88 protein-coding genes and 1 tRNA gene (1 of these 89 running past the window's edge) are annotated in these 115,343 nt (G+C 39.8%); 29 read left to right on the top strand and 60 right to left on the bottom strand.

The features are described 5' to 3' along the window. Window positions 1-303: the 3' portion of a DsrE family protein gene (locus tag HMJ38_RS11835; RefSeq protein ID WP_194974613.1), read on the top strand. Its footprint begins 123 nt before the window's first position; the window shows 303 of its 426 coding nt (coding positions 124-426); its start codon lies beyond the left edge, outside the window; it ends in the stop codon at window positions 301-303. A gap of 165 nt (window positions 304-468) precedes the next feature. On the opposite strand, the gene HMJ38_RS11830 is transcribed toward HMJ38_RS11835, so the two are convergent. The 19 genes from HMJ38_RS11830 to HMJ38_RS11740 form a co-directional block, all read right to left on the bottom strand. Then, window positions 469-642 carry a hypothetical protein gene (locus HMJ38_RS11830; RefSeq protein ID WP_194974612.1) on the bottom strand — a complete coding sequence of 58 codons (174 nt, stop codon included), beginning with the start codon at window positions 640-642 and terminating at the stop codon, window positions 469-471. A 100-nt stretch (window positions 643-742) separates the two neighbouring features. Further along, complete coding sequence (locus HMJ38_RS11825) at window positions 743-2,023, bottom strand: GDSL-type esterase/lipase family protein (RefSeq protein WP_194974611.1); 1,281 nt, start codon at window positions 2,021-2,023, stop codon at window positions 743-745. Between the two features lie 478 nt (window positions 2,024-2,501). Continuing rightward, entirely contained in the window at window positions 2,502-3,575 is a 1,074-nt protein-coding gene (locus tag HMJ38_RS11820) for a glycosyltransferase family 4 protein (protein ID WP_194974610.1), read from the bottom strand. An 11-nt stretch (window positions 3,576-3,586) separates the two neighbouring features. Beyond that, complete coding sequence (locus tag HMJ38_RS11815; protein WP_228780020.1) at window positions 3,587-4,801, bottom strand: DUF1972 domain-containing protein; 1,215 nt, start codon at window positions 4,799-4,801, stop codon at window positions 3,587-3,589. Between the two features lie 197 nt (window positions 4,802-4,998). Then, window positions 4,999-5,586 carry a dTDP-4-dehydrorhamnose 3,5-epimerase gene (gene rfbC / locus HMJ38_RS11810; RefSeq protein WP_194974609.1) on the bottom strand — a complete coding sequence of 196 codons (588 nt, stop codon included), beginning with the start codon at window positions 5,584-5,586 and terminating at the stop codon, window positions 4,999-5,001. 37 nt (window positions 5,587-5,623) lie between these two features. Then, window positions 5,624-6,700 carry a glycosyltransferase family 4 protein gene (locus HMJ38_RS11805; protein WP_194974608.1) on the bottom strand — a complete coding sequence of 359 codons (1,077 nt, stop codon included), beginning with the start codon at window positions 6,698-6,700 and terminating at the stop codon, window positions 5,624-5,626. Beyond that, window positions 6,697-7,917, bottom strand: coding sequence for a glycosyltransferase family 4 protein (locus tag HMJ38_RS11800; RefSeq protein WP_194974607.1), 1,221 nt, complete (start codon window positions 7,915-7,917; stop codon window positions 6,697-6,699). The genes HMJ38_RS11805 and HMJ38_RS11800 overlap by 4 nt, the downstream gene beginning before the upstream one ends. Beyond that, the gene (locus HMJ38_RS11795; protein ID WP_194974606.1) at window positions 7,914-8,603 is read right to left on the bottom strand and encodes an acyltransferase; all 690 of its coding nucleotides are present in this window, start codon (window positions 8,601-8,603) and stop codon (window positions 7,914-7,916) included. The genes HMJ38_RS11800 and HMJ38_RS11795 overlap by 4 nt, the downstream gene beginning before the upstream one ends. Before the next feature lies 1 nt (window position 8,604). Continuing rightward, the gene (locus tag HMJ38_RS11790; protein WP_194974605.1) at window positions 8,605-10,935 is read right to left on the bottom strand and encodes a nucleoside/nucleotide kinase family protein; all 2,331 of its coding nucleotides are present in this window, start codon (window positions 10,933-10,935) and stop codon (window positions 8,605-8,607) included. A gap of 411 nt (window positions 10,936-11,346) precedes the next feature. Further along, on the bottom strand, window positions 11,347-12,642 hold the full coding sequence (locus HMJ38_RS11785) for an O-antigen ligase family protein (RefSeq protein WP_194974604.1): 1,296 nt from the start codon (window positions 12,640-12,642) through the stop codon (window positions 11,347-11,349). Beyond that, window positions 12,643-13,740, bottom strand: coding sequence for a glycosyltransferase family 4 protein (locus HMJ38_RS11780; protein ID WP_194974603.1), 1,098 nt, complete (start codon window positions 13,738-13,740; stop codon window positions 12,643-12,645). Next, window positions 13,716-14,942, bottom strand: a complete 1,227-nt coding sequence (locus HMJ38_RS11775) for an oligosaccharide flippase family protein (protein WP_194974602.1) — start codon at window positions 14,940-14,942, stop codon at window positions 13,716-13,718. Before HMJ38_RS11775 ends, HMJ38_RS11780 begins: the two co-directional genes overlap by 25 nt. Window positions 14,943-14,944: 2 nt before the next feature. Further along, window positions 14,945-17,134: a GumC family protein gene (locus HMJ38_RS11770; protein WP_194974601.1), complete on the bottom strand. Its 2,190-nt coding sequence runs from the start codon at window positions 17,132-17,134 to the stop codon at window positions 14,945-14,947. Between the two features lie 15 nt (window positions 17,135-17,149). After that, window positions 17,150-17,893 carry a polysaccharide biosynthesis/export family protein gene (locus tag HMJ38_RS11765; RefSeq protein WP_194974600.1) on the bottom strand — a complete coding sequence of 248 codons (744 nt, stop codon included), beginning with the start codon at window positions 17,891-17,893 and terminating at the stop codon, window positions 17,150-17,152. Window positions 17,894-17,895: 2 nt separating this feature from the next. Continuing rightward, entirely contained in the window at window positions 17,896-18,327 is a 432-nt protein-coding gene (locus HMJ38_RS11760) for a response regulator (RefSeq protein WP_194974599.1), read from the bottom strand. A gap of 178 nt (window positions 18,328-18,505) precedes the next feature. After that, complete coding sequence (locus HMJ38_RS11755; protein ID WP_194974598.1) at window positions 18,506-23,119, bottom strand: FG-GAP-like repeat-containing protein; 4,614 nt, start codon at window positions 23,117-23,119, stop codon at window positions 18,506-18,508. A 134-nt stretch (window positions 23,120-23,253) separates the two neighbouring features. Continuing rightward, a complete protein-coding gene (locus HMJ38_RS11750; protein ID WP_194974597.1) occupies window positions 23,254-26,604 on the bottom strand; it encodes an ATP-binding protein in 3,351 nt (1,116 codons plus the stop codon). Next, window positions 26,595-27,140 (bottom strand): heme NO-binding domain-containing protein, encoded by a 546-nt coding sequence (locus HMJ38_RS11745; protein WP_194974596.1) that lies wholly within the window; start codon window positions 27,138-27,140, stop codon window positions 26,595-26,597. The genes HMJ38_RS11750 and HMJ38_RS11745 overlap by 10 nt, the downstream gene beginning before the upstream one ends. Window positions 27,141-27,146: 6 nt before the next feature. After that, window positions 27,147-28,505, bottom strand: coding sequence for a sigma-54-dependent transcriptional regulator (locus HMJ38_RS11740; protein WP_194974595.1), 1,359 nt, complete (start codon window positions 28,503-28,505; stop codon window positions 27,147-27,149). Between the two features lie 296 nt (window positions 28,506-28,801). Here HMJ38_RS11740 and HMJ38_RS11735 point away from each other — a divergent pair, with 296 nt between their 5' ends. From HMJ38_RS11735 to HMJ38_RS11715, 5 genes are all read left to right on the top strand, one after another. Beyond that, complete coding sequence (locus tag HMJ38_RS11735) at window positions 28,802-29,032, top strand: hypothetical protein (protein ID WP_194974594.1); 231 nt, start codon at window positions 28,802-28,804, stop codon at window positions 29,030-29,032. Between the two features lie 174 nt (window positions 29,033-29,206). Continuing rightward, on the top strand, window positions 29,207-30,427 hold the full coding sequence (locus tag HMJ38_RS11730) for an ATP-grasp domain-containing protein (protein WP_194974593.1): 1,221 nt from the start codon (window positions 29,207-29,209) through the stop codon (window positions 30,425-30,427). A 111-nt stretch (window positions 30,428-30,538) separates the two neighbouring features. Beyond that, window positions 30,539-32,533, top strand: coding sequence for a hypothetical protein (locus HMJ38_RS11725; protein WP_194974592.1), 1,995 nt, complete (start codon window positions 30,539-30,541; stop codon window positions 32,531-32,533). Then, on the top strand, window positions 32,527-33,684 hold the full coding sequence (alr, locus tag HMJ38_RS11720) for an alanine racemase (protein WP_194974591.1): 1,158 nt from the start codon (window positions 32,527-32,529) through the stop codon (window positions 33,682-33,684). Before HMJ38_RS11725 ends, alr begins: the two co-directional genes overlap by 7 nt. Window positions 33,685-33,845: 161 nt before the next feature. Then, window positions 33,846-35,642 (top strand): SLC13 family permease, encoded by a 1,797-nt coding sequence (locus tag HMJ38_RS11715; RefSeq protein WP_194974590.1) that lies wholly within the window; start codon window positions 33,846-33,848, stop codon window positions 35,640-35,642. 450 nt (window positions 35,643-36,092) lie between these two features. On the opposite strand, the gene HMJ38_RS11710 is transcribed toward HMJ38_RS11715, so the two are convergent. Continuing rightward, on the bottom strand, window positions 36,093-36,695 hold the full coding sequence (locus tag HMJ38_RS11710; RefSeq protein WP_194974589.1) for a DUF4136 domain-containing protein: 603 nt from the start codon (window positions 36,693-36,695) through the stop codon (window positions 36,093-36,095). A gap of 456 nt (window positions 36,696-37,151) precedes the next feature. Between HMJ38_RS11710 and HMJ38_RS11705 the strand changes: the two genes are divergently transcribed. After that, the gene (locus HMJ38_RS11705; protein WP_194974588.1) at window positions 37,152-39,902 is read left to right on the top strand and encodes an outer membrane beta-barrel protein; all 2,751 of its coding nucleotides are present in this window, start codon (window positions 37,152-37,154) and stop codon (window positions 39,900-39,902) included. Here the strand turns inward: HMJ38_RS11705 and HMJ38_RS11700 are convergent. Then, window positions 39,899-40,807, bottom strand: a complete 909-nt coding sequence (locus tag HMJ38_RS11700) for a LysR family transcriptional regulator (RefSeq protein ID WP_194974587.1) — start codon at window positions 40,805-40,807, stop codon at window positions 39,899-39,901. The two genes, HMJ38_RS11705 and HMJ38_RS11700, sit on opposite strands and share 4 nt — an antisense overlap. A gap of 94 nt (window positions 40,808-40,901) precedes the next feature. On the opposite strand from HMJ38_RS11700, the gene HMJ38_RS11695 reads away from it, so the two are divergent. Then, window positions 40,902-41,231, top strand: coding sequence for a hypothetical protein (locus tag HMJ38_RS11695; RefSeq protein WP_194974586.1), 330 nt, complete (start codon window positions 40,902-40,904; stop codon window positions 41,229-41,231). Window positions 41,232-41,293: 62 nt separating this feature from the next. Then, window positions 41,294-42,256: a sodium-dependent bicarbonate transport family permease gene (locus HMJ38_RS11690; RefSeq protein ID WP_194974585.1), complete on the top strand. Its 963-nt coding sequence runs from the start codon at window positions 41,294-41,296 to the stop codon at window positions 42,254-42,256. A 167-nt stretch (window positions 42,257-42,423) separates the two neighbouring features. On the opposite strand, the gene HMJ38_RS11685 is transcribed toward HMJ38_RS11690, so the two are convergent. The 6 genes from HMJ38_RS11685 to HMJ38_RS11660 all read right to left on the bottom strand — a co-directional run bounded on the left by HMJ38_RS11685 (window position 42,424) and on the right by HMJ38_RS11660 (window position 51,308). Further along, window positions 42,424-43,227 carry an alpha/beta hydrolase gene (locus HMJ38_RS11685; RefSeq protein WP_228780019.1) on the bottom strand — a complete coding sequence of 268 codons (804 nt, stop codon included), beginning with the start codon at window positions 43,225-43,227 and terminating at the stop codon, window positions 42,424-42,426. 109 nt (window positions 43,228-43,336) lie between these two features. After that, a complete protein-coding gene (locus tag HMJ38_RS11680) occupies window positions 43,337-44,785 on the bottom strand; it encodes an amidase (protein ID WP_194974584.1) in 1,449 nt (482 codons plus the stop codon). A gap of 9 nt (window positions 44,786-44,794) precedes the next feature. Beyond that, window positions 44,795-45,691 carry a RhuM family protein gene (rhuM, locus tag HMJ38_RS11675; RefSeq protein ID WP_194974583.1) on the bottom strand — a complete coding sequence of 299 codons (897 nt, stop codon included), beginning with the start codon at window positions 45,689-45,691 and terminating at the stop codon, window positions 44,795-44,797. A gap of 369 nt (window positions 45,692-46,060) precedes the next feature. Then, window positions 46,061-47,443, bottom strand: a complete 1,383-nt coding sequence (locus HMJ38_RS11670) for an McrC family protein (protein ID WP_194974582.1) — start codon at window positions 47,441-47,443, stop codon at window positions 46,061-46,063. Next, complete coding sequence (locus HMJ38_RS11665; RefSeq protein ID WP_194974581.1) at window positions 47,436-50,180, bottom strand: McrB family protein; 2,745 nt, start codon at window positions 50,178-50,180, stop codon at window positions 47,436-47,438. Before HMJ38_RS11665 ends, HMJ38_RS11670 begins: the two co-directional genes overlap by 8 nt. 171 nt (window positions 50,181-50,351) lie before the next feature. After that, complete coding sequence (locus HMJ38_RS11660; RefSeq protein ID WP_194974580.1) at window positions 50,352-51,308, bottom strand: sugar phosphate isomerase/epimerase family protein; 957 nt, start codon at window positions 51,306-51,308, stop codon at window positions 50,352-50,354. A 394-nt stretch (window positions 51,309-51,702) separates the two neighbouring features. On the opposite strand from HMJ38_RS11660, the gene HMJ38_RS11655 reads away from it, so the two are divergent. Further along, window positions 51,703-52,572 (top strand): alpha/beta hydrolase, encoded by an 870-nt coding sequence (locus HMJ38_RS11655; protein WP_228780018.1) that lies wholly within the window; start codon window positions 51,703-51,705, stop codon window positions 52,570-52,572. Between the two features lie 380 nt (window positions 52,573-52,952). Here the strand turns inward: HMJ38_RS11655 and HMJ38_RS11650 are convergent, their stop codons facing one another. From HMJ38_RS11650 to HMJ38_RS11640, 3 genes are all read right to left on the bottom strand, one after another. Next, on the bottom strand, window positions 52,953-54,431 hold the full coding sequence (locus HMJ38_RS11650; protein WP_194974579.1) for a protein adenylyltransferase SelO: 1,479 nt from the start codon (window positions 54,429-54,431) through the stop codon (window positions 52,953-52,955). A gap of 471 nt (window positions 54,432-54,902) precedes the next feature. Then, complete coding sequence (locus HMJ38_RS11645) at window positions 54,903-55,409, bottom strand: CIA30 family protein (protein ID WP_228780017.1); 507 nt, start codon at window positions 55,407-55,409, stop codon at window positions 54,903-54,905. A gap of 99 nt (window positions 55,410-55,508) precedes the next feature. Beyond that, window positions 55,509-57,014 carry a sulfatase family protein gene (locus HMJ38_RS11640; RefSeq protein ID WP_194974577.1) on the bottom strand — a complete coding sequence of 502 codons (1,506 nt, stop codon included), beginning with the start codon at window positions 57,012-57,014 and terminating at the stop codon, window positions 55,509-55,511. Between the two features lie 284 nt (window positions 57,015-57,298). Here HMJ38_RS11640 and HMJ38_RS11635 point away from each other — a divergent pair, with 284 nt between their 5' ends. After that, window positions 57,299-57,961 carry an ROK family protein gene (locus tag HMJ38_RS11635; protein WP_194974576.1) on the top strand — a complete coding sequence of 221 codons (663 nt, stop codon included), beginning with the start codon at window positions 57,299-57,301 and terminating at the stop codon, window positions 57,959-57,961. A gap of 16 nt (window positions 57,962-57,977) precedes the next feature. Here HMJ38_RS11635 and HMJ38_RS11630 read toward each other — a convergent pair whose 3' ends face one another. From HMJ38_RS11630 to HMJ38_RS11570, 13 genes are all read right to left on the bottom strand, one after another. Continuing rightward, entirely contained in the window at window positions 57,978-59,594 is a 1,617-nt protein-coding gene (locus HMJ38_RS11630) for a hypothetical protein (RefSeq protein WP_194974575.1), read from the bottom strand. Beyond that, the gene (locus HMJ38_RS11625; protein ID WP_194974574.1) at window positions 59,591-61,855 is read right to left on the bottom strand and encodes a hypothetical protein; all 2,265 of its coding nucleotides are present in this window, start codon (window positions 61,853-61,855) and stop codon (window positions 59,591-59,593) included. Before HMJ38_RS11625 ends, HMJ38_RS11630 begins: the two co-directional genes overlap by 4 nt. Beyond that, complete coding sequence (locus tag HMJ38_RS11620) at window positions 61,852-63,018, bottom strand: BatA domain-containing protein (protein ID WP_194974573.1); 1,167 nt, start codon at window positions 63,016-63,018, stop codon at window positions 61,852-61,854. Before HMJ38_RS11620 ends, HMJ38_RS11625 begins: the two co-directional genes overlap by 4 nt. After that, a complete protein-coding gene (locus HMJ38_RS11615) occupies window positions 63,019-63,894 on the bottom strand; it encodes a DUF58 domain-containing protein (protein WP_194974572.1) in 876 nt (291 codons plus the stop codon). It abuts the gene before it with no gap. Beyond that, window positions 63,887-64,876, bottom strand: coding sequence for an AAA family ATPase (locus HMJ38_RS11610; protein ID WP_194974571.1), 990 nt, complete (start codon window positions 64,874-64,876; stop codon window positions 63,887-63,889). The genes HMJ38_RS11615 and HMJ38_RS11610 overlap by 8 nt, the downstream gene beginning before the upstream one ends. A 7-nt stretch (window positions 64,877-64,883) precedes the next feature. Next, complete coding sequence (locus HMJ38_RS11605; RefSeq protein WP_194974570.1) at window positions 64,884-65,498, bottom strand: DUF4159 domain-containing protein; 615 nt, start codon at window positions 65,496-65,498, stop codon at window positions 64,884-64,886. A 209-nt stretch (window positions 65,499-65,707) separates the two neighbouring features. Next, complete coding sequence (locus HMJ38_RS11600; RefSeq protein WP_194974569.1) at window positions 65,708-67,024, bottom strand: TldD/PmbA family protein; 1,317 nt, start codon at window positions 67,022-67,024, stop codon at window positions 65,708-65,710. 18 nt (window positions 67,025-67,042) lie between these two features. Beyond that, entirely contained in the window at window positions 67,043-68,686 is a 1,644-nt protein-coding gene (locus tag HMJ38_RS11595) for a TldD/PmbA family protein (protein ID WP_194974568.1), read from the bottom strand. 581 nt (window positions 68,687-69,267) lie between these two features. Continuing rightward, a complete protein-coding gene (locus HMJ38_RS11590) occupies window positions 69,268-70,269 on the bottom strand; it encodes an MlaD family protein (protein WP_194974567.1) in 1,002 nt (333 codons plus the stop codon). A gap of 2 nt (window positions 70,270-70,271) precedes the next feature. Next, entirely contained in the window at window positions 70,272-71,018 is a 747-nt protein-coding gene (locus HMJ38_RS11585) for an ABC transporter ATP-binding protein (RefSeq protein WP_194974566.1), read from the bottom strand. A 7-nt stretch (window positions 71,019-71,025) separates the two neighbouring features. Beyond that, window positions 71,026-71,799, bottom strand: coding sequence for an MlaE family ABC transporter permease (locus tag HMJ38_RS11580; protein WP_194974565.1), 774 nt, complete (start codon window positions 71,797-71,799; stop codon window positions 71,026-71,028). 176 nt (window positions 71,800-71,975) lie between these two features. Next, entirely contained in the window at window positions 71,976-72,995 is a 1,020-nt protein-coding gene (locus tag HMJ38_RS11575; protein WP_194974564.1) for a hypothetical protein, read from the bottom strand. Beyond that, window positions 72,982-73,536 (bottom strand): AAA family ATPase, encoded by a 555-nt coding sequence (locus tag HMJ38_RS11570; protein ID WP_194974563.1) that lies wholly within the window; start codon window positions 73,534-73,536, stop codon window positions 72,982-72,984. The genes HMJ38_RS11575 and HMJ38_RS11570 overlap by 14 nt, the downstream gene beginning before the upstream one ends. Window positions 73,537-73,701: 165 nt before the next feature. Between HMJ38_RS11570 and HMJ38_RS11565 the strand changes: the two genes are divergently transcribed. The 3 genes from HMJ38_RS11565 (at window position 73,702) to HMJ38_RS11555 (ending at window position 85,620) form a co-directional block, all read left to right on the top strand. Next, window positions 73,702-74,259 (top strand): hypothetical protein, encoded by a 558-nt coding sequence (locus HMJ38_RS11565; RefSeq protein WP_228780016.1) that lies wholly within the window; start codon window positions 73,702-73,704, stop codon window positions 74,257-74,259. A gap of 488 nt (window positions 74,260-74,747) precedes the next feature. Continuing rightward, on the top strand, window positions 74,748-84,464 hold the full coding sequence (locus tag HMJ38_RS11560; RefSeq protein ID WP_194974562.1) for a T9SS type B sorting domain-containing protein: 9,717 nt from the start codon (window positions 74,748-74,750) through the stop codon (window positions 84,462-84,464). A 130-nt stretch (window positions 84,465-84,594) separates the two neighbouring features. After that, window positions 84,595-85,620, top strand: a complete 1,026-nt coding sequence (locus HMJ38_RS11555) for a PorP/SprF family type IX secretion system membrane protein (protein WP_194974561.1) — start codon at window positions 84,595-84,597, stop codon at window positions 85,618-85,620. A 10-nt stretch (window positions 85,621-85,630) separates the two neighbouring features. On the opposite strand, the gene HMJ38_RS11550 is transcribed toward HMJ38_RS11555, so the two are convergent. Together HMJ38_RS11550 and pncA are read right to left on the bottom strand one after the other, a co-directional pair. Beyond that, window positions 85,631-86,401: a DUF2490 domain-containing protein gene (locus HMJ38_RS11550; RefSeq protein ID WP_194974560.1), complete on the bottom strand. Its 771-nt coding sequence runs from the start codon at window positions 86,399-86,401 to the stop codon at window positions 85,631-85,633. 70 nt (window positions 86,402-86,471) lie between these two features. Then, window positions 86,472-87,095, bottom strand: a complete 624-nt coding sequence (gene pncA, locus HMJ38_RS11545) for a bifunctional nicotinamidase/pyrazinamidase (protein ID WP_194974559.1) — start codon at window positions 87,093-87,095, stop codon at window positions 86,472-86,474. Between the two features lie 354 nt (window positions 87,096-87,449). Here pncA and HMJ38_RS11540 point away from each other — a divergent pair, with 354 nt between their 5' ends. Then, entirely contained in the window at window positions 87,450-87,656 is a 207-nt protein-coding gene (locus HMJ38_RS11540) for a hypothetical protein (RefSeq protein WP_194974558.1), read from the top strand. Between the two features lie 36 nt (window positions 87,657-87,692). Here HMJ38_RS11540 and prs read toward each other — a convergent pair whose 3' ends face one another. From prs to HMJ38_RS11525, 3 genes are all read right to left on the bottom strand, one after another. Beyond that, entirely contained in the window at window positions 87,693-88,604 is a 912-nt protein-coding gene (prs, locus tag HMJ38_RS11535; RefSeq protein ID WP_194974557.1) for a ribose-phosphate diphosphokinase, read from the bottom strand. Further along, complete coding sequence (locus HMJ38_RS11530) at window positions 88,579-90,072, bottom strand: nicotinate phosphoribosyltransferase (protein ID WP_194974556.1); 1,494 nt, start codon at window positions 90,070-90,072, stop codon at window positions 88,579-88,581. Before HMJ38_RS11530 ends, prs begins: the two co-directional genes overlap by 26 nt. Before the next feature lie 132 nt (window positions 90,073-90,204). Then, on the bottom strand, window positions 90,205-91,005 hold the full coding sequence (locus HMJ38_RS11525) for a DMT family transporter (protein ID WP_194974666.1): 801 nt from the start codon (window positions 91,003-91,005) through the stop codon (window positions 90,205-90,207). Window positions 91,006-91,237: 232 nt separating this feature from the next. Here HMJ38_RS11525 and HMJ38_RS11520 point away from each other — a divergent pair, with 232 nt between their 5' ends. Continuing rightward, window positions 91,238-91,714 (top strand): peroxiredoxin, encoded by a 477-nt coding sequence (locus HMJ38_RS11520; protein WP_194974555.1) that lies wholly within the window; start codon window positions 91,238-91,240, stop codon window positions 91,712-91,714. Here HMJ38_RS11520 and HMJ38_RS11515 read toward each other — a convergent pair. Beyond that, the gene (locus HMJ38_RS11515) at window positions 91,700-92,377 is read right to left on the bottom strand and encodes an ABC transporter ATP-binding protein (RefSeq protein ID WP_194974554.1); all 678 of its coding nucleotides are present in this window, start codon (window positions 92,375-92,377) and stop codon (window positions 91,700-91,702) included. The genes HMJ38_RS11520 and HMJ38_RS11515 overlap by 15 nt on opposite strands. Before the next feature lie 138 nt (window positions 92,378-92,515). On the opposite strand from HMJ38_RS11515, the gene sucC reads away from it, so the two are divergent. The 3 genes from sucC (at window position 92,516) to HMJ38_RS11500 (ending at window position 94,780) form a co-directional block, all read left to right on the top strand. Beyond that, the gene (gene sucC / locus HMJ38_RS11510; RefSeq protein ID WP_194974553.1) at window positions 92,516-93,730 is read left to right on the top strand and encodes an ADP-forming succinate--CoA ligase subunit beta; all 1,215 of its coding nucleotides are present in this window, start codon (window positions 92,516-92,518) and stop codon (window positions 93,728-93,730) included. 18 nt (window positions 93,731-93,748) lie between these two features. Further along, window positions 93,749-93,822 (top strand) — tRNA-Arg (locus tag HMJ38_RS11505). Between the two features lie 130 nt (window positions 93,823-93,952). Beyond that, the gene (locus HMJ38_RS11500) at window positions 93,953-94,780 is read left to right on the top strand and encodes a universal stress protein (protein WP_194974552.1); all 828 of its coding nucleotides are present in this window, start codon (window positions 93,953-93,955) and stop codon (window positions 94,778-94,780) included. Between the two features lie 203 nt (window positions 94,781-94,983). Here HMJ38_RS11500 and HMJ38_RS11495 read toward each other — a convergent pair whose 3' ends face one another. Further along, window positions 94,984-95,889 carry a DUF3078 domain-containing protein gene (locus HMJ38_RS11495; protein ID WP_194974551.1) on the bottom strand — a complete coding sequence of 302 codons (906 nt, stop codon included), beginning with the start codon at window positions 95,887-95,889 and terminating at the stop codon, window positions 94,984-94,986. Between the two features lie 397 nt (window positions 95,890-96,286). Between HMJ38_RS11495 and HMJ38_RS11490 the strand changes: the two genes are divergently transcribed. The 6 genes from HMJ38_RS11490 to HMJ38_RS11465 all read left to right on the top strand — a co-directional run bounded on the left by HMJ38_RS11490 (window position 96,287) and on the right by HMJ38_RS11465 (window position 98,736). Further along, a complete protein-coding gene (locus HMJ38_RS11490; protein WP_228780015.1) occupies window positions 96,287-96,844 on the top strand; it encodes a DUF4136 domain-containing protein in 558 nt (185 codons plus the stop codon). Between the two features lie 31 nt (window positions 96,845-96,875). Beyond that, window positions 96,876-97,202, top strand: coding sequence for a DUF962 domain-containing protein (locus tag HMJ38_RS11485; RefSeq protein ID WP_194974549.1), 327 nt, complete (start codon window positions 96,876-96,878; stop codon window positions 97,200-97,202). A gap of 94 nt (window positions 97,203-97,296) precedes the next feature. After that, window positions 97,297-97,653, top strand: coding sequence for a response regulator (locus HMJ38_RS11480; RefSeq protein ID WP_194974548.1), 357 nt, complete (start codon window positions 97,297-97,299; stop codon window positions 97,651-97,653). 77 nt (window positions 97,654-97,730) lie between these two features. Beyond that, entirely contained in the window at window positions 97,731-98,216 is a 486-nt protein-coding gene (locus HMJ38_RS11475; RefSeq protein WP_194974547.1) for a hypothetical protein, read from the top strand. Between the two features lie 73 nt (window positions 98,217-98,289). Next, complete coding sequence (locus tag HMJ38_RS11470; protein WP_194974546.1) at window positions 98,290-98,481, top strand: hypothetical protein; 192 nt, start codon at window positions 98,290-98,292, stop codon at window positions 98,479-98,481. A 117-nt stretch (window positions 98,482-98,598) separates the two neighbouring features. Further along, on the top strand, window positions 98,599-98,736 hold the full coding sequence (locus HMJ38_RS11465; protein WP_194974545.1) for a hypothetical protein: 138 nt from the start codon (window positions 98,599-98,601) through the stop codon (window positions 98,734-98,736). Window positions 98,737-98,778: 42 nt separating this feature from the next. Here HMJ38_RS11465 and HMJ38_RS11460 read toward each other — a convergent pair whose 3' ends face one another. Further along, window positions 98,779-100,326 carry a peptide MFS transporter gene (locus HMJ38_RS11460; protein ID WP_194974665.1) on the bottom strand — a complete coding sequence of 516 codons (1,548 nt, stop codon included), beginning with the start codon at window positions 100,324-100,326 and terminating at the stop codon, window positions 98,779-98,781. A 326-nt stretch (window positions 100,327-100,652) separates the two neighbouring features. Here HMJ38_RS11460 and pckA point away from each other — a divergent pair, with 326 nt between their 5' ends. After that, complete coding sequence (pckA, locus tag HMJ38_RS11455; RefSeq protein ID WP_194974544.1) at window positions 100,653-102,260, top strand: phosphoenolpyruvate carboxykinase (ATP); 1,608 nt, start codon at window positions 100,653-100,655, stop codon at window positions 102,258-102,260. 124 nt (window positions 102,261-102,384) lie between these two features. Then, window positions 102,385-102,834, top strand: coding sequence for a peptidylprolyl isomerase (locus HMJ38_RS11450; protein ID WP_194974543.1), 450 nt, complete (start codon window positions 102,385-102,387; stop codon window positions 102,832-102,834). Here the strand turns inward: HMJ38_RS11450 and HMJ38_RS11445 are convergent. From HMJ38_RS11445 to HMJ38_RS11430, 4 genes are all read right to left on the bottom strand, one after another. Continuing rightward, window positions 102,826-104,109, bottom strand: a complete 1,284-nt coding sequence (locus tag HMJ38_RS11445; RefSeq protein ID WP_194974542.1) for a NupC/NupG family nucleoside CNT transporter — start codon at window positions 104,107-104,109, stop codon at window positions 102,826-102,828. The genes HMJ38_RS11450 and HMJ38_RS11445 overlap by 9 nt on opposite strands. A gap of 266 nt (window positions 104,110-104,375) precedes the next feature. Further along, a complete protein-coding gene (locus HMJ38_RS11440; RefSeq protein ID WP_194974541.1) occupies window positions 104,376-104,978 on the bottom strand; it encodes a bifunctional nuclease domain-containing protein in 603 nt (200 codons plus the stop codon). Window positions 104,979-104,983: 5 nt separating this feature from the next. Continuing rightward, window positions 104,984-105,952: an electron transfer flavoprotein subunit alpha/FixB family protein gene (locus tag HMJ38_RS11435; protein WP_194974540.1), complete on the bottom strand. Its 969-nt coding sequence runs from the start codon at window positions 105,950-105,952 to the stop codon at window positions 104,984-104,986. Between the two features lie 35 nt (window positions 105,953-105,987). After that, the gene (locus tag HMJ38_RS11430; protein ID WP_194974539.1) at window positions 105,988-106,725 is read right to left on the bottom strand and encodes an electron transfer flavoprotein subunit beta/FixA family protein; all 738 of its coding nucleotides are present in this window, start codon (window positions 106,723-106,725) and stop codon (window positions 105,988-105,990) included. A gap of 73 nt (window positions 106,726-106,798) precedes the next feature. Between HMJ38_RS11430 and HMJ38_RS11425 the strand changes: the two genes are divergently transcribed. Next, window positions 106,799-107,131 (top strand): tetratricopeptide repeat protein, encoded by a 333-nt coding sequence (locus HMJ38_RS11425; RefSeq protein WP_194974538.1) that lies wholly within the window; start codon window positions 106,799-106,801, stop codon window positions 107,129-107,131. A 234-nt stretch (window positions 107,132-107,365) separates the two neighbouring features. On the opposite strand, the gene HMJ38_RS11420 is transcribed toward HMJ38_RS11425, so the two are convergent. The 4 genes from HMJ38_RS11420 to HMJ38_RS11405 form a co-directional block, all read right to left on the bottom strand. After that, a complete protein-coding gene (locus tag HMJ38_RS11420; RefSeq protein ID WP_194974537.1) occupies window positions 107,366-108,370 on the bottom strand; it encodes a quinone oxidoreductase family protein in 1,005 nt (334 codons plus the stop codon). 256 nt (window positions 108,371-108,626) lie between these two features. Continuing rightward, on the bottom strand, window positions 108,627-110,213 hold the full coding sequence (gene dnaB, locus HMJ38_RS11415) for a replicative DNA helicase (RefSeq protein ID WP_194974536.1): 1,587 nt from the start codon (window positions 110,211-110,213) through the stop codon (window positions 108,627-108,629). A gap of 252 nt (window positions 110,214-110,465) precedes the next feature. Beyond that, window positions 110,466-112,043 carry an NAD(P)/FAD-dependent oxidoreductase gene (locus HMJ38_RS11410; RefSeq protein ID WP_194974535.1) on the bottom strand — a complete coding sequence of 526 codons (1,578 nt, stop codon included), beginning with the start codon at window positions 112,041-112,043 and terminating at the stop codon, window positions 110,466-110,468. Between the two features lie 447 nt (window positions 112,044-112,490). Next, window positions 112,491-113,450 (bottom strand): tryptophan 2,3-dioxygenase family protein, encoded by a 960-nt coding sequence (locus HMJ38_RS11405; RefSeq protein WP_194974534.1) that lies wholly within the window; start codon window positions 113,448-113,450, stop codon window positions 112,491-112,493. Between the two features lie 117 nt (window positions 113,451-113,567). Between HMJ38_RS11405 and HMJ38_RS11400 the strand changes: the two genes are divergently transcribed. Continuing rightward, window positions 113,568-114,776, top strand: coding sequence for an acyl-CoA dehydrogenase family protein (locus HMJ38_RS11400; RefSeq protein ID WP_194974533.1), 1,209 nt, complete (start codon window positions 113,568-113,570; stop codon window positions 114,774-114,776). 283 nt (window positions 114,777-115,059) lie between these two features. On the opposite strand, the gene HMJ38_RS11395 is transcribed toward HMJ38_RS11400, so the two are convergent. Next, on the bottom strand, window positions 115,060-115,343 hold a 284-nt coding region (locus tag HMJ38_RS11395; RefSeq protein ID WP_194974532.1), incomplete at its 5' end, for a T9SS type A sorting domain-containing protein.

Genomic DNA, 115,343 nt, shown 5'->3' with positions numbered 1-115,343 from the left:
CCTCAATTGGCCCCTATCTTCTTAACTGCTGAATCTTTGGCAATAGAAGACGGTGATGATTTTGGAAAATTTGAAGTGATCATCTGTGGACAAACCGTGGAGGAACTTACAGATAAAAAAATGATGCAGGATTATATTGATAAGGCCAAAAATGCCAATGTGGAGTTGGTGATCTGCGGTTTTTCAATGAAAAAATTCGGAGTAAGCAGGGAAGATATTTCTAAGGAACTTCGCATTGTAGAAAACGGAATCCTTTACAACCTACAGTTACAAAAGAAGGGCTATACGAGTATTTCGATTTAAATTCTATAGGTTACGGATTTCAATTAGCTAAGCTTTTGAAGCTATGAATGAAAGCCCCTCAAAAACCATAATGGTTTTTGAGGGGCTTATGTTAACTAGTTCGACCCAAATGCTGAATAACAACGACAATCTAGCCAACTATATGAGCTCAAAATAGATAACAACTTACAGGGTTTTCTCCATGAGCCTGATTTTATCGCTCCACCCCAGCAACCTACTATGAAGCTGAAGTATGGCCGTCATCAATGAAAAAGTCAACAACATAGAAACAATGGCAGTAGTGAGACCAAAGAGGAAATAGGAAACAGTTCTGACTTTTGGAAAAAAAGTAAGAGCCATTAAAATGGTTTCTACCCAAATTGAATGCCTAGATCAGGCCAGTATTTTACAGATTTCGAATCCTGAAGGTGCACTTTAGAAGTCTTTTTATTTTAGGGAGTCAGATTGGTACCCAGTTGACAAAGAAATACCTTATTCGGCATGCATTTCCGCTACTTTGCGGGTTCTTTTCCCCTGCTATTCGTATCTGCAACACATGTTCACCCGCTGACAATCCTGCCGCCAATGTATAAAACCAGGGAAGGTGCAGGCCAGAGCTCCAAGGGGTGAAAAGGTCCTGCTTTTGCCAGTCATGGTTATCGATTTTGTATTCGATAATGCCTGCGTCAGGTCCGGCGGCGACAGCTATGCCAACCGCATTTCCTGTAAAGGTAAATTTCAGTAAGTCGCCCCTATCCTCGCCAACAAGCATGGGAACATGCACATAATTGGGACGCGTTCCCTTTCCATCTTCAGGTTTCCAGTTTTCAATCATCTGCCAGCCAGATAATACTCGGGCCTTTTTAGGTTCAATCAATACGCCATTATCATAATTCGCAGGATCAATTGGTTCGGGTAAAACGTATTGCTCAATTTTGTTATCTTCCGCTATTGTTATGGACCAGGCATTCTCGAGAAATGTTTTTATAGAGCGAAAATAAACCCCCTGCCCAAATGGTGAGGGATGGAGATCTTTAAAATCATCCTCCCAGAAAAATTCACCCGCATCGATACGTTCTGTTACTTCTTTCGCCAAATTTATGGTTGCTACACTGTAGTGTGCAGCTACTTTCTCATGATTTTGAATGACTTCCGGCACCTGTCCCAATCGGTAACTCTCCATTTTTTGAGGATCGACAAAATGCATGATGACGATATCTGTTGCAGGATTATTCCGGCGAACATGCCGAACAATTCCTTCCATTGCCCTGACCTGCTCCTGACTGCTTCTTCCGTTCGTTGCATCGTTTACTGCAGCTTCCTCAAACAGCAAATCTACAGGACCATCGGCGAGTACATCACGTTCAAGTCTAAAAGCAGCCGGAGTTGATCCCATGGAAGGAATGCCGGCCTCAAGAAATTCGAATTCAGTATCCGGAAATCGTTTTTGAAGGTAATTGGAAATACTGTCGCGCCAGCCACCATTATAGGTTATGGAACCTCCGAGGAAAGCAACCCGTCCATTTTTCTCCTGCTGAAACTTCAAAAAACTGTTTGGGATTCCATTACGCTGATGGTGATAGTTTTCAGAATGAAGAAGTGAATCAGAAGAAACATGGATTATGGATGCATAAGCCTCAAAAATACGCTTTCCATGCGCAACCTCTCCCATCCAGCCTTGAGCATTAGATTGTCCGGCCCAAATAAAAAGATCCAACTTTTGCTGGGAGCGTAAATCCACAAGTAAGAATAGAAGTAGAAAATTGCAGGTTAGAAGGGTGAAATGCTTCATAAAGATGACTTAATCTAGCTGGGCTTGAGTTGGAATCGGGATCCTTAACTCATTTTGAGATTTCGCATAACCCAGAATTCCAATTATTAGTAGAAAAGTAAGGTGTATGTTTTTACTCATTTTCTTTTTTATTGCTATGTCAAACCTAATTCATGGCATTGCGATTCTTAGTTTTTATTTCGAAATAAATCTAATCGTATCAGGTGACATTAACAATTGGGAATTGAACAGATCTGTGTTTTCTATGATTTGACCTAAATAATTTAATGATTTTCTACTTATCAATTTACTTTTTAAACCATGGGATATAATTCATATCGCCCTAAAAATATTGTCATAATAACTTTTGGCAGTCCGTAATTTAAGTTAAAAAAATTTAACTTTTATATTACTTCCTGCCCCTAAAGACTGTTTTGTTTCATACCTCTCAGCCTGTGCTTTCCATCCTTTTGATTTTGCTTTTCCATGACATCAACCTGTTGTGAAATTGTAATAGGGAGGTGACAAAGGAAAACATAAACAGCATGGATACAAAAGCAATCGTCAGTCCTGACAATTGGTAACTTATAAAACCAATCAGGATTATTCCGGACATCAGACCTACAATTCCCAAGCTGCTTGCTTTGTGCCTGAGACCGGTGGTCAGTACCAAATGGTGAAGATGGGTTTTATCTGGATTAAAAGGACTTTTGCCGGATTTTAATCTTTTTCGAAAGACCCTAAGGGCGTCAAAAACAGGAATAAGCATGACGGCTACCACGCCTAGGATTACCAAAGAGACGTTAGCTGTACTTTGTGCGGATTGGATCAGCCGGATTCCTGACACCACCAAAATAAAGCCCATCATCAATGACCCTGCGTCTCCCATAAATACTTTTTGGCTTTTACTTAGGTTGAACCTCAGGAAACCCATCAAGCCACCTATGTATGTCAAAAAAACCAAAGCAAGAAGGTATTGACTCGATAAAACAGCCAAAATGGTGAAAACCGCAAAGCCTGCAATCGCAAGTCCTGCCGCAAGTCCATCTATGCCATCCATCAGGTTGAAGGCATTTACAGCCCCAGCAATTACTACCAGGGTAAGACCATATTGCATCCAATCCGCCAATTCGTAAATACCAAAAATACCGTGTAAGGATTCGATTTTTATTCCTTGGGAAAAAATGAAATGCGCCAATACCAATTGTATGCCCAATTTCATGGTTGCTCTCAATTCATAAAAATCATCTATGACGCCCATCATCAATAAGATGCTCATGGCTAGGTAGATGTTTTTGAAACCCAAAATATCTAAATCAAAAGGCAAGGTCAAACCCAAGGCCAAAGTGGTTGCAATAAATATTCCGACACCACCTACCAAAGGAATGGGCAAAGTGTGCACTTTCCGGAAGTTGGGTTTGTCCACCATATTGATTCTGAAAGCAATTTTTCTCAAAACGGGAATCACCAAAAGTGTCATTAAAATGGCGGCCAAAGGGCCGATGATATGGATCGAATACATATAAAATGTGATTAGAAGTTATAATTAGTCTTGTTATGTGCTTGCCCTAATTCGAGTAATTGGCTGTATGGTATATTTTTGATTTCTGGAACCACTTCCATTTTGTCTTGGGCCAATAATGCCTCTTCAATTAAAAGATCATATTTGAATGCTATGTATGACCAAGTATATCTCCTTTTGGCAATTTTCCCCATTTCTTCACCGATTGATTTTAGCTTTGCGAGGTATATCTCATTGATCGCTTGAATTAGGTTGTCTAGTCCATCAAAATACAAGGCCCTGTTTTCAGTAGTAACCCGATTGTAAGAAACCCCAAAGGAAAGAATCGGCAATCCCAAATACATGGCTTCTACAAGGGAAGGATTGGTACCACCTGCTGAGTGTCCATGCACGTATAAGGAGGCATTGCCGCGTAAGACGTCCAATTGTTTCTGATTGTATATTGGGTCAAGAATTTGAATATTGGGATGATCGCTATATTGGACTTTCAGCGATTGGCCATATGCGCTCTTATCCCAATTACCTACTATCACCAAAGGCATTTTGTTGGTTTTGGTAAAAGCTTCCAAAATTACATGGACATTGTTTTCAGGCTCTATCCTGCAGACCTTAAAAGCATAGAGGCCTTTTAAAAATGGATATTGTTCCGTGGCTTCTGTTGTTATTGGTACCTTCATTGTATGGTCAGCTCCATACTCGATGATTCTGCTCAATGAACCGTATCTCGACGCAGTGTAATCCTGAATGGCCTCATTGTCTGAAATATCGATATGGGAATATTTTACAGCCAAGCCTTCTGCCCAGAACAAATACCATTTGGCAAATACATTCCATTTGTCTCTTTTCCACTCAATCCCGTCTATGGAGATGATGATTTTTTTATTGGTAAATATCCGGACAAATGGTAGAATCCAAGCACCGGCAACCCCAAGCACCAAAAGCACATCAGCAAAAAACAGGGAGTACAATATCGATAAAGTATCGTAGGGAATGCTTTGAATACCGTTGGCATCAAATGGCAGATACTTTAGTGTTGCGCCCTTGTAGCTTGATTTTCTTTCTGATTTGGCATACTTCTTTCCCGAACAAAATACTGTAATGTCATGCTTCTGTCCAAGGTCTTCGATAAGATGCTCTGCAAGGGTTTCGAATCCACCATAGTTGGCCGGCACACCAACTGTCCCTATGATGGCTATTTTCTTTTTTGATATCATATTTTTGTCCATGATTATTTCATTTAAACCTATAATGACCAAAGCAATGCCAAAAAGCCAAAACACTCTTATTCAATATATTATGGTAATTTAATAGTAATTTAATTTTCCATAAATTGGAATAAAGCTGCAATTTGGAATTTAGGCATTTGAAAAATCAGAAAGAATTTTTGCCTATTTTCTATTATTGCTTCATGATTGAAACTCATCTAAAATACCTGCACTGATTTGAGAGATCTTTTTTGCCCAAAACTTAAGATATACTCCAACCAAGACAATCCATTTTGATCTTTGGAGGAAATCTGAGCACTGACTGTATCAACTTTCCAATCAATAGAGAGGTAACCGTCAAGTGGATATATCCCTATTTCCTTCTCAGGATTGTAAAAAGCATCACACTTGTAAGAAAAGATGGTTTTATCTTCCAAAACCGAAAACCCATGAAGACAACCTTTAGGAATGAATAATTGGCTTTTATTATTGCTGTTGATTTCCACAGTAAAAATCTCTCCAAAAGTCGGTGAGTCAAATCGGGCATCAACTACCACATCCAAAACACTGCCCTGAACTACCCGGACAAGCTTCGCCTGGGCAGATTCTCCAAGCTGTGCGTGGAGTCCGCGGATTACGCCATAGTTTGACATCGATTCATTGTCCTGGACAAAGTCCGCTTCAATTCCTGTGAGCCGTTCGAATTTTTCGCTGTTAAAGCTTTCTAAGAAATAACCGCGTTCGTCTTCAAAAACTCTTGGTTGGATCAAAAAGCAGTCTTTGATATTGGTATTTTGTATTTCCATCACTTTATGGGTTTAGTTATTTTTATTTCATTTTTAATCAAACCAGGCTGTTGATTTGCTCCAGCATGGTTTTTTCTTTGAATATATTCAGTCTTTTTAAAGCTGCATTAGAGCAATTTTTGAAGTAAGCGGGCTTATCCATCAGTTCAGTCAGCTTCTCATTTAAAGCGTTCCTGTCTCTTGGGTCCACACTATACCCCGTCACTCCTTCTTCTATCACCTCCAAAATCCCTCCTATCGGCGGCACAATTGCAGGTAAACCGTATGCCATTCCTTCGATGATGGTCAGTCCAAATGTCTCTATCCACCCATCAGGTCGGGAAAGGTTTACAATCACATCTGCCCATTGGAAAAAGGGATGCAGGTTTTTTTGGGAAGGATATATTTCAAGATTTTGAGAAAAATGCTGTCCTGAGAAAAAGGAATCAATTTCTCCTTGACAGGCATTCAATACCATTCTGAAGGAATAATCCTTATGGTCTTGGGCAAGCTGTATAAATTCATAAAGTCCCTTGTAAGCTTTCAAGGAGCAAACCATCAATACATGCGAGGGCCTTTCATTTTTCTCCTTGTCCAAAACATTGGACAGAAAGTTTTCATCAATGGCATTGTAAACCAAATGGTTGGGAACCTTGGTGATGCCATGACTCTGCGCGACATATTGGGATACATTGATGATATCTGATGCCGTCCATGAGACCACTTTGAACAAAAACCGCTTTAAAACTGCTGGCGTTACCGTGCTTTCGTGAATGTGGTAAATCACCCGACATCCTTTTAATTTACCTAACAAAGCCGCTCCAAATGGCAAGACGGTGTTGATGTAAAGGGTATCTGTTTTCTTTACCTGACCCAGCATCTTGAAGAATAAGATGATCTGACTCAAGGAATAATAGATAAGTCTCAACCATGGATTGGCTTGGAATTTATACCATCCATGATGATAGTTTACTCCATCTAAATCAGACAGAAAGCCATCTTGGTGGACCATGGTATAAAGATGTACTTCCCTACCTTCTCGAATCCAGCCATTGATGATTTGACCAAGCACTTTGGGACTGCCGCTGCGGTCGTTCAGTAAATGAAAAGCGAATATTCTAGGTTGTGCTTTCATAAGTCGGCGTAGACTTTCTGAAGTAATTCCCCTCTCCTATCCCAATGGAAGAAATTTTCAAACTGCTTTCTTGCAGCAATTCCCATTTCTTTCCTTTTCTCGGAAGAATTATGTAACTCGCCGACAGCCACAGCCAGGCCTTTTACCGTTTGGCCATAGTCTCCCATCGGGATGGCAAATCCATTTTCCCGGTTAATAAATTGTCCCGGACCTTCATTGTCCAGACAGATGACCGGCAACCCAAACGACAAAGCCTCAGCAACTACCATCCCTGCACCTTCGTGGGAAGGAAACAGAAATGCAGAAGCTACTTTAAATTTCGCCATCAGTTCACCCCTTTCAATCCAGGAGATGAATTTTACCCGATCGGCCAATCTCAGATCATTAACCAATGATTTCAAAAACCCTTCCTCAGGTCCGCTTCCAATCAAAAGGAGTTCGCAGTTCTCTTTGTCTTTTGCATCCAAACCCTTCAAAAACTCAGAAAAGGCACGGATAGTCAAATCAAATCCCTTGAGTGGCACAAAGCGTCCCGCTGAAATGAGGGTAAATTTGTCCTTGGTCGTGTCGAATTCATTCCATCCAAAATCCTGTGTAGCTACAGAAGGTGCGATGGAATAATTGGACTGAATGCCCAGGGCTTCTGGTACACCATTGTTCATGCAGAGGATATGGTCCGCATTTTTGGTGGTCTTGCGTAAGGCGGGAGACATTTTCCAGAAAAATTGCTTGACTTTCCAAGTTAACCGATCATTAAGGTGGTACTTCCGTGAATAGGATTGGAGGTATTGGGATGGAATCAGAGGATGATGTCCCACAGGACCCCAAACAAAGGGCTTATCTAATTTCCAAAGAAACGAGGGAGTCCAATCGTTGTGAAAATTGAGGTTATGAACAATATCGAATTTGAGATTTTGCTTTTTGATGAAAGACATGATTCCCCGCTGCCACATCAGGTAGTACAGCATGGCGCCTCGCCCACCCTTCTTCCAAAACCGCATCCAATAAGGCAAATCGAAATAGAGGAATTGAATGTTGTCATAGAGACTGTCCGGATTTTCAGCAATGTATTTTTCTATATGGGGGCGGTTGTTTTCTCTTGTGATGGCGATTACTTTGTTAAAGCGCGCTATCTGTAATACAAAATTCCAACCCATTCCATCTTCAGAACCTTTAAATGGATTGATGGCATAAGCTGAGGCCAATATCGTTTTCATATTCTTGAATTTAAAAGTTTTGCGGGGACACCCCCTATGATAGAATTTTCAGGAAAGGATTTGTTTACTACCGCTCCGGCCGCGATGATGCATCCATTGCCAACTTCCACACCATCCAAGATGGTCACCTTACTGCCTATCCAACAGTTTTTACCGATTTTGATGCCTTTCCTTGATACCCCTTGGTGCCGAATGGCTGTATCCAAATCAGCTGCGATATGATTTTCAGGATGGCAGCTGAAGTACTGACCGATAATGCAATCATCTCCTATCTCCAATCCTCCTGCACCGCCCAAATAGGCGTATTCACCCATACCCACGTTATTTCCGATTTTGATGTATTCGCCCAAATGATTGAAAGAGGTGGAAACTACTACCCGACTAAAAGCGCCAATGCTGACGTTGTCCCCCATCGATACGCCTTGCTTTCCCAATGCACTGATATGGACATCATTGCCCAATTTCAGAAACCGTCCAAATATGATTTTGGGGGTGTTGAAAAAGCTGACCTGCTTTCCTAAGATTGCCATCTTGGGATTTTTGAAGAGAAACAGCAACTTCAAGCCTCTCAACAATCCCCAACATTGTGTCCAGATAAAGGAGCAAAGCGCGACATTACCCAATTCCGGGTCAAAGGAGAAACTTGGATTGCGCCTACGGATGGCTTTTTGTATCAGATTCTTCATATCAAACAAGTTGTGTTTGGGCTTTGGAGGTGATGAATGCCATGGTATCATGGAGTTGCAGGTTTTCAATGGGGAAGTATTTCCCTTCTGTCTTTTTGTCCAACTCAGTGAAAAGATTCAAATAGTCTTTGGTTAAAGTGGTAATCGCTTCCGCGTCCAATTCTTTTTTGCGGTTGAGGATGGTTTCCGCATCTGCATACAAAAAGAAGTTAAGGTTCGGTTGCAGCAAAAGTCTGTACCCTGCCTTTGTCAACCATTTGGGCAGCCGGATATTGCTGCGGAGGCTGTCGTTGATAAAATCGAAATAGTAGCGGTCATACAGCACCACTTCTCCACGCATCACATGCTTGACATAGATATAAAACTGCCCAAACAGGTAATCTGTATAGTAGTACCCAAAGCGCAGCAGTGAACTGATCCAATTGTTGTTTTGACCCTGACGGGGAAGTGTGTTGGCCGCTTTTTGTTCGGCTTTTTCTTTTCCTTGGGTAATGGCGCTTAGGATTGGCAATACCGAGGGACGATGTCTGATTACTACCACTTTTTTGCGCAGTTTTTTCTCCAGTTCTTTTTTGGTATGCTCGATGATCGTGGATTTTCCGGCCCCGTCTACCCCACTGAAAGTGATGATAATTCCTTTTTGGTGAAATGTATTCCTCAACACATCCAAGCCATAATTCACTTTGTTGATCAATCCCGACAAGCCGTTATTTTCAGGCATTGATGCTACTTGGGCACTTAGCAACGCATGATCAATACTTGCACTTTCTTCTTTTTCAAAAAATTGAAGGTATCGATCAGGTATGCTGCTGAAATTAAGGCCATAAAAGTATTTCAGGAAAGTTTGCGTATCGCTTAGGCTCAAAGTTTTGACCCCGAAGTCATTCCTTTCCGACCTGTTGATCACTTCAGAAACATTCATATAGGCAAATGATTTTCTTTTGAGTTGCCAGATAAGGTCCAAGGCAAGCAAGCTTCCATCCTGCAAAACAGCAACAATACTCAGCATGTGTGATTGCGGCTGAATGTTGACACGCTTTACCAAAATGTGCTGCCGGAGGTATTTGAGAAGGTTATTGGCAGTGGATTTTTCTGTCAGCAGGTCAATGTCTGCATATTCCGATAAATTTGCGGGGTGGATATTGGGGAATTTGATGGCTGCATATATTTGGTTTTGTACGAAGTCAAAAACATTCCCGATCAGCAGGGATCTGGCGCTTTCTGTGAAAGAAAGTACGTCGCTGATGGCTTCATTCCAGGTATTGAGCAACCAATTGACTTGGGTGTGCCATTTTTCCTGTTGGCTATATATGCACAAGTAATAAGAAGTATTGACTAACAAATAGGCCTTCAAGCAGGAATCAAAATCCAGATTGGACCTATTTGCCTCTTGGGATAGTACCTTAAATGCGGCATTCAATTTTGGCTTGATGGCTTTGTATGGAAGATGGTCCACCAAGATACCCTGCTGCATGACGAAGTGGAAGGCATCAAAACCAAATGACATATTTTCATGGGCCAATTCAAAATCATACAAGCGGATTTTTTCACCTTCAACAAAACAGTTCCAAGGTGTAAAATCACCATGGGCAAAATGAGTGGGGATAGCTTGCTTACTGAGGGAGTTGGCCAAAGTTGCCAGATTTTCCAATAATTGCTTAGGCACTTGGTCGAAGGAGATTTCTTTCTCTATTTCGAGATTTTGGAGACAATTTTGGTAGATCTCCGTCTTGCCAAAAAGGATATTTTCCCTGTGTTTGTTTTGTGTGAGCTCCTGAAGCGCCTTGGCATGAAGCGGGGTAAATGTATTGATCCGCTTGCCCCTGCTGCCCAAATCGGAAAGTGCGAGGATGCCATTTCCGATGTTTTTGGGCGAAGGGATTTCAAGATATTGCCCTCCTTTCACCTGATTAAGCATGGATTTTTCTTGTGCTATAAGACTGCTGGAATTTTCATTCAAGGCAATTTTGACAAACTGTTGATTGGAGAAAAGAACCAATTTTCGGTTTGGACCCGCGGTACCAGTAAATAATGCAAAATGGCTTTTTAAATAGGGAAATAGAATATGTGAATCATCCTCAAGCACCGAAAAGCTGTTCTTCTGAAAGAATAGATGCTGCATCTTCAACAAGAAGATGGCCTTGATCAGTAAACTGAATACATTTGACCTCAAGCTGGAAACTGCATAAAACCTCAAAAAATCAGGGTTTGGGTTTTCTGCATTCCACATCCATCTTGGAGTTCCATCCGGATTTTGCAATTGGTAGATTTTTCTGCCTTTTTCAGTTGCTGAAATTCTAGTGAAACCTAAAGCTTGTAAAAATTTGTCCATTTTCATTCTTGTTTCCTGACTTATGCCAAAAGCAATGCCTGAAACATAAATTGTTGAAAAACAAGTATATAAGGTATTTTATAGAAAACTTATTTTTCCATAATTTGGAAATTTATATTTTTTTGGAAACCATTCTTGAAAAAATTTATAGGCTGCCTAACTAGTGCGCGATTTTTAACAGAATGGTCTCGTCCAGATAATTGTCGGGATCGACCACCGATATCTATGGATGTTGGTTAATATAATTATAGGCTACTTTGCCATGAATAGATAGCATTTAAAAATCTTATACCCCTAAATATCCATTCATATCTTTTCCGCAGGGCGGATCTAATATCCATCTATAACTTGTCCGCCGTGGCGGATCCAATATCCATTAATATCCTCAATATCGAATTAAAATAAATTCATTTACTGCAAACTTATCCTCCCCCTTTTTACCAAATGCAGGCGCTGTCTGGGGGTGAGGATTGTTCCGGCTTGGAAGGAGATGTAGAGAATAAGCAATTGGTAAAATAGAATCCCATAATTGGATTCTCCAAAAACACCAAATTCTGTAAAGGAGTTGATAATAATGGGTATCAGGAGGCAAAAGAGCATCAGCTTTTTTTCTGCATCTTCCCGCAGGATGCCTCGAGTGGTGAAAATCATCTGGAAAATGACAACCGTAATCCCCACCAAACCTAGATTCATGACTACCTGCATAAAGGTATTGTGGGTCATTTTCCCAGGGTAAGTATGGGCACTTTGAAAATATTCCTTGTAGTCGATCCGCATAAATCCGAACCCAAGCAAAGGTTCTCTTGGCAGTCCTTCATTGATTAATGCCTGCCAGAAAGGAAGCCTCCCTGTCAAGGTGAGGACTTCCTCCATTCTTTCGGGATCTCCATCTTTGAGCACCACTTTATAGATGGCAATCGGTGCCACCATCATTAACACCACAATCGCGGCAATGGCGAACTTTTTCTGTTCGGATTGAAGCAGATGAAACCCAATGATCAACAATGCCCCAATCAAGGATGAACGTGAACCTGTCGCAAACAAGCCATAAAACAAAATTAGCAGCTTGACAATCGTCCACCATTTGTTGTGGTTTCTTCGGATGTCAAACATCAGTCCCGCGACCCCTACCCCTGCCAACATGCCCAATTCGTTGGGATTCATCAGGTATCCACCCAAGCGTGCTTCCTCTCCTCCATGGGTAAGACGGTAAAAAACATCCGGACTGACCCACATACCGATGACAAATACAAGGATGAGCAGAAAGGCACTGTTGCCCAGCAGATTATAAAGTCTGATGGGATGCTTGGGGAAAAATTGATCTAATAAGTAAAGGCTTTTGATAAAGAATAAACAGAAAACCAGCGTCTGAGAAGTCATAAACCACTGCAAAGCGCTGTAACCCACATTTGTACTCCATATAAATGAGGCAAAGCCCAAAAGAAGATAAAGTCCATAAAAACTAATGGACAGCACGTTATTGGTTTTTAAGTTGTCAGCTGCACCATACTGAATAATGCTGCGGTACACATGCCAAGATGCTGCCAGCATACCCATCCGCCCTATCACTTTGATGATACGCGTGATGACCACATTTTCACTCCAGGTAAAAAAACAGGCAACCATCAAGAGCAAAATCAGCAGCAATTGCCAATTGGTTTTCTTGAAAAAGGCACTATGGTCTTTATGTAAAAATTCCAGTTTCATCTATTGATATAATGCATCATATTTTTCTACCAATACAGGCCAAGCAAATACGGATTCAAGCATTTCTTTGGCTCCTTTGATATAAGATTCTGTTTCGTCCGATTGATAAGCGCTGTACAATTCCTCCATACTTTTTTCAAGCGCAATCATGTTTTCATTTTCAATGCCTATGCCAGCTTTAAAATCCGAGATATATTCAGCCACATTAGTAGCTTGGGTGACGATGGTAGGTGTGCCCAAAGCTGCCGCTTCCAAGACGGCTGTTGGCAGGCCCTCATTCCTCGATGGATGCGCAAAAATGTGCATTTTGCCAATAAGAGTATCCTTTTCAACTCCAAACTTTTTTCCCCAAAGTACTATATTATGGAGCTGATTTTCGGCTATGAAATTTCTCAGGTAAGCTTGCCCTTCACCTTCCCCAATAATCCATAATTTGGAATTGGGATGTTTTTTTTGGAAAAAGTAAAAGGCTTCAACTAGCAAATCCAATCCCTTGGTATGGGTGTCCAATCGTCCGACAAATCCTATGGTAAAGTCTTTATTTTTAATTGGTTTGACCACCTCATTGTTAAAATGAAATCCATAAGGCAATAAGAATGAATCGGCTTTTGGAAAAATCCTTGTAAGCCCATCTACCTCACTCTTGCCAATAGCATGCACTTTATGAACCCTGCGAAGCAATGATTTTTCGAACAAATGGAAGTAGATTTTCTTACGAAAAGAACTGCGCTCCATGGCAACTGCGTTGTAAGCACCATGTGGGGTGAGGACATATTTGATATGGTTCTTTGCAAACAACCTGGCCAAACTTCCAAAAACAGGCACCCAACCGCCATGCAGGTGATAAACAGCTGTTTTGTTGTTCAAAATCGCCTTTTTCAATTCTTGGTTGACAGCAAAAGGGAATTTTTCAGCCTGAAACAATATTGTTTGAAAATTTCGCTCGGGATAATCATGTACAGGGTTGGGAGTGATTCCCCATACCTGCACATTTTTTCCGGCTTTAGATTGCTCGGTGGCAAGATGAAATACCACTTTATTCACCCCATTTAGTCGGTCGGGATTGGCTTTGCCTAAAACGATATGAATGATTTCCATAATTGAATTTTCTTGATTTGTAAAATAAATGACCAGTAAATCATCAGCAGCAATTGGGAAGCTGCCAATCCCATCAAAGCTCCCATCAATCCATGGTTTGATAATAGATAGTGGGAAAAAGTCAGCGCGAAGGCCAAGCTGAGAAGATATCCATAAAAGAAATGCTGATTGAGCATCAGGGCCCTCACCAATAGGCGGATAGGTTGACTTATAAACACCAAAACATATAAAACTGCCATTCCCTGAAGAACGAAAGCATAGGCGTCATATCCTTTGCCACCTGCCAATACGAGTATTTCTTTGGAGAAAAAGATGATAAGTATCAGCACCGGCAAAAACAAAACCCCTGCTTTCCGGCTGATATTGGTCAGATAAGACAGACCTTCATTGAGGTCAATGTTTATTTTTGCAGCAGTTTGAGGAAGTATATAATTTTCAAAAGCTTGCAACAGCACATTTAGGACACCTACAAGGGACTGGGCAAGTCTCAAAGCTCCCAAGGCGGCAGCACCCAAATAAATCCCGGAAGCAACCACAAACAAATTACCGGACCACCATTGCGTGATGGCCGTAAGAAACAACCATTTGCCCTCTTTGAAATGCATTCCCAATGCGGAAAAGAATACCTCTTTTTCAAAGTAAATCGGTTTGATAAGCCAAAGAAGCAAAAGGGTTGATAAAAGATAGGCCGGAGTAAAATATGCAAACAGTATATTTAGGTCTTTTTGCCCGCTTAAAAAGAAAAAATAAAGCCCTCCCACCAGGCCCAAAGTGGAAACGACATCCAAGAGCAGTGTTGATTTTGGTTGGTTGACAGCCAAAAGGATCCTTCTGCCAAAATCATGTAAAAGAAAGCCTGCCGCAAATGGCAAAACTGTGATAGACAGATTTAGCTGCATGATGGAATTGGCCATAAAAACCACCATCATAACTACCAATATTCCAGCTAATTGAAACCAGAAAGCGAAGGTTGTGTACTGCTTTTGCTTTTTCATTTGACCGACCAACACCTGAAAAGGCTGGATCACGAATGCGCCTATTCCCATTATAGCCAGGTATATTCCCAATAAATAACCTGAGTATATGCCGAAAATTTCCATATCGAGCATTCTCGCGATTAATATTGTAATCAGGAAACTGGTACCACTGAAAAGTGCCTGATCCATTAATACAATGAATTTGGTATTGTTTAAATTTTTCATTTTTACCGTTTTCCTTTCAGGGTAATCATGCCCTTCTTGATGAATTGGATACTTTCCCTGATAAAGCTCGGGTTATACCCTACCCGATTGATGGCAAGAAATACTTGTGGTAGCTTATACTCTTCTTTGATCAAATCAACTTCGGTGATCAATTTGGCGGGTGTTAGTCGTGTATCTAAACACACGATATTCAAACCGGAAGCAGCCATGGTCGCCAATGTGTATGGTTGACCAAAGTCGGTGTTGATTATTATGGTTTGGTCATATTCCGTAGCCTTTTCCTGGAGGAATTCCTGCCAAACTTTTGTTGTTATTGTTTTTAATTGCGACGCAGATACGACTCCTTTAATGGTATTCTTATTGATGATTTTCTCTTGATAAAAATCACTTCCTGTTTCAATATCTTGGTTTAGGATTTCCAACAAGAGCACTTTTCTATTTTGCCTCCATGCTGCATTGGCCATTTCTTTAGCTAAAAAATCCACCCCTTGGCTGTGGTCAAAGCCTGTAAAACAGCTGATTTGATTATTTTTCAAAATCTCCTTCACTTCCCATTCGGCCAAAGTTTTAAGGAAAAATTGCTCTTTTTCATTGTCTGTTTTTAATTTAGGCACCATGGCTACAATCGGAATCATACTGTTGGATTCAACGGAAGCTTGGTCGTTGACCCTGCCTTTCAGTGTGTGCACCAAAAAGATCAGAATAATAGCACCCATCATTCCAAGGATAGCAGAGACGGCTTTGATGATGACGCGGTTGGGAGACACCGGCTCTTTGCTAACGGTGGCAGGCGTGATGATCCTGTGAAAGGCGATCTTGGCCGCTTTAGCGATTTCCGCTTCAATTTTCTTTTGGTTGAGAAAATTATATGATTGCTGAAAAATCTCAAACTCGCGGTTCAGGATAGTCATCATCCTTTCCTTTTCAGGAACATCTATAAAGACTTTCTCAGATTCTGAAATGTCAAAGCTTAATTTTTCATATTTCGTTTGGAGATTCTTGCGGGTATTGGTGATACTTTCGACCAGGTAAGAGGTCAGGTCCTTGATTTTGGCATCCACTACAATGACTTTTTCATCCTTTTCCGTGTATACCAACAGCAGGTCCTTTTTTTCTGCCTGAAGCTGCTTGATATTTTTGATGATTTCTGTGGAGAGTAGGTCCGTAAATGCTTCAAAATTTGGCGCCAGATCCAGAAAATTTTCTTTGCCTGACTGTATGTAGTTTTCCAAATCCCTAACTGCCTCTAGAGTCATTTTCAAATTTGTTTGTTGGATTTTGAGTTGGGAAATTTGGCGCATATCAGTTTCTGTTTCCTGCCGGATATTGGTGATGCTTTTGTTGTCACGGTAATTGAGGATCATTTGCTCAGACTCCACGAGTTTCCGGCTGATTTCCGAAATCCTATCGTTAAGAAATTCCACAGTCACGTTTGCTGCGCCATATTTGTTTTCGATATAATCTTCAATGTAAGCCTCTGCCAAGGCATTTGGAAACAATACTGCCTTGCCGGGATGGGAAGACTTGAAGCTGATCCGGATTACAGGTATATCCTTATCCACTGCCATAATATCAATACCGGAGTTAATAAGACTGATTTGCTTAGAGAGGCTGTTGACAGTGAATAAATAATCATCTTCGATCTTGAGGTATTTTTTTTCCTGTAACAATGCTTCATTCAGCTGGATAACGGCCAGTGAATTTTCTATCAAAACCGTGTCGCCCAAATAGCCCTGATACACATTATCCTTCTCATCTCTGATAGTCAGGTTCCGGTTTTCTCCGATGCTAAGGCGGAAGGTCACATCTTTCAGTTTTTCACTCCATTGCAATGGGGTAATGATGACCGGGCTGTCATGGAACAGTTCGGTCTTGCGGATGCTTCCTGACCTGAACACCTGTACTTCAAATGGAACCTTTTCCAAGGCTTTGGAAATAAGCGCAAAGGATTTGAGCAATTCTATTTCAGCATTTATTTTTTGAGAGGAGGCAAATACATCCAAGTCCTTGAAAAGGTTGCTGTTTGGCACCCCTTCAGTCAGATCCGCCAAACGGAGTTTTGCAGTGCTCTCGTACATGGGTGTCACGTATTGGAGATACCTGCTAGCTACCAAAAATGCCAACACCATAGCACCGATGATGATAGGCCAGCCGCGCAGGTAGGGTTTGACAAAATTCAAGGAATCTTTCATGGTTATACTTATTGATTAAAATGCATTGAAAAGGATAGCTGCTGCGGTGATTGCCGTGGCAAAAGGAATGATGATGGAAACTCTTCTATCGAATTCCTTATTTTTCTTGGATGGGATGACCACCACATCACCGGGATAGAGGTTGATGTTTTTCTTGAGATAGTCTCCATTTTCGGTCAGGTCGATATTGGCGACATGGACGTCCTCACCTACCTGCCGCATTACCTTGATGTTCTTGACATTAGCGTAAGTTTCAAAGCCCTTGCACCGGGATATCATTTCCATAAGGGTATTTTGCTCCTTGTCCACGGGGATTACCTGTGGGTCTCTGACTTCACCCAACACCGTGATTTCACGATTGAGGATTTTAATATCCACCACAGGATTTTTAATCCATTCAGCAAACCTCTCCTCAATAGTATCCTTGAGTTGAATGATGGTCATTTTCTCCACGTGAACAGTTCCGATTTTGGGGATTTCAATGTTGCCTTTGGCATCTACCATCAGCCATTTGCCATATACTTCATTAGAATTATATATTCCGAATGTGGAACCTACGCTCAGGTCGTCCTGTCCCCATATACTGATGGTGATTTTGTCGTCTTTCCTGATATGGTATTCGTAATTGCCCTCAGGCAAAAAAATGCTATCCAAATCCGCCACAGTATTGCCCGCATCTTTGTCCACAAAGAGGTTTGCAGTTTTGCAGGAGGTAAGCCCGAATAAAGCAATAAAAAGTAAGGAGAGGAATTTGTTCATGATTACAGAAAGCTTAAAAATGATTTCATAAAAGAAGGTTTTCGCGCTTTGAGCAATTCTTTTACCTCTTCGATTCTATGGAGAACAGATACTACGTTATCTGCTAGTTTCATATCCTTTTGCAGATAGTCAAAAGCACCGTGTTTCAAAGTGTTGACAGCAGTTTGGATTTCTTCCTGGGCTGATACCATCACCACAAAGATGTTGGGATTATGACGTTTGATTTTTCTGAGGGTCTCGTAGCCTGAATAAACATCCATCTGATGGTCCAGAAAAACAATGCCCGGTTCCTGATGAATCTCCGTCAGACAATCCATCCCGTTTTCAAAAAGCACTACATCCTGAATGCCCTGATTATTGAGTAGCTGTTCCATCAATTCCAAATGAAACCTATCATCGTCTACTACAAATACTTTTTTGTTAAGTGTTGCCATATTGTTATTTTTTTCAACATTATGCCAACCTTATTCCAAAAAATTAAAACATTGATATTCAGTATTTTATATAATCTAAATAGGTAAATTTTTTCCAAATAATAAATATTTTCCATTTTTTGGAAATAAAAATAGCCGCGCTATTGGCGGCTATTTTTGAAATTAAGGATGGGTTTTTCTATTGTTTAAGCAACTTTCCTGAATAGGTTTTACCAGATCTATTAGAGGCTCTAATGAAATAAATGCCTTTGGGTAGGTGGCCTACTTGAACCTGAAGGGATGGCACTTGATCTTCCCTCCCACTTAGAAAGATTTTCCCAGTGGCATCCAGTATGATCCAATAGGAAATCAGTTGAGGCTCGGTAAGCATGTTGTAATCTGCCTCAATACTGAATGTAATGATATCTGTTGCTGGATTTGGATATATTTTTATAGATTTTACGTCACTTTCTCCACTGAATTTAATGGTATTCAAAACTGTATTGGTCACAATCGGGTCTTCAAAATCAAAAAATATTTTGGCGTTGTTTTCAATTTGGAAACCTTCAGAGATGGTATTCTTTGGTTTGATTTTGTACTTAAAGTATCCATGTGCACCAATTGAATCCAACATAGCCGGTGGTAAATCAATGTATCTGTAAGCTACCCGAAGATGGCCATTTTCAGCAAGTGAATAGGTATATGGATGTCCTGAGGATATGATCTCGAAGGTATTTAAATCCAGTCCAGAAGGTATTTGATTCTCCAGAAAAACGTAAGTGGCTTTATAGGTACCCACATTTTCAAATCGAATAGTATAGGTTAAGAATTGGTTTTTATGAATATATCCCTCAGGACCGTCTCCTTTTGGACTCACTAGAATATCATTTGGGTCAATGGCTCCCACAATTTCCACCTCTTCAGAAACACTGTTATTTTCTTCATTCAGATCACTCCCGGATGCATAGGTATTTGCAAGAAGGATCAAAGACTGACCTGTAGTAGCTTCCAATCCTATGCTGTCTAACAGGTGGATTGTTTTCACACTTCCCGGTGCCAACTTGCCCAATTGCCAAACATATGTTTTTGCAGATGGGGAATTGAATTCAAGATCAGAACTCAAAAGGTAAGCCTCATCAGGCAATACAATTTGTGCATGTACATCCTCTGCATTTTCAGTTCCTAGATTACTAACCTGTATGATAGTTTCATTGGTGAAACCTCTTCTCCAAGCGGTAGTGGAGATGTCGATGGTCAGGTCATATCCCAATTGGACTGCATTTACAGGAATGATGATTTGCTTTGATTCCTCCCCTTCTGAAAATTGATGTTGGATGAAATCAGGATTGATTCTCCAGTGATTTTGATTAAGACCGATTTCCAAGCTTTTATCATTGGTGCGGAACTCAAAATCTCCATCTTCATTGGTAGTTGGATTGATTTTTCCCTGATTGATGTTGAGGCGTATATTGGAAATTAGGGGTTCACCATCATCAAGGATTCCATTATTATTTAGATCGTGGAAAACTTTCCCCGTCACTTTCACTCCGCCCTCTTCCAAAACCAAATTGTATTGTCCTGCATTGAAGTTGGTAATGATTTGTTTGGCGCCACTGGGCCACCATACCTGAACACTGTCCACCACAGCCGCATTTCCTAATCCAAAGTGTATATTTTGCATACTTTGACTTCCAAATCCACTGAAAGGAATATTTTGGCGATACTGCCATTGTCCATTTGACTTGATGGCAATCCTGGCACCCAAAGCTTGTTTGTTCGAATATTCGCCTTGCAATTGAAATCCAATCCATTGGTTTGGTGTCCCATTATGACAGAAAAACCTTGTCGTGCCATCAGTATGGGTGGATACTGCCAAATCAAGTTGTCCATCTTTATTGTAATCACCAAAGGCCACACCATAGGCATTACCTAACCTTCCTGAGATGACTTCCTCCAGCTTCCTGGTAAATCCACCGATGCCATCATTGATATACAAAAATGAAGGTCCTTTGTCATTGGTAATGTATAAATCAAGAAATCCATCATTGTTCAGGTCAAGCCAAGCTGCTCCATGGCTATCACCACCTTGCTGAGAGACAATACTGTTTCCCAGTTTTATAAATGTACCGTCACCATTGTTTTGGTATAGGTCATTGTTTTGACCTGAAGCATTGGAGACTAAGAGATCCAAAAAGCCATCATTGTTAAAATCTCCCCAAGCGGCACCTACACTGTTTTTTGCATCTGCCTCAATTGCTTTATCCTTTACCTTTTCAAACTGGAAATTACCTAGGTTTTTGAAAAGGGAGTTAGGTCTGTCATTGCCGTTGGGTATAAAAATATCTACCAAACCATCATTGTTGTAGTCTGCCAAAATAGGTGCCATGGCGCGTTCACTCTCTGTAGTAACAGGTGTATTGGTGACAGGTGAGAAGGTGTTGTTTCCATTATTCCGGTAAAGCTGATGAAAACGGGTCTGGAAAAAGTTGGTAATGATCAAATCCACAAATCCGTCATTGTCAAAATCAGCAAAGGATGCACCATGAAAATACTGAGGATGGGGATCTATCCCGGAGTTTTTTAATTCTGAGAAATTGCCATTTCCATTATTAAGGAATAGCTTACTCTTATGCTGGGTTGCATTGACAAGTAAAACGTCTTTTCTGCCATTGTTATTGATATCGGCCCAAACTGCTGCAACGGTATTGGCCTTCTCATTTACCAATGGATGGTTGGTGATTTTGGTGAAGGTACCGTTTCCGTTGTTTTTGTACAGTTCGTTATTGGCTGAAATATCTTTTGTTGCTACAAAAAGGTCTTCGTGACCATCATTGTTGTAATCTACCCATGATGGATTCCAACTATTGTTGGAACTTCCGGCTATGGTTGCAATCTGACACGCTGAATAGAATAGATTACTGGTATTTGAAGCATTGTTTTGAATTCCCTGCGTAAAATAGGACTGTTGGAATTCTCCTTCGACTGTTCCGGAAACTACTGTTTCAACGCTTAAGACAGTTTCATTGGTTATGGATGAACCATCATTGTATGTCGATGCCACCAAGAGTGTGGTTTCTATAGAGTAATTATCATTGTCTGAAATTGAAGTCAAAGGAGAAAATGTAATGGTACTTCCCTCCGAAGTTGATGAAATCACACCTTCTTCTACAATCTGATCATTTTTTTTCAGGCTACTTTCCAACGGAATCAACCCTGATGCAACCTTCACCTCAATTGTCGAATTTTCCACTACTTGATTACCACCAATTTCTATTGTCGAAATCATTGTTACCTCTTGTCCGGGATTGGCTTCAGTACCACTAAGGCTTCCCGATTGGGAGAAGCTTTGGGGAAGAGAAGAACCAAAATAATTCATCCAATTGTCATTGAAATTGGTAGAAAGTACAGCAATCCTTTCAGTGGATTCAATGATTACATAGGGTCTGTCCGGGCCTACGGGAGTTCCTGTTCCATTGTATATACTTTTCCATTCGTCCATGGTGAAAAAAGCATCCGCATACCTGCCGGCTTCTATCTGAAAAGTTTTGTTCAAAACCTGTCCATTGGTTTTGGAGTCCTTGAGGGTCACAGATGTATTTTTATTACCCGCAAAAAGATAAAAATGTGAAATACTTCCTTGGAAAAATTGCCCTGTAAAAGGATTGACCACATTGTTTTGTCTGCTTGGGGGAAGCATATATGCAAGAAATCTTTTTCCCGAGGAAGTACCAGCCTCGGAAGACAGCATGGTCGACATGTCCGATGTATTGGTAGAACCTGTTTCCATCCAATTGGCTTCCATGACGGAAACCCGCTTACCGGGTGAACAGGTCACCCTAAAAACTGTTGGAAAAGTAACATTTCCATTTTGCTTACCTACCCAATCTGCAGGTTGTAATTCATTGAGAGTCCAATTATTCATGGTAATCCAACTTCCGTTGTGATAGCGGCTGAGCTCCACTTCATTGGCGTTGTCCCAGGATGCAATTCTGATTTCTTGTTCACCACCGGACTGATAAGGAACTGCAAAGTAAAATAGATCTCCCGAACCACTGCCATTGGAAGACGGGACATAAGCACCGCCATCGCGGGCATTGCCCCATAAAGCCCCATATTGTACACTGACATCCTTATTGGATTCGATCAAATATGTTCCTCCGGATTGCATGATATCTCTACCGTCAGGGAAGTAATGAATGATGTCTTGGCCCGGGTTGATTGTTTTTTGTATCACCAGTTGCTTTTCAGCCAAATCAATATTCGTATATCCGGTTTGGGTAGTTGGGGTAGAGGAGATTTTGAATATAGATACTGTTGTATTTTCCTGATAAGCAAAGACATTTAAATCCCGAGGGGAACTGCTTACTTTGGGTGCATAAACAAAAAACTTTTGGCCTACAGTTTTTTTATTGACAGATGGTACAAAATCATGCTGCCAGTCACTGTCCGTAGACATAGAGGCATAAACTAATTTGTCAGAATTTATAATATAGTAATCACCATTACTTGCCAAAGTCCCTCCTGAAGCATAAAGCGCATCATCATTGACACCGTTGTCTTTGATGTACAATATGTAGGACTGACCTGACATCAATATTCCACTAACATTATCATCACTGTCGCCGTCCATATCATCGTCCAAAATGGAAAATGATGTGCTGTCACTTACTGCGGTGATGATGAGGGCCACGTTGCGCTGAACGGCCTCATTGTTTGGTGGTACATAGATATTGAAGTATGTGGATGGTTCACTTTGGGCCAGGGCACTCAAGCTTAATACTATAAAACAAAAGAACAGGTAAATATTTTTCATGATGGCTATTTTATAATCGCATCATGCCAACATATATGCCTAATTGTATTTAACCGGTTAAGTAATTATAAATCAGTTTATTACTTAAATTGAATTAAAACTGATTTTTCCATTTTATGGAAAAAAATTCATAATTAGGAAATTGACTCATTTTTTTCTAATAATTCTGCCACCTCAAGAAGTGTAGATGTCAATTGCTTTACCAGGTTTTGGAGTTCTTCTTCACTGCCATTTTCTATTTTATATTTTTCCAGTTTTCTGACTGTATCCTTTAGCGAAGAAATGCCCATTTGTTCTATACTGGGTTTGATTTTGTGCGCTGTTTTGTTCAGGATTTCTATATCTCCTTTCTCCAGTGCTTTTTGGAGTATTTCGCAGTTTTCTCTCGAAATCGAAATAAAGATATTTACCATTTTCTTTACGAATTCGTCATTGTCCCTGCTGATCAATTTAAGTTGATTTAGGTCATATAGTGGATCTTTTTTTTCAATTTCCGATTTTGGCAAATTCACTTCACCCTTACTTTCATCATTCAAAGATTGCTGCAAATAAAGGCTCAGCACGTTTTCTATTTTTCTGAAAAATTCTAATTCATCGTAAGGTTTGGTAACAAAATCATTCATTCCTTTGCTTAAATACAAGTCTATGTCCTGCTTAAAGGCGTTGGCCGTCAGTGCAATTATTGGTGTATTTATTTTGAGTTTTTCACGTATAAAAACAGTGGCCTCCACACCGTCCATTACCGGCATTTGGATATCCATCAGAATGAGATCAAAAGAATTGTTCCCAAGCATCTCTATGGCTTTCTGCCCATTTACAGCCTCGAAGGTTTCAAATCCCAAATAATCAAGGCTTTGTATGGCAATGAACCTGTTCATTTCATTGTCTTCCACCAGGAGGGCCTTAAGACCTTGGAACAAATTGGCCGATATTTGTTGGCTTTTGATGGTAAGATTTTCGGTCAGGTCAATAGGCATAGTTAGTGTAAAACTACAAGTTGTGCCTCTCTCTTTCTTGCTTTGCACCTCCATCTTTCCCCCCATCAAATGAATAAGATCTTTGGATATGGCCATTCCAAGTCCAGTACCTTCATATTTCCTATTTGAGGTGTTTTGTTCTTGGGAGAATTTGTCAAAAATCTTTGATGTAAAATCCTTAGACATACCAATACCTGTATCAGAAACTTTGAAGTCCAATATTTGTACCTCATCAGTTTCACTTACTAGGTCTACAGATAACGTAATTTGTCCTTTTTCTGTAAATTTTACTGAATTTCCAATCAGGTTGATCAGGACTTGTCTTAGCCGAGTTTCATCTCCCAAAAGGGATGATTTGACTTTAGGGCTTACATTTATTATAAATTCCAGATTTTTTTCTTTGGCCTGAGAAAACATCATGGAATGAACATTATAAGCAAGGACACTGGGACTGAATGGTTCCTCCATGATTTCCATGTCTCCTGATTCTATTTTTGCAATGTCAAGTACATTATTCAAAATCGTGAGAAGGTGTTTGGCCGAACTTTCTGATTGTTTCACATAAAAATGTTGGTCTGTGTTGAGGTTTCCCTTACTCAATTGACGGATCATACCAATGATAACATTCAAAGGAGTACGGATCTCATGGCTCATATTGGCCAGAAAAAGTTCCTTGGCTTTGGCAGCAGATTCTGCGAAGTTTTTGGCTTTGGCCAATTCCTGTTCGAGCCTCTTTTGGTCCGTAATGTCAAGGTGGATGCCCAAGCTTCCGATCATATTTCCCTTGTCGTTGTAGTTGGGTGCACCACTTACAAACCACCAATGGGGTTCTCCCCATTTGTCTAAAATAGCAATTTCGTAACTGTCAGATATAGAATTCTTGCGCTGATCGTTTTTGTCCTGAATTTTGTGCCTGTCTGCTTCATTTAAAAACAATTCGGCAGCCTTTTTACCCTTAAGCTCCTCAAGCTTGTATCCCGACATTTCACAAAAACTCTGATTGGCATATACGATCACATCCTTCAAGTCCACCTCCAATAAACCAAGGTTCATATTGGCTATGATGTTTCTGAATTTTTCTTCCTGCAGGAGAAGTTTTTTTTCCCACTTTTGGCGGTTTCGGATATTGATCAGCATTTGGCCGAATAAAAACAACAAACGCTTTTCTTTTTCGCTGTAGATGTGATATTCCTTGACCGAATCAAATCCTACAAATCCTACCAATTCATTCCCATCCAGCATGGGGATGGCAATCAGGCTTTTGATGCCCTGGGGCTCGAGTATAGATCTAAGACCGCCCTCCCCATCATCTTCTAATTCTTGGATATCAGGTATATAGAAAGCCTCGTTTTTTTGATGACAATTGACCCATTGTGGAATAAATTCTAAGGGAGTCTCCTTGAGATTCTCTATTTCAGGTTTAATTCCTGTATTGCACCACTCGTAGGTGTTGGTCGTAGTTTCATTTTCAAAATTATAATCAAAAATGTAGGCCCTATCAGCCGACACAAATAGGCCCATCTTCTCAAGTGAGCGGTTAATGGTATTTTCTACATCTTTTGTATCCAAATTAATATATGTAGAGGCAATGTCGATAAGGGTTTCCTGAAGTCTCAATTCCTGAGCTAGGGTTTCTTGGGCGATGTGTTCAGAAGTACGATCCATAATCACCCCGTCAATGCGGACAGCATGACTGTTTCCTTCATAAACTAACTTCCCTCTATTAAGAACCCACTTGACCTTACCAGAAGGAGTGAAAATTTTGTGTTCTACCTCGTAGAACCCATTTTTTTTCAATAAAGAAAAAACTTCATAAATAACTCCAATATCATCCGGGTGAACGACCTTCTTTAATAAACTAGAATCCGTCATCCACTGATCAATTGTCATTTCATACAATGATTCAACAGATGGTGTAACAAACAACATCTGAAGTTCAGGATAACTTGCCGAGTAGACTACATTAGACATTTCATTGAAAATGCTTTGCAGCCTGGATTTGGTTTCGGACAACTCTGTATTCGATCTTCTTAATTCGAGGGATTGCTTATTAAACCTTGTAATTAATTCTTTCAACTCACCTTCATTGATTTCGGATTGTTTGGCTTGATGCAAGAAGTCAAATGTAGGATCGTGTGCGGCAAAATCAGAATAGATGATCTTGAAAGGTTTCAGTACTTCTATATCCAACACCATCAAACTGATCAGGAATATTAAAGATATATCACCTTCATTCGACCTAATATTCCCCCTAAAGACCAGCCCGCTTCCAATGTGTTTTAAAAAAAGAATCTCATTATTGAGACTTTTAATTGCTTCAAAGTTTTTATCTTTAATATAAGGTCTTTGGATTTCAAAATGGGTAAAAACAGAAGTCAAATGGATATCCCCTGTAATTTTTATCAGACTTTCTCCTGAATTAATTACATTCAATGAATTATCCACCACCATCGCAAATGGGAAAATTTCCAATAAAAAATTTAGATCACTTGATCTATTTACTTCCATTCTACCTTAATTATTTCGTGCGTGTTTTCCCCTTGGACAGATGAAATATGTGTTGTAAATACCTCTGTAGCAAAAAATTTTCCCAAGCCTGACATCAGCCCATATACAAAGTCAGTCAAGCCTTTTCTTTTTGAAAGATAATGCAAATGAACTGAGTTTTCCTCGACATCTGACACTTGGAATTCCGGAGGAGTTAATTTGGGATACATCATCATCACCCGATTGTGAAAAGCAGGTAGGTTTAGGAGAAAGGACCTGAAATTCTCCCCTCCACTTTCCAATAGGTAGCCATAGTGATTTTTTCCCGTATGAAGTATCCACCATTCACCAAATGAATGCAATACTTCTGACAAGGGTATATTTAAATTCTCAGCAATAGTTTGTGCCAAAATAAAAGTAACACTATCATCATAACTCTCATTGCTGATAAAGTATTCAATATCAAGGTTGCTCTTTGTCTTAATTTCTTCCCATTTTTCTGCTCCATAGTGATGAACTACCAGCTCTTCGATGGATTTGTTTACGATTCCGTACATGAACGTTTAGTTAGATTTAATTTCTCCGTTTTTCAACATGTTGTAGATTTTTGATTTGCCAATATCCAATTTATCAGCCACTAGCACCACATTTTCATCATACTTTTTCAAGAAATGGGCAATGATTTCCCCTTCATATGCTTTCAGTGTTTTTTCTTCTGAGGAGTAGGCTTTGGTCCCGCCAATCTCATAAAAGGTCAAATCTTCTGCTTTAATTTCGTTGCCATCAGCCATTACGCAGGCCAGATCCAACACAGCCTTTAGCTCCCGGACATTTCCCGGCCATGCATACTTTTTTAGTTTGGTTTTGGCAGTTTCACTAAGATGCATGGCTTTTGTCTTATTGGTTTTGGCAAATTCCTCCATAAAATGTTTGGCAAGAATGATCACATCACTATCTCGATAACGGAGGGGAGGCAGCTCGATGGGAAGGCCCACAATCCTAAAGAACAAATCTTCCCGAAACCGACCCTGCTTCACCTCCTCAGTCAGGTTTTTATGGGTAGCTGTGATAAGTCGGAGGTCAATCTTTATGGGTTTACTTCCACCGACCCGCACTACTTCACGCTCTTGGATTACCCTTAAAAGTTTGCTTTGTAGCGATAGTTCCAACTCTCCGATTTCATCCAGGAAAAGGGTTCCTCCCTGTGCCTCTTCAAACTTCCCGATTTTGGTTCCAATTGCCCCGGTAAATGCTCCTTTTTCATGGCCAAAAAGTTCACTCTCCGCTAGTTCTTTTGGAATGCCCCCCATATTGACCGCAACAAATGGTTTCTTCTTCCTTTCACTGTTGAAATGAATCGCCTTGGCATAGACTTCTTTTCCGGTACCTGTTTCCCCGGTTAGAGAAATGTTGATATTGGTATTTACCGCTTTTTGGAGGAGGTTAAAAGTCTTCTTGATGGCCTCACTTTGTCCTATGATGGTGTTTTCGAAGCTGAACTTCTGCCCAAGTTGCTCTTTTAATTCCTCGACCTCCTGACGCAAATGAATATTTTCTCGAATATTGATAATCGCTTTCCAAAGCTGCTCTTTGGTATGATCGTCTTTGATAATATAATCCTTAGCTCCAGATTTTAAAAGCGCCACAGCAACACTGATTTCCTCCTGTGCACTGATGACGATCACGGGAATTTGTTTGTTGCGGGCATGAATTTCCTTGAGCAGCTTGTCACCGCCCATATCAGGCAAACCAAAATCCATACAGATCAAATCGGGCTTTTTGTATAGGTTGTTCAGCAAATCCTTCCCACTGGCAAAAAGTTCTAGATCATAGTCAGGATTCATGCTCAAGTGATGCTGTAAGATCTGTCCATACCAGGGGTCATCTTCAACAATAAATATTTTGAAATGGGTGTTAATCATTATAATTTTTTTATCACATCATTTACAAATATATAGATTTAATAATTTAACAAGTTGAATTTCATTTTTAAGATTCCTCCATTTCATGTTTGCTCATTTTCAATCAAAATCAACACTTCTGATTTTTTTTTAAAGTGAAAAGGGATGTATGGGTATTTAACAGGCTTGTAGTCGTTAGAATTTTAAATGCCACTATAATTGGTTATAACTCCTGACATTAAATTCCATTAAGGAACTCCTTCGATTATCTGGTTCAATTATTGTTTTTAATTAGCTATTACAACCTAACCAACTATATGATGATCCCGATAAACAACAAAACAACAACAATTTTTCCAATGATAGCTTTTGGGAAAAAGAAAGAGGATACCGTCGATAAAGGCACAAATAGAGACACTCCAGGGAATTCTGAGGGTGCCAGGCCTCCTAGAAAAGAGGAGTACAAAAACAGTGAGGGTAAAAAGAAAAAGAATTCTTCAGAGGATACAGAACCTTCAGAGAAAAATGATTCACCTGAATCAAGATAAAGCAGTTCCAACTTGCCTATTTCTCGTGACAGTGTAACGAGGATTGAATTATTGAATGATTTACTTTAAATATATGACTAATTTTGTAAATAATATGGCGAAAACTTGTTATTGGTCGCAGTTTTGATAGATTATTGAGAAGAAAATTTTTGATAACTAAATAAATATATAATTATGGCAAAATGTTTTGCATTGATGGGTTGGAGTTTACCTGTGATAGAAAGTATGCAAAAACTCAACAAACCTTATGTAGTCGTTTCCTTTCCCGATTTTGAGGGATATGCAAAGGAAAATAACATTCCCTTTGTAAGCTACCAATTTAATGAGTGGAGCGATACATCTAATTCCTTGGATTTGTTTGAAAAATTGAAAGCCTATGATGTAGATGTCGCAGTTCCGCTTTTTGAGGAAACTGTAGAATGGGCAGGTGCCCTGAACTCGATTTACAGAGGAGATCCCCGGGTATTAAATAGGGCGTTTTTGTTTCGTAATAAGGCGATGATGAAAAGAAAAGCTTTGATAGGAGGCCTAAGAGTGGGGTTATTTGAAGAGGTGTATAACAAGGAGGGTGTTAAGAATTTTATGAAAAGACTTAACCAAGCCAACCTTCAGATTGAAGGAGAACAAGACAGTTGGGTTCATATCAAACCCTTTGCTTCGGCAGGTACTGTTGGGCACCGTCTGCTTAAGTCCATACAGGATATAGAAGATAAATGTCAGGAAAGTGATTTCCCTTGTTTGGCAGAGAGTCATTTGCCTGGTACTGAGTTTTCGTGTGAGGCATTTATTCATGGTGGGAAAATCCGCTTCCTCAACATCACAGAATATGTGAAATTAGGTTATTCGAATTTTATTCCCGAGGGCCATCACTTGCATACCAAGCGTGATAAAATCATGAAGGAAATGCAAAAGTTGGTTGACTTATTCGGAATTGAATACGGGATGATTCACCCTGAGTGGTTCCTTACTGAAAACGACGAATTGAGTTTTGGAGAGGTAGCCTGCCGGATTCCCGGAGGTCATATCTTGGAATTGGCAGGAAAAGCTTATGACTTTGATGCATTGGGTGCCTTTGTACTTTGTCACGATCCAAACTTATCGGAAGAAGAGTTGAAAGAAATTTTACCTCCTTTAGATGCCCGACCCAAACAATTTTATGGCAATGTGATGATTTACCCGCACAAGGATGTGATCAATAAGCTTGAAATTCCTGATGAATTGAAAGAAGAATCATATTTTCTTGATCATAATTTGATTCCCCCATATACCAATCAAAAAATCAATAGCCGTGAAGGTTTTGGTAATCATTTTGGTACGGTCAATTTCAAAGGAGAAGATCCGGATAGAATGACGGAACTGCTCTTACATTACGAAAATGTAGATTTTTACCAATAATACGATAAAATTGAAATCCTAAAAATAAAACCTTTCAAGTTGGAAGGTTTTATTTTTACATTTTACGCGCATTCAGAAATCTACTCATTCATTCTAAAATTTTGCCTTTTTATGCATAATCAAGTGCTTACAGACAATACATATCAAAAATTCGAAGAACAATTCAAGGAGTTTAGTCAGGCGACGGCACTTACAAGGCCAGAAAAGGCCAGAAAAATGATGGGGCAAATTGACCTGCTCATAGACAGCACAGAAGGGCTTAAATTTATTTTCCAAAATATAACAGGCTTGTCAAAAGCGGGTATTTTTGAAGGTTCTCCTTGGGCGGACCCATCAAAGTTGGTAGCAAGTCTTGTCAATGGAACTCTCAAGAGCGGTCACCCAAATTCGACCATCGAAATATTGAGTGAGCTACGTCTCTTGGCGATTGCCAAGGGGAAGTTGGAATTTAAAGGTACTTCCCCTTTTGATGCGGAAAACTTTATTCAGGAAGTCATAGTGGCCAACTTGGAGTTTGTTTTCAATGAGCCATTAGAGGAAACCAGACTCGTCATGAGTGGTCATGAATTAAAGAAAGTTCATACCCTGTTCAAATTCATTGCTGAAAAAACTGAACTGGACAATGTCAAAGAAAAGCTGGTGGAAGAACTCACCTTGATTTGTGAGCAAAGGCCGGTAGTGACAGAAAAACAGCGAAAGATCATAGCACTTGTAAAAGAGAAAATAGAACTTGATCCTAAAAATGAATTGGATGCCCGGCTTTTGAGGTTTCAAAGATGCATTTACAGGCCAACCATCAATAGCGCAAATAAGGATTATCAGGAATATAAAAAGTTGTTGGAAGATTTGTCAAAAGACCAACTGCGGGAAGAATCTGCGGAAATGAGCCGGGCAATGTTGAGTTTTGGACTGGTGAGTCAATACCAATCCGTGTTGATTATTTTTCTGATCCAAAATGGTCACAAAGAACTGATTCCATTAGCCTTGGGATTGAGCGAAGCAGGCACCGCAAGATGGAACGAATTCAGGGAATTTATTTCCAATTTGATTCTCAAAACAATTCATCCATACAATGCCCAATGTATCTATGGACTTGCTAAAATGCTTGAATCAGGTATTTTTTCAAGAGAGGCTGTGCGCTCAGGCTTGGCCAATATGCTTACCATCAAAGTTCATCCTGATGTAGAAGCCCGCATATTGAAATCTACAAAGACACCACACGAAAAAATCAGTGCATTGCAATACTTGATGGGTGCTTTGTTCAGAGTATTGGGGCAGCCACTTGGTGTAGGCCAAGGCAATAATCCAACCTGCCAAAGTGCCCGGGGAATCAGTATGTGGAGTCAACACGCCCCCGCAAAACTCATCCATTTGGTGCAGACAGCAGCCACCTACAATGATCTTACTTTCCGATTTGAAGCCCAGGAAATAAAATCCTCCGAAGTAGGCTTGGGATTGGTTCAAAACCTTGATCATAATTTGGATGCAGTATCGGTGACTTTGGTGCCCATGCTGGATAAGGTCTACAATGAGATGATGCTGAGGGCTTCGGGCAGAGGAGAAGATCCTCACAAATGGGTAAACCCGGCGTTATACGGGCAATGGATTCAAATTGGTTTTGCCTCGGCCTATGATTATTTGTCCAATGCTATTGTAGATTTTGATGGCTTTATCAGTGTCTTCTATGCCATGTGCCATCCCGAATACAATGGGGGCTACAGGTTAATTTACCCAAATCCTGTGGGAATTTTTATTACAAGTGCAAAAGGAGATATGTTGGGTTTCCATGCAGTTTCATTGCTGCGGGTGGATATTGACCTGAAAGGAATCTACCGTGCATATTTTCTAAATCCCAATAATGAAGGGCGCCAAGATTGGGGCCAAGGTATCAAACCCTCCGTCTATGGCAATGGAGAATTATACGGTGAATCCTCCTTACCATTGCAGGAATTTGCTGCAAGGATCTATGCCTTTCACTACAATACCTTGGAAGCGGCAGATAAAATGAATAACGTTCCAGATGTAGAAATTCAAAAAATCAAAAAATTGGCCAAGGAAAGTTGGGGGCGTTCTTACACTTGGCTTGAAATTAAAAAATTATGGTAAAACACTCCTCTAGAATAGAATTAAAGCAATCCGCTTACAAGAATAATATAAACTTTATCAAAAAGAAGATCGGCGAGCACGCCATTGTCTCGTCCGTGGTAAAAGCCAATGCGTATGGCCATGGTATCAGATCTTTCGTACCCATGGCTGAAAAATGTGGGGTCAACCATTTTTCGGTGGCCTCTAGTTTTGAGGCTGAAGAAGTGCTGAGTGTTTGCTCACCAACAAGTCGTATCATGATCATGGGCATCATTTATGAAGAGGATATTCCTTGGGCGATCGAAAATGACATAGAGTTTTTTGTTTACAACTATGAACGATTGCCGAAAACACTCGCAGCGGCAAAAAAAATTGGAAAAGCAGCAAAAGTTCATATCGAAGTGGAAACGGGAGCAAATAGAACAGGGCTACCTCAAAGGGATTTTTTAAAAGTACTCAAATACCTAAAAAAGAATGAAGCGCATATAATTTTCGAGGGGCTATGTACACACTTTGGTGGTGCTGAATCAGTTTCAAATCAATTTAAAATAGACATGCAGCATAAGCGCTACAAAGCATTTCTAAAACAATGCAGAGAAAAAAAGGTGGTGCCAAACATCCGGCACATTGCCTGTTCCGCTGCTGCCTTGGCCATGCAGGACACGGTCTATGATATGGTGAGGATCGGAGTCGCTCAGTATGGCTTTTGGCCAAGTCCAGATATCTATTTTGCCCATTTACATGAAACCAACAAAAAGATGGATGCCTCCCTTAAGCGGATATTCACTTGGAAAACTGACATCATGGACATCCGTGATGTAGAAAAGGGAGAGTTCATTGGTTATGGCACTTCCTTTCAGGCCACACAAAAAATGACCATTGCTGTCATGCCTTTGGGCTATTCCAATGGCTATCCCCGGGCTTTGTCCAACAGAGGACATGTATTGATCCATGGCAAAAAAGCCCCGATCGTTGGCCTTATCAATATGAATTTATTTATGGTGGACATCAGTCATATCAAGGAAGCTCAACTTGGCGATGAAGTAGTACTGATTGGAAGACAGAATAACAGTGTGATCAATGTGTCGAGTTTTACCAATAGCACTCAACTCCTGAACAACGAAATGCTGAGCAGATTACCTGCTGCCATACCACGTACCGTCATCAGATAGGATCCCTCAAGATATTCATATATGTTTGAACAGAAATTTATAATTTGTTCATTGTGCGAGGTGAAGGGCTGAAGAATTTTATAAAAGGAAATGTGACAAAAAGCACCAATGCCAAAGCCTTTTCACTGCTATTTTAGCAGTAATTTTCTAATCTTTGTTGCATGGAAACAGATCCACAGATAATCATTGTTTTAGGTATTCTGACCGCAACTGTCATCATGATGGTTTTTGAGTTATTCAGGATAGATGTTGTCGCGATTATTTGTATGCTAGCCTTAGGTTGGTCCGGAGTTTTGACGACAGATGAAATGTTGGTGGGTTTTTCCAGTAATGCGGTAATCTCCATGATAGCTGTCATGATATTGGGATATGGCATTACCACAACAGGAGTGATGGAGAAATTTTCCGAAGCCATCTTATCTCAGGTCGGTAATAACAAAAACAAAATCATAGGTTTTCTTTCAATCTCGGTAGGAACTCTTTCTGCCTTTATGCAAAATATAGGTGCAGCCGCACTCTTCCTTCCGGGGACCTTGGATATTTCCAGAAAAACCAAAATCCCTGTTTCCCAATTGATCATGCCCATTGGTTTTGCCGCAATCTTGGGCGGCTCCCTGACCATGGTAGGTTCGGGGCACCTGATATTGATCAATGATTTGCTCAAAAATGCCGAACTCGAGCCTTATGGCCTGTTTGCAGTCACTCCCATCGGAGCAGTATTGCTGATTGCCGGAGTAGTTTATTTTTTCATTTTGGGCAATAAGGTTCTGCCAAAGGACAGAAGTTTGGAAACAAAAAAATCCGGACAGGAAAAATTGATGGATACACTCAGTCTTTCCAAAAAAATCTGGTATTTGTCCATCACACCCAATTGCCCCTTGATTGGACTTACGGCTGAGAGTTCCGGTATATGGAAAAAATTGCAATGTAATATCATTGCCTTATCCAATGGTGAGGATATTATTTATGCCCCGTGGAGAGAAATAGCTTTTCAGGAAGGGCAGATTTTGGCTATTCTTGGTAGAGAAGATGCTGTAAAGGCAATGGAAAAAGAATTTGGGCTTTCAGTAGTACCTGCGCCTTCTCTTTTCAATAGATTGGACAAACCCGAAGATTCAGGCTTTGCAGAGATTATTTTCCCTGCAAGTTCTGAAATGATTGGAAATTCAATGAGAGGCTATGGTTTTAGAAGGCGTTTTGGTTTAGAACCTTTGGTGCTTTTCAGCAAAGGAGAAGAGATTAAAGGCGACTTTTCTGACCATATTTTTGATTATGGAGATACCTTGATTGTCTATGGGCTATGGGACAACATCAGGACTTTGAAGGAAACTTCCGATCTGATTGTGGCAACACCCATCGAGTCGGATCCAAAAAACAAGAAAAAGACGATTCCTGCCGTGGCAAGTTTCGCCTTTGCGATCATGCTTACCTTCTTGGGTGTTCCTATTGCTTTGGCATTTATGACCGGTGCTTTGGCAATGATTCTATCAAGGGTTCTCAGTATCCAACAAGCCTATGTAGCCATAGATTGGAAGGTTGTTTTTCTTTTGGCAGGTTTGATTCCTTTGGGTGTAGCCATGCAGAAATCCGGAGCGGCTTTCTTTCTAGCGGAAAATATGATGCAATTGATCGAAGGTCGATCTGTATTGGTTCTGGTAACTGCCATTACTATATTGGCCACCATTTTTTCCTTATTCATGTCCAATATCGGTGCTGTAGTAGTCTTGGCACCTTTGGTCATCGGAATGGCCGAAATCGCAGGGTTGGATCCAAGGCCTTTGGTGCTGCTTGCTGCCATCAGTGTTTCCAACTCTTTTATTTTACCCACTCATCAGGTAAATGCATTGATGATGTCCTCCGGAGGTTATAAAAATCGTGATTATATCAAAGCAGGTAGCGGTATGACCATCCTATTTATAGTTTTGACAGTCGCCTTTTTTTACACCTTCTATTTATAAACCTAAGATCCAAACTCACCATCTAGAACCCTCCTACTCCCACAAATCCCATTTATAATCTCTCCCAATTTTTTTTATAAAAACAACAGTTCTTTGCGAAAATATACCGTTCTGCAAATATTGAATTTGAACTAATGGTTATGCGCTTCTTTGCCAGTAACCCAATCCTGTCAAAGACTAAAATAAATTGTATAAAAAATAATAACTGCAAAAATTGAATATTTCAGGTTTGTCAAGATTCTAAAAAATGTTACAATTTGGGGAAATTTTTGGCCAGATTTCGGTCCATACATTTGAGTTTATTAGTTTTATGAGGTTACTAAATATCCCAATCATCTTCTAAATAGCATTGATGATGCAAATTGGAAAAAACAAAAAGGCAGATACATCCAAATTATTTGGAGAAATCTGCCTTGAAAAATTTGATTGTTGTTTTTTGATTCAAGAATTCTATCTGGTGGCCTGTTGAGATTCTATGTTAAAGGCACTAAAATCAAATTGGTTAAATATGGCCTCTACTTTAGCTTGAAGCATTTGTTCACTTTTCAAATCGCTTTCCTCTAATGCGCCGGAAGCAAATCCCTGCCACACCTGTAAACCTGTTTCTGCATCTATAAAGTTTACAAGGACAGTTCCTGGTTCTACATCCACCATTTCAACATTTCGCTGAGCAGGTCCTTCCCATAAAAAAGAATACCCTTCCCTGATATAGGTCCTTAATTGGGCACCTTCCTCCAATACCGAATAATTGACCAGCATATCGGCATTGTTTCTATCTTTGGTAAAACCTTTGGCAGTAAGCTGTGTTTCAATGGCTTCTTTTAACATGCCTCTGGTTGATTTTTGATGGAAGATAATGGCACTTTGTGATCCCAAAAATATTTGGGTACTTGGCATTTCTCCTTCCTCTGAAACCCAATTATAGGTCTTATAGTCCGAAATATCATTATTCATTCTCTGATCTGAACCTACACTCAGGGTACTCTTTGGAGCACATCCGAAGAAAATTAGAGTCGCCAGACTAAATAAAAAAGGTATTGTTAAATTTTTCATGATTTTTTAGTTTTAGTGTAAAGTTTGAATACTTGTTGATTAAAAAAGTAGGATTTCAATGATGTCCAATCAAACGTGCTACATTAAATAGTTTTTAAATAATCAGAAAATCATTCTACTTTTCGATACTGATTAAAAGTAAATCGAATTTGGTGCCAAACTGATTTCATTAAATTGTTCCCTTTTTCTTGAAATTTTTATTTTCAAGAAATCCCCTACTGACAACAAGTGCCTTTTTCCATGATTTTCCTGACCTCTATCCTAAATCCAGGAAATTTTTTCGATATAAAATTCAGACAATAATTACATGACAATTTCCCATGTTCCTTTAATTATAAAACCACTCAGCATATAAAGGCGCAAAAAATAAACATTTGAACCTTATTTTGAATTTGCTTAATAGTCCAATTAACCAAGATTTCGCCTTTTCAAAATTATTTATCTCAAATCTGTGAAATGAAGTACCTATTTGCTTTCCTTTTTTCATTTTTATTCATACAACTAGCTGTTGCCCAGACTTTTTCTATCAAAGGCATTGTCAAAGAAGCGGACAGACAAGAGCCACTTCCCTTCGTCAATATTCTATTACTGAGCGCAAACGATTCCTCTCAAGTTGGCGGATCTGTCTCGGATATTGATGGTCGTTTTGAAATCACTTCTGTCAGAAGAGGCTCTTACTTGGTAAGGGTTCAGTTTATGGGTTACCAAGATTTTTCCAAAGAAATTGAAGTAAATTCAGATTATGATATGGGGATTTTGTCTGTTGGTGAGGTCGCAACAGACCTTAATGAAGTGGTCATTGAAGCAAGGCGATCCACAGGAACCCAAAAAGGAGACACCACTGCTTTCAATGCAGATGCTTTCAAAACCATGAAAGATGCCAGTGCGCAGGTTCTCATCGAGAAGTTGCCGGGTGTCAGTACAGAGAACGGCATCATCCAAGCTCAGGGAGAAAATATTGAACAGATTTTGGTGGACGGTAAACCATTCTTTGGAACAGATGTGAGAACTGCCTTGCAGAACATCCCTGCCGAAATGATCCAAAGCATTGAGATATTTGACCAGAAAAGTGAAAAGGCTCAATTGAGTGGATTTGATGATGGGGAAAGACTGAAAACCATCAATATCATTACCAAAACCAACAGACGTAAAGGACAATTTGGGAAGGGAACAGCAGGATATGGAACTGATGACAGATACCTTGCCGGGGCGAGTGTCAATATTTTTGATGAGGATCAAAGATTTACCATTACAGGACTGACCAACAATGTAAATGTGCTGAACTATTCCAGCGACCCCAATGCTCAGGATAATGCCAACCCACAGGAAGGTATCATTACTACTAATATTCTGGGATTGAATTACTCGGATACTTATGCAGAAAAAGTGAAAATTGCAGGCAGCTATGTCTATTCCAACCGTGAAAATATCGGAATAGTAGACCGGTTTAGAGAGTTTATCACTTCAGACAACTCTGATCAATTTTATACTGAAAGAAGCACAGATGTGAGAGTCAATAACCGGCATCAGGCAAATTTAAGGTTGGAATACAATCCCAATGAAAAAAACCGCTTTCTGTACATACCCAGATTTTCGGCGAGATTTGAAACAGAAAACTCAGGTTTTTTTGGACAAACTGATAATGGATTCAGTCCCATCAACACCGTAGAAAACATCAAAACAGGAAAATACCAAGACTATGATCTTTTCAATAGTTTCTTTTATAGTCATAAGTTCAACAAACCCGGAAGAACGGTTACATTCAGGACCAGATTATCCAATGGTTGGAATTTAGATGAATCCGACCGAAATGCAAAAAACACGTTTTTTGAAGAAAATGGACAAAGGATAGAAAATCTTGACCAGAGGATAACCCGGGAAAGAACCGGAACATCTTGGCAGACAAGGGTTTCTTACACCGAGCCTTTAGGTCAAAGAGGTCAGATGGAAGCCGAATACCAAATCGGAAACCGCAAAAACGATTCAGACAGGTTACTATTCAATGTGGAAAACAGAGATATTGATGACGGTGTTTTTTTACTGGACACGGCATTGAGTAATGTTTTTATTAGCAAGTACCTGACCCAAAGTACAGAATTGGGTTATCAATATCTTACGGAAAAGTACAGGATTCAGGCAGAGGTAGAATACCAGGATGCCAAATTAGACAATTTGCAGGAATTTCCTTCCACAGAATTGTTGAACAGGAGATTTACCAACATCCTTCCCACAGTAAGGATGGAATATAAATTTTCTGAAAATACCAATATTCAATTGGATTACGATACCTATACCAATGAACCTAATGTAGGGCAGCTGCAAAGAGTAGTTGACAATACCAATCCCATTCAGTTGAGGACAGGTAATCCAGAACTTGACCAGGCATTCACCAATCAATTTAGACTAAGGTTCAGAGGTAACAATCCCGATTCTGACAAAAATTGGTTTGTATTTGCCCAATCCAGGTTTGTAGATGATTTCATTTCCAATTCGGTCCTGATAGCAGAAGAACCAACTGAAATACAAGATGGGATCATTTTGGAAAGGGGTTCACAACTCAATAAACCCGTGAATTTGGATGGGTATCAGGATTTTCGTTCCTGGTTAAGTTACGGAATGCCATTGGGCTTTATCAAATCCAACTTCAATATCAACGCGGGTCTTGGATATGCCCAAAGACCGGGACAGGTCAATGAATCCATTGGATTCAATAATTCCACCCGTCTGAGTACAGGGTTCTCCTTAAGCAGTAATATCAGCGATCAGGTGGACTTTAACATTTGGTCCAGGTCTTCCTTTAATCAGGTCAACAATACCTTGAATCCCAACCTCAGCAATGACTTTTTCCAACAAAGATTCCGGGTGAATTTCAATTGGATCGTGTGGGAAGGTATCATTTACCGATTAGACCTCAACCATCAGATAAACAATGGTTTGGCTTCGGGTTTTGATACCAATTTTACCCTGATCAATATGAGTTTGGGGAAAAAAGTCTTCAACAACCAAAGGGGTGAGATCAGTTTGATGGTGTACGACTTATTGGGACAGAATGCCAATGTCAGAAGAAATATCACCGAAACATTTATTGAGGATACCCAGTCAAACGTACTCCAACAATACGTGATGTTAAGCTTCACCTACAACCTGCGCAGATTCTCCAAGGGAATGGATGAGAAAGATTACTCAGAAATGTACACCGAAAATTAACGCAGCATTTTCGCGACAATATTGTCTTTTTCTTTATTTAAATATTGAAGAAAAGCCAAAGGGACTGGCATGTGCTTTTTCTCTTTTGGCCAAATCAGACTCCACATGGTCGTAATGGGTAAACCTTCCATGGGTATAATCTTAAGCTGCTTGTTATGCAGTTCATTTTTGATTCCGATCAAGGGCATGATGGAATAGCCCAAGCCTGCCATGACAGCCTGCTTGACAGCTTCATTCGAAGTCAGCTCCATTTTTTTCCCAATGGATATATTGTTCTTTTCGATAAACTGCTGCATGGTTTGACGTGTACCTGAACCTTCTTCCCTAAATATCAACGGCAGGTCTTTGAAAAAATCTTTTTCCCCGATATTTTCATCAAAATGTGATTGTGGACTACCCACCAAATAAAGGTTGTTTTCCAATAAATCCAGTTTTTCAAAACTGATGGAGGTGGGCAATAGAGAAACCAAAGCAAAATCCACTTCATTCTTTTTTAGGCTTTCCACTACCCTACTTTTATTGGTAACATCCATTAACAGTTCAACCCCCGAATGTTCCCTCATAAAATCAGTTAAAAAATAGGGCATCACATACTTACCTGTGGAAACGACAGAGATCTTTAAACGGCCCGTTAATAAACCTTTATAGGCCATGGTCTTGTAATTGATGGCATAAACCTGATTGATGATATATTCTGCCGAATCCGCCACCTCATGTCCAAAATCCGTAACATGGATTTTACGTCCCACCACCTCAGTCAAGGGTATTTCAAATTGGTCCTGAAAGTTTTTTAACTGAATAGACACTGCAGGCTGTGTCAGATGAAGTTCTTCGGCTGCCTTGGTCACGCTTCCGGTCTGTACGATTTTCAGAAAAATCTGTAATTGGTTCAGGGTATAATTCATAAATAATTTTTATATATAATATTATAAACTTAAATAAAAATTTATGGGTTGAAAAAAACAATTTTACAGCACAAAACCAAAAAAAAACTGAAATATGAAAAATTCACATGCAGAAACTGGCCTAAATTCATCAAATAATCAATCTGAAACGAGAAGTGAAGAATTAGAATTAATCAACGGAGAATTTTCCATGAAGGATGCCAAAGAAATTCTTCTTCAGTTATTCGGTGACAAAATCAAATACCATCAGTTGAGAAATCTGAGCAGCCTTGAAAGGTTCGGTGAATTTGATAAGATCTCAACCAGAAGATTACCGGAATTGCAAATGACTGAAAAGAGGATCCTGAACTTGTTTAAGGATGATGCCTTTTTTGAAGGTACTATCAAAATACAGGCTACCATTAATATAGAGATTGCTGAATAGGATACTTGAATTTGTTGGAACATATAAAACTAGCTAAATCAAGATTTCTCTAACGTTTTTGTATGAATATTGACTTATTGATAGAAAATCTAACCAATCCTGCTTTATTATTTTTTGTTTTGGGCCTGATTGCCGTCTTTTTGAAAAGTGATCTGGAAATCCCTCCTAATTCTTCAAAATTCATTTCGCTATATTTATTGTTTGCCATTGGTTTTAAAGGGGGACAGGAATTGGCCCATGAAGTTTTTTCCTGGGAAATCGTTTGGACCATTCTCTTTGGAATCGGGATTTCGCTCCTGATACCATTCTATACCTTCTTTATCCTTAAGAAAAAGCTGAATATATATGATGCCGGTGCTGTTGCAGCGGCCTACGGGTCCATTTCGGCGGTCACCTTTGTGACTGCGGTATCTTATTTGGAAATGCATCAACTGGTTTTACATGGTCACATGGTAGCCATTATGGCCCTGATGGAAGCTCCGGCCATTGTGGTGGGCCTGATATTGATATCTGCCTATGACAAAATGGATGCGGGCACTGAACTGGTAAAAAAACGAAAAGTGGTCAAACATTCCTTCACCAATGGCAGTGTGTTGTTGATTTTGGGGAGTTTGCTGATAGGTTTTTTGGCATCAGATGCCCAAGCAGAGGGAATCAAGCCATTTACCAATGATATTTTCAAAGGGTTTTTGGCAATTTTCTTACTTGATATGGGAATAGTAAGCGGCAAAAAACTCCAATCCTTCTTTTCCTATGGCTGGTTTCCCATGATATTCGCCATCGTCATTCCCCTATTCAATGGATGTGTAGTGGCGGTATTGAGTTCATCCGTAACAGATGACATCTCCAACCGTTTTATCCTGGCCATCCTATCCGCGAGTGCCTCCTACATCGCGGTCCCCGCTGCCATGAAAATGACCGTACCCAAATCCAATCCTGGACTCTACCTCCCCATGGCCTTGGCCGTCACCTTTCCCATCAATATCACGATCGGGATGCCCTTGTATTTTTATCTGGTTTCGTAACTAGGGCTGTTTTAAGGATGTTTAGACAACCTTTCCCGCAGAGACGCCAAGACGCAAAGATGTATGTTTTCATTTATCCTTAATTTTATTGTTAAAGTGGAATTATTCAAAGAGTTTTTCAGTTTTTCGAACCGGTCACATTTTGCGACCGGTTCAGTTTTACAATTTCAGAAAGTACCTAAGATATTTTTTAATTCCCTTATATACGCTGTGCTTTCGGTCATTCCATTATGCCCCACACCATCAAGGATAATCAGATCTACCTTGGATTTTAATTCCTCTTTGAGTCTCAAGGAAGATCTATAAGGGATAACTTCATCTTGAATTCCGTGAAAAATAGTAATAGGCATAGTGCAGTTTTCTAAATATTGATGATTGGCAAATTTATACCTTATAATAAATGATGGTAGAATAGGGAAAAATTGACCTGTAAGATCAGTCAAGCTGTAAAAAGGTGCCTGTAAAATCAATTGTTTGGGATTGTTTTCTGAAGCAAGGTATGAGGCCATTCCGGTTCCAATGGAATAGCCCAATACGATGATATCCTGTTCATTGTATTCCTTTTTCAGCTTATCATAAACCATTTGATTGTCATCAAACAATTGTTTTTGGCTGGTTATTTTACCTTCACTCTTTCCATAACCTCTGTAGTCAAGAATAAAAATATCATAATTCAATTCGGTGTAAGTATTGGCTACCTGCCCCCAACCATTTAATGATCCTGCATTACCATGTAGGTAAAAAATCAAACCTTTTGTACTATCCGCCCTAAATAAAAGACCATGGAGCAATTTTCCATCCGCTGTTTCAAAATTCTGCTCTTCAAATTTTTGCCCAAAATCAAATTGGTGATTTTTATCCAAGGTTTCAGGAAAAAATATCAGTTTTTCCTGAAAGTAGTAAAAAGCAATGCATACAATCACGTATATCCCTACAATTACTATTAAGAAGTATAGAAGTTTTCCCATCATTTTTTACTTTCTAATTAAGTAACGCACATCTGGATATGCTCAAAACTTACTACTTTTTACTTAAAGATACTGATTTTCATATTTTCCCCGGGCCTAATAAAATCAAAATCTACATCTCTGGAATTATAAAGCCATTTGTAAACTGTTCCTGGAATTCTTTTGCGATTTCCAATAGTTTTTTGTCTTCCCATTTACGTCCGTGAAGTGATATCCCTGCAGGTAAACCATTTTTTGACATACCGATAGGAATAACCACCACCGGATGTCCCCCTATGGAAGTATCAAAATTGAATCGGCCCAAGGCATCCGCATAGGCCACTTTTTTGCCGTTGACTAAAAAAGGCTTTCCTGCTTTTTGATGTTTAAAAGCGGTAATGGATGCAACGGGAGTTATCCAAAGATCATAATGATTAAAAAAATCAATAAACTGATCCCCTATTTTTTCCTTTACCTCGGCAGTTCTCAAATGCATATTGGGAGACATGCGGATACCTCTATAAGTACTCCTTGCCCAATGGATGTCCCGGTATTTAATAAGCAAAAACAAGAACATAAAAATGCCGGTAATAAAAGGAGGCATGGGAGAACCTGATGAAACTTCAAATCCCATAAACCGGCCATTGATCCTATACGCCAAATCCGCATCATACTCCGGTTGATCTTCCTGTATGGAATGACCGGCCGACTTGATTTTGGTAAGAAAGTTGGATATCAAATCCTGATAATCATCCTGAACTTCCAATCCATACATCGTTTTTGAGTAGGCAATCTTTAAAGGCGATTTATCCCAACCGCTTCGATTGAAATCTACAGGATAAATTTCTGAAATCTCCGGTTGCTGTGTCAGAACAGACATGGCGAGTATCAAGTCATCAACCGTCCTTGCCATCGGACCGGCCACAGTAATCTGTCTTTGTCCCTGTGGCTTTCCGGGAGCAAGAAACTGGCCCCGATTGGAAAGTGTTTGCTCGGTCGGTCTTATCCCACAAACGCCACAAAAATGAGCGGGCACACGTATAGAACCGCCTGCATCAGAGCCTAATTCCAAAGGCGTGAAACCCATCGCCAAGGCTGCAGCTGATCCTCCCGAACTGCCTCCGGCAACATATTCTGTGTTATACGGATTGTTGGTTTGACCAAACCAGGAATTGGTAGTCTGCCAATCTATGGAAAACAAGGGTAGGTTTGTTTTACCCATGATGATCGCGCCTGCATTTCTCAACTTTTGAACGAGTACAGCATCTTCCTTTGCTACATTCTTTCGAAGGGAAGGAATTCCCAAGGAACTGATCAGGCCTTTAACATTAAAAGCGTCTTTGACGGTCATGGGTAGCCCATGCAGTGGTCCCATCAGTTCGCCTTTTTTCAGCATTTGATCTTTTTGTTCCGCTTCCTGTAGCAATACTTCTCTGTCTTTTAAGTCAGTAATCGCATTAATTTTAGGCTGATACTTCTCTATTTGTTCCAAGAAAGCCTGTAAAACTTCCTTTGAACTGACTTTGCCACTGTGTATCAATGATAAAATTTCAATGGCCGACTTAAAAACTATACTTTCCATATGGTCATTTTAGAGGATTTGATTATCATTCAAGTTCTTTATTTCATTCATTATACCTTCTACGGACTTCACTTCCAATTTAGAGAAAGCAAACCACTTCTTCCCCAAATCTTTGAGGGAAGCACCTAAATGATAAACCTCTTTGTTGTCTATAATCAAAAATCGGTCGTGGCTTTGGGTAAAAATTTTGAGTTCAAAGTTGCCGTATTGCGCATTGGCTTTTTGCACATCTAAAGTCTGTTGTTTGTTTGCCTGTCCTGAGCCTATCGAAGGGGTTTTGGTAAGCAACAGCACTTTCACTCCTTTTTGCTTTTTAGCTAAATGGGTCAATGTAGTTTCATCAATGTAATTGTCAATCAGAATAATCCTTTCCTTAGCAGATCGGATGATTTTGGAAGCGAGTTCGTAGGCATCAAATACTTGTCCATCGAAAAAGACGCCTTGGGTTGGGACGAGATGTGTGCTTATTTGTAAGTCTATTTCGTTTACTTTGTTTTTTAGGGTTTCAAAATTATCTTCCAACCTGTTCATTCGGTTGTTTATGGAGTAGCCTTTGAGTAAATAATCTTTTAGAACTTGGTTCGCCCAAATACGAAACTGGGTTCCTTGTTTAGATTTTACCCGGTAGCCTACAGAAATGATAACATCAAGATTGTAATATTCAATTTGGCGTTCCACCAATCTTCCACCTTCGTTTTGAACTGTCGCAAATTTTGCGACAGTTGCTATTTCATCAAGTTCACCTTCTTTAAATACATTGGTAAGATGTTTACCAATAGTTTTTACATCTCTATCAAACAACGCTGAAATTTGGTTTCTATTCAACCATACAGTTTCATCTTCAAGCCTCACCTCAATATGTTCGGCAAGTTCATTTGGACGATATAGGATGATTTCGTTTTTCATGCACAGCTAGCTTCTTATTGAATGGTCAAGGAATCCTTGAGAGTTGCTCTGTTTTTGGGATAGGATTAATTCTGAGCTCATGTCAATACAAAAATCAAGTTTAAAATAATGCCATATTATGGTTTTTACAATTTAGAAAAAGCGTAGGGATTTTTCAATAAGTGATTCAGCTTTTCGAACCTGTCACAATTTGTGATCGGTTGTTAAACTTTACTCAATACCCTACTGAAATAAGTTACCTAATTGTAAGGTTCTGTAATTGTGATTGCCTTTGATTGCACCATAAGGAGTGGTTATCGCAAAATTTGCGACAACTGAAAGTCCTGCTTATTCTTCATAAAAAACATGGTTGGTATTCATATCTATGGTTCAAAATAATGGTAACAGAATTTTTTCTATTCTATCTTTCAATCCTTGTTTAGTTGTTTCAAAGAGTTCACTTAAATCAGTTTTGGTCATTAAATTCGATTCAAGTAATTCGCGATTAATGATTGGAAGTTGAAATGCCCTAATAGATATTTCTTTGCCATCTGCCAAAGCATCAATAACTGTCAATTCTGTTGCTGCTTCCTGACCTTGTTTAATTGTATTTGGGTAAAATAGGATTATTTCATCTACTTCAAACCTAATGGCATATGCAAGCATTTGATATAGATCGTTTTGAGAAATTCCTTTTTTGGGGTCTTTCTCATCTGAATAAACAATTTTGTATTTTGTGTCTGCAATCAGGGATTTATGATTTGTTTTTAGCCATAAATCAGGCTTAAGGTTGAATACTTTTTCTTCGTCCAAAAAAATGTCGCTTCTCTGTGCTTTAGCCGTTACACTTTCCAGTTCTTTATCAATGAAGCCAAAAATAAAGTCTTCAAAGACGTATTCCATTGGAAGTAGAAAGGCAAATAGTTTTAAATCATTTTTATAGTCAAATGAAATACAATTTGTAAGAAATAATTGACAGTAATCCCTGACTGTTTCAAACTCACCAAACATAGGATTAAACGAAATTCTAGAACATTGCTCAGCAGTTGCTCTTTCTTCCGACACCTCATCTAAGATGAAAAGGATCTCCCTTAAATTCTTTTTATTGTCTTGATTAGAAGTAACATTAAATAAAAGCGTAGTAACGTATTTTATGATTCGATTGAATTCGTTATCAAAAACAAAGGCATCATATGTACAATTGAGTTTATGCCATCTCCCTTTGCTTAAATTCTCATTAATGTATTCATTTATATTTAACCTTCCTTTGATAAATGGCAATTCACGATTTACTTCTTCATACTGCTGGAATATGGACGAGTTTAATAGCTGCCTTGTGTATTTTGAAAATAAATAAATTAAAACTTCAAAAAAATCACTTTTTGCACTGCCCAAAGAAGTTTGATACTTTGGGAATTTGATTTTTCGACAATAACTTAACCACCAAAGAATGTGATTTTGTATTTGATTTATTTCGTTTTTTAGTTCTTCAGTTTCGGCTGTATAGTTTTTATTAGGATCGAAAAAAATCTTAGGTATAAGGTTTATATTCTTATCGTTATAATGAATTACCCCAACGTATTTATTGGATTTTATTTCATTCGTTTTATGGATAAATTGAAGAAACCTTTGTGATTCTATTTTTTCATCTCCATTCTCGGAATAAAAAGAATTCTTTTCACGGCTGTTCCAGATTTCGTCAAGAAATCCTTCCAAGCCATCAAATGTATCTTGAATGTTTACCTTGTTTTGATATTCAAAGAGGTTAATCATTCTTTTCAGAAATTTTTAATGGCCAAGATTTATCAACAATACCAAATTTTGTGTCAGATAATGCTTTGGAAATTATTTGAGTGACTGCTTTTGAATCATTCATGAAGTACTCTAATAAAAGAGGAATGACTTTTACATTCATTCTTCTTTTTAAATCATAAGGGTCTTCTTTTGAATCCATAAAATAAGAGTGACCTATTTGGAAATCATGTCCTTTGTCAGAAATAATTGATTGATTAATTGATTTTAAAACATTTTCATCATTAACATTAAGTCCATCCTCTGAGTACTTAGGATACATTGGTTCAAATTCAAACCTCCTTCTCAATGCAATATCCAATAATGCAATAGACTTATCAGCAGTGTTCATTGTGCCAATGATGTAAAGATTTGAAGGTACAATAAATGGATCTCCAGATGGTAATCGGGCCTCTAAAGGAACAGTTCCATGAGACCGTTTATCAGGTTCAATTAGAGTAATCAACTCACCGAAAACTCGTGAAATATTAGCTCTGTTGATCTCATCTATAATGATTACAAAATTTTTACGATTTACTTTTTGGGGGCCTTCTGTTTTCTTAGGCAAATATTTAAGAATTTCTGCATATACTAAATAGTAATAAGTTGCATGCTGATTGGCGAGACCAGAAATACTTGACAAACCTTTAACATCTTTTCTGCTTTTGACACTATTTCTATAAAATTCTTTTAAATCACTGAATTTCATCCGTAAACCATTCGCATGGTTTGTCCATTTTTCACCTTTGTATCTAAATGCCTCTTCTTCCACTTCAAATATGTAGGCAGTGTCATTGATTTTGAAGTTATCATCGCTTTCTAGTAATTTATCTGAAAATAATTCGAGAGCTTTATCAAACTTGGCTTCATTAGAAAGTTCGTCGGGTGCCTTTTGAGCAAGTTTTAGATTTTCTAGCGCTTTATCAGCAATCTTTTTGAACACTCCATCTTTTTTGTCAAATACTAAGGAAGATTTGATATCTGTTTCAGGTCTTAATCCCTGAATGAAATCCTCATAGCTATAATTCTGATGAAAAGTGATAAACTCAATTTGATTGTGAAGATTAGTTTTGAATATTTCCATTGCTTCATCATAAGAGTCAATAGTTCGATTTTCAATAATTTCTGCTGCTCTTAAAATGGTATTGTATGTTTTACCAGTTCCAGGAGGTCCATATAGTATTGAATTGAGAGGATAATTCATTTTTGCATCATTTGCATTTATTTCAGATTCGATATCAAAAACATAATTTTCAAAATCCGAATTATTATGTCTTCTAAACCCAGATTTGTAAGTTTTGTCGAGCTCGTCTTTAATCGCTTCTATAACTGAACTCCAATCCGAGTTAGATGGAGAGAATTCTTCAAAATATGTATAAAAAGGTTGTGGTGGGTTACCGTCATACGGTTCACTATTTTGATCAAGTTTTCTTTTTGAAATAACACCATACACTCCCCGAGAGTCATTTAGATAGAGATTAAAACTATATCGCTGTCCGACCGTGAAATTTAGTCTATTATCTCTAACACTGAATACTATACGATTATCATTTGGTATGATTTCCAAGCCTCTTAAAATTTTTCTCAGAAAATGGATATAGTTTTCGAATACACCAGGTTCAAATTTATATTTTACTGTTTCAAATAAATTTGGATTAGCTTTTTTTGATGAACGATTAAAGATTTGATTTATGTGGTCTTCATTTTTTACCTCTTTAATAGTAGCCCAATACCCTCCGGAAAAGTCAACTTCAAATGGAGAAAATTCTTTTTCCCATTGAACGTCTAATTTTTTACCATCTCCATGATTTTCAGAAACAATACCCATGGCTTTGATAGCCATGACTGATTTTGTTTTCTCTCTGGTAAAAGCCGCTTTGATTGCTATTTTACTTCCCTTAGGAACGCTTTTTACATCATCAACAAATTTGTCATCATAACCATTTTCCCAAATTCCATTTTCCAAAAACCTTGATGTTTGGTCAGCGGGATTACTTCCATCCCAATAGGCTCCAACTAAGTAGAATTTAACAGACTTTTTACTTTTCCTTTTTTCGTCTTCTCCATCAAATGCTTCCCAAATAAAAGCACCTATTTTCTCGTATGGCCAATTGGAATAAATTGGGTTGCTACTGATCGCTTTTTTGCATTCGTGATTAATCTGAATTGAATTTTCAGAAGAAAGTTCAATTTCAATAATCCCTAATTCTTTGGCACATTTAATAAGAACAGTAGATGATCCAATTGTAAGAAATTTCTCCGGGTAATAGATTGATAGAATTTTTTGAAGAACCATGTTCCACATGGGAATATCAAGTTCTTTAATTTTATCAATCTTATCATTATTTGTGTAATCTAGCGCTGTTAGAATTTTTGAGAGTAATTCAGAGAAATATTGTTCCGCATCATTTTCATTTAGATAAGTCTTATTTTTACCATACCCAGTAGCATATACTTCCTTTTCCTTATTTTTTGTTTTATATATCCCGAACTTGGAGGCATTCCCACCTCCAATTCCAAAACCTATTTTTTTAAATTCTAACCAATAGCAAAAACTGTTTTCATTTGTACCCTGAACGAACTGATCAATTGATAGGTCTTTTATCTTTTCAAGAGGGAATTTTTCAATGAAAGAAAGCCTGTCATTCTCTCTCTTCTGAATTATTTCATCCGACAAGGAGTATTTTTTTGCTTTCTCGCTAAGTTTTTCTGTACTCATTTAAAATCTATTTTTGGTGCCAACTCTCTTAACAGTCTGGAAATAGACCAATTTGTTAATTTCGGGTAAACAAGTATGGTTTCTACACTTCTATTTTCTAAACCTAATCATTTAGCCTTTACCAAAAAATACCCTAAACACGGTATTTTCACTTTCCCAAAACCAAAAAAATCACAACCCCACCGTCCCCAAAGTCTTCTTAATCGCCTCCATATTTACTCTCAAAGCCTCCTCATTTTCCAGATCATTAAGGGCCTGATTAAAGGGTTCTGTTCTGACGGGTCCGCTATATCCGATGTCCACTATGCCCTGCATAAATTCTTTGATGGGTATCACCCCGGTAGCCATGGGGAGTTCCCGCTTGCCGTCCACTTGGGTTTCACGGGTGAAGTCGGCACGGGCATCGTTGATGTCGACGACAATGATATCCTCCGGTTTGAGGCTGCGGATATCTTCCAGGGTATCTGCGGCACAGTACCAATGGAAGCTGTCCAGGACAAATCCCACATTGCTTTGTCCTATTTCTCCGATCAGTTCCTTGCCTTCTTTCATGGTACTGATAAAGGGATAGCGTGCCCCAACCACCAATGGCCTGGTCCCCAGGTATTCAAGTCCCAACATAATGCCATGGTCTTTCATGACTTTGGCACATTCACCCAAGCGGTAGGCATGTTCCTTCATGTTTTCATTGTAAGTCAGTTCAGCATGTGAGGAAAAAATCCAGGTATTGATGCGGGTGGCACCCTGTTTTTCCATGGCCTCACAGAACACTCTCAGTTTTTTGAAGTCATCATGGAATCGGATCTTGTCCCTCCTGTATTCCACCGGGATATTGATGGAATCATAACTGATATTATGCGATTTCATTTTGGCCAGAATTTCATTCAGTAGTCCGGCTGAATAGTTTTCCATCACTTCCTGGGTAAATGGACTGATGGCTTCATAGCCATACTGAATGGCGTAGTCTAGGGTCTGCGAAAAGTTTGCCTTAACCCCAATGATTCCGGGATTGAGGGAGATTTTGAATTTTCTGCTTGGATCTTGATTGGCGTATAAATTAGAAAATGGCATGGATGCCAATCCCATGGAGGCAATAGAGGTGTTTTGGATAAATTTTCTTCTATTCATAGTTCGAGGGTTGATAAGACAATATAGGTTTTTTGAATTGGGTTCAAAAGGATAAATTGACCGTTGGATGCAGTTTGTGTCCTTATGGCAAGTATTTGTTTGTAGTGGGGGTTTTTAGAGATAAATTGAAATGTGATTTCATAAATCTGGAATATGAGTTCTTTTGGATTCTGAAACACCTGCTAAAATCGAATGTCAGTCTATATAGTTACTTTTTTTCTTGACAAAAAAAGTAACCAAAAAAGTCAAGACGGCGGAATCCTATCCGAGCACAAGGCCAAGGCCGGCCCGGTCCGCCGTCGTCCTCCTCGCGTAAACTTGAAAAGATTGCATTAAGATTTAGGGTTCTGAGAAACCAAGTCTATGCCTAAATCCAAAATCAAACCCAAACCAAATGAACCGATTGAAAATTCTCTTACTGGCAATTCTTACTTTCAGCCTACAATCCTTATCAGCGCAGGAAAGCAAAGTATTCGACAACCTCACCATGAACAGTAAAATCCTGAATATGGAAAGGAAATACGCCATTTACCTTCCTCCCGGATATGAAAGTTCTGAACGCTCCTACCCTGTGCTATACCTGCTGCATGGTGCCGGTGATGACCAAACGGGTTGGGTGCAATTTGGGGAAGTGCAACATATTGCAGATCAGGCCATCAAGGAAGGGAAAGCCACTGCCATGATCATCGTCATGCCTGATGCCAATACCGGAAGACGGGGCTATTTCAACGATGTCAATAATGAGTGGCGATATGAGGATTTCTTTTTTGAGGAATTGATGCCCGAAGTAGAAAAGAAATACCGGATCAAATCCGAAAAAAGGTACCGTGCCATAGCAGGACTCTCTATGGGCGGCGGAGGAACCTTTTTCTACGCCATGCATAGACCCGATTTGTTTTCTTCTGCATGTCCACTGAGTGCAGCGGTGAGAAACAATACTTTTGAAGAATTCAAACAAGGATTGAAAACCCAAAAAGTCACTGTTAAAAATCCAAATACGCTAACTGCCTACTATGACAGGCATCAGGCCTTAAGACAAATCGAACTCAATGATCCTGAAAAAATGAAATCCATCAAGTGGTATTTTGATTGCGGGGATGATGATTTCTTGTATGAAGGAAACAGCTTGGTGCATATTGCTATGAAGAAAAAAGAAATCCCCCACGAGTTCAGAATCCGTGACGGCGCCCATAATTGGACTTATTGGCGGGAATCATTGCCGGAGGTTTTGGGATTTGTTTCAGAGACCTTTCATCAGAAATAGTGAGGTCATTTTAAAGTTTGGATATTGAAAATTTGAACTATAAAATAGCATTCAAGTATAGAAAAGACTTTGCCTTGTCATATCGAACGAAGAGAGATATCTAGAAAGCCTGCAGGAATTAGACCTCTCCAGCCGTCGAGGTGACAAGGTGAAGTTTTCCTAAGTCTTGATTGCAGATTTTGATTAAACCCATGCATTGACCTTCCCTTTGTCATTTCGAACGTAGAGAGAAATCTATAAACCTAAGGAATTAGACCTCTTCCACCTCGGCGGACAAGACCTGCCGTCGAGGTGACAAGGCAAAGTTCTTCGCTTCTCTTTAATGCTGTTTTAGTTAACTCCTACAATTTTGTAGTAATAATCCAAAAAACAAGTCCCAATCAAGTCCCACAAAAAGTCTGATATCCTGCATCTCCATTAGGAGGTGGAGACTGATAATGGCTTTTGGTGGGATCAGGGTTGTAGGGGTTTTTCAATAGTTGATGAAGTTCTTTAAATAACTGATAATCATTATTAAGTGCCGCATTATCTAAAGCATTTTCAACAAAATGGTTTCTGGGGATAAAGGATGGATTGTAGGAATTCATGGACTTCTGTACATCTTCCAAAGTCCTGCCATTCCGGGTCACCTGCTTCACCCAATTCAAGTACCATTCCTGAAAGGCTGAAGTTTCAAAGAAAGCTTCACCCGAAAAATCTCCGGTTTGTAGTGCGATAAATGTATTGGTGTAATCCGCAGCAAATTGCTGCATCAAAGCCAAAAGGTCTTCGATGATAGGTTTATCAGATGCTTCTTTTTCCACCATACCTAATTTTCCACGCATCATAGTCAACCACTTTTCTTCATACATTACCGGAAAAGCATTCAAGGCCTCCTGGGCCAATTCAATGGCCTGCTTTTGGTCAGCATGAATCTGGGGCAGCAAAGCACCTGCCAAAACAGATAGATTCCAATGGGTAATGTAGGGCTGATTGCCATAGGCATAGCGGCCATTGGCATCAATAGAACTGAAAACTGTTTTGGAATTATAATTATTCATAAAAGCACAGGGTCCATAATCAATGGTTTCTCCTGCAATACTCATATTATCCGTATTCATCACGCCATGGATAAAACCCACGCGCATCCATTCCACTACCAATGCGGCCTGCTTTTCCATTACTGTTTTCAAAAGTGCCAAAGCGTGATTATCTTCTTCTTTTAAAACAGGGTAATGTCTTTCTATGGTGTAATCGGTCAACTGTTTTTGCGCTTCTATAGGCAAAAATTGACGCGCATACTCAAAGGTACCGACTCTGATATGGCTTTGCGCTATTCGGGTCAGTATCGCCCCTGACTGACTTCTCTCCCGGTAAACGGTTTCCCCACTTTCCACAACTGCCAAGGACCTTGTAGAAGGTATGCCCAAATGATGCATGCTTTCACTGATCAGATATTCCCGCAACATGGATTTAAGGGTGGCCCTGCCATCCCCGCCCCGGGAATAGGGAGTCCTTCCCGAACCTTTTAACTGAATATCTATTAGGGTACCGGTTGGAGATTTTTGTTCACCGATCAGAATGGCCCTGCCATCACCCAATATGGTAAAATTGCCGAATTGATGTCCTGCATAAGCCTGTGCCAAAGGTTGGCTTCCCTCAGGGGTTTTGTTTCCTGAAAACAGCAGGGCAATCTCCTGAGGCTGAAAATCCGAAAAATCCAATCCCATTTCTTTGGATAAATCCTCATTCAAAATGACCGTTTTGGGGTCCTTGACGGGAATAGGTTGCTGATAGGTGAAAAAACCGGAAGGAAGCTTTCCATAAGAATGCTGAAGATTCCAACCTGCTTTTTTTTTGATAATTTTGACCGAAGACATAGAAAAGGATTTTGAATAACCTCATTAACAGGTTCAGGAATCCAATGATTCAATGCCCAAGAAATTTATGTCTAGATTTTTCCCAGACTTCAATCAGGAGAGAATGGAAAATAAAAACGAATTGGGCTTAACTCTTTTGGCTAAAGCCGATTTGCTTATGGAATTTATTATGAATGGGCTAAAGCACCATTTCTATTGATAAACATCTCAAGTGATAGAAACCCAGATTAATAGGCCTCTATCAATTACGTCCTGCTTTAGCTGGACGAAAAAAAAACATCACCGTCCCCAGGCTTTAGCCAAATTGAAACTTTCAGTCTAAAACAATGCTTTTCTCTTTTGGCTAAAGCCGTTTGCTTATGCCATATTTTTATGAATGGGCTAAAGCACCATTCCTATTGATAACTTTTAGAATAAATTAGAGTAAAATTTAGGGGAAATGGGCTATTAAATGATTCCAAGTGATAAAAATCAATAAAATTTTAGGTAATCTACCCACAACTGAAAGCTTCCCTCCTGCTTGTCAGCCAAAATAAACCCGATTCTCTGAATGCCTTTCAGAACCTCAGGATCAATCCCCTGTTGCATGGTAGAACCCATTCTACTGATTTCAAAATCCTTAAGCGGAATGGTAAGGATTTCCCAATCTTCCTTGGTTGCACCAAACTTCACCCTGTACTTTGGTAGGTAAAATGGAGTGTCCTTTTCAATCAAAATTTCAAACTTTCGCTTGGTGTCTGATTTGAAGCGGATTTCACAATAGGTATAATCGGAAAGGTCATAATTGCCCAAAGCACTGCGAAGTGACACAAATCCACCATTGTTTTTCAAAGAAACATTTCCTTCAAAAATGATGGCATCGCCATCCAAATTCGCCTTGGACTGGGAAAGTCCACCCATGACACCATCATTGATAATTGACCACTTGCCAAAATCTTTTTTAGCTCCAAAATCAAATAGTAAAGGATCTTTCATCATCGAAGGATTAGCAAACAAAAATATATACAAGAACAACAACGACTGCTTCATATCTTGAAAAGTCAATATGACAACATTTTGTTTGAAATCTGAAAGAAATCAATCTTCCAAACATGGAATACCTTCTCGGGAATAGGGTCCAAAAGGAGGTATAATCCTGTACTGTTTGATCATTTCTGAAACATCCGCATCCTTCATCTGATAGGTCGGAGTATACCTGATTTGATCCCAATACAAGGTCCGGGGTTCCTTTGCCCTTAAATCTCCGGTTTCGGCCATCCAAGAATTGAGTTGGTCTCTCAATTCGGATTTGATGTTGGAAAATTCAGATTTTCCGGCAAGATTATTCAACTGGAAAGGGTCCGATGCCACATCATATAACTCTTCCTCAGGTCTTTGACCAAAGGTCAAATTGTAAAAATCAGGTTTTCCTGCTTTGGCTTTTCCTTTCATTTCCATGATCAGGAATTTGGTAATCGAATGATCCACATCTCCAAATTGACCAACGGACCGATGAACAGTCGGGTCACCGGCTGGCAATCGCTCGGGCATAGGATTCCAAATGTATAAGTATTGATGTGTTCTGACCGCTCTCATGGGATAGCTTTGGTCTCCTTTTCGGACATTGGCATGTCGCTCTCTTTCCAAAAACACTTCTGATTTACCTTCCTTATTTCCTGCTATCACTTCCCAAAAGGATTCTCCGCTCATGCTATCAGAATGCAAATCAGCCGCTTCCAAAAAACTGGGGGCAAAATCCACAAAATTGATAAAGTTATTGATGACAGTTCCTGCTTTGACTTTTTCAGGCCAACGGATGACCAAAGGCATCCTAGTTCCAAAATCATAGAGGTTGGCTTTGGCACGGGGAAAGGGCATGCCGTTATCACTTGTCATAACGACAATGGTATTATCCAATTCTCCTGCTTCATGAAGCATCTTGATAATTTGCCCACATTCCCTGTCAAAGCGCTCCACCTCAAAATAATAATCCAAAATATCATTTCTGACACAGTCAAGGTCCGGGAAAAATCCGGGTACAGGAACATCTTCCAATTTCATTCCGGTCTGAATTCCAGTATTGGGTACATATTCCCTGTGGGGATCCGAACTCCCAAACCAAAAGGTAAAAGGCTGACCTTCGGGCCTTTCTTCAAAGAATTCCTTAAAATCAGCATAAGCCTTCCCCGCAGGATTATGGGTTAAACCTGAGACCTGATAGTCCCCCGGTCCCCAACCTTTTCGGGTAGACCCTGAGAAATACCCTGCCTCTTCCATCAAACCCACATAAGTTGGGAATTGTGCAGGCCATTCGGGCCAAAGGTTACCCCCATCCTCATTTTGGTGCGGATACCTACCGTTCAGAATGGATGCACGCGAAGGAGAACAAGAAGGGGAAGCAGTATATGCATTCAAAAACAAAGCCCCCTCAGCTGCTAATTTATCAAAAGTAGGAGTCCGGACAACAGGATCCCCATAGACACCCGCATGTGGAAAGGACCAATCATCTGCGATCAAGAACAAAATGTTAGGCTTTCTATCCTGAGTAGGTTTTCCGTCAACATGAGGTGAAATTAGGAAAAGGAAAAGGAACAATATTTTCATAATTCAATCAGATTGGTTAAGAAGTTCAAATTAATAAAACATAAGATAGGAATTAACTTTATTATAAACTCTTCGTGCCTTTGGGTCTTTGTGGCTTAAGTATTGAAAATTACCACAAAGTCACGATGACACCAAGGTTCTCAAAAATGAAATCAATAAATTCAACCATCCCAAAAATCTCCCTTCTGCCATCTTTTAATAATTTTTCTATCCTACCTCAATTAAATTTTGTTTTTTTGCATGATTAAAAAATCAGCACCGCATAACTCAAACCAACAGGAATCTTGAAAATACTTACCATCGATATAGGAGGCACCAACATCAAAGTAAAAGTCAATAATGACGTAGAAAGAAGAAAAATCCCTTCCGGCAACTATATGACACCTGAAGTGATGGTTTCTTTGGTGATTGAGGCCACCAAAGATTGGGAATATGAAGTGATTTCAATAGGTTTTCCAGGAGTAATCAAAAAAGGAAAAATTGTTGTTGAACCAAAAAACCTGGGAGATGGCTGGCTGGGATTTGATTTTGAAAAAGCTTTTAACAAACCTGTAAAATTGATCAATGATGCAGCCATGCAGGCCTTGGGTTCATATCAAGGCGATACCATGTTATTTTTGGGATTGGGTACAGGATTAGGTTCAGCCCTCGTAGCCGAAGGAACAGTAGTGCCAATGGAGCTTGCACATTTGTCCTATCGAAAAGGGACTTTTGAAGATTATCTAGGGCTGAGGGGACTAGAAAGATTGGGACCTGAAAAATGGCAACAGCATGTCGAGGTAGTGGTTGGAAGATTCAAAAACGCATTTTTGCCTGATGATATCGTGTTGGGTGGAGGCAAATCAAAACTGCTTACAGAAATCCCCGAAAGATGCCGATTGGGTACCAACAACAATGCTTATTTGGGTGGCTTCAGATTGTGGGATGAACACTACCATTTGGGGTGAAAGGAAAACCTGAGATTTAAGGAAAACGCGGTTCAATCCAGACCAAAGTGAAACTGGTCAGCAATATCAGCAACCAAAAAATACTGGAAAGTTTATTCATTTCTGTAAACTCTGCTGAAAGTTTATCTCCCCTCCTGTCTTTAAGGAAGGCTTTCATTTGTTCGATTTTGCGAAAGTCATTGAGTTCAGCTGCACCGTAAATATAAATCCCAACAGTATCAGCCAAAGTTTGCCATCCTTCCGATTGTGGGGCCCAATTTGTTTTGGATTTTAATTCATTAACGGGATTTTTCTGCAAACCTAAACTGTCCCCATCCACTTTAATATAAGTCAAATGATTTATAGGGGATAGCAAATTGATCTCAGAAAATAACTGAGAAAAAACAGGCATTTGCACCTCAATTTTTTCATTTTGTGGTGGATTGATTGCTGATAAGGTCTCTTCCCAAATGGACGCATATTGCAGGGAATCTCCTGCTAGAGCAAATTGGTAGGTACTTTCCAATAAACTGACTGCTATTTTATTACCTTGAACAAATCCGATTGCTACAGCTCCATCATGGAGTAAGCCTAAGTTTGAACTTGAGTCAAAACTATAGGGAGCGGCCATTACACCGCTTTCTGTTTCACGAGGTTCATCCCCTACTTTCCTAAGTTTGAAATTGGTTTTAAATTGCTGATTGATCGCCAAGACATCTTTTTCAACATCATTGAGATTCAAAATCAACAGAGAGGTATTTCCACTTCCAAAAGCATCAGAGAGAGACTTATTGCTGATTTGACTGGGGTCAAGGATAAATACATCAGGAGACTGTTCGGCATTTTGACCACCCGCAGTTATCCTTCCGGCTTTGCTGACCTGAGTGGAGATTCGTGCCTTGTCTCCCCTTTTGACCAAATATTCCGTCAGCACCCTTCCTTCAGGATTGGGGAAACCAAACAGAAGCTGGTAGCTTACCGGAGTTGCAGGGTTGACAAAAAACCTTACTAAGGCCTTAACTTCTCCATTGATTCTTAATTCCAATTCATTCTGACCCATAATCAAAGCAGGAAATTTAAATTCAAAATTCGCTTCATCACCAGGTACTTCAACCTCCTGTTTTATATTTCCTGATTCAAGCAATTTGACTATTGAACCTGTAGCATCATGGATGCTTCCTTTGATTTTCTGCATTTGCCCATAACCAATCACACCATCCCAGGAAATGGTCGTAATTTGATTTTGCTTGTAGTCGGGAATCCAATGTAATTCGGTATCGGGCAAATTCAAAAGTTCAGTCAAACTATAAGTCTGTCCGAGTAGGTAGATTTTATTGGGATTGTGCTTCTGAAGATTGCTGATTGAACCTGACAAAGGAATATTTAAACTGTCCTGAATATCTTTAATTTCCAATTGAGTAAAACCATCAGGATATAGCAAGTATGAGGTTTCCGATTCCTTTTTTTCCCATGTAGGTTGTAGTAGAAAAAAAGTAAGCGTAGTAAATAAGATGGTATGTAAAATTGATTTTAATGCTTTTCGTTTGTGGGTATTCTGCCAAATAAAAACCAATTGAATGATCCAAAGTAAGACAAATCCTGCCAGGACTATGAAAAGAGTATTTCCAGATAGATAGGGTTCAAAAGTCATCATCTCAGATTTTCCCAGAAAGCTTTGGCTAGTTTTTGATTGGAAAGGGCATTTGGGTTATTTCTTCTTTCCCGATCTAAAAGACTTTGGAGTTTATTGGTAAGCAATACTTTTTCATCTTCCTCCATTTCGGAGGCGGCAAGTTTTTGAAGTAGCAGCAATGTATTCCAATCCTCCATACCGGAAGAACTTATTCTTTCTGTCCATAATTGCCTAAAATGTTGGATCACTTTTTGACCGTCAACAGTGATTTGAACCTGATTCAACATCCCCAGAATTCTGGAAGCCAGCATCGGGATTTCCGCTTGACTAACAGTCAGTTCTCTTGCGTAAAGAGTCTTGAGGTCTTTGCTTTCCCCTGTCAACCTTTTTTCTGCTTCTTTGATCGGAGGTGGGTCAAAGCCTGATTTTTTGACATAAACCCGTGATTTCTGTTGGACTGACTTCAGGTATTCCAAGGCCTTGTGCTGATATGGAAGTGCTTGTTCAGGTTCAAATAACCGCAGATGCAACTCTGACTGCCACATCATCTCCAATGCCATTTTCAACATGCTTCGGGTGGATTGTTCGTAAAGGGTGTTCATTTCCTCGGAATCATGATTGTGCAGGTAATCTTCCAACAAATTGGAAAGCTCATCATCTTCGTCATGCTCATGGTCGGCATGGTCATGTTCTCCGGCACCTGCAAGTTCCCCTACCTGTTGCTTAAGGATTTCCTGATTTTTTTCATGCTCTTCCTGATACTTTTGAAGTGCGGCATACCTGAATTTACTCAAAGCAGGCCCCCCTTCATTTTCTCCTTCCTGATCATGATTATGTATAAAGCTTTCGAGGATATTCCTTCCTTCAGCCGTATTCAGTGTCCCTCCCGGTGCATTGCTTTCGAATTCCTCTCCCAAATATTGTCCATAGCGCATTCTCAGCAATTTCTGTTCAAAGCCCAGTTCATTTGAATCTTCATTGAATTTTCGTTCGGCTATATCTTTTTTACTAGCCAGTAACTTCTCGGTATCAATGATAATCTGCCTTTGACTTCGAAAGTATTCCGGTAGCACATGAATCGCCATACTCTCCAATTGGGAATCGCTCATGCCTGTAGAGTCTACAAATTGGATAAAATAGGTATCTGACTTCGAAATATTGGTTTCCGGGAGCTTGTTGTCAATGGCCAACCAATAATAATACAACTCATCTCCAGGTTGAAAATCCAAAGCCGTCAAATCCATGGCGTGGGTAAGCTCTGCGGACTGAAAGTTATTCTTATCCAAACTGAATTTACTCTCCCTGAATTTGACATTCTCCCCGGAACCTCGAGCCAAAGTAGCAATCAGGTAAACCTTCCTTACCAAAAAATCATCTGATACTTTTGCCTTTACATTCAATTGTCTTGGGTCTTTATGAAAGTAATATTTGTATAGGTCCTTCTCCTCAGGAAGAATCAAAGGGGCTTTATCTCTGCTCAATTCCAATTTGTGAAAATCACTTTGAAATACCACTTCCCCATCATTTGAAGCCTTGATGGCATAAATACCCGAGTTTTCCAACCGATCAATGATCTGAAATCCTTTGGCATTTTTTTCCATTGGTACCTCTAATCCAAAACCATTCTGCAATACCACTTTATCAATATTCCCGGAATTAAAATCAATCGTCCAGGTCATCCTTGAACCCTCCAATGCTTTGATATCCAATTCTTGTTGGGAGATTGTTTTTTGTCCAGTATAGGATGGGGGTTGGATTTCAACTTTTACCGATTGCAATAAGACTTCCTCAATTTCTGCTATAGTTTGAAAGGTGGTAGGAACTGAATTTGAAGGACTTACTTTTTCCGACTTTAAATTCAAATCCATTAAACTCATCCCAAAAATCCCTGTAGAAACCAACATAAAAAGGAAAGCTGGCAAAACGCTTTGGCCGAATACTAATGGTACTTTTTTGCTTCTGAATTGGGATTCAAGCCTTTTGAGTTGTAGGAGATCAGCGACGTTTTTGTTTTCCTTGTCCAAAATATCCAAGCTGTATTCCAACTCAGGATAGTGCAGATGGAGTGTGTTTATGGCTTTTTCCCTGTCCTGTTTTAACATTCCAAAATAGACAGCAAAAAGCATTGTCGACAAGATTCCAACCACCACTGCAAGTCCAATACCCTGGAAAATGGTCAGATATAAAAACACCATTCCAATACCAATACTCAGGCCTTTGAGCAAGGCATTGAGTTGGAACTGCAACTGCGTCTTTTTTATCAGGTTTTCGAGGTTTCTCATAAACGGGACTTATTGGACAAAACTCTTTCCACTATCAATACCAACAAAAACAACAACCATAAGATTTCAAAGGTATTGGCTTGATTAGTTTTTTGGTCAAGGTCAAGAAAATGGAATCTGCTTTGAATTTGAGTTTCATTCAAGCGAATATCCTCTCCCCTCATTTCCAGAAAATCCAACAGGTCAGTCATAATCTGTTCAGGAATTTCTTCATAAGCTTCCATCGATAAAGCCCCCCTTTCAAATGCCCTGAGATGATAAAAATTATCAAACTGTGCCTGTTCAAAATCTCCGATTTTCCAATAAATCCTATCAGGCTTGGGGTCAATCATAGACCTATCAGTGAAATGTAATTGTGCATCCTCTTCTTCCGAAAGATTGAATTCCAAATTGTAGACTTCTTGAATAGATTTCAAAGAAGCTTCTATTATCTCAGCATGTTTCTCACTTTTCAAATCTATGTAATAATTAAAGGATGAGTCATATACTTGTCCTGAATTCAATATGGGTTTATCACTTATTTCAATTTGATTTAGTTCATTGATAAACAGTATTTTATTACCATTCAATTGAATCAAATTATTGATATTTTTTGACGAGGAAAATTGAGCTACATGAAGTGTCGGCATAACTGAAACCGGATAAAAAAACGATGCAAATGAACTTTCGTTTCCACTGAGGTAAAGATGGATTTCTTCCGGCATTTCCTCTTTTTGAGTGAGGAGATTCCCAAATCGAACAGGCTCATTTTTAGATTCCATTGTAAATTGATCAAGGTCCCCAAGCCTATTTTGATCCTGATCCAATAAAAAAACCTCCTCCCCATTATTGAGCGCTTGCTGCAACTCAAATCTGAATTCGGACAAAATTTCTCCTGACGGTTCGACCAAATGGAGGACCCTTTTCTCATCATCCTTATCGAGCTTGTCCCAAAACAATTTGGCCAATATCAGCAACAACAAAGTCAGCAGGATTAACCTCAGCATCAACAATAACCACTGTTCAAATTTGATATGCCTGACCGGTTTGTTTTCATTTTCTTTCAGAAATCTGGATGCTGCCCAAGCTATTTTAATTCCTTGTCTGCCATTCCACAAATGGATCAAAACCGGAATACCCAATGCAATCAGACCCCACAGTATGGCTGGATTTAGAAATTCCATTTAAGCAAATTGTTTGTTTGAAAGAGATCGGAAAATCAATTCAGCGATAGGTTCAGCCAAAGAAGCACGCAACATGGTGACTCCCTGAAGTTGAAATGTTGTGTCAAGTTGATTCAAATAAGATTGTATCGACTGATTGTAATCCTTCATCAAATCCATGGCCTCAGCATGGAAGGTATGCCCGCTTTCCAAATCTTCAAAACGGATATTTCCACTCATCTCCATCTGCATTTCCTGTTGCCCTAAAATTTGATAAAGCAAAATTTCCTTATTGGGGTGGATCATGGATTTGACCAATGCTTCCCATTCCCTTTCTTCCTGCAAAAAGTCAGACACCATCATGATCATCTCTTTTTCCCTGCTTTTGAGTGTAGGGAAGTCCTTGAAGTCATTTTGCCATTTTCCTTTGGCCTCAGCTTTCTCCAAATGATAAAGTACGGATTGAAAGCTTTTGGCGCCTGGTGCAACTACCTGAACGATGTCACCATGCTGTAAAAAATAAAGTGAAATGTTGTCTCCTTGGAGAAAAGCAATATAAGCCAATGAAGCCATTAAGATTTTGGCATAAGTTAACCTATTGATGCCTTCTTCCTCATAATTCATAGAACCTGATAAGTCCAATATCAACTTCAAATGAAAGTTGCTTTCAATCGGTGATTCTTTGATCTGATATTTTTCCGAGCGGGCAAATAATTTCCAATCAATGCGTTTGAGATCATCCCCGGGTTCATAATGCCGGTATTGCTCAAACTCTGCCCCATATCCTATTCTTTTACCCACATGGGAACCTTGCCTGAGTTTGTCAGAAATCACCTTCGCAGCCAATTGCAGGTTGTTGAGTTTGATAATTTCAAGATGTTCGGCAGATTTATCCAATGGCTACAGCATTAATAATTTCCTGAATGATCTGATCCCCATTGACTTTTTCGGCTTCGGCTCTAAAATGCAGTGCCAATCGATGTCTCAAAACCGGGAAAGCCAAAACTTTGATATCCTCGGGGGTTATAGAAAACCTTCCTTTGATCAAAGCCCTGGCTTTGGCACAAAGTATCAAGGCCTGACCGGCCCTTGGCCCTGCCCCCCACTCCACATAATTCTTCACCAATTGGACTTTACTGGTATCAGGTCGCGTTTCACGTACCAAAAGATTGATTTTCTGCATCAGATCTGCATCCAAATGAACTTGTCGCGTCAGTTCCTGAAGCTTTTTGATTTCTAAACCTGAGAATACAGCCTGCAATTCCTCATGGGCTGAACCTGTTGTTCTTTCCAAGACTTCCAATTCTTCCCTTTCATTGGGGTAACCCAATTTGATATATAAGAGAAACCTGTCCATTTGCGCCTCAGGCAATGGATAAGTACCTGACTGCTCAATGGGGTTTTGTGTGGCGATGATCAGAAACGGGTCAGGGAGGATATGGATATTTCCGGCATAAGTCACCTTTTTTTCCTGCATGGCTTCCAAAAGTGCCGCTTGGGTTTTGGGAGGCGTCCGGTTGATTTCATCTGCCAAAACCAAATTGGAGAAAATCGGACCTCGATTAAACTGAAAAAATCGCTTGCCTGTACTGTGGTCTTCTTCCAGTATTTCGGTCCCCAAGATATCCCCCGGCATCAAATCAGGGGTAAACTGAATCCGTTTGAACTGTAAATCCATTGCTTTGGCCAAAGTTTGTACCATCAGGGTCTTGGCCAGTCCGGGAACACCTTCCAACAGACAATGTCCTCCCGCCAAAAGGGTGATCAAAACTTCCTCCACCGCTTCCTCCTGTCCCACGATCACCTTTTGGATCTCTTTTTTCAAAAGCGGCAATTTATCCAGAAGGGTACTATATTCTTCTATTACTGTATTTTCCAAGATTCATTCAGGTTAATGCATAAACAATAATATTCACTCCAAACTTGGTATTGTCTTCTCTTAGAAAACGCTTGTTTCTAAAATCGTAATCCCATTCACAACCGTAATCCTTGTTGCTGTAAAGTACTCCTATGCGGCCATTGATCATAATGGCTTTAAGGTAATCATGTACCAAATCATCCCCCCAACCATTCAGTTCAAATGAGGTCGTGGGTGGCCCATCTTCGAATTCAAAGAAACAAGAATAAATTTCATGGTCATTTGGGATTTTCCGAAGGGCATCTTTACCAAAAATCACCGCCATCTCCTCCTCAAAGGACTTGGCAAATAAGCCATCGATATCATGGTTGCAGTCATCTGCAAAGAGAAAACCTCCATTTTGGATATAGGTTTTGAGATTTTTTCTTTCACTTTCTGAAAAGGAAACCAACCTATGTCCACTCAGGTAACAAAAGGGGGATTTGAATATTTCCTTGCTACCGATTTCCACAATTCGCTCCTGTTCCTCAATCGGAATAGTAGTATACTCCACCAAGGAATTGAGCAGATTGACGGGCATACGCTGATCAGTATCCCAATTGCCGGAATTGTATTTGATACGGGTAAAGAAAAAGGACTGCATGAATGAGTATGAATTTATCCTTTATCCTGCCAGTTACTATCTTGTTTTAGAATGGGACGGAAGACAGAAGACGGAAGACGGAAGAAGCGTACTATATTCTTCAAACTCTATTTTCTTGAGTTGAGTTTATTGAAGTAATATTTGAAATAAGCATAAAATTACTTTCCCTGAATATTTAATTCCGGGAAAGTAATTTAATTGGCTTGATTTTAAACCGCATCGGAAAGACTGGTGAAGGTAAAGTCCCTGATTTTCATGGGCGGAATCATATTGCCTCCAGCTCTTTGGGGTTTGCCCAAAGACTCGATATTGTTGAGCATGATGACAGGACTCTCGTTGAACCTGAAGTTTTTGACAGGAAATTTGATCTGTCCATCTTCAATGTAGAAAGTGCCATCTCTGGTCAGACCAGTGTAAAGCAAGGTTTGTGGATCGACACCTCTGATATACCAAAATCGGGTTACCAAAACTCCTCTTTGTGTACTTTTGATCATATCTGCCAGAGAATCATTCCCCCCTTCAAAGATGATTCCGTTTGGCCTACCCACAGGTTCTACGCCTTGTTTTTCGGCCCAAAATCTGGAGTAAAACATATTTTTTACTGCTCCATTTTCCACCCAAACTGTTTTCACACTGGGCAAGCCTTCGTTATTCCAAGGTCTGCCCGGTAATTCCGGATGCATGGGGTCTGAATAAATATTGACACGCTCGTCGAATAATTTCTCTCCGAGTCGGGTGCCTCCTCCTTTTTTGCTCAGAAAGCTTCTACCCTCATCCGCACTTCTTGCATCCATCCCAAAAGCCAATAACCTCATCAGGTCATTTGCCGCCGTAGGTTCAAGAATTACGGTGTACTTTCCAGGTTCAATCGCCTGGGCAGTACTAGATGCCTGGGCTTTTTGAGCAGATATTTCAGTGACTCCTTTAGCATCCAAGAGACCTGCATCGTTGAAATCCCTGATGGCATAGCCTGAACCTGTACCATCAGCGGTTCGGACGGTTACAGAGAAATCCACAGAAGTGTTTTTGTTGTAGCCAAACATTCCTTTGCTGTTTCCCATGGCAACAAAACCTGAGAAATCTTCCAAATAACCTGCAGCTGTTAAATTTCCTTTGTTGGAAACTTCGATGCTGTCCATGGCTACCTTTGCACGATAATCCGGATTGATGGCATTGGTTCTTTCAGCAAAATTATCTGTTTCGGGAAAATTCTGTGGACCCAGCATGGGCATATACTCGGGATTTTCAGGTGCCAGCTTGGCGATTTCCTGAGATCTTTCCACTGCTTTTTTTAATGAAACATCATCCAGTTCATTGATAGAACTTGATCCTGATCTTTTGCCATAAACCGAGGTAATACTTAGAGAGATTTCATTGGACTCGCCACTTGTATTGACCGTATTACGGGCATAACGAATATTGCCAGTCCTACCTCCTGAAACACTTACCGAAGTCTCATCGGCTGTGGCATAGGAAAGGACTTTATCTATAATTGCTTTTGCTTCTTCTTTTGATAAAATAGCCATTTGAATTGCTTTATTGTTTTAGATCTGTCTTCCGGTATTGATGACGTTCACATTGTCAAACCTTGTGGTTGAACTTCCATGAGATACTGCGGAAACCTGCGAAGGCTGTCCTTTTCCATCAAAAAAAGTTCCGAACAATTTGTAATCATCCTTGTCACAAATCTGCGAACACGAGTTCCAGAATTCCTGCGTATTGGATTGGTAGGCAACATCTTCCAACATACCTGCGATTTCACCATTTTTGATTTCGTAAAACAATTGCCCGCCAAACTGAAAATTATACCTTTGCTGATCAATGGAGTAAGATCCTCTTCCTACAATATAAATCCCTTTATCGACACCTTTGATCATATCCTGGACACTCAATTTTTCCTTTCCAGGTCTTAATGACACATTTGGCATTCTCTGAAACTGCACCGAATTCCAGTTGTCCGCATAGCAGCAACCGTGTGATTCAGGCTCGTCAATGATACTCGCCTGATCTCTGATTGCCTGATAGTTGACCAAAACCCCATTTTTAATCAAATCCCATTCTTTGCATTTCACACCTTCATCATCATAAGCTGTAGCGCCCAAGGAATGGGTTTGTGTCTTATCTGCTACGATATTTACCAAGTTACTGCCATACTTGAAGTCACCACTTCTCCACTTATCCAAAGTGGCAAAACTGGTACCAGCATAGTTGGCTTCATAACCCAATACCCTGTCGAGTTCAAGTGGGTGACCAACAGATTCGTGGATGGTCAATCCCAAATGATCAGGATCCAACACAAGGTCATATTTCCCAGGAGTCACGGATTTTGCAGTCAATTTCTCTTTGGCATGTTTGGCAGCTGCTACTGCATCCTCTACCATATCATAAGAGTTTCTGTAACTGATCAAGCCCGCGGGTCCTGCGATTTTTTCAGAAGCCAATCCATCAAGATATTCGTACCCCATTCCCATCGGCGCACTCAAGGCCTGACGGCTTCGGAATTTCCCTTCTGATTTGTTGACAGCTGTCACATTGAAAGTGGGCCATATTCTATGGATATTCTGGTCAATGTAAGAACCATCGGATGAAGCAAAATATTTTTGCTCATTGACCATAAATAAATTGGAATTGACGAAAGTCGCCCCATTGTCCATGGCAGCAGCATTGACACTCAATAAGAGGTCAATCTTATCTGCAACAGGAATTTCAAATGGGTTTTTGGTGATGGGTGTTTCCCATGATACCTCTCCGGCACCTTTGACAGGTGCCAGAATTACAGGTTCTTTCTGCATGATGGAATTGGCTTTGGCAATGGCAACGGCCGTTTCAGCACATTTTTTAATACCATCGGGCGTCACATCATTGGTAGCCGAGAATCCCCAGGTACCTTCGGCGATTACCCTGATGCCCACACCAAAACTTTCTGTATTGGCTATATTTTGGACGTTTTTCTCTCTGGTAAATAAAAACTGATTGAGATACCTACCGATTCTGACATCAGTGTAGGTTGCTCCATTGGACTTTGCGGTGTTTAAAGCAATGTCTGCAAGTGCCTTTTTTTCGGCATTAAAAAGGCCGGGATGAAGCAATTGCTCGGCTGTAGCCGGGTTTCCCATCATCAGAAAACCGGGGGTGAGCATCGCACCCATTCCCAGTCCTGATAGGTGAATAAAATCTCTTCTTTTCAAATTTCCTCCTTGTTTATTAAGGTTGACGGTTTAATTTTCAATTGAATTTGTAAAGTATCGTTAAAAAATAAGTTATACAAAAGCGTTTACAAGACTGGTTGAAAATAATGTTCAGGGAAGGGAGATTGGAGGATCAAAAAAAAGAATTCTTATTGACCGCTTAGCATTCTCGGCGACCAATGACAGATTAGAAAATAAAAAGTTTAGAATTACAAATAGCATTCAAATCTATAAATAGCAGATCTGGAGATCTTTCGTGCCTACCATTGACATATAGGGTAAAATGCAATTATTTATTGGTTTTACAATAATTTAATTTAAACCAATCAATAAATAAAATGAACCATTGTCATTTCCTTTCTGTAAATGCCAAATTTTCATCACTACCAATGACAGAATTTGAGATTTATACCCTTGAACTGAAAAATGCATTCAAGACTATAAAGAACTTTGCCTTGTCACCTCGACGTCAGGAGAGGTCTGCAGCCCACCTAGATGTCACAACCTTTTCTGTAAATGCGAAATTTTAATTACTACCAATGACGATTAATCTGATGTCATTTCATTCTGTAAATGCCAATTTATCTGTTCTCTTCTTTTTCTTTCTCTTCAAATTCTTTTTGGATTTGTTTTTCTTGTCTCCTGAAGTATCTTCTGAACAAAAAGTTGCTTCGCATCGCCTCCATATTTTCATTGAATCTCTCGGTACTCATTTCCAGATTCAGCATACTGTTGAGGAGTGCTTCTCTAAAAGTACTGTCCTTAAGAATCAAGCCTGCTGTTCCTTCACCAGCCTCAAGATTTTCGATAAGAACTTTCACGTCACCGATAATCTTTGAAGCCTGTTCGCTGGATTCCTTTATTTTTTCCAGAGATGTCGTCAAATCATCTGCCGCTTCTATATCCGTGAAAAGTTTCTGGACAATGCCCTCTCCATCTTTCAGATTGATCATCAATTGATTTCCTGCCCTTGCCATTTCTGAAGCCCTTCCTGCTGCGAGCCTCAATTCAGTCACCGCATCCTTTAAGTCTCCCGTCAACAATGAATCTGAAAGCAAAGCCCATAGACTTTTGCTATTATTCAGCTTTGAGGTGATTTCGTATAAGTTTTCAGTGGTTTTTTCAAAATACTCACTGCTCGTCCCCAATCTTTGCATCATGGCATCTGTGGTTACTGGAGTAGAGGAATAAATCACATCACCCTCGGCCACATTTTCCGCAATTCCATCTTGGGGAATGATTTGAATGAGTTTATTGCCCATCAGGCCATCTGTTCCGATAGAAGTAAGTGCATTCTTCTTGATGAATGGAACCATCTTATTTTGAATATACATAACAACATGCAGCGAAGAGTCGTTTGCCATATCAACAGACTTGACAGTGCCTACATTCAATCCTTTGAAACGGACATTATTACCGGGAACAAGTCCGTTTACATTTTCCACCACAGCGGTGATGGTGATAGAGGCTCCAAACATATTTTGATTCTTTCCTATCATGTACAGGGTAAATACCAGAAAAAGTATTCCTGCAATCACAAGGCCACCCAACTTTGTATTCTCTATTGTTTTTTTCGTTTTCATAATCATTCAAAAAACTCTTTAATTTTGGGATCTGTCGATTTACTCAACTCATCATAAGTACCATCTGCGTAACAGGTGCCATCAATCAGCATGATGACCCGGTTTGAGGTTATTTTGATACAATTCAGATCATGCGAAATGATCACCGAAGTAGCATTATATTTCTTTTGCACACTTACCATTAATTCACTGATTTCTCTTGAAGTAATCGGATCCAAACCAGTAGTTGGTTCGTCGTAGAGGATGACTTTTGGTCTCAATATCAGCGATCTTGCCAAAGCAACTCTTTTTTTCATTCCTCCTGAAAGTTCTGATGGCATCATATTGATGGTATGTAAAAGACCCACATCTTCCAACGCTTCTTTCACGGCAGCCTCAGCACCTTTTGCACGCTCCTCTTTTGTCCAGTGGATGCGTAGCGGAAACTCCAGATTTTCCCTCACTGTCATCGAATCATAAAGGGCATTACTTTGGAATAGAAATCCAATCTCTGCCCTTAAATGATCCAATTCATCTTGTTCTAATTCTTGGATAGGACTGTTCAATACTATTATTTCTCCTTCATCTGCCTGAATCAAACTGATAATGCATTTGATCAGAACTGATTTTCCCGAGCCGGATTTACCCAAAATCACCAGATTTTCACCCGGTAAAACTGACATGCTAAAATTTTTGAGCACATGGTTGTCCCCAAATGACTTATTGACATTTTTTACTTCTATTACCGGGTTTTTGACCACCTGTTCCATCTCTTTTCTATGTCAATCCCAATAAATCTGTGATCTGAACGGCAATCAGGTCAATGATAAACACCATCAGGGAAGCTACTATAACAGCTGTAGTTGCAGATCTGCCAACTCCTTCTGTACCTTTTTGGGAACTGAATCCTTTATAACATCCTACTATACCAATTGCAAATCCAAAGAAAAAAGTCTTGATCAATGATGGAATGACATCACCAAATGATAAAATTTTGAATACTTGAAACCAATACAGGTTCCAGCTTACATCCCCTCTGATATTGACCCCCAAAAATCCGCCATACAATGAAATTGCATTGGCCAAGCTGGAAAGAATAGGAACCATCAAAGTGGCAGCCAACACCCTGGTGACCACCAAATATTTGAACGGGTTCGTACCGGAGACTTCCATGGCATCGATTTGCTCAGTCACTTTCATGGAGCCCAACTCGGCACCCAATCCTGACCCAATTTTTCCGGCACAGATCAAGGCTGTGATGACAGGAGCGATTTCCCTGACCAAAGAAACAGAGACCATGGAAGGCAAGAGTGATTCGGCTCCAAACTCCACTAATGTTGGTCTGGATTGTATGGTCAGCACCAATCCCATGATAAATCCAGTAACACCTACCAGCATCAATGTCTTGTAGCCAATCCAAAAACATTGATTGATAAATTCCTCGTATTCCTGCTTTGGTTTGGATAATTCCCTAAAAAAGCGCGCAGTGAAATGTGACAACTCACCTGCCTCTTTGAAAAATTCATTGTCCAGAAATTTTAGATATTTCACTTGATTTGTTGTTTGGATATCTTAAAAATGGGTATTTTTTTCTGTAAAAATAACAATGATAATCAAGTGATTTTATGACGTTTGTCATAGTTGAATCCTAATATTTGCTTTTTGTTAAGCCTTATAGGGGCTTAAAACCTCTCTTGGTAGTTTGTAGGTACTTAAACGACCAGAAATCATAAAATAGACTTCATCGAATCCATATAGGAAACCGCCAAATCCAAGTATTTTTCCCCTGACACAAGCTTCTTTTTTCTTTTATCGGCATCTGTTTCAGTTTTGGCATCCAAGAGATTGACTTTTGCCCTGATATTGGCCCGAAGACATTTATAGTATTGAAAAATCTGTTTATCCTCTACATCGGCCATGCAATCAAATTCCTTCATATATGCTTTTAAAAAAGTGTCTGAGAAATCCTTCCTCCTGAAATTCTCCAAGTCCATACAGATAAATGCCACCTCATAGAGTACATCTATCTGCCGAAAGCTTTCCTCAAATTCAATGCAGTCAAAAATAACGGGGTTCTCATACAAGAAAATATTCTTACTATGTAGGTCTCCATGTACATCTCTAAAAAATTCATCCTCCATCCTATTTTGAAATCTTGGAAAATGTTTTTTGATAAATGCATCACTCAAGGAAATTAAGGATGCTATCTTTTGAACATAATCTTGATCTAAATGTTGGGCTGCAATATCAGATACAGAATCTAAATCATTGAAAATCCCATAAAACGAATCGATGTCCATTTCCTTTTTGATGACCTTCGCGCCTAAATGAAACTCAGCTACTTTTTGAGCCAGTAAGCTAACCTGTTCTCCACTGACTTTGCTTTCCCCCAACAGTAAATCCATCCTTTTTTCAGATTCCATTTTCTTCATGCAGACCGCATAATCTACAATATCACCTTCATTTTCTCCAATTACCCATTGATTTTGTATTTTGGTTACAGGAAGTACAGACAGATAAATCGGCGAAAATCTTTGATTGAGTTCAAGTTCCTTTTCACAGTTCAATTTTCGAAGTTCCAAGCTTGAATAGTCCAAGAATGAAAGTTTGATTGGCTTTTTGATTTTAAAAACAAATTCTTCACCAAGAATGACCCAACTGATATTGGTTTCTTCCAGCATTCCTTTTATAGGTTTGCCTTCAAACAATCCTTTGGACATCAATTTCAAAATTTCATTGCTGTTCATTGGGTCTATTGATATATTGGCTGGCTTTTAATAAAATTTCCGAAAGGTTGTCGTTGGTGGAATTCAGAGTTAAAAAAGGTCTTTCCAAAGGCTCGAATTGTTCTTTAATTTTCAGGTAAACAGAATGGTCAGCTTCACTGTCCTTTCTAGGGGCAGAAAGTCTCTGCTTAATGATATTTTCATCAGCTTGTACCAAAAAGATGAAAAGAGGGACTCCGCTAGTTTCTGCAATGGAATATATAAACTCACGGAATTTCTTTTGAAAAAATGTAGCATCCAAAACCACAGACTTGTTTTTTTCAATCAATTCCTTGGTCCTTTTAGCCATTTCCATGTAAACCTGGTTTTTATTTTCCGGAAGGTATTTTCCCCTTAAGCCCATTTTGGTTCTAAGTAAATCACTGCTGAAATATTCAGCCCCCAACTTTTCGGCAAAACTTTTTGCAAAGAAGCTTTTACCGGAACCGGGAAGTCCCATGACCATAATTAACATAATTTCCTTTTCAAACCGGTTAATAAATTTAGTGGATTCTGCTAACATTCATTTAATGATGTAAATTAACCCTACATTGTCTTTTTTCCTAAAAAACAAGGATCTGTAAGGTTTGAAAACGTAAAATCCTGATTAAGGTGCAGTAAGGTTACAATATCCTTAGGCAAATTTAGAATTTGAAAAAGGGGAATAAATATTTGGATAATTTCAGCCTTGGGATCAAAATCAATCCCTACAAAATATCACAACAGGATTTCAGAAAAAATTCCTTCTACAATTATTCCTATTTTCTCCTCATTTTCAGTTTACTTTGCAGCCATGAATTCAGCTACTAAAACCGCATTGCTATCTAAAGCCCAAGAAACACTCAGGGAGCAAATAAAAGATATTCAACATCAGCTTACCGAATTGCAAAATTCTTCTGAAGTAGAAGAAAAAAGCTCAGCTGGTGATAAGTATGAAACCCATCAGGAAATGCTCCACCAAAGTAGGGACATATTGGAGAAAAGATTATCATCTTCTCGCATCATGCTCAATCAACTCAATGCTGTTCCGGTCAAAGAACTTGATAAAGTTCAGGAAGGCGCACTGTTAAAATTGCCTATGGGGAATATTTGGGTTTCAGTTCCAATGGGCAAAGTTGTTGTTGATGGTTTGGATTTTCAATTGGTGTCTCAAGATTCACCACTTATTCAGGCTTTATGGGAATTGAAAAAAGGAGAATCCGGAAGCTTCCGGGGAAATTCCATTACGATATCAGAAATCTATTAATTTCAGGTCATTACATAAACTTCTGCTTTCCAAAATTAAAATTCAATTTTGTAGTCAATTGCCACCGCACGATTTGGCGCGGTGGCAATTTTATTTTTTGAATCTTCAAGTCAAACTTTGCTCGAACGTTGTAATTCTTATTTTATTTTCAACATAAAAACTTTTAAAGGTCAAAATCTCCGATTGAAAATTTTTTACAGCCTCTTTGTTTTTATAATATTATTCTATTAATTACTGAAAATCACCCAATTTTAAGTATTTCTTTTATGTTTATGTAAAATACATAGAATAATATACCAAAAAACGAAATACTTTTTATATGACATATTCAGCAAAAATCAGAAAATAAAAACGTCTGCTTTTTGGGTGTCAACGTCTGAAAAGTTCTAATTCAAGAGCTTTTCTCTCCAAAATCGGGATGATTTCATTTTAGAAATAGGAAAAAAATTCCTGTTTCTGGAAAAGGATTCAAAATAGTGGAATCATTTATGAGAAAACTTTACTCTTATTCACAGGTATTTTTCTTTCTTACCCAATTGATGTATTTCATTGGGTCAACCTATTCTTATGGACAAGGGACATCTCTACCTTTGGCTAGGGCAGAACTAACGATACTCGAATGTGAGAAAATAATCAGGTACAGAGCAATGGGGGGTGTACCTCCCTACACTTATACTTGGTCGTACGGAGGTACAGTGATCAAGGTCGATGAAAATGTACCTTTTGGACCTACACATTATACATCTATCGATAGGGCATTGCCAGGTACTTACCAAGTTACAGTGTCAGATTCAAATGGAAATACTTTTACTGATAATGTCGGGGTGAATGGAGGAACTAGTTTTGTCCTAAATGTAGATTATCAAGAACCATTCGCCTGTGAAGGTGAAACATTTGCAAATGTATATGGAGAAATTATAGGAGGTAATCCAAATTTCACAATCAATTTTTACAATGAATCCGGTGGATTGGAACTGACAAGGACTATTCCCAACCGAATTCTCGACCTGAATGATATTCCCGCAGGCAAGTACCTTGTCGAAGTCATAGATGCCAGTGGTTGCGTTGAAGTGACTGAGATTGAAATAGTGGAAGTTGAACCTATTGTCATCGACGCAGTTGGGGGAAATGTTGGGACATTTCCCGAAACCTGTGTGGAAAACGGGGGGATTAGCTTTGATGCTACAGGTTTTGAAGGTGTTGTTCAATTTAGAATCCGGAGGTCAAACGGTACTTATGCTACAGGTTGGATCACTGCAACAAGTGGCCAAATCAGGTATGACCAATTAGCGGCAGGTGATTATGTCCTTGAAATTATAGACCAATTTAGATTGGAGAATTGCCCTGAGGAACTTGTTTTTAGTATCGCAAACGAAACTTTACTTGCAATAACCCCCTCTTCTACCGGTATTACCTGTTTTGGGGAAACTGATGGTACAATTTCATTACAAGTAAACAGGCTATTTATGGGTTTCCCTTTTCCGCCTGCAAATATCCTTGTAGACATCATTAGACCGGACGGAACCACAGCTATTAGTGGTCAAAGTGTAGCTATTGGAGCAACTACAGGACAAAGAACATTTACAGGATTTGGACCAGGACTTCATACTATTATTGTTAAACATGGAGGTGGAGACTACCCTGAATGTACTTTAACCTATCAAATTAATGTGACGGGCCCTTCAAGTCCGTTTATCGGTTCAATTACAACTACCTCAGTTACCTGTTTTGGACAGGCTAATGGTACAGCGCGGGTAAACAGATCAGGCGGATGGGGCGGCCCTTTTACTTATTTGTGGAGCAATGGACAAACTGGTAGAACAGCCTCAAACCTTGCACCTGGAAACTACTCCGTAACTGTAACGGATAGTGGCGGCTGTTCAATTGTTTTGGATACAACCATACAAGGACCTCCCGGACCCATAGAGGGAGATATTGAATTGTTGAATGGTCTAGGTTGTGCCGGTGCCAATGACGGATCTGCAAGGGTTTTCGATATTACAGGAGGTTGGGGTAGTTACACTTACCTTTGGAGCAATGGCGAAACAACTGCCACTGCTTACAATTTACCCGCCGGAACAAACACCGTGACAGTAAGAGATGCAGAGGGTTGTGAGGAGATTTATACCATTGTAGTACCTGTCCCTGATGCTCCGGGGGTGATCTATACCCCTGTTAACCCTTCTTGTTTTGGTGGGAATGATGGTAGTATCAGGGTTGAAATAGCAGACAATACCATCAGCTTTACCGTTACGGTAAATGGAGAAACCCAAAGTGGAAATGATGTTATTTTTAATAATTTGCCCGCGGGACAATATGAGGTAAGTATCCTTTATGGTGGAAACTGTAGCATTACTGAATTTGTGGATATTGTCAATCCTCCGCAGATTAGCCTCAATGAAAATAATTTGGCGATCAACCATCTTTTATGTGCAGGAGATGGCAATGGGTCAATTTCAGGTCTTACTGCAAGTGGTGGAACGGGTGTTCTTTCTTTCCAATGGCAAAAAGAAGTTTCCGGAACATTTGAAGACATCACGGGACAGACAACATTGAATCTATCTAACCTTTCGGGCGGAGTCTATAAGATAATCATCACCGACGAAAACGGTTGTACAATTTTTAAGGACTATACCGTGAATGAACCTGCTCCACTTGAGGTAACTCCTCCCGTTGTAGTAGATGTAGCCTGCTTTGGAGAATTGACCGGTTCCGTAAGCTTTACCATTTCTGGAGGTACCGCACCTTATTCTTATGCCTTGAATGGCGGCGCCTTCTCGACAACATCATTTGGTGATGTCACTATTAATGGATTGGGGGCCGCAAATGATTACTTTGTGGAAATCCGAGATGCCAATGGTTGTGTGGTTCCAAATTTAAATTTCGATGTCACCTCACTCCCACCTATCAATATCACAGATATAGTCATCACCCCAGAAACCTGTTTTGGACAAAGCAATGGCAGTATCAATATTGAAATTTCAGGAGGTACCGGAAATCTCGGTGTAGAATGGTATGTGGCGGGTAATTTCTCATCTGTCATTTCTACGGATAAGAATCTGGTGAACAGAGGTCCTGGACAATATACCGTTAAGGTTTATGATTTAGGAAACAATTCCTGCTTTGTCCAGCAGACCATCATCATTCCGCCAACCCCTGAACTGACTTTGGCTTTGGATGGACCGCCTTTAAATGTTCTTTGCTTTGGAGAAAATACCGGGGCTATCAATATTGCTGTTGACGGTGGCACAGGTACTTATACATTTGAGTGGACAGGACCATCTGGATATACTTCCTCTCAGAAAAATGTCAATGGCCTTGCAGCAGGACTGTATAATGTGAGGGTTACAGATGAAAATGGATGTTGGGAAGAGTTAACTGATATTCTGATCAGTCAGCCACCAAGCGGAATTGTCATCAATTTACTTAACAGGGTTGAGCCTAAATGTCATGATTCTTTGGATGGCAGAATTGAAATTCAGGTAGGCGGTGGAAATCCAGGTTATACCATTGCATGGGAAAAAGAAGATATTCCTGGGGTTTATATTCCTGTTTCCGGAACGACACAAACACTTTCAAATATCAGTGCCGGTACTTATAAGGTCATTGTCACAGATTCTAATGGATGTTCCAATGAAAGAATCATTGACCTTACTGCGCCTGCCCCACTTCAAGTTTCCTTAATCAGCAAAGAAGATGTTTCCTGTTTCGGTAGAAATGATGGTAGAATCACCATCAACGTAACAGGTGGATCGGGGATATATTTCTTTAACTGGGACCATGGATTTATCAATCAAAATCCTTCCAACCTGGCCGCAGGATTCTACAGTGTTACTGTCAGAGATGCCAATGGTTGTGAAACAAGACTTGAAGATATTGAAATCATTCAGCCTGACCCATTGGCAATCAATTTGGTAGAAATACTGGAACCATCATGTAATTTCAATGATGCTTCAATTGAAGTAGATTTTGTCGGATGGGTTCCTGGATTAAGTTACAGCAGGTGGATCGATCAAGCGACAAACACAGTAATCGCTGAAAATCAAAATATTGTCAGTAATCTTACTCCTGGATTTTATAGGGTAGAATATAGTTTATCAGGTGCTTGTATGGTCTCTGAGACGTACAGCGTTCCCGGCCCAAAAAGTCCACTTCAATTATTCACCAGTCCTCAGGATGCTACCTGCGTTGGTGAAACTGGTATCTTATTCCTTTCTGCTTCTGGTGGTGTTCCAACATACACCTACTATATTTTAATAGGTGGAGTATGGGAAGTCGTTACCAATTCGATATTATCAGGGCTCGCTGTAGGTAATTATGATGTCAGGGTGACGGATTCAGCTGGCTGTGAGGATTTTTCAACAATCACTATAGACCAACCCAACCCTCCGATTTTTGATGCAGAAGTAGAAAAAGATGTTTCCTGTTTTGGAGGTGGCGATGGAGCCATCAGGTTTGACCTTTATGGTGACACTTCCGGTATTACCTATCAGTGGTACAGGAGAACAACTGTTGGAGGAAAGGTACCTATTAACGAAACCAGTTTAGGAGCATTGATTGCCGGTACTTACTATATGGAGATCACTTATGCAAGCTCTTGTATCATTGAATCTCCTGATTATGTTATCAATCAACCCAATCAGCCTGTCGCAACACCCACTGTCGTTCAACCGGTATGTATCGATGACTTTGGATCGTTTACTTTGGCGGTTACAGGAGGCTCTATTGGTAAAAATATTTTGGTTACATCCTCTAATGGATATAGCAAGTCATTTACCAATGAAGATACCGGAACTTTTGTATTTGATGAATTATTGGCAGGTGATTACACTTGGACAGTAGAAAATCAAACTTGTCCAGAAATCACAGGAACCTTTACCATCGTACCGATTACCAAACCACAGTTTAATGTTACCTCTCAAGACATTTCTTGTTTTGGTGCCAATGACGGTATCATCGAAATCCTCAGCCCAATAGTTCAGGGAGGCCGAACATTTACAGTCTTCATCAATGGCGTGAGTCAGGGGAATCAGACTTCTTTCTTCAATGTGGCCCCAGGAAACTATCAGATCAGGATCGTAGACAACGAGGGTTGTCCATCTGATCCTATGATGGTTACTTTAACCCAACCTGAAAGACCACTTGAAATCACTAACCTGGCCATTACCAATGTAGACTGCTTTGGTGGCAATAATGGTGAGATTCAATTTGAAATTATCGGAGGAAGGCCACAGTATAGAGCAGTATTGACACCTGCTTCCGGTACTCCATTGAATTTACCAAACCTCGATGCAGAAATTGCCTATACCTTTTCAGGTCTTGTTCAAGGTGCCTATACCTTGGAAATATGGGATTTGAATGATGAATGTCAAAGCAGCACAGTGGTTAATATCACCCAGCCTGCGGCACTTAACCTTACTGTTGATTCAGGTATTATTTTATGCGAGGGCGGTGCAACTTTTATTGAATTGACACCAGTTGGTGGAACTCAACCATATACCTATCTGTGGGAAAAATTCAATGTGGCAACCAGTACATGGGAAACACTTCCGACAGATACAAAAAGATTAAATAATGTTGACGCAGGAGAATATAGATATACAGTTTCTGAGCAGAATAATTGTAATGTGATTTCAGATACCATCACCATTGCTGATGGCACAGCAGTCACCTTGTCATTTGTCGCAGAGGACATCCTCTGCTATGGAGAATCTGCCTTGGTAACCCTACAGGCAACTTCCGGTACATCTACAAACTTCACCTATTTCGTGAATGGAAGCCAGATTTTTGGAAATCAATTTCAGGCTAAAGTTGGAAGTTATCTTGTATATGCAGTGGACAACACAAAAGGATGTATTTCTGAAGATGTTGTCATTAACATGGCTCAACCTGCCGCTCCTTTAAGTCTTAAGGATTACACATCTGAAGATTTAAGTTGTTTTGAATCTGGTGATGGTACCATATCATTATCCTTGACCGGAGGAACTGCTCCATACGTCATCACTTTCCAAGGCAATACTTATAATGCTAATGAGGATGAATTGATAACTTTCACTGGTTTAAATGCCAATTTAGCCTATAATTTCTCTGCGGTTGACGCAAATGGCTGTACAATAAATATCCCACCCAAAACCCTAGGACAACCACTTCCACTGCAAACCAATGCAAATTTCACTCCTATCCTTTGCTTTGGTGACACATCTGAAATCAATCTACAGATTACGGGCGGTAATAGACCATATTCCATTACATGGACATATTCTGAAGATGGTGTGACTTTCAATCCAATAGCAGGTTCTGATGACAAAACCACGCTTTCCGGCCTAATTGCAGGTCATTACACTTATGTTGTTTCAGACGGTGGATGCGCAGATATTTCTGAAACCCTTATCATCAGCCAACCTCAACCGGTTGTATTGTTAGGTAGCCCTACAGATGTTTCCTGTTTTGGAGGATCAGATGGTTCAGTAGAATTTATACCTTCCGGTGGTGCATTCACCAATTACAGAATCTTCTTTAATGGTGCTGAAATCGCTGGAAACACCGTCAGCAACCTTCCCGCCGGAACCTATAATGCCTTTGCATTGAGTGGAACATGCAGATCCGAAACCATTCAAATTGAAATAGAACAACCTGCAGCCGCCCTTAGCGCAACAGTCAATTTCATGGAAGAAGTTTTGTGCACAGATGACTTGTCTGATATTGAATTACAGATATCAGGTGGTAATGGGGGCTATTTGGCCTATCTGAATGCTGTGGAATACACTGTTGCCGCTGACGGTTTGATCATATTTGACAATGTCCTTCCTGGAACTTATGAAATAAGGGTCGTTGATAGCAAAGGCTGTGAATGGTCCAAAACAATCAACATTCTCAATCCGACACCAATTGAAATCTTCACTGAGGAAATCATTGATATCAGTTGTTACCAAGGATCGGATGGAGAAATAAAAATCAACATTTCAGGTGGTTCAGGTGTCTACACTTATCAATGGTTCAATGCAAGCAACCAGCTGGTTGGTACCAACAAGAACCTCTCTGGGGTCCCTGCAGGCGTTTATACAGTTTTGGTTTTGGATGAAAACAATTGTGAGGCTACTGAAGATTTCGAGATTCTGGACACTACTCCCGTTGATTTCACTTTTAGCTTCACAGACGTGACTTGCTTCGGGGCTCAAAATGGAAGTATTTCTGTTCAGGGCACAGGTGGTAATCCCGGATATACATTGATCATTGATGGTATCCAATATCCCAATCTCACGGTTTCAGGCTTAAGACCAAATACATACATGGTTTATATCATGGATGCCAATGGATGTATTTCTCCTGTAAAAGAAATAAAAATAAGCCAACCTACACCATTGAATCTTGCCATCAGCACTATCAATGTCAGCTGTTATGCCGCAGGTAATGGACAGGCGGAAGTTATTGTGACTGGAGGTACAGCACCTTATACTATCAGATGGTCAGATGGCATTACTTCAGCAAATCGCACTGGATTAGCGCCGGGAAATTATGAAGTTGTGGTTACAGATGCCAATGGATGTATCATCAGAGACAACTTGATCATAACCCAACCTGATCCAATTCTCATCGTGGATAACGTAAACCCTGTTAGCTGTTTTGGAGGAAATGATGGTTCAATCAATCTGGATATCAGTGGAGGTAATGGCAATTTCTCCGTGGTCTGGACCAATAAGGACACTGGAGAGCAAGTTGGAACAGGTTTGACTGCTAACAACCTAATTGCAGGGATTTATAGGGCTACCATCACTGATCAACTTGGCTGTGAGCTTTTTAGAGAATTTATGGTTCCCCAACCTGCCGAACCATTGGCACTTAACCCTATCATCACCAATGTCCGATGTGCATTTGAAGGAAATGGAAGTATAGACCTTATTGTAACCGGTGGCACTGCCCCATATACATATTCTTGGTCATCTGGTGAAAACACAAGAAACATCAATGGTAAATCCGGGGGTTCCTATACTGTAAATGTCACGGACAGCAAAGGTTGTATGATCATGGAAACCTTTGAAATAACCGAACCTCAACCACTTGTTGTGGAAGTGGAAACTATAGACAATGTGTCCTGTAAGTTTGGAGATGATGGAGCTATCAAACTCAATATCTCCGGTGGACAAGGAGCATATACTATACAATGGAGCAATGGAATGACCGGACCTGAAATCAGTGGCCTCAGAGCGGGTGTATACACGGTTTTTGTCATTGATGAAAACTCTTGTTTTGAAAGTATTGCCTATACGATCACAGAACCTGCTGAAGCATTGACCGTCACAGGGCTAAGCTCCGTGGAACTTTGCCTTTTCACTGATGTACCAGAATTGATTATCACCGTAACCGGTGGAACAGCGCCTTATACCTATGCCTGGTCAAATGGAGCTACTACCAAAGACCTCTTGAACATTGCTCCGGGATCTTATACAGTAGAGGTCACAGATGCCAATGGTTGCGTGACAGAAGGAACATACACCGTACCACCTCCAACCTCTCCCCTAGAGATTGAACTTGACGGCAAGTTTGCTATCTGTACAAATGGTGAGCGAGGAGAGGTCAGTGCTACAGTCACTGGTGGAATGGGACCCTACAGGTTCCAATGGTCAAATGGCGCAACTACATCAACCATAACAGACCTTTTACCTGGAAATTATTCTTTGACTGTTACTGATAGAAATGGCTGTACCACAACCGAGGATTTCGAAATAGCTCCACCATTAAACCTGAGAATTTCACTCTTATCTATAAATGCAGTCTCCTGTTTTGGTGGCAATGACGGATCCATAGATATTGGTATCAATGGTGGCAAAGCTCCATTCAAAATCAATTGGAGCCATGGATTACAGGATCAGACTTTTGCCTCGGGATTGGTCGCAGGAGTATACACAGTTATAGTAGAAGATTCTCTTGGATGTATTACCACGGCTGCATACAATATACAGGAACCTACAATTTTAGATGTAAGAGGTACAGTTGAGGACAGTAAATGCGCCGGAGATAATAGAGGAATCATTTCCTTGAATGTATCTGGAGGCACCGCACCATATACTTACAGATGGTCAAATGGCGCCAATAGCAGAATCTTGAGGAATCTTGCACCTGGCACATACAGCGTGGTTGTGACTGACCGTGCAGGTTGCTCTACAGGAAATACTTATGTAGTATCTGAGCCTGACCCATTGGTTATAGATGGCACACACACAGCAATGCTTTCTTGTTTTGGAGATCAGGATGGCGCAATCAATATCAACATTATGGGCGGAATACAGCCTTACAGGATTAGCTGGAGTGACAACGATCAATTGGAAACGCTCAATAGATCCAATCTCGGTGCCGGAACTTACACTGTAAGGATTGTGGATGACAATGGCTGTGTTCAGGTCGAAACATTTGAGATTGAACAACCCGAATTATTGGAAGCCAGATTGTTTACAAGATTCGATGTAAACTGTGAAACCAGAGAACTTACAGGAGTAGCATGGGTAACCATCACAGGAGGTACAGAAGATTATGATATTTTCTGGAACAATGGAGATCAAGGAGTGGAGGAATCCAACTTCTATGAGGATGGGCAAATCAAAGTAACTGTTATTGATGCCAACGGCTGTATGGTCGAGGTAGAAAGGTATGTAGAAATGCCTGTAGCTTTTACAGATGCAGACTTTACTTATACAGTGATTTCTATCGGAATTCAAGGTGAAATTCTTGTCAACGATCCAGTTCAATTCCATGATGAAACCTTTGGAGAGGTGATTGCTTGGGAATGGGATTTTGGTGATGGCACCAAGAGCAACGAACAGAACCCAATGCATACCTATTCCAAACCGGGCACTTACACCATTTCACTGATGACTTTTGATGCGTTGGGTTGTGTATCCCAAACACAAATAGAAGTAGAGGTGGTTGCATCCTATAGAATTCTTGTGCCTAATGCATTTACTCCAAATGATGATGGATTGAATGACACATTTATTCCCAAAATGCGCGGAATAGAAGATTTTGAAATGCACATTTTCAACAAATGGGGTGAACTCATTTATTCAGCATATAGTCAGGAAGACGCAGGATGGGATGGCAGACTAAACGGTAGAATCAGTCCAAATGGAAATTATGTATATAAAATAATATTCAAAGCAGTAGACGGTGAAAAAGGAAGTAAAACAGGAGTGTTTACCCTGGTTCTATAAAATGACCTAGGGTTAACCTCCAATGTCCATTCACTAATAGGAAACATCATTAAAAGTAAATGCTACAGCAATGATTTAACAGTCCAATATAAAAAATATAAACGGTCGGTCTTAACTCTTCAATCGCCCTATGAAAAAGATTTTAACCTTAATTTTGTCCATCATCCTACTAACCCCTGTATGGGGTCAGGATGTTCAGTTTTCGCAATTCTATGCGGCTCCGCTTTATCTGAACCCGGCTTTTACCGGTGCATCGGAACTCACTCGTATTGGTGCCAACTACAGGAACCAATGGCCCGGTCTTGACCAATCATTCAATTCATATTCAGCTTATATCGATCACTATATGTTTGATATCAATAGTGGTATAGGGATGATTTTCAATGGAAACAGAGAAAGTCAAGCTAGATTGAGCACCAACGAAGTTGGACTTACTTATTCCTATAGGCTTCGTCTTGGTTTTGATTCATTTCTAAGATTTGGTGGGCAGGCAAGTTATATTTCCCGAGATGCCTATTTTGGAGATTTAATTTATGGGTCTCAACTTGACATCCAAAGGGGTACAGTTGACGATTTCAGTGGTGAATTTTTTGGAGATGATTACAGGCACAGGTTTATGGACTACAATTTTGGAATGCTTTTTCATACCCAAACTGCATGGATAGGTATTTCAGGACATCACCTTACCCAACCAAACACTTCATTCATTGATGGGAATTTCAGCAGGTTGCCACTGAAGTTATCCGCCCATGGTGGAATAAAAATCGATTTGGGAGAGGGATTGATCAACAACTTTTACAGCAACTCCCGTCAGGAACGGGCAGTGATGCTTGCATTCAATTACAAACATCAGGATCCTTTCAATCAGTTGGATATCGGAGCCCAGTTTTTCATACAGCCTTTGGTAGTGGGTGCATGGTATCGGGGTTTTCCGGTAAAATACGCTTTACCGAACAACGAGGCAATTGTAGCCTTGGTAGGTTTGACCTTGGAAAGTGGATTGGATATTGGGTACAGCTTTGATATGACCATGTCAAAACTTGCTCTTAGGAGCTCAGGAGGGGCTCATGAAATATCCATTAGATATTCTTTCCTTTTCGGTGATCCCAATCAACGGAACAGAAGAAGTACCATTATTCCTTGCTTTAGATTTTAAAAATTTCAAATCAAAAATTCAAATAAGTCATTATTATAAGGCCTTGGTTGAACTGAAAATAATTCCTTCCATTTACCAATCTTCCAAACTGTACGGTCTGATTGAGATAACCGCCTTCAATCCTTGCAGTTTCTGAAAATCTGTATCCAGCCAATAACCCAATCCTGTTTTGGTCAAATACATTTTGGTTTACATTTTTTCCAAATCCGATAAAAATCTCATCATAAAAAGCCAGGTAAGGCTCATGATTGTCCAATGTGTTTCCCTTCAAAGGAATATCCATACGAAACATATATCTCATCCTGTTCATATACACATACTCATCATGGCTTGTCGCATTGGGGTCCAAGCTTCTGCCTACCCATCTTTGTTCCAACATAAATCGATGTGAAAGCCCTAATTTCCCAATTGGATTGGTAATCGTGATCATTTGATAAATTCTATGTTCAGGAAATCTGATTGCGTTTCCTGCGAGTGGTTCAGTGCCATAATTAAATGTATCTGCAAAAGCATAACCCACCCTGGCAACTACTTGTGGATGAAGTTTATAATTTATACCTGTCCTATAAAGATTCTGCTGAGGTGCAGATACTATATCTATCCTTCGCCATTGAAACTCCCCATGAACACTCCATTTATCATCAAGTTTGTAATTCATGAAGAAGGCATACCATCCAATTTGATTATTTTCACTGTCTCTGTCGTTCTGGGAAAATGCCCTTTGATTTATAAATAATAAAGCAATAAGTATGATTGAAGAAATGGAAAATGCTTTTTTCATTTTTTTTAATCTAGATTTTGGGCAAACTTACGGAAGCAATAAAGGTGAATTTGTGCGTTTTATCACCTTTTTATTTGTGAACGGATCCGCTATGAATAATAGCAGCGCCTATGTCCTTCATCTGCTCTAGCGCAATATCATAATCATTTGGATGAATATTAACAGCTTTTGTGGCATCAGAAATAAGAAAAGTTTTAAAACCTTCCGCGACAGCATCAAAAACAGTGAACTTCACACAGTAATCAGTTGCCAATCCACAAATAAAAACCTCTTTTATTCCTTGGGTTTTCAGATAATCTGAAAGACCTGTATCACCTTGTTTGTTATTGTCAAAAAAACCACTGTAGGAATCAACAAGCGGATTTGAGCCTTTTTGAAAGATTGCTTTCCAATTATCTCTTTTGAGATCTTTATGAAACTCAGCCCCAAATGAACCCTGTACACAATGTACCGGCCACAGGATCTGATTTATACCGTTCAAGTCAATGAACTCCCCTATTTCTTTCCCTTCATGATTGTCAGCAAAACTCCCATGATTTGAGGGGTGCCAATCTTGGGTAGCCACTATAAAATCAAATTCCTTTTGTAAATCATTGATGATGGGTATGATTTTATCCCCATCCTTTACCGCTAAGGCTCCTCCGGGAAGAAAATCATTTTGGACATCGACTATTATTAATGCTTTTGTTTTCATGGCAAATGAATTTAGAAACTATAACCTGTTTTCAAAATTGTGGATTTTTGCTGGAATGACAAGAGGAAAGTTCAGATGCCTTATGAGGCCAGGTTTACCCTGTCATCAAAATGTGATAAAATGAGACTGGATTTAACACCCCGGATTTTAATTTTTTACAATAATTTCAGAGAACAATAGACCCCAAATGCATTCAGTTATCCAACTCTAAAAATAATATGGTTGGCCCGAAACCATATCCTATTCCTAGATTTTAATGATTAAACCAAACCAGATTATCAGCCAAAATCAGAACTATTTTCTTTGGATATCAGTTGATAAAGCTGAATGACAACTTAAAAAAATAAAATTATCATGGAAATAACCAGAAAAGCAAAAGAGGAATTAGAAGCTCGTATTGAGAAAATTGAGGGATTTATAGCTAAGAAAGGCTTGGGTTCTACTTATTTGCAAAAAGCCCAAAAAACACAAAGAAATCTCAATCTGGCTATTGTTTTAGGAGGCATAATCTTGATTGCAGGTATCGCCATTTGGATGAATGGAGAAGATAAGGAAGGATAAAAGTCGAAATCTAAAGTCTTTCTGTTTAAATTTTTGTTACAATTGCGCCACAATCAATCCGGCAATACTTTTAACTTGAAGAAAATCTGATTTCAGGGCAATGCTATTTGGATGTGTATCTGTAGAGACCACTTTTTCAATTACCCCAGATGATTGAATTCTGTTCAGCGCATCATTGTTGAACAAGCCATGTGTGGTGATGGTATAAATTTTCTTGGCGCCGGCAGCTTTGTAAGCTTTGGCAGCATTGATCAACGAGCCACCTGTCCTTACCATATCATCATAAATTACCACGTCTTTGCCTGCCACATCAGCAGAGATACTGGTCACTTCGGTTTCTTCTCCCGAAATTCTTCTTTTAAACACGAAGGCTGCATTTACCCCCATTTCATTTGCGAGTGATTCTACCCATTTGGCCCTGCCAGCATCAGTACAGGCCATAACAAAACCATCATCCGCCAATTCTCTTGCTGCTTTGACTACAATAGGTTTACAGTATACATGGCTGATTAATGCCTGACCTTCAAAGTAATGCGGAATTCCTTCTGAATGAAGGTCAAAGAAAATAAAATAATTCCCCAAACTGGTCCTGGGTAATGAGGAAAACATCACCGCTCTGGATTTTGCAGTGACCACCTCCCCTATTTTCACAGCCCTTTCCATGGTGCTATAGCCAAAATATGGAAATATGATTCTGATTGACCTTGCCCCATACTTGATTAAAGCATAAGCCAAATCATATATTTCCAAGGTATCACTGTCTGAAATCGTACCGCCGATCAGGACTACATCTCTACCGTTGACTGCTGTCAATATCCTTTGGTATCTTTCCCCGTCAGGAAATTTCTTGACTTCTATTTCTCCGCTTTCAAAATCTCCCAAACGAAGGACTTCATCTTTGATATATTTGTAATCCGGAATGCTAAATATTACTTTCTTCTCCGTCATAATTCTTCATTTTAAAAACCAAATCAGTCCTTAGTTGGTAGAGGTTTTCTTCTAAGCCTACAGGATATACATGGGGATTGATCAACCGTTTATGGGCTTTGTCAAATAAATTCAGATTCCTCTGCGCATTTTCTTTAATCTGATCCAGGTTTGGTCTTTCATATACCTTTTGACCCGCAATAAAGATAGGCTTTAAGAGTTTATCCTGCTCCAAGCCCTTGGTCATGATCTTCTTTCTTTTGGTTGGATCAATTGGATCAATAATGGTAAATGATGTTTTTGAAAGGTCTTCTGTTTCTAAATAAATCATATCAGCAACAGCTTTCCCATTTCGGATAAAGCGAATGGCATTATGTTCTCCTGGAATATTGATTTTGATGGATTGTTGGGAAACCTTGACTTTAGGTTCCCAGTCTCCATCTTTGTTTTTGATGGCAGAAAGTTTGTAGACCGCCCCTAAGGCAGGTTGATCGTAGGCGGTTACGAGTTTGGTACCTACGCCCCATACATCTATGGATGCCTCCTGAATTTTCAGGGAAGAAATAATTTGCTCGTCCAAGTCATTTGAAGCGACAATTTTTGCATTGGGAAATCCTGCCTTGTCCAGCATTTCCCTAGCAATATTACTGTAATAGGCCAAATCACCGGAATCGATTCTGATTCCCAACATTTCCTTGCCTTTTTCCCTGAGAATTTTTCCAACTTCAATGGCATTTTTTATTCCGTTGATGGTATCATAGGTATCCACCAAAAACACACATTTATCCGGAAAAGCATCAGCATAAGCCTCAAAAGCTTCTAATTCAGTATCAAAAGACATGATCCAACTGTGGGCATGTGTTCCAGAGACAGGTATTCCAAAAAGCTTTCCGGCCATGACATTACTGGTAGCAGAACAGCCGCCAATGTATGATGCCCTACTGGCAGCCAAGGCACCATCAATCCCCTGTGCCCTTCTCAGGCCAAATTCAAGTACTGAATCCCCCTTGGCAGCATAGGTAATTCTGGCTGCTTTGGTTGCTATCAAGGTCTGAAAGTTCATGATGTTGAGCAAAGGTGTTTCCAATAACTGACATTGAATCAATGGACCCGTCACTTTTACCATCGGGGTATGTGGAAAAACCACCGTACCCTCTTCCACTGCTTCCAAGTCACATTGAAATTCCATTTGCTCAAGATATTCAATGAAATCAGGTTCAAAAGTGGCAGTTCCATCTCCGTTTTTCATTTGTGCCAAGTACTCCAAGTCATCCTGATCAAAATGGAAATTTCGACAAAAATCAATAACATAATCAAGACCGGCTGCCAAAGTAAATCCACCCTGAAATGGATTCTTACGGAAAAAAAGGTTAAAAACTGCCTCTTGTTCTGCCTTCCCGGATTTCCAATAGGCATAGGCCATCGTCAACTGATAGAAATCTGTCAGGAGTGCCAATGAACTCTGATAAAGGTCTTTTGTGATTTTCATGTAGAATACAATACAAAATTTATAGTCTTCAAATTTACTGTTTACTTTCTTAATCCTTTCTTACTTGATATTTTTTATCCGACTTTTGGAAAATCCAAGACCATTGGAACAAATTTGGAAAATGTAACCGCACTACTTAAAAATATTTAATATTACTCCCATGAGCACCAATGCCATACCGAAAAACACCACCAAACTGTACGTTTCCCCAAAAATAAAAAATCCAAAGCCTAGGGCATAGATAATACCTACATAACTTAAACTTGCCACTTTGGACAGTTGTGCATTTTGGTAAGCTAAAGTCATAAAATATTGCGCAAATTGCGTCAATAAGCCTACTGCCAATAGAATCACCCAATCCCAACCAGATGGCAAAACCCAAAAATAATAGCTTGCCACCGCTGCAATGGGTATTGTTATCAAGGGGAAATAAAACATGATCACCAAAGGATGCTCCGTGGTATTGAGTTTTCGGATCACATTGTAAGCTACACCCATGGCCAAAGAGGCTATCAGGGCAATACTCAGATCAAAGGTAGATATTCTGGGGTCGAATCCTTCGATGACAATAACACCAAGGAACGAAACACCAAAATATAAAAACTGCCTTGCCTGTACTTTTTCCTTAACGATAAATATTCCCAGAATGGTAGTAAATACTGGTGCAAGATAATTCAAGGTAACTGCACTCGCCAATGGGATATTCTGTAAGGTGTAAAAAAATGCCATGAGCCCAATTGAACCAGCGATACCTCTGATGATCAGGAGTTTTTTATTGGAACCAAGAACCGGGAGATTTTCTTTCTTCAATAAAATATAGGTCAAAACCAAACTGAATACTGAACGGAACAAAATAATTTCGATAGCAGGAATATGCGGTATCAATTTTACCGAAACATTCATCAGGGAAAATAAAAACCCTGCCAAAAGCATGTGCTGAACACTTTTATTATTCAAAATTGAGAGCTGATTTAAGATTCAAAACTAATTATAAAATGACAAGTACATGATTAACCCCTCAAAATTTAATCATGCAATCAGGAATATTTTTATAAACAATTAGGTTCCCAAAATGTATCATTAGTAGAAGTGATTTTAGTAATGACTTAATCTAGGATTCGCCTGACAGGCATGTTTGTTGTAAATCTTAAATCTTAAATCTCACATGGCTCTCAAAGTAGGAAAAAAAGCACCGGATTTTACATTACCATCCACAAGTGGTAAAAAATTCACATTATCACAAGACTGTAAAGGAAAAGCCTGCATCATTTATTTTTATCCAAAAGATTTTACAAAAGTATGTACTGCAGAAGCCTGCGATTTTAGAGATCAGTTTGGGGCCTTCCGAAATCTCGATGTGCCGGTAATTGGAATCAGCAGAGATGATATTCAGACCCACATCAAATTCCAAAAAGAATATAATTTACCCTTTGATTTGCTCAGTGATGAAAAAGGGAATGTTTGTAATGCTTATGACGCCCTCATCCCATTGATTCGAGTTCCAAAAAGAATTACCTATTTTCTGGATAGAGAACATGTAGTAAGGGCTGTTTTCTCTGACATATTCGCGTCCAAAGCACATGTGGATGAAATGATCAAAAGACTTCAATTAGAAGAATCCAAAAAATTAACCAATTCCTGATCCGCTTTCAATTCTGAAGATTTTACCATCCTGCATTACCAGCATCCTGTCGGCCATTTTGGCCAATTCCTGATTGTGGGTCACAATCACGAAAGATTGGCCAAACTCTTTTCTCAGGTCGAAAAACAGTTTGTGAAGTGCTTCAGCACTTTTGGAATCAAGGTTGCCACTGGGTTCATCCGCAAAAATAATCTTCGGATCGTTGATCAATGCCCTGGCCACGGCAACTCTTTGCTGTTCTCCTCCAGATAATTCAGACGGTTTATGGTCCAATCTTGAAACAAAACCCAACAAGTCTGCCAGTTGTCTTGCCCGATTCTTGAGATCCGCAGGTTTCCTGTTGGCAATCAAACCGGGAATCATGATATTTTCCTCTGCAGTGAATTCCGGAAGCAGATTGTGGAATTGAAAAATAAATCCTATCTCATTGTTCCTGAAATCAGCCATTTTATCACCTTTCAGTTTGGTGACATGCGTATCTGCTATCCATACTTCACCGTTATCTGCCTGGTCCAATGTACCCAAAATATGTAAAAGCGTACTTTTTCCAGCCCCTGAAGCTCCTACGATAGACACCACTTCTCCTTGACCAATGTTGACGTCAATTCCTTTGAGTACATGTAAATCTCCGTAGTGCTTGTGTATTCCTTTTGCAGTTAACATATTTTGAGTTAAAGAGCACAAATATAAAATTTCATTCCCGTGCAATTTCAGAAAAGACATTTATTTACCAAAAAGAGCAGAGGTTAATTTGAAAAATAAGCTGGTAGCGCTTAACTTCGGGCAAAAATTTTCATACGGATGAATATACACGAATATCAAGCTAAAGAACTTTTGAAAAGCTATGGGGTGAGAATTCAGGAAGGCTTAGTAGCCAATAGTCCTGAGGAGGCGCTCGAAGCAGCTAAGAAACTCAACGCATCAACAGGAACCTCTTGGTTTGTCATAAAAGCTCAAATCCATGCGGGTGGTAGAGGAAAAGGTAAAGTTCAGGAAACAGGCTCAAATGGAGTTGTCTTGGCTAAAAGTTTGGAAGATGTTCCAACCAAAGCAGGAAATATTCTAGGCGGTACTTTGGTAACCATTCAGACAGGTGAAGAAGGAAAAAAAGTAAATAAAGTGCTTGTAGCTGAGGATGTTTATTATCCTGGAGCATCAGAACCAAAAGAATATTACCTCTCGATTTTGTTGGACAGAGCCAAAGGATGCAATGTGATCATGGCTTCAACAGAAGGTGGAATGGATATTGAAGAGGTTGCAGAACATACCCCGGAAAAAATCATTAAGGAATGGATTGATCCTAAATTGGGACTTCAGGCTTTTCAAATAAGAAAAATAGCATTTAAGCTAGGACTGGAAGGTACGGCTTTCAAAGAAATGGTGAAATTCATTTCCTCACTATACAACGCTTACATAGGCTCAGATTCTTCTCAATTTGAAATCAACCCTGTATTGAAAACCTCGGATGATAAGATCCTTGCAGTAGATGCAAAGGTGAATTTGGATGACAATGCCCTGTTCAGACACAAAGACCTAGCAGAGCTAAGAGATTTAGCCGAAGAAGATCCGTTGGAAGTAGAAGCTGGCAAATCAGGCCTGAATTATGTAAAATTGGACGGAAACGTAGGTTGCATGGTAAACGGAGCTGGATTGGCGATGGCTACTATGGATATGATTAAGCTTTCAGGCGGTGAACCAGCAAACTTCCTTGATGTAGGTGGTGGTGCAAATGCAACTACAGTAGAAGCCGGCTTCAGAATCATTCTACAAGATCCTAATGTCAAAGCCATTCTGATCAATGTTTTCGGTGGTATTGTGAGATGCGATAGAATAGCCAACGGTGTAGTGGAAGCCTACAAGTCTATCGGAGATATTCGGGTTCCTATCATTGTAAGACTTCAAGGAACCAATGCCGAAGAAGGCGCAAAAATCATAGATGAATCCGGTTTGAAAGTTTCTTCAGCAATTACACTGAAAGAAGCCGCCGAAAAGGTCAGATTGGCAATCTCTGCCTGATTTGCTGCCATTGGATAAGCGCGCGTAGTTCAACTGGATAGAATATCGGATTTCGGCTCCGAGGGTTGAGGGTTCGAATCCTTCCGTGCGTACTTAAGCCCTGGAATATTTCCAGGGCTTTTTTTTGAATGATTTTTATCATCTTTTTGACTGATTTCAAATAGGATTAAACCTTTAATTTTTAGGTACATTTGTGGAAAGCAAAACCAAAATTCCAAAGCCATGAAAAAGATACTCGTTCCCACAGATTTCTCTAACTGTGCTTCAGCGGCAGAGAACTATGCATTTTCTTTAGCAAAAAAGGCCGATGCCGAATTGGTCTTCCTTCATATCATCATTACACCTGTAAACTGGTCAAAACTCAATAAAGAACAGGAGGATTTGTTCCCTGACACTAAAAAAGCCATAGCAGAAGCAAAAGCCAAACTCAATGAACTCATCAAAAAAGCAAAAGAGAAAGGAATACTTTCCAGTAAATTATTGATTTATAATAGCGGAAATACTAAAATCCATGAATTTGTAGCTTCCGAAAAAATAGACCTTGTCGTGATGGGTTCTCACGGTCAATATGGGTTTAAAGACCACATGCTCGGAACAAATACTTATAGTATGCTTCGAAGATCAAAAGTTCCTGTTGTGGTCGTCAAGGAAAAAACTGTAAAATCAACATTAAAAACGCTTGTGGTTGCCACTAATTTAAGAGAGGAAACAGGAACCTCATTCAAGACCATTGAAAAAATTGCGGAGATTTTAGGGGTCAAAATACATATGGTGTATGTCAATACCCCGACGTATTTCCTTGAAACCAATGACATACGTCACCTGGGTAACGAATACCTGAAAGAGTTTGCGAACTATAGCCACGATATTACTGTGATAGATGCTTTTAAAGAAGAGAGGGGCATCCTTCAATTCGCAGAAAATCTTAATGCTGATGGTATTGCAGTCATAACTGCCGGAAAATCTGATCTCATGCAGTATTTCTCTCCAAGCATTACCGAAAACCTCATTTCTATGACCGATCTGCCGGTCATCAGTATCAGAAAATAGAATTCAGATCTTAAAACGAGCCCAGAATAACTTTAAAGGCAATCCTTCAAATGGATTGCTTTTTTCTAAATAAAAAAGCAGGAGAAACTCTCCTGCCCTTTTTATGAAAACTAAACCAACTATTATTTAACTACCACAATTAGAACAAAAATAGTACATAAATATAAAATTCAAAATTTTTACGAAAAAAGGTGTACAAATACCTACTTTTTGTTGTCTACTTTGTACAAAATACCTAAAGCAAGGGCCTGACTAAACTGAATCCCTGATGTCATGTCTATATCATAGACATTGATACTTGTAAAAGTAACATCAACATATCTTGTAATTTTGGCTATAAGGGTAAGGTCAAGCCTATGATCAATTGTTTTTGGAGTTATCGTTTCCAAATTGGCAAACATCTGGTATCTGGAATTTAGCGTAAGATTATCACTAAACTTTTTATTCCATGTCATAAATACCTGAAATGCCAACCACTCAGTTCTTAAAGTCTGCCCGGCAGGAACTCCATAATTCTCTGGGACATTATTGATAATGTTTGTATTGGTCACGAAAGTAAATCTTGGAGAAAACGGTGCCAATCTCAATGCAAATTCTTCATTGGGCTTGTATTCAAATCCAAAACCTGAGGTGATGAAAGCAGGTGAGAAAAAACTGGAAATCAAAATGGGTTCATCTACTGAATAATCAAACCCATCTGTGAATTGGGTAATAAAATTAAGTGATGCGAAATATCCCCATTTATCATTGATTTTATAACCTACCTTAGAATCAAAAAATATCCTGTCATTGGATTTACGGAGTTCCTGACCCTCATTTTTGACTAAACCATAAATAAATTCAGCTTGATTGTCCCAACTGAATCTATCCTTAGCGTAATTGGCTTTGCCTGAGGCAATAGAACCAAATGCAATGGAACTCACCCCCCCCGCTTTCCAATTGCCCGAAAAAGCGGCCTGATTGAAATTTAAACCCACGCTGAATTCTGAATCCCAATAAGTGGTGTCTTGGACAGCTTCCTCTAATTGCTCTACTAACTCTTCTACATCCTGTGCAAAAGATACCTGATACCAACTAATCAGTAAACAAAGTGTAAATAATTTTTTCATTTCTTTTTTTTAAAATTAAAACCAGCATCAAATTAAATAATAAAAAAATAAAAAAATAAATTGAAAAAATATTAAAAAGTAATTTTTTTAAAGGTTATCTGCTTCATTCCCGGAAGCTCTATATGCTACCACAAACAGATTGGAATCCAGATAGCTATTGGGACGAAGACGGAGGTCTGATATACCGGGCAAATTTATATCCTGGCGAAAATTATAGGGATTTCCATTTTACTGACATTTTTGCATTCATACATGATTAATTTTAACCAAAATTTAAAGTCAAAATAATTGGTTTCATTCTGTGTCTAATTTCATGTTTTCGGCCAATCCAAATCTTTTTTGGTGGAAATAAAGTTTAAATAATTGATCATCCAATTCGTTAATGATAAAAAATAAAATGAAAAAATATTTTCGTATTTTAATACTACCGCTAATCATCTTGGGGAGTTCTTGTAGTTCCATTGAGATCTTCAAAGAAAACACGGAATTCAGACCCTATAAAAAGTATTTAAGTTTTGTGATTTTAAACAAAGAAATCGGGCACAAGGGATTTAATGACGATTATCTTGATGTCATGGTTTCCGATCGCATTCAAAACCAACTTGAAAGTCGCGGATTGGTTTATGAAAAAGAAAATCCCGAACTTATCATCCGGTACACTTCAAATGAGGATTTACGTCAGAAAGAAATATACAATAATCTTTATCCTATGTGGGGAGGAAGAATCTGGGACCCGTGGATGTACGATCCAAGGTTTATGAACCAAAGAAACATGACATCTACCCGTAACTATGAACTTATGCAAGTTGTAGTGGATTTCATTGACCCCAAAAATGATAAAATGCTGATGCGACTCACCGCAGTTTCTGAGGTAAGTAGTCAAAAAGAGAAAAACAGAAGAGCACTCAAATCAGTAGATAAAATCATCCAAACTTATCAAGAACACATCAATTAATTTAGTTGTATTTACCTTAAAATCGGTCGAAATGGAAAAGAGATTCAACAGCCTAAAAGAGTTTTACCCATTCTATCTATCGGAACATCAAAATAAAACTTCGAGAATCCTACATTTTATTGGGACATCCTGCTTCTTTGTTCTGATCATTGTAGCTATTCTATTATCCACATATTGGATCCTATATTTTGTACCAATTGTAGGATATGGTTTTGCCTGGGTAGGACATTTCTTTTATGAAAAAAATAAACCTGCAACTTTTCAATATCCATTTTACAGCTTAGCATCGGATTTTATTTTGTATTTTGACTTAATACTTGGCAAAGAGAAGTTTGAAACCACCCAAAAACAAAAATAATTTGGTTTTTTTTTCTTGGGATATTGCAATTTCCAAGTAAATATGTATTTTTGTCCTATTCATAGTGTATTTCAAATCTATTATTTTGCATTTAATGGTAAAAATAGTTCTCATTGACGACGATCCTATCAGTACTTTTGTAACAGAAAAACTGATTTCAAAAAATATAAAAGTCCCTTACAAGATTTTTAAGTACCAAAGTGCATCTATAGCTTTGGATGAAATTGATACTATCGTTCCCAACTATTTATTTTTAGATCTTAATATGCCTGAAATGACTGGATGGGATTTTCTGGAAGTTTTCAAACCCACACAAAAATCTCCTGAGGTTTATATTTTAAGTAGTTCAGTCGACGAAAATGACATCATTAAGGCTACTAATTACGCTATTGTAAAGCAATACCTTTCCAAACCATTGGTCAAAAAGTATATTCAAAAAATATTCCTTTAGGTCTTCACCATTTTTTTTTAAATTTTTCAAACTCCCCTAGCGTCTTTTTAGTTAAATTTCAAAATATCGATGAAATTATGGCAAGAGTAAATGCAGAATTAATCGCGGCGTTCCGTAAAACTATATCAAAATTAAGAAAAGGCGCGGCTTATCAGTGGGGACATATGGGTGCATGCAATTGTGGCAATTTGGCCCAAGAACTTATCAGTATCTCCAAAGCTGAAATTCACAGGAATGCAATGGCTAAATCCGGAGATTGGAATGAACAGTTGAATGATTATTGCCCTACCAGTGGATTTCCAATGGATCTGATGATCAGCAAACTTTTGGAAAAAGGTCTGAGTTTGGAAGAACTAAAGCATCTTGAAAAGCTGTCGGACCTTAAAGTATTAGCACAGGTTCCACTGCCCAAAAGAAATCATTTGACCAAAAACAAATTAGAGGATGTTATTTTTTATATGGAAACTTGGTTGAAAATTCTGGAAAATCAGTGGATAGAAGAATACCCAAATTCTTCGATCACATGGTCTGAAAAAAATAACCTCTCTAAGGTATTTGCTTAAATATTTATTTTGATTTACTTAGTGGTATTCAATCCATTTGATGAATAATTCAACCATTAACCTAAATCATACTATGGAGGATTTTGAAGATGATTTTGACGATATCGAGGACGATCTCGATGATGATGAGTTTGCTGAGGAATTTCAGGATGAGGTTTATGATCTCGAAGATGATGGCGACCTTGTAGACTTAAAATTAATCGATTTTGATGAGGATGACATTGACGATGATGAATTCGATGAATTCGATGACGAAATTGATTGATTGGAATTAAAAAACGCGGGACAGGAAGTAATTTTTTTGCTTCCTGTTTTTTTATTTTGTCCTCTATTGTATCTGTATTATCTTTCGGAGAAATTGAGACATTAAAACAATCTAGATATGCTATTAGAAATTTTCAGTTCACCAATCGCTTCTGGGGCACAGCTCTTTTTATTGATCGTATGCGTCCTGATAGGTTTAGGTGCCGGTATTACTGCCATTGATTTTAGAAATACCGATCCTCCAAAAGAAAAATAAAAAAAGTAAATAAAAAAGAGGTCGTGAGGACCTCTTTTTTATTTAATGCACATTTCCCATAAGTCTTCTGATCGGTTTACTCAATAAGAGTAGCAAAACCCCCGCACCAATTGCTGTAAGTACGATTATTTGATATTGGCCTGGCATTTGCGCCAAAGCTTCTTCAGTTCCTCCACTTGCTTCACCTGCAATCAGCCCTGCAAACAAATTGCCTAAAGAAACAGACAAAAACCATATACCCATCATCTGTCCACCGTATTTGGCAGGTGCCAATTTGGTCACCAAACTCAATCCTACCGGGCTCAAACTCAATTCCCCAAACGTGTGTAGCATATAGGTAAAGATCAACCATGTTGGAGCGGCCAAATCACCGGATGCTGCGATTTTAGCAGCAAAATACATTACCAAAAATCCCATCCCCAACAAAATAAGTCCCATCGCAAACTTTAAAGGTGAACTAGGTTCAAGGTTTCTTCTCCCCAACCAAACCCACATTGCACCAAAGAAAGGTGCAAAAATAATGATGAACATGGAATTAACTGACTGAAAATACCCTGCCGGAATTTCCCATCCTAGAATGGTCCTATCAGTGAAGCGTTCAGCAAACAGATTAAGCGTTGACCCAGCCTGTTCAAACCCTGACCAAAAAAGGGCTGAAAACAAAAACAATATCGCAATTACTCCAACTTTTTTCCTTTCATCTAAGGTCAAACCTCCAAATAGTATTACATAGCCCAGATATACTGCAGCCACAATCGCGATGATGGTACCTGAGGCACCTGCAATAGCTGATACATCCAATGGGATAAATCCCATAAATATATTGGTCAATATCAATAAGATAACTGCCCCTATTCCAAACAAAATCTTTTTAAGACGACTCCTTTCCCTGAGATCTGTTTCTGTCAATAACTGAATATCTTCCCCATACCCTTTCAGACTTTCCGATGACATCTTATATTGAATCAAGCCAAATACCATACCCAAACCAGCCAGACCAAAACCGAGATGCCAATCATATATGGCCAAGGTACTGCAGGCAATTGGTGCTATCAAAGCGCCAATATTGATTCCCATATAAAATATGGAAAATCCCGCATCCCGCTTACTACTTCCTACCGGATACAATTGGCCCACAATCGAACTGATATTTGGTTTCAGCAATCCTGTACCCACCGTTATCAGTATCAATCCAAGAAAAAAAGAATTGGTATCTAGGGAGGAAAGTGATTCCTTGGCGCCAGAAGTTTCTCCCAATAAATGCATAAGCCCGGGAAGGGCCATGGTAAAATGCCCAATAGCTATAATAATTCCGCCATACCAGACAGATTTTTTCAATCCAAAAAGCCTATCTGCAAACCAGCCACCTGGCAAAGCCAATAAATAGACACCCATAGTGTAAAGACCATAGATAGCACCAGAAGTTTTATCATCAAATCCCAATCCACCATCAATGATGGCAGTGGTCATAAATAAAATCAAAAGTGCACGCATGCCATAATAACTGAACCTTTCCCACATTTCAGTGAAAAATAAGGTCATTAATCCTTTTGGATGCCCAAACATGGTTGGCCCTTCAAACAAATCCATCTGTTTAAATCCAGGAGTATTATCAAAATTAGTTTCCAAAATTTTAGTGATTAGCAGTTAAATTTATACCAAAGAATTACAATGATAATAGAATTTTTCAAATTGTACTATTCTTCGCCACTTATAGAATGAGATTGATTAATACCGTTTTAAACCAATTAAACCAAACATTTCAATCTATGTAACAACAAAGTTTTTTAACTATATTAATTTTGCATATTTATACCTCGTAATCGATTGTATAAGCAAAAAAAGAACTTTTAATGTTTTTGATTATTGATAATTATATATCTTTGAATCAGAATATTTACCCTAATAAAATCATTATGAGTGTACAATTACCCGAAATCAAAGCTGAGATTAAAAGCTTGTCAGATCTAGGTATAGAAAGCAAAGAAAAACTTTTTTGGAATTTGAGTCCAGCTGAGTTAGTGGAACATGCATTGAATCACAAAGAAGGCAGTCTAGCAGAAACAGGAGCTTTAATGGCTGATACAGGTGAATTTACAGGACGCTCCCCAAAAGACCGGTTCATTGTTATGGACCGCGAAACGGAAAACACGGTTTGGTGGGGAGATATCAATATTCCACTTGAGGAAGAAAAATTTGATCTCCTATATGAAAAAATGATTGGATTTATCAGCAACAAAAATCTTTATGTCAGGGAGGCTTATGCAGGTGCAGATTTAAAATACCGACTCAAATTACGCATAGTGAATACTTTGGCTTGGCATAACATGTTTTGTTATAACATGTTTTTGAGACCAACTGAAAAAGAGTTGGCTGAGTTTCAATCAGATTTCACCATCATTTGTGCACCTGAATTCAAAGCAAATCCAGAAACTGACGGTACACGGCAGGAGAATTTTGCTGTAATTAACCTTTCAAAAAGAATTTTGCTGATCGGAGGCACAGCTTATGCCGGCGAAATGAAAAAAGGAATATTTTCTGTTCTAAATTACCTATTGCCGCATCAGCATGAGGTTTTGTCCATGCACTGTTCTGTAAATGTCGGTAAAGACGGGGATACAGCTGTATTCTTTGGCCTTTCCGGAACAGGGAAGACTACCCTATCTGCAGATCCTAACAGAGGATTGATTGGAGATGACGAACATGGATGGAACGAAGATTCAGTTTTCAATTTTGAAGGTGGTTGCTACGCCAAAGTCATTGACCTGACAAGAGAGAAAGAACCGGAAATTTGGGATGCCATTAAATTTGGTGCCATTGTAGAAAATACAAGGTTTTACCCGGGCACAAGAACTGTAGATTATCAAAACAAAGAGGTTACAGAAAATACCCGGACTTCCTATCCGATAGACCATATCAAAAATGCCATTGTTCCATCCATTGCAGGAATTCCCAAAAACATATTTTTTCTGACAGCTGATGCTTTCGGAGTCATACCGCCAATTTCCAAATTGAATAAAAGCCAGGCAATGTACCATTTCATTTCTGGCTACACTGCTAAAGTAGCAGGAACAGAAGTGGGCGTGACCGAACCAAAAACCACATTTTCCGCATGTTTTGGGGCAGCTTTTCTTCCTTTACATCCAACAGAATATGCCACACTATTTGGTGAAAAGATGGAAAAACACAAAGTCAATGTTTGGTTGATCAATACAGGTTGGACCGGTGGACCTTATGGAATAGGCTCAAGAATGAAGCTTAAATATACGCGTGCCATGATTACAGCTGTCTTAGAAGGTAAACTTGACGAAGTCAACTATCGAAAGCACAGTGTCTTTGGTGTAGCCATCCCCGAATACTGTCCCAAAGTCCCTGACCATGTATTAAGCCCGCGGGCAACATGGGAAGACAAAGATGCTTATGATAAAAAAGCCCGGGAATTGGGAACAGCTTTTATCAGTAATTTCAAAAAATACCTGGATTTCGCTACTGAAGATATCCTTGCAGGTGCACCTCAGTTTTAGTCTATTGACCCCGTTAGAATATTATAAACCCAAATGATAGGAGTACTCAGGTACTCCTTTTTTATTGAGCAAAATTGAAGATGCTCCAAAATAGATTTATTACTTTTGGACAAAATTAAATTTTATGAGCAAAGCAGAAATACACACTGAAAAAGGTACAATGAAAGTTGAGTTTTATGACAACGATGCCCCAAAAGCAGTTGAGAACTTTAAGACACTTTCAAAAAAAGGTTTTTATGACGGATTGACCTTTCATAGGGTACTCCCAAATTTTGTCATTCAGGGCGGTTGTCCGGTTGGAAACGGCACCGGTGGACCGGGTTATAAAATAGATTGCGAATTGGATGGAGATAACCAATACCATGACCGAGGCGTCCTTTCAATGGCCCATGCAGGTAAAAATACCGGCGGTTCCCAATTCTTTATCTGCCATAGCAGAGACAACACCAGCCATTTGGACAGAAGGCATACTTGCTTCGGGAAGGTAGTTGAAGGACTTGAAGTCATCGACCTAATCCGTCAAGGAGATAAAATAGAAAAAATCGTCATTACGGAAGAATCGGTTTCAGAATAATGCACCGGCTATAGTGGCCGTCATCAAACAGGCTAAGGTTGCTGCCATTAAAGCCCGCATTCCAAGTCTTGAAAGATTACCTTGTTGGTTGGGTGCTATACTACCGATTCCGCCAACTTGGATGGCTATGGAACTGAAATTTGAAAACCCACATAGGGCATAAGTGGAAATCACAATGGATTTGGCTGACAGCATGTCAGCCGATTTCATTTCCGCCAAACTCAAATAGGCTACAAACTCATTGATTACAGTTTTTTGGCCCAATAAAGAACCTACTTGAAGAGTTTCACTCCAGTCCACACCTATAATCCAGGCAAATACCCGAAATACCTGACCAAGAATATATTCCAAGGAAAAACCTGAAAATTGTCCTCCAGTGGATGAAATCACCAGTTTGTTAAGTCCGGTATATTCTCCTATCAATCCAGAAAGAATAAAGTTGAGGGCAGCGATCACTGCAATAAAAGCCAATAACATTCCTCCTACATTCAATGCCAGTTTTAATCCTTCTGATGCTCCTATGGACATGGCATCAATCAGGTTGACACCCATATTTTCGCCGCTTACTTCAAGCTTATCATTGACGATTTCTTTATCCGTTTCGGGAATCATGATTTTGGACATCACAATGGCCGCAGGGGCATTCATGATACTCGCGCCAAGAAGATAAGCAGCAAATCGGCTCTGTTCGGCAAGACTGTCCCCACCCAAAAAGGCCACATATCCTGCAAGCACCCCTCCGGCAATAGTCGCCATACCTCCTGTCATCAGACACATCAACTCGGACCTTGACATGGTTGGAATAAAAGGCCTGACCAGTAAAGGGGCCTCTGTCTGTCCAAGAAATATATTGCCAGCCGCAGACAGGCTCTCAGGGCCCGATAAGCGCATGGTACGGGACATCACCCAAGCAATTGCAAAAACCACTTTTTGTAAAACTCCCAGATAATACAATCCTGCCGAAACAGTGGAAAAGAAAATAATCGTTGGCAAAACCTGAAAAGCAAAAATAAATCCAAATGAATTGGTAGCCAGGTCACCAAAAATAAATACTGCTCCATCTGCGGAGAAACTCAGAAACTTGACAAATGCCCTAGACACCAAAGCAAATATCTTTGCGACAAACTCAACCTTGGTAATCAAAAAACCAAATACCGCTTGAAGTATCACTCCAATGCCGACCAATCTCCAATCCACTCTTTTTCTATCAGAAGAAAAAATCAAAGCAACTCCAAGAAGGGCAAGAATACCTATCAAACCTCTAAAGTAATCCATCTAAAATAAAGATTAATTATATGTTATTAAAATGAATATCCCCCTATTGTAGGTTGTACCATTTTTCTATTCTGACGACCGGAAGACCGAGGACGGAAGACGGAAGTAACCAGCAAACCATGGTCTGAACTCGGATTTTCTAAATTCCCTTTACTTGTATCATTGCGGATAATCATATTATTTAAATAGTTTTTGATTCGGTAAACCCAAAGATCAAATCCCTTTCGTTTTTAAAGAAGAAAGCCTGGCTTAAACCAGGCTTAAAATCAGTTTCTTCTGTTTATCTCATCCCGTATCCTGGCTGCTCTTTCATAATCTTCATTATTGATGGCTTTGTCTAGCATTTGGTTCAATTTATCTAAACTGAAATCTTTTAGTGAATCTGAACCACGCGACGTAGTACTGCCCGACCTACTTGGTTTGACCTGTTTTTGTTGTTCTTTTTTCTCTTCTTCTTCATTGAACTCAATGGCCGCTTCTGACATCACTTTTGAAACACAATAGATAGGCGCATCAAACCTCACTGCAATGGCTATCGCATCAGAAGGTCTTGCATCGATTTCAACAGTTTTGGAAGCACTTTTGCAAATAATTTTTGCATAAAATACTCCTTCCCTCATATCAGAAACCAATATTTGGTCAATAGAGAAATTAAAATTGGATGAAAAAGACTTAAACAAGTCATGCGTCATGGGTCGGTTAGGAATAATTTTCTCTATCTCAATAGCAATAGCCTGTGCTTCAAACATGCCTATGACAATAGGAAGTCTCCTACTACCTCCGACCTCTCCCATCACCAAGGTGAATGACCCTGATTGAGAATGATTTGATGATAATCCAAGAATTTCTAATTCGATAATATGGTCCACAGAAATTATTTTTGGGCTTTGACAGCTTCAGTTAGTTTGGGTAATATTTCAAATGCATCTCCAACAATCCCATAATCAGCTGCTTTGAAGAATGGTGCTTCCGGGTCTTTGTTGATTACTACAATGTATTTTGAAGAATTCACACCCGCAAGATGTTGAATAGCACCCGAAATTCCAACTGCTACATACAAAGTAGGGGCAACTTTTACACCTGTCTGACCAACATGTTCATGATGTGGTCTCCAACCTATATCCGAAACCGGTTTGGAACAGCCCGTAGCTGCACCAAGTTCTTTGGCCAGGTCTTCGATCATCCCCCAGTTTTCGGGACCTTTCATTCCTCTTCCTCCTGATACCACAATATCTGCTTCAGGCAATAAAACCTCACCTGTTGCTTTGTCTGTGGAAGTGATTTTTGTGGCAAAATTAGCATCAGCTATACTCAAAGTGACTTCTTCTACCTGTGCAGCCGTACCGTCTGTTTTCAGATCCACAGCATTCTTTTTTACAGCAAGTATTTTATGGTCAGCAGTGACTACCGTTTCTGCAAATGCTTTACCTGTATAAATACTCCGTTTGACTTTGTATCCTGATGTATTATCTGGTAATTCCACCACATTGGAAACAAGGGCTGCATTTAATTTCACTGCAAGTCTGGCCGCTACTGCATCACCCAAGGATGACTTTGCCAGAACCAGAGTCCCTGCACCCACTTGATTGTATACTTGGGCAACAGCATCTGCATGGGCCTGAATGATACCTTCATTTAATTTATTGTCATTGACGTGGATAACTTTGGAGGCTCCTGCAGAACCGACCTTTCCCAACTCATCAGCGGAAATCGATCCCAAAGCCACTGCTACCACCTCCCCAAAGGATAATTTATCCGATAGGGCTTTACCATAGGAAACAGCTTCCAAACTTGTTTTTTTGACGGAACCTTCCGCATGTTCTATATATACTAAAACTGACATAATATCTTTATTTTCAACTGATTAAATATAATTACTTAAAGCACTTTTGCTTCATTTTTCAAAAGCCTTACCAACTCAGGAACATTGTCTTTGTCGACCAATTTAACCGAGCCTTTTGCAGGTGGCAATTGATAGGCTATGACTTCGGTATTGACTCCGTCGACGCTGGCTTCCACCACCTGTAATGGTTTGGTCCTAGCAGACATAATGCCTCTCATATTTGGAATTTTCCACTCGGCAATGGGTTCCTGACATCCCGCAATTAAAGGTAATTTTGCCTCAAGATATTCTTTTCCTCCTTCGATCTCTCTCGCCATTTTGACGATATCTCCATCCACTTCCAGTTTCATGACAGGAGATACAGAAGGCATTCCCAACAACTCACCAACCATTCCATGAACCATTCCTCCGTTGAAATCTATAGATTCTCTTCCCATCATGATGAGGTCATATCCATTTTCTTTTGCGATGGCAGCAATCTGATTGGCGACAAAAAGTGAGTCCTTTGGAAATGCATTTACCCGGATGGCATCATCTGCCCCTATTGCCAAAGCTTTTCTCAAAGTTGGTTCCGTTTCTGCCTCCCCTACATTCAGCACCGTCAAACTAGCACCAAGTTGGTCTTTCAATTCAACAGCTCTTGCCAATGCATAATCATCGTAGGGACCAATGATGAACTGAACGCCATTTTTATCAAACTTGGTATTGTTGTCAGTAAAATGGATTTTGGATGTGGTATCCGGAACGTGTGTAATACAAACAAGAATTTTCATGATGTATATTTAGGTTATTTATTTTTAAATTTGCGTGAATTTAGTCATAAGGCCATAATTAAAAAAAGAATTCATGAGCAAATTGTCCCGCATCGAAATGCTGAAAATCTTTGCTGAACAAGAACCACAAAATCCTTTCAATTGGTATGCATTGGCCTTGGAAAATCAAAACAGCAATCCTGATAATGCTGAAGTTTATTTTAATAAACTCCTGGTGGAACATAAGGTTTACCTTCCTACCTATTTTCATGCTGCTGCTTTTTTTCATGAATTAGGAGAAATTGACAAAGCCAAAGAAATTTATGAAAAAGGAATCAGTTTGGCAAAAGAGCAAAAAGATGAAAAAACCCTCAAGGAGTTGAAAAACAGTTACCAGAATTTCCTGTTTGAAAATGACCTTTTCTGAAATTGTTCAATCTTTGTGGAGAAAATTGGCATTTTCAGAAAGGGGAATGACATCGGTTTCTGCTTCATCCCGAGGTACGAGGGATCTCCAGCGGTACAATTAGACGGTTGAATTACTGGAAAAACTTAACCTTTTAACCCAAAATCATGCTTTTCCTGAACCTCATGAGACCCCGAATCCCATCGGGATCAGGGTGACGCTTGCCTTAAGAAAGTCTGCCAGCTCCCAAATCTGTCATTGTAAAATCCTGATCACAATTTTTCCGGTTTGGAGACCTTCTTTCATTCGGTCAAAAGCTTGTACAAAATCTCCCATTTTGAATATTTTATCAATAACTGGAACAATATTTTTTCCCTTTACCAATGCCAACATCTGCTCAAAATCAAGATCACTACCCATGGTACTGCCTATCAGTTGGATCTGATTCCAAAAGACCTTTCTGGCCTGAAATTCTTTTGGATTGCCTTTGGTGGCTCCATAAAAAACAATTCGACCTCCCGGCTTAATCACCTTAATCAAATGATCAAGTGTATCTCCCATAGCACTGTCAATGATCAGGTCAAAGCCTCCTGTTTCCTCCGAGGCAATATCAGACCAATTGTCATCAGTGTAGTCAAACCCGTTTTCTACCCCTAGTTCCTTTGCCTTCTTGATTTTCTCAGCCTTACTGCTATTCACATAGACTTTTGCTCCATTGGCCAAGGCAAACTGAACTGCAAATTGGGCCACTCCCCCACCAAAGCCTGTCACTAAAACTTTATTCCCTTTTTGCACTTGTCCCTGAACACAAACTGCCCTGTAAGCCGTCAATCCTCCTAAAGGCAACCCTGCAGATTCGGCCCAATTTAAATGGTCAGGCTTTAAGTGAACCCTATCCACAGGTACTTTTACATATTCGGCCAAGGTGCCGTTATCCGGCATTCCCAATATCTTAAAATCTTTGGACTGCACCCTTTGATCATCACCCCAATTCATTGCAGGATTGATGATTACTTCCTTGCCAACCCAAGATGAATCCACTTCAGCACCAACCTCAGCAATGGTGCCTGCACCATCTGAACCCAATACCACTCCGTTTTTCAGATTTGGATACAAACCCTGCCTGCACCATTCATCCCTATGGTTTATAGCGGCTGCTTTTACATGCACCAGTACATCATTCGACCCAAGATCAGGAAGGTCTATGTCGCTTAGTTCAATTTTATCCAATAATTCGAGATTGAGGGTTATTGCTTTCATGGGTATGGGAGTTTGGAAGTATGGAAGTAAGAAATTGTAAGTATCAGTTTCGCAGCAGGCAAGACAACCTTTGAGGTCTTTTTTCAGACCTCGAAGGTTTTAACACTAGGAAAAAGGTCCAAAGTTCCTATTGAAGCTTACTTGTATTCTTAAGACCTTCGAGGTTCAAAAAAAACCTCAAAGGTCAAGCATCTCGCTTCTTGTTTCTTGGCTCTTTTATCTTGTATCTTGCCTCTCGCATCTCGTCTCTCGCTTCTCAAAATGGTGCCGACTCTCCACTACCCGCTCCACCTGGGAAGGGTTCATCAAAATCACCCCCATTGGCTTTACTTTGGACCCTGATCATATTGCTGGAATCAAAATCCTGTCCACCTGCACTACTTGGAAACTTACTTCCATAAAGTGCATCTTGGGGTTTGTAAGGTATATTCATCTCTAAGTCGGTGAACTTAGTGTATTTACCGATAAATCGTAGTTTGACAGTATCCAAGGATCCATTTCTATGCTTGGCAATGATTACTTCCCCGACACCTGCTGTAGAAGCACCGTCTTCATCTTCGGTGATGCCATAGTATTCAGGACGGTAAAGGAACATCACCATATCCGCATCCTGTTCAATCGCACCTGATTCCCTCAAATCTGAGAGTTGGGGCCTCTTGTCTCCTCCCCTGGTTTCTACAGCCCTGGAAAGCTGTGAAAGGGCTATAACAGGAACACTCAGTTCTTTTGCGATTTTTTTCAAGGCCCTTGAGATACTTGCAATTTCCTGTTCCCTGTTTCCTCCTCCCCCGGATTTGGAATCACCTGACATCAACTGCAGGTAATCGACCACAATCATTTGGATATCATGTTGGGCTTTCAGCTTTCGGCATTTTGCCCTTAATTCCAATATAGAAAGCGCAGGGGTATCATCGACAAACAATGGGGCTTTCGAAAGATTGCCTGTTTTATAGACAAGTTGCTGCCATTCGTGCTCGGCAAGGTTTCCTTTTTTGATCTTTTCGGAATCCAATTCAGCTTCTGAGGATATCAATCGGTTGACCAACTGAATCGAGGACATCTCCAATGAAAATATTGCCACGGGACGGTTATGGTCTACGGCAGCATTTCTCAATACCGTCAATACAAAAGCTGTTTTCCCCATAGCGGGTCTTGCTGCAATGATGACCAAATCTGACTTCTGCCAACCTGAAGTAACCCTGTCCAAAGCAGTAAATCCACTTGGAACACCTGTGAGACCATCTTTTTGTCCTTTTTTGGACTCCAATTCCACGATGGCCTCTTTCAGGATAGATCGCATATCGGAATAATTCTTCCGGATATTTTTTTCTGAAATTTCAAAAAGGGACTGCTCCATTTTATCCAAAAGCTCAAAAACATCCGTAGTATCTTCAAAAGCTTCTCTTTGGATTTCGGAGGAAATGCTGATGATTTCACGCTTCATGGACTGTTCCGTGATGATTCTGGCGTGAAATTCAATGTTAGCAGCTGAGGAAACTTTGGAGGTAAGTTCGGTGATAAAAAAAGCACCACCTGCCATCTCCAATTGACCTTTCTTGCGCAATTGGTTGGTGACTGTCAACAAATCTATGGGCTGACTATCCGAGAAAAGATCAAGGATAGCAGAAAAAATAACCTTGTGTGCTTCTTTGTAAAAGCTTTCAGGTTTCAAAATATCCACAACAGCAGTAAGTGCATCCTTTTCCAACATGAGTGCACCCAATACAGCTTCTTCTAAATCTATGGCCTGAGGAGGTAATTTCCCCATTCCCATGGGGCTCCCCAAATCAGGTTTTCTCTTTCCAACTATTCTGTCTTTTCCTGTAGGTCTATTCTCTGCCATAACCACAAATGTAGCCCCTTTGCCCCAATCTTTTTGAACAATTTATTAACGTCTTATTAACGAGTTATTCACAATTCAAATTGTACTGGTCGACTCGATTTCGACAATTGTACGGTAGAGAGGTGGATTTAACACGACCGATCCAATAACAGGTTCAAAAATCATATAGAGACTTCTCCTTGTCACCTCGACGGCAGGAGAAATCTACTATGCCCACCACTGCTAAAACCCAACAAGTAGGCCCAACATCCATCACCCCCTCACCTTCGCAATCAACTTCTCTGCGCACCGCTCCCCATCCATAGCCGCGGATACAATTCCTCCGGCATAACCTGCCCCTTCAGCGCAGGGATAAAGGCCTTTGATGATGGGATGTTCGAAGGTTTCTTTGTCCCTTGGAATCCTTACCGGAGAGGAAGTCCTGCTCTCAACTCCGATGATTTGGGCCTCGTTGGTCAGGTAACCTTTCATCTTTTGGCCAAAAGCAACCAATCCCTGTTTCAATCTTTGTGCAATAAACTCAGGTAATACTTCATGCATGTCTACCGACAATAATCCGGGTTGATAGGAAGTTTCCAACAAACTTTTACTGGTCTTTCCATGGGTGAAATCCACCATCCTTTGGGCAGGGGCAGTTTGGGTCTCCCCTCCTGCTCTCCAAGCCCTTTGTTCCACCTCAGCCTGAAACATCATGGCAGCCAATGGCCCATATTTCTGGTATTGCGGGAGATCTTCCAACTCAACCGCTACCACCATCCCCGAATTGGCAAATTTGCTGTCCCGCCTGCTTGGACTCATGCCGTTCACTACAATTTCTCCGGGTGAAGTGGCCGCCGGAACGATAAATCCTCCCGGGCACATGCAAAAAGAAAATACACCACGCTGTTTTCCCTGATACATAGTCTGATGAACCAATGAATAAGAAGAAGCAGGTAAATAAGACCCCCTATCCACCGCACAATGGTATTGTATCCTGTCAATTAAAGATTGAGCATGCTCAATTCTTACCCCCAAAGCAAAGGGCTTGGCTTCAATCAAAATCTTTTTTTGATGTAACAAATGAAAAATATCCCGGGCTGAGTGTCCTGTTGCCAAGATGACGCCAAGACCCAAAATCTTTTCTCCATCTTGGGTAATTACTCCCTTGATTTCATTGGCATCCAAAATCAGGTCAGTCACTTTGGTTTCAAAAAGCACTTCTCCCCCAGCCTGAAGAATACTTTCCCTAAGTTCTGCTACCAATTTTGGAAGTTTATTGGTGCCAATGTGGGGGTGGGCATCAACCAATATTTCTTCTGTAGCCCCATGGGAAACCAATATTTCCATGATGCGGCGGATGTCACCCCGCTTTTTGGATCGGGTATATAACTTTCCGTCTGAATAGGTGCCTGCCCCGCCTTCACCAAAACAATAATTGGATTCGGGATTGACAATATGTTCCTTATTGATCGCTGCAATGTCACGCCTCCTCGCCCGAACATCCTTCCCCCTTTCAATCACAATGGGCTTAAGCCCCAATTCAATGACCCTCAACGCTGCAAACATTCCTGCAGGCCCTGCACCCACAATAATCATAGGATCAGCATTACTGACATTTTGATAAACTTTGGGAGAAGTTATAAAAGGAGTTGGGGGTTCTTTAATAAATACTTCGGCAGTCACATTGACTTTGACCTGCCTGCCACGTGCATCAATCGACCTTTTCACCTGCCGGGCGATGGCATCAGAGTCATGGGATTTCAATCCCAATCGCTTCAATGCCACTTCCTGAAAAACCTCCTCATCATATGCTTCCTGAGGAGTTAATTGTAATTGTATTTCTTTTTTCATCGTGTAAGGTTTTTATCCTTAAAATTGAGATGTTAGATGTGAGACACAAGACGTAAGATTTATGACTCAAAACTCAAGACAAATTTACATTGAATGTAGTATGAAATTTGAAATAGACTTGTCCTTGTCACCTCGACGTCAGGAGAGGTCTAATTCCTAAGACTGAATCGATTTCTTCCGCCACAGTCAGGCTTCTTAATTACGGACACCTCAGGCAGGCGAAATGACAAGGATAGGCGAGTCTCAATTTTCTTATCCAATCGAATCAAATCCCCGAAATCTCTCTACTTAGCATCCTTTACATCACATTTCAACAAAACCTCAATCTTACAACGGACCCAATCTTGTGTCTTGGCTCTTGTTTCTTGGCTCATGTTTCTCGTATCTCGCCTCCCGCTTCTCGCTTCTCCCTTCTTTGTACTTGGTTCATTGTACTTTGTACACCCATCATTCCTCCCCAAACACTTCCTTCACTACCCAACCTTTCCCCCACTCTTCTCTTTCTTTTTCAGTCCAAAGTTCAGGATAGAAAATGACTTTTTGGAAACGGGGCGGTAAGTACTTTTGCCAATTGGTTCCTCCGGTAGCTGCAATGTCTACCGGGTCCCTTTGGAGATAACGGACGGCTGATTTGTAATGGGCCAAAGGCCAAAACACATTGGCTTTCAGGTCAAAGTCCTTCATCAGTTTGGTCAGCTCTTCGTCTTTTTCGGTGCAGGAAACATATTTCTGCCAAATGTTATTGGATCTATAATTATGGATAAACGCTTTAAGTCTAATTCCATATTTTTTCTCAAAGGTCTTCAATGTCAAGGTTTTTTCACCTGTTGCCAATTCCACTGCCCCATGTTGCCAATACAGGTTATCAAATAATTTATTGACATCAGATTCATCTTTCATTTTCTCCCTGATATCTATGAAAAGCAATTGCTGTACATCACAGGCCAGAATTTCGATGACCCGGTATTGGGCACTCTGAAATCCACTTGATGGCAAAAGCGACATCCTGAATTTCAGGAACTGTTCTCTTTCCATGCCTTTCCACATCACCGCAAATGAGGATATCAATTGGTCAAAATACATGTTGACCCTTTCCAGCCTTTCTTTGAAAAACCGGGCGTCTATGGGTTCCCTTTCTGCGATCTGCTCCAATTCCCAAATGATCAGCTTGAAGTAAAGCTCCGTGATCTGATGGTACATGATAAAGATCTTTTCATCCTTGAAGGATGTCCGGGGCTGTTGCAGCGAGAGGAGAATATCCAAATTGATATAATCCCAATAAGTCATATAATCAGCATACAATAGCCCCTCAAGGTAAGAAGAAAGGTCCTGACCGGAAGCCTTGAATTTTTCCTGAAGTAGCTCTATTTTGTCTAAAACGTCTTTTGGGTATTGGACTGGGCTCATGTGCGAATTTTTTGCTCAAATAGGTAGTTTTTTCCCCTCCTTCTTATTTATTTCATGGCGGGAAAGCAGCTTTTCGGCTGTAAAAATCCATTTAAATTAGCAATAAACCAAAAGTATATGGAAAGTACAGCAACTGTCCACAAGTCATTGAAGCAGGATATGTTTGAAGGAGTGGACTTTTATCAGATCGACGACCTCTTGACCGAGGAACACATCCTTATCCGTTCCTCCATCCGCGATTTTGTCAAAAAAGAGATCAGTCCTTACATAGAAGATTGGGCACAAAAAGCCCACTTCCCTTATGAAATTGTAAAGAAATTTGGCGATGTAGGCGCCTTCGGACCACAGATACCTGAGGAATATGGCGGCGGCGGATTGGATTATATCGCCTATGGTCTGATCATGCAGGAAATAGAAAGGGGCGATTCCGGGATGCGTTCAACAGCTTCTGTCCAAGGTTCATTGGTGATGTATCCCATCTATAAATTCGGTTCCGAAGAACAAAGAAAAAAATACCTGCCCAAATTGGCATCAGGTGAAATGTTGGGCTGCTTTGGCCTGACCGAACCTGACCACGGTTCAAATCCCAGTGGCATGACGACCAATTTCAAGGACATGGGTGACCACTACCTACTCAACGGTGCCAAGATGTGGATTTCCAATTCCCCAAAAGCGGACATAGCAGTAGTATGGGCCAAAAATGAAGAAGGAAGAATCCACGGTCTGATCGTGGAAAGGGGTATGGAAGGCTTCAGTACACCTGAGACACACAACAAATGGTCTTTGCGTGCTTCATGTACCGGGGAGTTGGTTTTTGACAATGTAAAAGTTCCCAAGGAAAACCTGTTGCCCAACAAATCCGGTTTGGGGGCACCATTGATGTGTTTGGATTCTGCTCGATATGGCATTGCTTGGGGGACATTGGGTGCTGCAATGGATTGCTATGATTCGGCTAGAAGGTATGCGATGGAAAGGATACAATTTGACAAACCGATTGCTTCCTTCCAATTGATCCAAAAGAAACTGGCCGAGATGCTGACTGAAATCACCAAGGCCCAATTGCTGGTCTGGAAACTCGGCAAGATGATGAATGAAGGCAAGGCCACCACTTCCCATATTTCCTTGGCCAAAAGAAACAATGTAGCGATGGCCCTGGAAATCGCCCGCGAAGCCCGTCAGATCCATGGTGGAATGGGCATTACAGGAGAATACCCGATCATGCGCCACATGATGAACTTGGAGTCAGTGGTGACTTATGAAGGTACGCATGATATCCATTTGTTGATCTTGGGGCAGGAGATTACGGGGATAGCGGCTTTTAAGTAAGAAGGAAGGTGGGAAGTGTTTCCCGCTAAGGCGCAAAGGAAAAGACCTTAAATTATGGGTGTGGTTATTTCCCACAAAGACACTGAGGCACAAAGAGAAGGTTGGAAGAGCATTTCTCTTATTAAAAATGGAGCTTCTCCAACCTTTTTTCTGATAGATCTTTGTACGGGGTAATTGCCATTACAGAAGCATTTTTTGGAACCTTTTAAAAAAGTTTGAATAACAAAACAACCCCCTCCAGATCTCTCCGGAAGGGGTTGTCCAATTAAAAAGCCATAAATTGTTATTCTTCTTTTACCAGTCTGCCTATCATCACCTCATTGCCCGCCTGTACCATAACTTGATACATACCTGAACTCAGGCCACTCAGGTCAACATTCCGGACAAAGCTGCCTTCCTGATGTTCCTGTTCTTCGTACACCAGCCTGCCTGCGGCATCGAAAATTCTGATGCCCACCGATCTCGCGCCTGACAGTTGGACAAGGATATTGGTTTCCTGTTTGGCAGGGTTTGGATAGATCAGAATTTCTCCGGGAGGAAGTTCTCTGTACATGGTAATCTCTCTGC

It is taken from the genome of Aquiflexum lacus, from assembly GCF_015476655.1.
GTDB lineage: Bacteria > Bacteroidota > Bacteroidia > Cytophagales > Cyclobacteriaceae > Aquiflexum > Aquiflexum lacus.
The sequence above is the reverse complement of the archived record's forward strand: the minus strand, read 5'-3'. Positions and strand labels throughout refer to the sequence as shown.

Coding starts and splice junctions, on each gene's coding strand:
- HMJ38_RS11745 (WP_194974596.1), bottom strand. CDS start 27,140: ATGTACGGAATCGTAAACAAATCCATCGAAGAGCTGGTAGTTCATCAC.
- HMJ38_RS11665 (WP_194974581.1), bottom strand. CDS start 50,180: ATGAGTACAGAAAAACTTAGCGAGAAAGCAAAAAAATACTCCTTGTCG.
- HMJ38_RS11420 (WP_194974537.1), bottom strand. CDS start 108,370: ATGAAAGCAATAACCCTCAATCTCGAATTATTGGATAAAATTGAACTA.
- HMJ38_RS11715 (WP_194974590.1), top strand. CDS start 33,846: ATGGAAACAGATCCACAGATAATCATTGTTTTAGGTATTCTGACCGCA.
- HMJ38_RS11480 (WP_194974548.1), top strand. CDS start 97,297: ATGGTAAAAATAGTTCTCATTGACGACGATCCTATCAGTACTTTTGTA.
- HMJ38_RS11640 (WP_194974577.1), bottom strand. CDS start 57,014: ATGAAAATATTGTTCCTTTTCCTTTTCCTAATTTCACCTCATGTTGAC.
- rhuM (WP_194974583.1), bottom strand. CDS start 45,691: ATGAAAAACGAAATCATCCTATATCGTCCAAATGAACTTGCCGAACAT.
- HMJ38_RS11530 (WP_194974556.1), bottom strand. CDS start 90,072: ATGAAAATCACAAAAGACCTTTATCAGAGTTCATTGGCACTCCTGACA.
- HMJ38_RS11435 (WP_194974540.1), bottom strand. CDS start 105,952: ATGTCAGTTTTAGTATATATAGAACATGCGGAAGGTTCCGTCAAAAAA.
- HMJ38_RS11755 (WP_194974598.1), bottom strand. CDS start 23,119: ATGAAAAATATTTACCTGTTCTTTTGTTTTATAGTATTAAGCTTGAGT.
- HMJ38_RS11400 (WP_194974533.1), top strand. CDS start 113,568: ATGGAAAGTACAGCAACTGTCCACAAGTCATTGAAGCAGGATATGTTT.
- HMJ38_RS11815 (WP_228780020.1), bottom strand. CDS start 4,801: ATGGACAAAAATATGATATCAAAAAAGAAAATAGCCATCATAGGGACA.
- HMJ38_RS11495 (WP_194974551.1), bottom strand. CDS start 95,889: ATGAAAAAATTATTTACACTTTGTTTACTGATTAGTTGGTATCAGGTA.
- HMJ38_RS11790 (WP_194974605.1), bottom strand. CDS start 10,935: ATGGACAAATTTTTACAAGCTTTAGGTTTCACTAGAATTTCAGCAACT.
- HMJ38_RS11585 (WP_194974566.1), bottom strand. CDS start 71,018: ATGGAACAGGTGGTCAAAAACCCGGTAATAGAAGTAAAAAATGTCAAT.
- HMJ38_RS11425 (WP_194974538.1), top strand. CDS start 106,799: ATGAGCAAATTGTCCCGCATCGAAATGCTGAAAATCTTTGCTGAACAA.
- HMJ38_RS11765 (WP_194974600.1), bottom strand. CDS start 17,893: ATGAACAAATTCCTCTCCTTACTTTTTATTGCTTTATTCGGGCTTACC.
- prs (WP_194974557.1), bottom strand. CDS start 88,604: ATGACGGAGAAGAAAGTAATATTTAGCATTCCGGATTACAAATATATC.
- HMJ38_RS11655 (WP_228780018.1), top strand. CDS start 51,703: ATGAACCGATTGAAAATTCTCTTACTGGCAATTCTTACTTTCAGCCTA.
- HMJ38_RS11680 (WP_194974584.1), bottom strand. CDS start 44,785: ATGGAAAGTATAGTTTTTAAGTCGGCCATTGAAATTTTATCATTGATA.
- HMJ38_RS11520 (WP_194974555.1), top strand. CDS start 91,238: ATGGCTCTCAAAGTAGGAAAAAAAGCACCGGATTTTACATTACCATCC.
- HMJ38_RS11770 (WP_194974601.1), bottom strand. CDS start 17,134: ATGAAAGATTCCTTGAATTTTGTCAAACCCTACCTGCGCGGCTGGCCT.
- HMJ38_RS11775 (WP_194974602.1), bottom strand. CDS start 14,942: ATGAAAAATTTAAACAATACCAAATTCATTGTATTAATGGATCAGGCA.
- HMJ38_RS11620 (WP_194974573.1), bottom strand. CDS start 63,018: ATGGAATTTCTAAATCCAGCCATACTGTGGGGTCTGATTGCATTGGGT.
- HMJ38_RS11800 (WP_194974607.1), bottom strand. CDS start 7,917: ATGAAAACGATATTGGCCTCAGCTTATGCCATCAATCCATTTAAAGGT.
- HMJ38_RS11700 (WP_194974587.1), bottom strand. CDS start 40,807: ATGAATTATACCCTGAACCAATTACAGATTTTTCTGAAAATCGTACAG.
- HMJ38_RS11750 (WP_194974597.1), bottom strand. CDS start 26,604: ATGGAAGTAAATAGATCAAGTGATCTAAATTTTTTATTGGAAATTTTC.
- HMJ38_RS11460 (WP_194974665.1), bottom strand. CDS start 100,326: ATGGATTTGTTTGAAGGGCCAACCATGTTTGGGCATCCAAAAGGATTA.
- HMJ38_RS11650 (WP_194974579.1), bottom strand. CDS start 54,431: ATGTCTTCGGTCAAAATTATCAAAAAAAAAGCAGGTTGGAATCTTCAG.
- HMJ38_RS11660 (WP_194974580.1), bottom strand. CDS start 51,308: ATGAATAGAAGAAAATTTATCCAAAACACCTCTATTGCCTCCATGGGA.
- HMJ38_RS11465 (WP_194974545.1), top strand. CDS start 98,599: ATGCTATTAGAAATTTTCAGTTCACCAATCGCTTCTGGGGCACAGCTC.
- HMJ38_RS11690 (WP_194974585.1), top strand. CDS start 41,294: ATGAATATTGACTTATTGATAGAAAATCTAACCAATCCTGCTTTATTA.
- HMJ38_RS11555 (WP_194974561.1), top strand. CDS start 84,595: ATGAAAAAGATTTTAACCTTAATTTTGTCCATCATCCTACTAACCCCT.
- HMJ38_RS11405 (WP_194974534.1), bottom strand. CDS start 113,450: ATGAGCCCAGTCCAATACCCAAAAGACGTTTTAGACAAAATAGAGCTA.
- HMJ38_RS11570 (WP_194974563.1), bottom strand. CDS start 73,536: ATGTTAGCAGAATCCACTAAATTTATTAACCGGTTTGAAAAGGAAATT.
- HMJ38_RS11490 (WP_228780015.1), top strand. CDS start 96,287: ATGAAAAAATATTTTCGTATTTTAATACTACCGCTAATCATCTTGGGG.
- HMJ38_RS11430 (WP_194974539.1), bottom strand. CDS start 106,725: ATGAAAATTCTTGTTTGTATTACACACGTTCCGGATACCACATCCAAA.
- HMJ38_RS11705 (WP_194974588.1), top strand. CDS start 37,152: ATGAAGTACCTATTTGCTTTCCTTTTTTCATTTTTATTCATACAACTA.
- HMJ38_RS11500 (WP_194974552.1), top strand. CDS start 93,953: ATGAAAAAGATACTCGTTCCCACAGATTTCTCTAACTGTGCTTCAGCG.
- HMJ38_RS11695 (WP_194974586.1), top strand. CDS start 40,902: ATGAAAAATTCACATGCAGAAACTGGCCTAAATTCATCAAATAATCAA.
- HMJ38_RS11540 (WP_194974558.1), top strand. CDS start 87,450: ATGGAAATAACCAGAAAAGCAAAAGAGGAATTAGAAGCTCGTATTGAG.
- sucC (WP_194974553.1), top strand. CDS start 92,516: ATGAATATACACGAATATCAAGCTAAAGAACTTTTGAAAAGCTATGGG.
- HMJ38_RS11805 (WP_194974608.1), bottom strand. CDS start 6,700: ATGAAAGCACAACCTAGAATATTCGCTTTTCATTTACTGAACGACCGC.
- HMJ38_RS11795 (WP_194974606.1), bottom strand. CDS start 8,603: ATGAAGAATCTGATACAAAAAGCCATCCGTAGGCGCAATCCAAGTTTC.
- HMJ38_RS11525 (WP_194974666.1), bottom strand. CDS start 91,005: ATGCTTTTGGCAGGGTTTTTATTTTCCCTGATGAATGTTTCGGTAAAA.
- pncA (WP_194974559.1), bottom strand. CDS start 87,095: ATGAAAACAAAAGCATTAATAATAGTCGATGTCCAAAATGATTTTCTT.
- alr (WP_194974591.1), top strand. CDS start 32,527: ATGGTAAAACACTCCTCTAGAATAGAATTAAAGCAATCCGCTTACAAG.
- HMJ38_RS11725 (WP_194974592.1), top strand. CDS start 30,539: ATGCATAATCAAGTGCTTACAGACAATACATATCAAAAATTCGAAGAA.
- HMJ38_RS11575 (WP_194974564.1), bottom strand. CDS start 72,995: ATGAACAGCAATGAAATTTTGAAATTGATGTCCAAAGGATTGTTTGAA.
- pckA (WP_194974544.1), top strand. CDS start 100,653: ATGAGTGTACAATTACCCGAAATCAAAGCTGAGATTAAAAGCTTGTCA.
- HMJ38_RS11550 (WP_194974560.1), bottom strand. CDS start 86,401: ATGAAAAAAGCATTTTCCATTTCTTCAATCATACTTATTGCTTTATTA.
- rfbC (WP_194974609.1), bottom strand. CDS start 5,586: ATGGAAATACAAAATACCAATATCAAAGACTGCTTTTTGATCCAACCA.
- HMJ38_RS11780 (WP_194974603.1), bottom strand. CDS start 13,740: ATGGAAATCATTCATATCGTTTTAGGCAAAGCCAATCCCGACCGACTA.
- HMJ38_RS11760 (WP_194974599.1), bottom strand. CDS start 18,327: ATGGCAACACTTAACAAAAAAGTATTTGTAGTAGACGATGATAGGTTT.
- HMJ38_RS11470 (WP_194974546.1), top strand. CDS start 98,290: ATGGAGGATTTTGAAGATGATTTTGACGATATCGAGGACGATCTCGAT.
- HMJ38_RS11515 (WP_194974554.1), bottom strand. CDS start 92,377: ATGTTAACTGCAAAAGGAATACACAAGCACTACGGAGATTTACATGTA.
- HMJ38_RS11785 (WP_194974604.1), bottom strand. CDS start 12,642: ATGAAACTGGAATTTTTACATAAAGACCATAGTGCCTTTTTCAAGAAA.
- HMJ38_RS11820 (WP_194974610.1), bottom strand. CDS start 3,575: ATGTATTCGATCCATATCATCGGCCCTTTGGCCGCCATTTTAATGACA.
- HMJ38_RS11605 (WP_194974570.1), bottom strand. CDS start 65,498: ATGCAGTCCTTTTTCTTTACCCGTATCAAATACAATTCCGGCAATTGG.
- HMJ38_RS11450 (WP_194974543.1), top strand. CDS start 102,385: ATGAGCAAAGCAGAAATACACACTGAAAAAGGTACAATGAAAGTTGAG.
- HMJ38_RS11475 (WP_194974547.1), top strand. CDS start 97,731: ATGGCAAGAGTAAATGCAGAATTAATCGCGGCGTTCCGTAAAACTATA.
- HMJ38_RS11645 (WP_228780017.1), bottom strand. CDS start 55,409: ATGATGAAAGATCCTTTACTATTTGATTTTGGAGCTAAAAAAGATTTT.
- HMJ38_RS11685 (WP_228780019.1), bottom strand. CDS start 43,227: ATGATGGGAAAACTTCTATACTTCTTAATAGTAATTGTAGGGATATAC.
- HMJ38_RS11735 (WP_194974594.1), top strand. CDS start 28,802: ATGATGATCCCGATAAACAACAAAACAACAACAATTTTTCCAATGATA.
- HMJ38_RS11600 (WP_194974569.1), bottom strand. CDS start 67,024: ATGGCTATTTTATCAAAAGAAGAAGCAAAAGCAATTATAGATAAAGTC.
- HMJ38_RS11590 (WP_194974567.1), bottom strand. CDS start 70,269: ATGAAAACGAAAAAAACAATAGAGAATACAAAGTTGGGTGGCCTTGTG.
- HMJ38_RS11445 (WP_194974542.1), bottom strand. CDS start 104,109: ATGGATTACTTTAGAGGTTTGATAGGTATTCTTGCCCTTCTTGGAGTT.
- HMJ38_RS11670 (WP_194974582.1), bottom strand. CDS start 47,443: ATGATTAACCTCTTTGAATATCAAAACAAGGTAAACATTCAAGATACA.
- HMJ38_RS11730 (WP_194974593.1), top strand. CDS start 29,207: ATGGCAAAATGTTTTGCATTGATGGGTTGGAGTTTACCTGTGATAGAA.
- HMJ38_RS11410 (WP_194974535.1), bottom strand. CDS start 112,043: ATGAAAAAAGAAATACAATTACAATTAACTCCTCAGGAAGCATATGAT.
- HMJ38_RS11625 (WP_194974574.1), bottom strand. CDS start 61,855: ATGAGAAACCTCGAAAACCTGATAAAAAAGACGCAGTTGCAGTTCCAA.
- HMJ38_RS11740 (WP_194974595.1), bottom strand. CDS start 28,505: ATGATTAACACCCATTTCAAAATATTTATTGTTGAAGATGACCCCTGG.
- HMJ38_RS11630 (WP_194974575.1), bottom strand. CDS start 59,594: ATGATGACTTTTGAACCCTATCTATCTGGAAATACTCTTTTCATAGTC.
- HMJ38_RS11710 (WP_194974589.1), bottom strand. CDS start 36,695: ATGAAAAATTTAACAATACCTTTTTTATTTAGTCTGGCGACTCTAATT.
- HMJ38_RS11830 (WP_194974612.1), bottom strand. CDS start 642: ATGGCTCTTACTTTTTTTCCAAAAGTCAGAACTGTTTCCTATTTCCTC.
- dnaB (WP_194974536.1), bottom strand. CDS start 110,213: ATGGCAGAGAATAGACCTACAGGAAAAGACAGAATAGTTGGAAAGAGA.
- HMJ38_RS11485 (WP_194974549.1), top strand. CDS start 96,876: ATGGAAAAGAGATTCAACAGCCTAAAAGAGTTTTACCCATTCTATCTA.
- HMJ38_RS11560 (WP_194974562.1), top strand. CDS start 74,748: ATGAGAAAACTTTACTCTTATTCACAGGTATTTTTCTTTCTTACCCAA.